The sequence below is a fragment of the Arthrobacter sp. KNU40 genome (genome assembly GCF_051515115.1).
Lineage (GTDB): Bacteria > Actinomycetota > Actinomycetes > Actinomycetales > Micrococcaceae > Arthrobacter.
On the sequence record NZ_CP195850.1, the window covers coordinates 4,843,401 to 4,954,473 of the forward strand.

Annotated in this window: 115 protein-coding genes and 1 riboswitch (2 of these 116 only partly in view); of the genes, 50 read left to right on the top strand and 65 right to left on the bottom strand. The window is 63.8% G+C overall.

The window, feature by feature from the left end; genetic code table 11:
• The 3 genes in view from ACSKT0_RS22540 to ACSKT0_RS22550 are tightly spaced (each overlapping or abutting the next) and all read right to left on the bottom strand, a layout consistent with a single transcriptional unit that may run on beyond the window.
• Positions 1-656 carry the start of an ATP-binding protein gene (locus ACSKT0_RS22540; protein ID WP_437771703.1) on the bottom strand. 2,809 nt of this gene lie to the left of the window's left edge, so the window shows 656 of its 3,465 coding nt (coding positions 1-656); it begins with the start codon at positions 654-656; its stop codon lies off the left edge, out of view.
• Positions 653-1,588, bottom strand: coding sequence for a DUF4194 domain-containing protein (locus ACSKT0_RS22545; RefSeq protein WP_437771704.1), 936 nt, complete (start codon positions 1,586-1,588; stop codon positions 653-655). Before ACSKT0_RS22545 ends, ACSKT0_RS22540 begins: the two co-directional genes overlap by 4 nt.
• On the bottom strand, positions 1,581-3,038 hold the full coding sequence (locus ACSKT0_RS22550; RefSeq protein ID WP_437771705.1) for a DUF3375 family protein: 1,458 nt from the start codon (positions 3,036-3,038) through the stop codon (positions 1,581-1,583). Before ACSKT0_RS22550 ends, ACSKT0_RS22545 begins: the two co-directional genes overlap by 8 nt.
• 245 nt (positions 3,039-3,283) lie before the next feature.
• On the opposite strand from ACSKT0_RS22550, the gene ACSKT0_RS22555 reads away from it, so the two are divergent.
• The gene (locus ACSKT0_RS22555; RefSeq protein WP_437771706.1) at positions 3,284-3,586 is read left to right on the top strand and encodes a hypothetical protein; all 303 of its coding nucleotides are present in this window, start codon (positions 3,284-3,286) and stop codon (positions 3,584-3,586) included.
• Between the two features lie 64 nt (positions 3,587-3,650).
• A complete protein-coding gene (locus ACSKT0_RS22560; RefSeq protein WP_437771707.1) occupies positions 3,651-5,603 on the top strand; it encodes an acyl-CoA dehydrogenase family protein in 1,953 nt (650 codons plus the stop codon).
• On the opposite strand, the gene ACSKT0_RS22565 is transcribed toward ACSKT0_RS22560, so the two are convergent.
• Positions 5,600-6,004, bottom strand: a complete 405-nt coding sequence (locus ACSKT0_RS22565) for a YchJ family protein (RefSeq protein WP_437771708.1) — start codon at positions 6,002-6,004, stop codon at positions 5,600-5,602. The two genes, ACSKT0_RS22560 and ACSKT0_RS22565, sit on opposite strands and share 4 nt — an antisense overlap.
• Before the next feature lie 192 nt (positions 6,005-6,196).
• Between ACSKT0_RS22565 and ACSKT0_RS22570 the strand changes: the two genes are divergently transcribed.
• Entirely contained in the window at positions 6,197-6,943 is a 747-nt protein-coding gene (locus ACSKT0_RS22570; RefSeq protein WP_437771709.1) for a hypothetical protein, read from the top strand.
• A gap of 124 nt (positions 6,944-7,067) precedes the next feature.
• Here the strand turns inward: ACSKT0_RS22570 and ACSKT0_RS22575 are convergent, their stop codons facing one another.
• Positions 7,068-7,559 carry a flavin reductase family protein gene (locus ACSKT0_RS22575; protein ID WP_437771710.1) on the bottom strand — a complete coding sequence of 164 codons (492 nt, stop codon included), beginning with the start codon at positions 7,557-7,559 and terminating at the stop codon, positions 7,068-7,070.
• 245 nt (positions 7,560-7,804) lie between these two features.
• Here ACSKT0_RS22575 and ACSKT0_RS22580 point away from each other — a divergent pair, with 245 nt between their 5' ends.
• From ACSKT0_RS22580 to ACSKT0_RS22595, 4 genes are all read left to right on the top strand, one after another.
• Positions 7,805-8,839, top strand: a complete 1,035-nt coding sequence (locus tag ACSKT0_RS22580) for an aldo/keto reductase (protein WP_437771711.1) — start codon at positions 7,805-7,807, stop codon at positions 8,837-8,839.
• Positions 8,840-8,893: 54 nt separating this feature from the next.
• Positions 8,894-9,289: an RNA-binding S4 domain-containing protein gene (locus ACSKT0_RS22585; protein ID WP_437771712.1), complete on the top strand. Its 396-nt coding sequence runs from the start codon at positions 8,894-8,896 to the stop codon at positions 9,287-9,289.
• A gap of 156 nt (positions 9,290-9,445) precedes the next feature.
• Positions 9,446-10,063: a uracil-DNA glycosylase gene (locus tag ACSKT0_RS22590; protein ID WP_059388685.1), complete on the top strand. Its 618-nt coding sequence runs from the start codon at positions 9,446-9,448 to the stop codon at positions 10,061-10,063.
• Positions 10,064-10,147: 84 nt separating this feature from the next.
• A complete protein-coding gene (locus ACSKT0_RS22595) occupies positions 10,148-11,095 on the top strand; it encodes a tetratricopeptide repeat protein (RefSeq protein ID WP_437771713.1) in 948 nt (315 codons plus the stop codon).
• A gap of 13 nt (positions 11,096-11,108) precedes the next feature.
• Here the strand turns inward: ACSKT0_RS22595 and ACSKT0_RS22600 are convergent, their stop codons facing one another.
• Positions 11,109-12,122: a glycosyltransferase family 4 protein gene (locus tag ACSKT0_RS22600; RefSeq protein ID WP_437771714.1), complete on the bottom strand. Its 1,014-nt coding sequence runs from the start codon at positions 12,120-12,122 to the stop codon at positions 11,109-11,111.
• A gap of 134 nt (positions 12,123-12,256) precedes the next feature.
• Between ACSKT0_RS22600 and ACSKT0_RS22605 the strand changes: the two genes are divergently transcribed.
• Positions 12,257-12,763: a hypothetical protein gene (locus ACSKT0_RS22605; protein ID WP_437771715.1), complete on the top strand. Its 507-nt coding sequence runs from the start codon at positions 12,257-12,259 to the stop codon at positions 12,761-12,763.
• Positions 12,764-12,767: 4 nt separating this feature from the next.
• On the opposite strand, the gene ACSKT0_RS22610 is transcribed toward ACSKT0_RS22605, so the two are convergent.
• Complete coding sequence (locus ACSKT0_RS22610; protein ID WP_437771716.1) at positions 12,768-13,391, bottom strand: hypothetical protein; 624 nt, start codon at positions 13,389-13,391, stop codon at positions 12,768-12,770.
• 61 nt (positions 13,392-13,452) lie between these two features.
• A complete protein-coding gene (locus ACSKT0_RS22615) occupies positions 13,453-14,604 on the bottom strand; it encodes a Fic family protein (protein WP_437771717.1) in 1,152 nt (383 codons plus the stop codon).
• A gap of 189 nt (positions 14,605-14,793) precedes the next feature.
• Here ACSKT0_RS22615 and ACSKT0_RS22620 point away from each other — a divergent pair, with 189 nt between their 5' ends.
• The 5 genes from ACSKT0_RS22620 (at position 14,794) to ACSKT0_RS22640 (ending at position 20,626) form a co-directional block, all read left to right on the top strand.
• Positions 14,794-15,600, top strand: a complete 807-nt coding sequence (locus ACSKT0_RS22620) for a FadR/GntR family transcriptional regulator (RefSeq protein ID WP_437771718.1) — start codon at positions 14,794-14,796, stop codon at positions 15,598-15,600.
• Positions 15,601-15,620: 20 nt separating this feature from the next.
• A complete protein-coding gene (locus tag ACSKT0_RS22625; protein WP_437774098.1) occupies positions 15,621-16,646 on the top strand; it encodes an asparaginase in 1,026 nt (341 codons plus the stop codon).
• Between the two features lie 55 nt (positions 16,647-16,701).
• On the top strand, positions 16,702-18,126 hold the full coding sequence (locus ACSKT0_RS22630) for an aspartate ammonia-lyase (protein ID WP_437771719.1): 1,425 nt from the start codon (positions 16,702-16,704) through the stop codon (positions 18,124-18,126).
• Between the two features lie 125 nt (positions 18,127-18,251).
• The gene (locus ACSKT0_RS22635) at positions 18,252-19,769 is read left to right on the top strand and encodes an amino acid permease (protein ID WP_437771720.1); all 1,518 of its coding nucleotides are present in this window, start codon (positions 18,252-18,254) and stop codon (positions 19,767-19,769) included.
• Between the two features lie 185 nt (positions 19,770-19,954).
• Positions 19,955-20,626, top strand: coding sequence for a FadR/GntR family transcriptional regulator (locus ACSKT0_RS22640; protein WP_236813453.1), 672 nt, complete (start codon positions 19,955-19,957; stop codon positions 20,624-20,626).
• 11 nt (positions 20,627-20,637) lie between these two features.
• Here ACSKT0_RS22640 and ACSKT0_RS22645 read toward each other — a convergent pair whose 3' ends face one another.
• Genes ACSKT0_RS22645 through ACSKT0_RS22665 form a run of 5 tightly spaced genes read right to left on the bottom strand, consistent with a single transcriptional unit; the run spans position 20,638 to position 25,333 of the window.
• Entirely contained in the window at positions 20,638-21,471 is an 834-nt protein-coding gene (locus ACSKT0_RS22645; RefSeq protein ID WP_437771721.1) for an amidohydrolase family protein, read from the bottom strand.
• Positions 21,468-22,421: an aldo/keto reductase gene (locus ACSKT0_RS22650; protein ID WP_437771722.1), complete on the bottom strand. Its 954-nt coding sequence runs from the start codon at positions 22,419-22,421 to the stop codon at positions 21,468-21,470. Before ACSKT0_RS22650 ends, ACSKT0_RS22645 begins: the two co-directional genes overlap by 4 nt.
• Positions 22,418-22,732, bottom strand: coding sequence for an L-rhamnose mutarotase (locus tag ACSKT0_RS22655; RefSeq protein WP_437771723.1), 315 nt, complete (start codon positions 22,730-22,732; stop codon positions 22,418-22,420). The genes ACSKT0_RS22650 and ACSKT0_RS22655 overlap by 4 nt, the downstream gene beginning before the upstream one ends.
• A 1-nt stretch (position 22,733) precedes the next feature.
• A complete protein-coding gene (locus ACSKT0_RS22660; protein WP_437771724.1) occupies positions 22,734-24,017 on the bottom strand; it encodes an alpha-L-fucosidase in 1,284 nt (427 codons plus the stop codon).
• Positions 24,014-25,333 (bottom strand): L-fuconate dehydratase, encoded by a 1,320-nt coding sequence (locus ACSKT0_RS22665; protein ID WP_437771725.1) that lies wholly within the window; start codon positions 25,331-25,333, stop codon positions 24,014-24,016. The genes ACSKT0_RS22660 and ACSKT0_RS22665 overlap by 4 nt, the downstream gene beginning before the upstream one ends.
• Before the next feature lie 144 nt (positions 25,334-25,477).
• Here ACSKT0_RS22665 and ACSKT0_RS22670 point away from each other — a divergent pair, with 144 nt between their 5' ends.
• The 5 genes from ACSKT0_RS22670 (at position 25,478) to ACSKT0_RS22690 (ending at position 30,530) form a co-directional block, all read left to right on the top strand.
• Positions 25,478-26,389, top strand: a complete 912-nt coding sequence (locus ACSKT0_RS22670; protein ID WP_437771726.1) for a fumarylacetoacetate hydrolase family protein — start codon at positions 25,478-25,480, stop codon at positions 26,387-26,389.
• Positions 26,386-27,135, top strand: a complete 750-nt coding sequence (locus ACSKT0_RS22675) for an SDR family NAD(P)-dependent oxidoreductase (RefSeq protein ID WP_437771727.1) — start codon at positions 26,386-26,388, stop codon at positions 27,133-27,135. The genes ACSKT0_RS22670 and ACSKT0_RS22675 overlap by 4 nt, the downstream gene beginning before the upstream one ends.
• 94 nt (positions 27,136-27,229) lie before the next feature.
• Entirely contained in the window at positions 27,230-28,540 is a 1,311-nt protein-coding gene (locus tag ACSKT0_RS22680) for an ATP-binding protein (protein WP_437771728.1), read from the top strand.
• Between the two features lie 79 nt (positions 28,541-28,619).
• On the top strand, positions 28,620-29,279 hold the full coding sequence (locus tag ACSKT0_RS22685) for a transmembrane-type terpene cyclase (protein ID WP_437771729.1): 660 nt from the start codon (positions 28,620-28,622) through the stop codon (positions 29,277-29,279).
• A 3-nt stretch (positions 29,280-29,282) separates the two neighbouring features.
• Positions 29,283-30,530 carry a low temperature requirement protein A gene (locus ACSKT0_RS22690; protein ID WP_437771730.1) on the top strand — a complete coding sequence of 416 codons (1,248 nt, stop codon included), beginning with the start codon at positions 29,283-29,285 and terminating at the stop codon, positions 30,528-30,530.
• A 550-nt stretch (positions 30,531-31,080) separates the two neighbouring features.
• On the opposite strand, the gene ACSKT0_RS22695 is transcribed toward ACSKT0_RS22690, so the two are convergent.
• Complete coding sequence (locus tag ACSKT0_RS22695) at positions 31,081-31,287, bottom strand: DUF7336 domain-containing protein (RefSeq protein ID WP_437771731.1); 207 nt, start codon at positions 31,285-31,287, stop codon at positions 31,081-31,083.
• A gap of 101 nt (positions 31,288-31,388) precedes the next feature.
• Between ACSKT0_RS22695 and ACSKT0_RS22700 the strand changes: the two genes are divergently transcribed.
• The 5 genes from ACSKT0_RS22700 (at position 31,389) to ACSKT0_RS22720 (ending at position 34,497) form a co-directional block, all read left to right on the top strand.
• Positions 31,389-31,649: a hypothetical protein gene (locus ACSKT0_RS22700; protein ID WP_437771732.1), complete on the top strand. Its 261-nt coding sequence runs from the start codon at positions 31,389-31,391 to the stop codon at positions 31,647-31,649.
• Positions 31,650-32,100: 451 nt separating this feature from the next.
• A complete protein-coding gene (locus ACSKT0_RS22705) occupies positions 32,101-32,334 on the top strand; it encodes a helix-turn-helix transcriptional regulator (RefSeq protein ID WP_437771733.1) in 234 nt (77 codons plus the stop codon).
• The gene (locus ACSKT0_RS22710) at positions 32,331-33,542 is read left to right on the top strand and encodes a type II toxin-antitoxin system HipA family toxin (RefSeq protein WP_437771734.1); all 1,212 of its coding nucleotides are present in this window, start codon (positions 32,331-32,333) and stop codon (positions 33,540-33,542) included. The genes ACSKT0_RS22705 and ACSKT0_RS22710 overlap by 4 nt, the downstream gene beginning before the upstream one ends.
• Before the next feature lie 170 nt (positions 33,543-33,712).
• A complete protein-coding gene (locus ACSKT0_RS22715) occupies positions 33,713-33,859 on the top strand; it encodes a lmo0937 family membrane protein (protein WP_113990647.1) in 147 nt (48 codons plus the stop codon).
• Positions 33,860-34,035: 176 nt separating this feature from the next.
• Positions 34,036-34,497, top strand: coding sequence for a DUF1003 domain-containing protein (locus ACSKT0_RS22720; RefSeq protein ID WP_437771735.1), 462 nt, complete (start codon positions 34,036-34,038; stop codon positions 34,495-34,497).
• A gap of 27 nt (positions 34,498-34,524) precedes the next feature.
• Here the strand turns inward: ACSKT0_RS22720 and ACSKT0_RS22725 are convergent, their stop codons facing one another.
• The 4 genes from ACSKT0_RS22725 to gluQRS form a co-directional block, all read right to left on the bottom strand.
• Positions 34,525-35,058 carry an HD domain-containing protein gene (locus ACSKT0_RS22725; protein ID WP_437771736.1) on the bottom strand — a complete coding sequence of 178 codons (534 nt, stop codon included), beginning with the start codon at positions 35,056-35,058 and terminating at the stop codon, positions 34,525-34,527.
• Positions 35,059-35,067: 9 nt separating this feature from the next.
• Positions 35,068-36,195, bottom strand: a complete 1,128-nt coding sequence (locus ACSKT0_RS22730) for a serine hydrolase domain-containing protein (protein WP_437771737.1) — start codon at positions 36,193-36,195, stop codon at positions 35,068-35,070.
• Positions 36,196-36,348: 153 nt separating this feature from the next.
• Complete coding sequence (locus ACSKT0_RS22735; protein WP_437771738.1) at positions 36,349-37,389, bottom strand: NADP-dependent oxidoreductase; 1,041 nt, start codon at positions 37,387-37,389, stop codon at positions 36,349-36,351.
• A complete protein-coding gene (gluQRS, locus tag ACSKT0_RS22740) occupies positions 37,390-38,298 on the bottom strand; it encodes a tRNA glutamyl-Q(34) synthetase GluQRS (protein ID WP_437771739.1) in 909 nt (302 codons plus the stop codon). It lies immediately after the preceding gene.
• Positions 38,299-38,401: 103 nt separating this feature from the next.
• Between gluQRS and ACSKT0_RS22745 the strand changes: the two genes are divergently transcribed.
• Entirely contained in the window at positions 38,402-38,626 is a 225-nt protein-coding gene (locus ACSKT0_RS22745; RefSeq protein ID WP_437771740.1) for a hypothetical protein, read from the top strand.
• 322 nt (positions 38,627-38,948) lie between these two features.
• Here ACSKT0_RS22745 and ACSKT0_RS22750 read toward each other — a convergent pair whose 3' ends face one another.
• The 8 genes from ACSKT0_RS22750 to ACSKT0_RS22785 form a co-directional block, all read right to left on the bottom strand.
• Positions 38,949-39,539 (bottom strand): TetR/AcrR family transcriptional regulator, encoded by a 591-nt coding sequence (locus ACSKT0_RS22750; protein WP_437771741.1) that lies wholly within the window; start codon positions 39,537-39,539, stop codon positions 38,949-38,951.
• A gap of 74 nt (positions 39,540-39,613) precedes the next feature.
• Positions 39,614-40,783 (bottom strand): pyridoxal phosphate-dependent aminotransferase, encoded by a 1,170-nt coding sequence (locus ACSKT0_RS22755; RefSeq protein ID WP_437771742.1) that lies wholly within the window; start codon positions 40,781-40,783, stop codon positions 39,614-39,616.
• 92 nt (positions 40,784-40,875) lie between these two features.
• Positions 40,876-41,673, bottom strand: coding sequence for an SDR family oxidoreductase (locus ACSKT0_RS22760; protein WP_437771743.1), 798 nt, complete (start codon positions 41,671-41,673; stop codon positions 40,876-40,878).
• A 111-nt stretch (positions 41,674-41,784) separates the two neighbouring features.
• Complete coding sequence (locus ACSKT0_RS22765; protein ID WP_437771744.1) at positions 41,785-42,822, bottom strand: biotin-dependent carboxyltransferase family protein; 1,038 nt, start codon at positions 42,820-42,822, stop codon at positions 41,785-41,787.
• Positions 42,809-43,615 (bottom strand): carboxyltransferase domain-containing protein, encoded by an 807-nt coding sequence (locus tag ACSKT0_RS22770; RefSeq protein WP_437771745.1) that lies wholly within the window; start codon positions 43,613-43,615, stop codon positions 42,809-42,811. The genes ACSKT0_RS22765 and ACSKT0_RS22770 overlap by 14 nt, the downstream gene beginning before the upstream one ends.
• Before the next feature lie 48 nt (positions 43,616-43,663).
• Positions 43,664-44,467: a LamB/YcsF family protein gene (locus ACSKT0_RS22775; RefSeq protein ID WP_364536525.1), complete on the bottom strand. Its 804-nt coding sequence runs from the start codon at positions 44,465-44,467 to the stop codon at positions 43,664-43,666.
• A 115-nt stretch (positions 44,468-44,582) separates the two neighbouring features.
• A complete protein-coding gene (locus tag ACSKT0_RS22780) occupies positions 44,583-45,932 on the bottom strand; it encodes an MFS transporter (RefSeq protein ID WP_437771746.1) in 1,350 nt (449 codons plus the stop codon).
• Between the two features lie 45 nt (positions 45,933-45,977).
• Positions 45,978-46,610: an RraA family protein gene (locus ACSKT0_RS22785; RefSeq protein ID WP_437771747.1), complete on the bottom strand. Its 633-nt coding sequence runs from the start codon at positions 46,608-46,610 to the stop codon at positions 45,978-45,980.
• A 266-nt stretch (positions 46,611-46,876) separates the two neighbouring features.
• On the opposite strand from ACSKT0_RS22785, the gene ACSKT0_RS22790 reads away from it, so the two are divergent.
• Positions 46,877-47,335 carry an Lrp/AsnC family transcriptional regulator gene (locus tag ACSKT0_RS22790; protein ID WP_437771748.1) on the top strand — a complete coding sequence of 153 codons (459 nt, stop codon included), beginning with the start codon at positions 46,877-46,879 and terminating at the stop codon, positions 47,333-47,335.
• Positions 47,336-47,337: 2 nt separating this feature from the next.
• On the opposite strand, the gene ACSKT0_RS22795 is transcribed toward ACSKT0_RS22790, so the two are convergent.
• Both ACSKT0_RS22795 and ACSKT0_RS22800 read right to left on the bottom strand, forming a co-directional pair.
• Entirely contained in the window at positions 47,338-48,975 is a 1,638-nt protein-coding gene (locus tag ACSKT0_RS22795) for a DUF222 domain-containing protein (protein ID WP_437771749.1), read from the bottom strand.
• A gap of 161 nt (positions 48,976-49,136) precedes the next feature.
• Positions 49,137-49,592 carry an Lrp/AsnC family transcriptional regulator gene (locus ACSKT0_RS22800; RefSeq protein WP_437771750.1) on the bottom strand — a complete coding sequence of 152 codons (456 nt, stop codon included), beginning with the start codon at positions 49,590-49,592 and terminating at the stop codon, positions 49,137-49,139.
• Positions 49,593-49,695: 103 nt separating this feature from the next.
• On the opposite strand from ACSKT0_RS22800, the gene ACSKT0_RS22805 reads away from it, so the two are divergent.
• Positions 49,696-50,331, top strand: a complete 636-nt coding sequence (locus tag ACSKT0_RS22805) for a LysE family translocator (RefSeq protein WP_437771751.1) — start codon at positions 49,696-49,698, stop codon at positions 50,329-50,331.
• Between the two features lie 58 nt (positions 50,332-50,389).
• On the top strand, positions 50,390-50,713 hold the full coding sequence (locus ACSKT0_RS22810; protein ID WP_437771752.1) for a hypothetical protein: 324 nt from the start codon (positions 50,390-50,392) through the stop codon (positions 50,711-50,713).
• Positions 50,714-50,730: 17 nt separating this feature from the next.
• On the opposite strand, the gene ACSKT0_RS22815 is transcribed toward ACSKT0_RS22810, so the two are convergent.
• Complete coding sequence (locus ACSKT0_RS22815; protein ID WP_437771753.1) at positions 50,731-51,729, bottom strand: hypothetical protein; 999 nt, start codon at positions 51,727-51,729, stop codon at positions 50,731-50,733.
• 198 nt (positions 51,730-51,927) lie between these two features.
• On the opposite strand from ACSKT0_RS22815, the gene ACSKT0_RS22820 reads away from it, so the two are divergent.
• Positions 51,928-52,398: a DUF4383 domain-containing protein gene (locus ACSKT0_RS22820; RefSeq protein ID WP_437771754.1), complete on the top strand. Its 471-nt coding sequence runs from the start codon at positions 51,928-51,930 to the stop codon at positions 52,396-52,398.
• A gap of 79 nt (positions 52,399-52,477) precedes the next feature.
• On the opposite strand, the gene ACSKT0_RS22825 is transcribed toward ACSKT0_RS22820, so the two are convergent.
• From ACSKT0_RS22825 to ACSKT0_RS22845, 5 genes are all read right to left on the bottom strand, one after another.
• Complete coding sequence (locus ACSKT0_RS22825) at positions 52,478-53,152, bottom strand: response regulator (RefSeq protein ID WP_437771755.1); 675 nt, start codon at positions 53,150-53,152, stop codon at positions 52,478-52,480.
• Complete coding sequence (locus ACSKT0_RS22830; RefSeq protein ID WP_437771756.1) at positions 53,145-54,521, bottom strand: sensor histidine kinase; 1,377 nt, start codon at positions 54,519-54,521, stop codon at positions 53,145-53,147. Before ACSKT0_RS22830 ends, ACSKT0_RS22825 begins: the two co-directional genes overlap by 8 nt.
• Positions 54,522-54,852: 331 nt before the next feature.
• The gene (locus ACSKT0_RS22835; protein WP_437771757.1) at positions 54,853-56,046 is read right to left on the bottom strand and encodes an NAD(P)-dependent malic enzyme; all 1,194 of its coding nucleotides are present in this window, start codon (positions 56,044-56,046) and stop codon (positions 54,853-54,855) included.
• 239 nt (positions 56,047-56,285) lie between these two features.
• Positions 56,286-56,888, bottom strand: coding sequence for a TetR/AcrR family transcriptional regulator (locus ACSKT0_RS22840; protein WP_437771758.1), 603 nt, complete (start codon positions 56,886-56,888; stop codon positions 56,286-56,288).
• 121 nt (positions 56,889-57,009) lie between these two features.
• Positions 57,010-58,329 (bottom strand): MFS transporter, encoded by a 1,320-nt coding sequence (locus tag ACSKT0_RS22845; RefSeq protein ID WP_437771759.1) that lies wholly within the window; start codon positions 58,327-58,329, stop codon positions 57,010-57,012.
• A gap of 98 nt (positions 58,330-58,427) precedes the next feature.
• Here ACSKT0_RS22845 and rraA point away from each other — a divergent pair, with 98 nt between their 5' ends.
• The 3 genes from rraA to ACSKT0_RS22860 all read left to right on the top strand — a co-directional run bounded on the left by rraA (position 58,428) and on the right by ACSKT0_RS22860 (position 62,389).
• On the top strand, positions 58,428-58,910 hold the full coding sequence (gene rraA / locus ACSKT0_RS22850) for a ribonuclease E activity regulator RraA (protein WP_437771760.1): 483 nt from the start codon (positions 58,428-58,430) through the stop codon (positions 58,908-58,910).
• A 107-nt stretch (positions 58,911-59,017) separates the two neighbouring features.
• Positions 59,018-60,670 carry an MDR family MFS transporter gene (locus ACSKT0_RS22855; protein ID WP_437771761.1) on the top strand — a complete coding sequence of 551 codons (1,653 nt, stop codon included), beginning with the start codon at positions 59,018-59,020 and terminating at the stop codon, positions 60,668-60,670.
• Between the two features lie 258 nt (positions 60,671-60,928).
• Entirely contained in the window at positions 60,929-62,389 is a 1,461-nt protein-coding gene (locus tag ACSKT0_RS22860; RefSeq protein WP_437771762.1) for a sugar porter family MFS transporter, read from the top strand.
• Between the two features lie 77 nt (positions 62,390-62,466).
• Here the strand turns inward: ACSKT0_RS22860 and ACSKT0_RS22865 are convergent, their stop codons facing one another.
• The 3 genes from ACSKT0_RS22865 to ACSKT0_RS22875 form a co-directional block, all read right to left on the bottom strand.
• Positions 62,467-63,693: an MFS transporter gene (locus ACSKT0_RS22865; RefSeq protein ID WP_437771763.1), complete on the bottom strand. Its 1,227-nt coding sequence runs from the start codon at positions 63,691-63,693 to the stop codon at positions 62,467-62,469.
• Between the two features lie 43 nt (positions 63,694-63,736).
• On the bottom strand, positions 63,737-64,183 hold the full coding sequence (locus ACSKT0_RS22870) for a MarR family winged helix-turn-helix transcriptional regulator (protein ID WP_437771764.1): 447 nt from the start codon (positions 64,181-64,183) through the stop codon (positions 63,737-63,739).
• A gap of 81 nt (positions 64,184-64,264) precedes the next feature.
• The gene (locus ACSKT0_RS22875) at positions 64,265-64,768 is read right to left on the bottom strand and encodes a GNAT family N-acetyltransferase (RefSeq protein ID WP_437771765.1); all 504 of its coding nucleotides are present in this window, start codon (positions 64,766-64,768) and stop codon (positions 64,265-64,267) included.
• Positions 64,769-64,927: 159 nt separating this feature from the next.
• On the opposite strand from ACSKT0_RS22875, the gene ACSKT0_RS22880 reads away from it, so the two are divergent.
• On the top strand, positions 64,928-66,400 hold the full coding sequence (locus tag ACSKT0_RS22880; RefSeq protein WP_437771766.1) for an amino acid permease: 1,473 nt from the start codon (positions 64,928-64,930) through the stop codon (positions 66,398-66,400).
• A 108-nt stretch (positions 66,401-66,508) separates the two neighbouring features.
• Here ACSKT0_RS22880 and ACSKT0_RS22885 read toward each other — a convergent pair.
• Positions 66,509-67,722 (bottom strand): IS3 family transposase gene (locus tag ACSKT0_RS22885; RefSeq protein WP_437771263.1). Its coding sequence is split into 2 segments (ribosomal slippage): positions 66,509-67,461 and positions 67,461-67,722, totalling 1,215 coding nucleotides; the frame shifts between segments, so codons are not numbered across the junction.
• A 137-nt stretch (positions 67,723-67,859) separates the two neighbouring features.
• Complete coding sequence (locus tag ACSKT0_RS22890; RefSeq protein WP_437771767.1) at positions 67,860-68,591, bottom strand: NAD(P)-dependent oxidoreductase; 732 nt, start codon at positions 68,589-68,591, stop codon at positions 67,860-67,862.
• A 60-nt stretch (positions 68,592-68,651) separates the two neighbouring features.
• Here ACSKT0_RS22890 and ACSKT0_RS22895 point away from each other — a divergent pair, with 60 nt between their 5' ends.
• Positions 68,652-69,140, top strand: coding sequence for a MarR family winged helix-turn-helix transcriptional regulator (locus tag ACSKT0_RS22895; protein WP_437771768.1), 489 nt, complete (start codon positions 68,652-68,654; stop codon positions 69,138-69,140).
• Positions 69,141-69,295: 155 nt separating this feature from the next.
• Here the strand turns inward: ACSKT0_RS22895 and ACSKT0_RS22900 are convergent, their stop codons facing one another.
• The 3 genes from ACSKT0_RS22900 to ACSKT0_RS22910 all read right to left on the bottom strand — a co-directional run bounded on the left by ACSKT0_RS22900 (position 69,296) and on the right by ACSKT0_RS22910 (position 73,191).
• Complete coding sequence (locus ACSKT0_RS22900; protein ID WP_437771769.1) at positions 69,296-70,444, bottom strand: mannitol-1-phosphate 5-dehydrogenase; 1,149 nt, start codon at positions 70,442-70,444, stop codon at positions 69,296-69,298.
• A complete protein-coding gene (locus tag ACSKT0_RS22905; RefSeq protein ID WP_437771770.1) occupies positions 70,444-72,399 on the bottom strand; it encodes a PTS mannitol transporter subunit IICBA in 1,956 nt (651 codons plus the stop codon). Before ACSKT0_RS22905 ends, ACSKT0_RS22900 begins: the two co-directional genes overlap by 1 nt.
• A gap of 69 nt (positions 72,400-72,468) precedes the next feature.
• Positions 72,469-73,191 carry a TetR/AcrR family transcriptional regulator gene (locus tag ACSKT0_RS22910; RefSeq protein WP_234751842.1) on the bottom strand — a complete coding sequence of 241 codons (723 nt, stop codon included), beginning with the start codon at positions 73,189-73,191 and terminating at the stop codon, positions 72,469-72,471.
• Between the two features lie 117 nt (positions 73,192-73,308).
• Here ACSKT0_RS22910 and ptsP point away from each other — a divergent pair, with 117 nt between their 5' ends.
• The 3 genes from ptsP to ACSKT0_RS22925 all read left to right on the top strand — a co-directional run bounded on the left by ptsP (position 73,309) and on the right by ACSKT0_RS22925 (position 76,414).
• Positions 73,309-74,997 carry a phosphoenolpyruvate--protein phosphotransferase gene (gene ptsP, locus ACSKT0_RS22915; RefSeq protein WP_437771771.1) on the top strand — a complete coding sequence of 563 codons (1,689 nt, stop codon included), beginning with the start codon at positions 73,309-73,311 and terminating at the stop codon, positions 74,995-74,997.
• A 39-nt stretch (positions 74,998-75,036) separates the two neighbouring features.
• The gene (locus ACSKT0_RS22920) at positions 75,037-75,315 is read left to right on the top strand and encodes an HPr family phosphocarrier protein (RefSeq protein WP_437771772.1); all 279 of its coding nucleotides are present in this window, start codon (positions 75,037-75,039) and stop codon (positions 75,313-75,315) included.
• Positions 75,316-75,439: 124 nt separating this feature from the next.
• Positions 75,440-76,414: a class I SAM-dependent methyltransferase gene (locus ACSKT0_RS22925; RefSeq protein ID WP_437771773.1), complete on the top strand. Its 975-nt coding sequence runs from the start codon at positions 75,440-75,442 to the stop codon at positions 76,412-76,414.
• Between the two features lie 153 nt (positions 76,415-76,567).
• Here the strand turns inward: ACSKT0_RS22925 and ACSKT0_RS22930 are convergent, their stop codons facing one another.
• Together ACSKT0_RS22930 and ACSKT0_RS22935 are read right to left on the bottom strand one after the other, a co-directional pair.
• Positions 76,568-77,833 carry an acyl-CoA dehydrogenase family protein gene (locus ACSKT0_RS22930; RefSeq protein WP_437771774.1) on the bottom strand — a complete coding sequence of 422 codons (1,266 nt, stop codon included), beginning with the start codon at positions 77,831-77,833 and terminating at the stop codon, positions 76,568-76,570.
• A gap of 108 nt (positions 77,834-77,941) precedes the next feature.
• A complete protein-coding gene (locus ACSKT0_RS22935; RefSeq protein ID WP_437771775.1) occupies positions 77,942-78,718 on the bottom strand; it encodes a TetR/AcrR family transcriptional regulator in 777 nt (258 codons plus the stop codon).
• Between the two features lie 60 nt (positions 78,719-78,778).
• On the opposite strand from ACSKT0_RS22935, the gene ACSKT0_RS22940 reads away from it, so the two are divergent.
• Positions 78,779-79,177, top strand: a complete 399-nt coding sequence (locus ACSKT0_RS22940; RefSeq protein ID WP_437771776.1) for a helix-turn-helix domain-containing protein — start codon at positions 78,779-78,781, stop codon at positions 79,175-79,177.
• Between the two features lie 7 nt (positions 79,178-79,184).
• Here the strand turns inward: ACSKT0_RS22940 and ACSKT0_RS22945 are convergent, their stop codons facing one another.
• Positions 79,185-79,805: a TetR/AcrR family transcriptional regulator gene (locus tag ACSKT0_RS22945; RefSeq protein ID WP_437771777.1), complete on the bottom strand. Its 621-nt coding sequence runs from the start codon at positions 79,803-79,805 to the stop codon at positions 79,185-79,187.
• A 40-nt stretch (positions 79,806-79,845) separates the two neighbouring features.
• On the opposite strand from ACSKT0_RS22945, the gene ACSKT0_RS22950 reads away from it, so the two are divergent.
• Positions 79,846-80,970, top strand: coding sequence for a flavin-containing monooxygenase (locus tag ACSKT0_RS22950; protein ID WP_437771778.1), 1,125 nt, complete (start codon positions 79,846-79,848; stop codon positions 80,968-80,970).
• An 84-nt stretch (positions 80,971-81,054) separates the two neighbouring features.
• A riboswitch (cyclic di-AMP (ydaO/yuaA leader) is annotated at positions 81,055-81,200 on the top strand.
• Between the two features lie 19 nt (positions 81,201-81,219).
• On the opposite strand, the gene ACSKT0_RS22955 is transcribed toward ACSKT0_RS22950, so the two are convergent.
• Both ACSKT0_RS22955 and ACSKT0_RS22960 read right to left on the bottom strand, forming a co-directional pair.
• Positions 81,220-82,287, bottom strand: coding sequence for a hypothetical protein (locus ACSKT0_RS22955; RefSeq protein WP_437771779.1), 1,068 nt, complete (start codon positions 82,285-82,287; stop codon positions 81,220-81,222).
• Positions 82,288-82,515: 228 nt separating this feature from the next.
• The gene (locus ACSKT0_RS22960; RefSeq protein ID WP_437771780.1) at positions 82,516-83,730 is read right to left on the bottom strand and encodes a PucR family transcriptional regulator; all 1,215 of its coding nucleotides are present in this window, start codon (positions 83,728-83,730) and stop codon (positions 82,516-82,518) included.
• Positions 83,731-83,950: 220 nt separating this feature from the next.
• On the opposite strand from ACSKT0_RS22960, the gene ald reads away from it, so the two are divergent.
• Positions 83,951-85,069, top strand: a complete 1,119-nt coding sequence (gene ald / locus ACSKT0_RS22965; protein WP_437771781.1) for an alanine dehydrogenase — start codon at positions 83,951-83,953, stop codon at positions 85,067-85,069.
• Positions 85,070-85,459: 390 nt separating this feature from the next.
• Here ald and ACSKT0_RS22970 read toward each other — a convergent pair whose 3' ends face one another.
• The 5 genes from ACSKT0_RS22970 to ACSKT0_RS22990 form a co-directional block, all read right to left on the bottom strand.
• Positions 85,460-86,215, bottom strand: a complete 756-nt coding sequence (locus tag ACSKT0_RS22970; RefSeq protein ID WP_437771782.1) for a hypothetical protein — start codon at positions 86,213-86,215, stop codon at positions 85,460-85,462.
• Positions 86,212-86,760 carry an RNA polymerase sigma factor gene (locus ACSKT0_RS22975; protein WP_437771783.1) on the bottom strand — a complete coding sequence of 183 codons (549 nt, stop codon included), beginning with the start codon at positions 86,758-86,760 and terminating at the stop codon, positions 86,212-86,214. The genes ACSKT0_RS22970 and ACSKT0_RS22975 overlap by 4 nt, the downstream gene beginning before the upstream one ends.
• Positions 86,761-86,893: 133 nt before the next feature.
• The gene (locus tag ACSKT0_RS22980; protein WP_437771784.1) at positions 86,894-87,556 is read right to left on the bottom strand and encodes a hypothetical protein; all 663 of its coding nucleotides are present in this window, start codon (positions 87,554-87,556) and stop codon (positions 86,894-86,896) included.
• A gap of 136 nt (positions 87,557-87,692) precedes the next feature.
• Positions 87,693-88,739 (bottom strand): Gfo/Idh/MocA family protein, encoded by a 1,047-nt coding sequence (locus ACSKT0_RS22985; protein ID WP_437771785.1) that lies wholly within the window; start codon positions 88,737-88,739, stop codon positions 87,693-87,695.
• A gap of 42 nt (positions 88,740-88,781) precedes the next feature.
• On the bottom strand, positions 88,782-89,393 hold the full coding sequence (locus ACSKT0_RS22990) for a TetR/AcrR family transcriptional regulator (RefSeq protein ID WP_437771786.1): 612 nt from the start codon (positions 89,391-89,393) through the stop codon (positions 88,782-88,784).
• Positions 89,394-89,516: 123 nt separating this feature from the next.
• Between ACSKT0_RS22990 and ACSKT0_RS22995 the strand changes: the two genes are divergently transcribed.
• The 3 genes from ACSKT0_RS22995 (at position 89,517) to ACSKT0_RS23005 (ending at position 91,444) form a co-directional block, all read left to right on the top strand.
• Positions 89,517-90,080, top strand: coding sequence for an NAD(P)H-dependent oxidoreductase (locus ACSKT0_RS22995; RefSeq protein ID WP_437771787.1), 564 nt, complete (start codon positions 89,517-89,519; stop codon positions 90,078-90,080).
• Positions 90,081-90,168: 88 nt separating this feature from the next.
• A complete protein-coding gene (locus ACSKT0_RS23000; RefSeq protein ID WP_437771788.1) occupies positions 90,169-90,567 on the top strand; it encodes a DUF1801 domain-containing protein in 399 nt (132 codons plus the stop codon).
• Positions 90,568-90,733: 166 nt separating this feature from the next.
• A complete protein-coding gene (locus tag ACSKT0_RS23005; RefSeq protein ID WP_437771789.1) occupies positions 90,734-91,444 on the top strand; it encodes a GerMN domain-containing protein in 711 nt (236 codons plus the stop codon).
• A gap of 9 nt (positions 91,445-91,453) precedes the next feature.
• Here ACSKT0_RS23005 and ACSKT0_RS23010 read toward each other — a convergent pair whose 3' ends face one another.
• Positions 91,454-92,278, bottom strand: coding sequence for an isocitrate lyase/PEP mutase family protein (locus ACSKT0_RS23010; RefSeq protein WP_437771790.1), 825 nt, complete (start codon positions 92,276-92,278; stop codon positions 91,454-91,456).
• A 114-nt stretch (positions 92,279-92,392) separates the two neighbouring features.
• Between ACSKT0_RS23010 and ACSKT0_RS23015 the strand changes: the two genes are divergently transcribed.
• The 3 genes from ACSKT0_RS23015 to ACSKT0_RS23025 all read left to right on the top strand — a co-directional run bounded on the left by ACSKT0_RS23015 (position 92,393) and on the right by ACSKT0_RS23025 (position 94,618).
• Complete coding sequence (locus ACSKT0_RS23015; RefSeq protein ID WP_437771791.1) at positions 92,393-93,700, top strand: PLP-dependent aminotransferase family protein; 1,308 nt, start codon at positions 92,393-92,395, stop codon at positions 93,698-93,700.
• Positions 93,697-94,125: a universal stress protein gene (locus ACSKT0_RS23020; RefSeq protein ID WP_437771792.1), complete on the top strand. Its 429-nt coding sequence runs from the start codon at positions 93,697-93,699 to the stop codon at positions 94,123-94,125. Before ACSKT0_RS23015 ends, ACSKT0_RS23020 begins: the two co-directional genes overlap by 4 nt.
• A gap of 154 nt (positions 94,126-94,279) precedes the next feature.
• On the top strand, positions 94,280-94,618 hold the full coding sequence (locus tag ACSKT0_RS23025) for a hypothetical protein (protein WP_437771793.1): 339 nt from the start codon (positions 94,280-94,282) through the stop codon (positions 94,616-94,618).
• Here ACSKT0_RS23025 and ACSKT0_RS23030 read toward each other — a convergent pair.
• From ACSKT0_RS23030 to ACSKT0_RS23050, 5 genes are all read right to left on the bottom strand, one after another.
• Positions 94,615-95,247: a phosphatase PAP2 family protein gene (locus ACSKT0_RS23030; protein ID WP_437771794.1), complete on the bottom strand. Its 633-nt coding sequence runs from the start codon at positions 95,245-95,247 to the stop codon at positions 94,615-94,617. The two genes, ACSKT0_RS23025 and ACSKT0_RS23030, sit on opposite strands and share 4 nt — an antisense overlap.
• On the bottom strand, positions 95,240-96,808 hold the full coding sequence (locus ACSKT0_RS23035) for a dihydrolipoamide acetyltransferase family protein (protein WP_437771795.1): 1,569 nt from the start codon (positions 96,806-96,808) through the stop codon (positions 95,240-95,242). Before ACSKT0_RS23035 ends, ACSKT0_RS23030 begins: the two co-directional genes overlap by 8 nt.
• 57 nt (positions 96,809-96,865) lie before the next feature.
• Positions 96,866-97,846, bottom strand: a complete 981-nt coding sequence (locus tag ACSKT0_RS23040; RefSeq protein WP_437771796.1) for an alpha-ketoacid dehydrogenase subunit beta — start codon at positions 97,844-97,846, stop codon at positions 96,866-96,868.
• Complete coding sequence (pdhA, locus tag ACSKT0_RS23045) at positions 97,846-99,054, bottom strand: pyruvate dehydrogenase (acetyl-transferring) E1 component subunit alpha (protein ID WP_437771797.1); 1,209 nt, start codon at positions 99,052-99,054, stop codon at positions 97,846-97,848. Before pdhA ends, ACSKT0_RS23040 begins: the two co-directional genes overlap by 1 nt.
• Before the next feature lie 144 nt (positions 99,055-99,198).
• Positions 99,199-100,317: a histidinol-phosphate transaminase gene (locus ACSKT0_RS23050; RefSeq protein WP_437771798.1), complete on the bottom strand. Its 1,119-nt coding sequence runs from the start codon at positions 100,315-100,317 to the stop codon at positions 99,199-99,201.
• A 135-nt stretch (positions 100,318-100,452) separates the two neighbouring features.
• On the opposite strand from ACSKT0_RS23050, the gene ACSKT0_RS23055 reads away from it, so the two are divergent.
• On the top strand, positions 100,453-100,878 hold the full coding sequence (locus tag ACSKT0_RS23055; protein WP_437771799.1) for a phage holin family protein: 426 nt from the start codon (positions 100,453-100,455) through the stop codon (positions 100,876-100,878).
• A gap of 54 nt (positions 100,879-100,932) precedes the next feature.
• On the opposite strand, the gene ACSKT0_RS23060 is transcribed toward ACSKT0_RS23055, so the two are convergent.
• A complete protein-coding gene (locus ACSKT0_RS23060) occupies positions 100,933-102,303 on the bottom strand; it encodes a hypothetical protein (RefSeq protein WP_437771800.1) in 1,371 nt (456 codons plus the stop codon).
• A complete protein-coding gene (locus tag ACSKT0_RS23065; RefSeq protein ID WP_437771801.1) occupies positions 102,303-102,611 on the bottom strand; it encodes a hypothetical protein in 309 nt (102 codons plus the stop codon). The genes ACSKT0_RS23060 and ACSKT0_RS23065 overlap by 1 nt, the downstream gene beginning before the upstream one ends.
• 191 nt (positions 102,612-102,802) lie before the next feature.
• Between ACSKT0_RS23065 and purB the strand changes: the two genes are divergently transcribed.
• From purB to ACSKT0_RS23080, 3 genes are all read left to right on the top strand, one after another.
• Positions 102,803-104,245 (top strand): adenylosuccinate lyase, encoded by a 1,443-nt coding sequence (gene purB, locus ACSKT0_RS23070; protein ID WP_345448099.1) that lies wholly within the window; start codon positions 102,803-102,805, stop codon positions 104,243-104,245.
• 58 nt (positions 104,246-104,303) lie between these two features.
• Positions 104,304-104,963, top strand: coding sequence for a histidine phosphatase family protein (locus ACSKT0_RS23075; protein WP_437771802.1), 660 nt, complete (start codon positions 104,304-104,306; stop codon positions 104,961-104,963).
• Positions 104,964-105,087: 124 nt separating this feature from the next.
• On the top strand, positions 105,088-105,591 hold the full coding sequence (locus ACSKT0_RS23080; protein WP_437771803.1) for a GNAT family N-acetyltransferase: 504 nt from the start codon (positions 105,088-105,090) through the stop codon (positions 105,589-105,591).
• 53 nt (positions 105,592-105,644) lie between these two features.
• Here the strand turns inward: ACSKT0_RS23080 and ACSKT0_RS23085 are convergent, their stop codons facing one another.
• Positions 105,645-106,502: a cytochrome c oxidase assembly protein gene (locus ACSKT0_RS23085; RefSeq protein WP_437771804.1), complete on the bottom strand. Its 858-nt coding sequence runs from the start codon at positions 106,500-106,502 to the stop codon at positions 105,645-105,647.
• A 263-nt stretch (positions 106,503-106,765) separates the two neighbouring features.
• Between ACSKT0_RS23085 and ACSKT0_RS23090 the strand changes: the two genes are divergently transcribed.
• Positions 106,766-107,200, top strand: coding sequence for an acyl-CoA thioesterase (locus tag ACSKT0_RS23090; protein WP_084784486.1), 435 nt, complete (start codon positions 106,766-106,768; stop codon positions 107,198-107,200).
• 122 nt (positions 107,201-107,322) lie between these two features.
• Here ACSKT0_RS23090 and ACSKT0_RS23095 read toward each other — a convergent pair whose 3' ends face one another.
• The 4 genes in view from ACSKT0_RS23095 to ACSKT0_RS23110 are tightly spaced (at most 57 nt apart) and all read right to left on the bottom strand, a layout consistent with a single transcriptional unit that may run on beyond the window.
• A complete protein-coding gene (locus tag ACSKT0_RS23095) occupies positions 107,323-108,072 on the bottom strand; it encodes an SDR family oxidoreductase (RefSeq protein ID WP_078107213.1) in 750 nt (249 codons plus the stop codon).
• Positions 108,073-108,128: 56 nt separating this feature from the next.
• Entirely contained in the window at positions 108,129-109,469 is a 1,341-nt protein-coding gene (locus ACSKT0_RS23100; RefSeq protein WP_059388742.1) for an MFS transporter, read from the bottom strand.
• 57 nt (positions 109,470-109,526) lie between these two features.
• On the bottom strand, positions 109,527-110,540 hold the full coding sequence (locus ACSKT0_RS23105) for a biotin-dependent carboxyltransferase family protein (protein WP_437771805.1): 1,014 nt from the start codon (positions 110,538-110,540) through the stop codon (positions 109,527-109,529).
• A protein-coding gene (locus ACSKT0_RS23110; RefSeq protein ID WP_437771806.1) for a 5-oxoprolinase subunit B family protein crosses the window boundary here: on the bottom strand, positions 110,537-111,073 show its 3' portion. The gene runs 186 nt beyond the window's last position; only the last 537 of its 723 coding nucleotides appear in the window; its start codon lies beyond the right edge, outside the window — the gene reads right to left on this strand; the stop codon is at positions 110,537-110,539. The genes ACSKT0_RS23105 and ACSKT0_RS23110 overlap by 4 nt, the downstream gene beginning before the upstream one ends.

A 111,073-nucleotide genomic window follows, 5' to 3' on the forward strand; every position in this document is an offset into this window, starting at 1 on the left:
CCGGCCTGGATCACGCGCAAAAGCGGGAGCGCCTGGTCCGAGTTGATGCCGAGAAGCCGCCGGAAACGCTCCGCAAAAGCCTTGTGGACATCGAAGATCTGGGCGTCCGGGAAGATGGTCTCCAGCGCGCCCTTGGTGAAGCGCTTCTCCGCGATACCCTCGATCTCCCCGAGATCCAGGGGCTTGTTGTCAATCACGTAGAACCGGCCAACGCTGGACTCAGTGCCGTTCTTGGGCAGGTCAAAGAGGGCCGAAATAGTGATCTTGGTGCCGGCCGCGTTGTCGAACGTGAGCGCGACGGCGGACCAGGTGGCACCCGGGCGCTGGAAGGCACTCGCCGAGCCCTCGCCCACGGCCTTGTCGCCCACTTTTCCACGCATGTACGTGAACGTGGTCCTCTTGTCCTCCACGGCCCCGCCGGCCCGCTGCGCCGCAGCCTCGTTGGAGCGCGGACGGGCATCGAAGACGCGCAGCATGGCATCGAACAGCGTCGACTTGCCAACGCCCGAATTGCCCGTAAGCAGCGTGCCGTTGCGGTCCACGTGCATCGTGTGGGCGCCATGGAACGTGCCCCAATTGACCACCTGGACCAGGGCGAGGCGCATCTGGCCCGGGTTCGTAAGTTCGCCGATCGGAAGCATGGTTGCGATAGTCACTTGGCCGCCTCCCTTTCGGTTGCGTTCTTTGTGGTTACGTCAGTTGTGGTCGCCTTTGCCTCTGCGGCTCGTTCGTCACCATTGGTGTCATCCACCTCGGTGCCGTCGGGCAGCTCGGAAGCGTCGCCGTCGTCGTCCGTGTCCGTGTCCGGTTCTGTTAGTTCGATGAGGGGTTCCGTGCCTGATTCGTCGGCTGCTACTGCGATAAGTGCCTCGATTTGGGCCGGGATGTCGCCGATGTTTTCGAAGGGGAGGGCCAGGGGGAGCGCTCTGGAGATCGCGAAGGTGTCTTCGATGCCCGTGGCGAGGAGGAGTTGGCGGGCAAGGAGCTTCGTGACCGTGCGGTTCACGACGTCGGTGTCGCGGAGGGCGTCTTGTTGGCCGGATGGCTGGTAGTGCGCCACAAGTTCGGCGATTTCTTCGCGAGCGATCACCGGGTCGGTCTGGGCCGTGACGTGGCGGTCGAGGAGGAGCCTCAGACGCAGAAGCACGATGGTTTCCACCCGGCTCAACGCGCGCTGCTGGCGAAGGATGCTCGAACGCGTGCTGCCTCCGATGGCTTCGGGATCAACGGGTCGGAGCACCGCGATCTTGCGTTCGTGGTCCAGTTGCAGGTTCAGGAAGAGCTCGGAAAGCCGGCTGCGGAGGATCACTTGGTTGTCGAGAAGGGTGGTCCAGAGCTTTTCGTCGCGGCCGCCGTCGACATAGGGGCCCTTGAGTAGCCGTACGAGGGTCTGGCGGACCTTCATAGGCAGGACGCCGGTGTCGCCCGGGAACAGCGCCGCGCCGTCGACGAACGTGTCGCGGGGAGTGACCCGGAACGGATCCGGATGGACATGTCCATCCTGCGAAGCCTCGGACTGGACATGCTGGGTTATGTCCACTCCTTGCTCCGGAGAGGGGGCATGCTCGGTGGGGTGGGCGTCAATCATCGGAATCCTTAGTCAGGGTCACGAGCGGCAGGTACGCGGTGCGTTTGCTGCCATCGATTTGTTCGAAGTCGATGTTTTCCCAGGCGGCCCGGTCGAACTCCGCACCGCCGTGCAGCGCTTCGGACAGCAGGGCCCGGACAGTGTTGATGTGCCGTTCATCCTCCGGGAGGTTCGCCCAGGCCCCCGCCAGCGTGGAGGCGCCCGCCATGGCAGAGCGGACGACGTCGGGCCTCGCCTTCGCGGAGCGCAGCGAACGGACCCGGTCCGAATCGCTGAACGCGATGGGGTCGGCGAGCTTTGGAGGCGCCGCGAACTCATCCGGATCGAAGAGTTTGACCATGGCGAGCGATTCAAATCCCGCATTGAACAACACCGGGCCGCGGACCAGGCCGGGACGGTCGCGTTCGTAGGGCATGGACCGGATAGCCTGTTCGGCCTCGCGCAGGACCTGCCGGAGCCGGACAGACTGGCGGATGTCATCGCTCTGGATGTAGTTGTTCAGGCTTTCGGACAGCCGGCCGTAGATACGTTGGATCTGGCTGTGCTGGGTACGCAATTCCGCCACGAGGTTCTTGAGCGTTTCCCTGTCCTCATGGCTGAGGTCGTCTGCGAATTGGCGGCTCAGCACGTCACCGATCGCCGAACGGAAGCGCAACTGTTGCTGCGGGTCCTCGAGGAACGCCGTGAAGGAGCGGAACGTGCGCCCTTCGGGACTCTGGCGCAAGCGTTTGTCTGCCTCCAGGACCTGCGCCATGGTGGCACCCTTGCTGAGCGATTCCTCGATGATCTGGTTGCGGAGCTCGCCTACCAATTCTTCGATGCGGTCACGCATCTTCTTGTAGTCGGCAGGCAGGCTCGCCGCAAGGTCCAGGATGTTCCCGGCCGCTTCGACGGCTTCCTCATCGTCCAAAAGACCGTCGAAGTCGCCCGAGCTGATGTCCTCAATCAACTGTTGACGCTCCTGGATCTCCTCTTCAAGGGATTCCAAACGGGCGCTTTGGTCCGGGTTCGTCTCGTTGGCGAGCTTTTCGACGTCGCCGAGCAACGTCCCGAGCCGGGAACCGTTGAGGGTAGAGCGTTCGCTGGACAGGCTGTCCAGGAAAGCCAGGACGCGCGCGGCGGCCTCGGTAATTTCGTAGACGATCTGGCCCGACTGGCTGCGCCGGGTCAGGAACTGCTTGCGGGTCCATTCGTCGGCAAATGCTTTGCCGCTCCCCTGGCCGCCCAGCCCGGGATCCTGCCTGCGGAGCTGCTCCAGGAAAGCGTCGACGTCGGCATGGAACTCTTCGAGCGGAAGCTGCGGCCTTGTCCGGGTGAAGGATGCCTGGAGCACCGCGATGACCCAAGGAGCCGAGCGTGTGAGGGCCCACGCGGGGCCTTTGGTCAGGAGTTCGAGGTCCCTGAGCCGCGCACTGATGGCATCGGCTGAGGACATTGCTGAGCGGGACACTTACTCTCCTTCAGCTGCCGCGGAACCTTCTGGCAGCGGAAATCCCGAAAACTGCCCCGTACAAGGTTAACGCAGGGTGCACCGCAACCCTTCCGTGATCTACCTGCCGGTATGGTTTCGATCGCGTATCAACAGGCCCCGCGCCGGTGTTGTTGCTGGCCGAACCATTGATTCCGCCCCTAGTGTCGACACCAACGACGTCGACGCTCCGACGTCGGCTTTGGCAGCGTTGCGGAGGGGACCCAATGCAGTTCGACTTGACCACCTTAGACAGCAGCAGTTATGTCTTCGCGGGAACACTAATCCTTGGCCTGGTTTTGGCAGCGTTCATCGCGGTAGCGGCCATGGCCGCCCTTGCGCTGGTCGGAGCCGGGAGCCTCGCCTGGTACACCTTGAAGAACGTGCTGGGCGGGCTGGTCCACGGCATCAATTTTGCGTGGGACCAGCTTGTCCACCAGGCCGGAAAAGTGGAACTGCCGGTGGAATTCCCGGCCCAAACCGCCCCTAGCACAGGTACCTACCCGCGGGTAGCATTGAGGGACAGCTGAAGGGTCCCCCACCCAAGGCGGATCCTGGGCTCAAACCGGCACAACCGGCAAGAGGAGTCCTCCCATGACCTCCGCCACTGACAACAAAAGCAACGGCGTCACGGCCGCAGAAGCCCGCGCGGTCGCCGAGGCCGCCCGCGACACCGAATGGAACCGCCCGAGTTTCGCCAAGGGACTGTATTTGGGAGACTTCGATCTGGGGCTGATCCATCCCTGGCCCCAGGCAAGAGCCGAAGACATCGAGCGCGGCGAAGAGTTCATGGCGAAGCTGACGGAGTTCTGCGGCACCATGTCCGGCCGGGCCATCGAACGCGATGCCAAAATCCCGGACGAATACCTCGCAGGACTCACCGAACTAGGCGTTTTCGGCATGAAGATTCCGCGCGAGTACGGCGGCTTGGGCCTGTCTCTGGTCTACTACGGCAGGGCGTTGGCGCTGCTGGGATCAGTCCATCCCAGCCTTGGCGCGTTGCTTTCGGCCCACCAGTCGATCGGGGTCCCGGAGCCGGTCAAAGTCTTTGGGACCCCCGAACAAAAGCAAGAGTACTTGCCGCGTTGTGCGGCCGGCGCCATCACAGCCTTCTTGCTGACAGAGCCCGACGTCGGCAGCGACCCTGCACGGATGGGCTGCACCGCAGTGCCAAGCGACGACGGCGAGTCTTACGTTTTGGATGGCGTCAAACTTTGGACCACCAACGGCGTGATTGCCGAGCTGGTAGTGGTCATGGCGGTTGTTCCAGCCCGCACCGCCCCCGACGGCACGGCACTCAAGGGCGGGATCACAGCCTTCGTCGTGGAAATGGACTCCCCCGGCATTACCGTTGAGAACCGCAATGCCTTCATGGGCCTGCGCGGCATCGAGAACGGCGTGACCCGGTTCCACCAAGTCCGCGTACCGGCAGCCAACCGGCTGGGCCGCGAAGGCCAGGGACTCAAGATCGCGCTCACCACGCTCAACACCGGCAGGCTCTCCATCCCCGGCCTATGCGTGGCTGCGGGCAAATGGTCGTTGAAGATCGCCCGCGAATGGTCCAACGCCCGCACCCAATGGGGCCGGCCGGTCGGAAAACATGAGGCCGTCGGCAAGAAGATCGCCTTCATCGCCGCCACCACCTTTGCCCTTGAAGCTGTTTTTGAACTGTCTGCCGAGATGGCCGATGCCGGCCAGAAAGATGTCCGGATCGAGGCGGCCCTGGCCAAGCTTTGGTCCACTGAACTCAGCTACACCGTGGCTGATGAGTTGGTGCAGATCCGGGGTGGCCGTGGCTTTGAGACGGCGGATTCATTGGAAGCCCGCGGGGAGCGTGCGGTGGCCGCCGAGCAGCTGCTGAGGGACATGCGCATCAACCGGATCTTCGAAGGCTCGTCCGAGATCATGCGCCTGCTCATCGCCCGCGAAGCCGTCGATGCCCACCTTTCGGCCGCGGGCGAGCTCGCCTCCGCGGACGCAACACTGCAGGAGAAGGCGCGTGCCGCCGTCGGCGCCTCAGGTTTCTACGCCAAATGGCTCCCTAAGCTTGTGGCCGGAGCCGGCATGGACCCCCGGTCCTACGGCGAGTTCGGGCGTCTCGCTAAGCAGTTGAGGTACGTGGAGCGGGCTTCGCGCCGGCTCGCCCGCCAGACGTTCTACGGCATGGGCCGCTGGCAGGCGAGGCTCGAATACAAACAAGCGTTCCTCGGCAGGATCGTGGATATCGGGGCCGAGTTGTTTGCCATGGCAGCGTGCTGTTCACGGGCCGAGATGCTGCTGCAGACCGCACCGGAGCAAGGCGCGGCGGCGTACGAGCTCGCCGAGGCCTACTGCGAACAGGCGCGGATTCGCGTGGACGGATACTTCGATCAGTTGTGGCGGAACACCGACGACATCGATCACGAGTTGTCCTCGAACGTGCTCGCGGGCGACTACGCCTGGCTTGAGGCCGGAATCCTGGACCAATCCGAAGGAACGGGTCCATGGATCGCCGACGCCACCCCGGGTGCGTCGTCGAAGGAGAGCCTGCACCGGAAGTACCGCTAGCCGACGTCGCCGTCGAGGTAGTACCAGCGCCTGTCGATCCGCAGGAAGCGGCTGTTTTCGCGCTGGACGCCGCGTTCGCCGTCGGAACGGTAGTGCGCCGCGAACTCGACCGTCCCTTCGGTGTCCAAGGGGCCGCCCCGGTGCGTCGCCAGGATGTCCAGCCTGCGCCATTCAATGTCCGGGTCCAGGTCCAGCGTGGCAGGCCTTGTTTCCGGGCGCCACGTGCGCAGAAGGTAATCGCTGTCAAGGACCACAAAGGCGGAGTAGCGCGAACGCATGAGCTGTTCTGCCATGGGCGCTTCGGTGTCTCCGCGGTGGAAGCGTCCACAGCAGTCGGTGTACTGCTCTCCGGACAAACAAGGGCAAGCGCCTAGCCGGATGCGGGCCGGATCGAGTGGCATTGGAGCCCTATCTGGAAGAGAAGGTGAGAGCTAGGCAACAAATTTTGTCACAGCAGATAACAGCTTCGAAACAACCTCGGCGAGCCGGAGTTTGGCGGATGATTCATTAACATTTCGCCCTTAGGCTAGATGACATGCCCGCAGACCTACGGTTGCGGCGTCCACCCCACAACTCTGGCTCGAGGAGGCTACGTGGAGGATCCAACAACACTTGGCCTCAATCTGACTTTTTTTGGAACGCTCGGGTTGGCTTTGCTGATGTTCCTTGGTTTGGCCTTCCTGATGGTTGTCACCTTGGTGCTGGCCGGCGTCGCGAAGCTGGTTTGGATCATCCTGCTCGCGATGGTGGGGATCTTCCCGAAACGCGATGCCGTGCCGGTGGTGCACTTGCCCGCGCGGCCTCGGCGCGCCCCCGCACCGTCGTCGGATTCCGAGGAATCGTCGACGGTGGAAGACGCCTTGCCGGGCGCCGAGCCATCCGTTCCCCGGAAACCGCGTCTTGGAATCGTTCGGACCACAAGGTTGCTGTGGTCGGCGTCGTGGTCTGCTGTCAGGAACGTCCCCTGGAAGTCGGTGGTAAACCCACGGACGTGGCCCAAGCCCGTCCAGATCAAGGACGGAATCGCCGCCACGGCCACCGCTGTGGCCACAACCCAGGCGAAGGAACATCCCTTTGTGGTTGCGGTAAAGCAGGATCCTCCGGTCCTAAACAGCCAGTGGGCTGCCGCTGTCGCCGAGGCCGACGCCCGGGCCGCAGCACGCGAAGCTGAACGGGCACAGGAAGCGTCGGCCTCTGGCAAGGAGCCCGTTGAAGGTAACGTCGCGGAGTCGCCTGAGGCGGCCGCGGCGGTCCGCGAACACCGGGGAGACCCCCACGGCGGCAAGCCTGTCTCTTCCGGCCGCGTGACAGCCTCTGCCGGGGCCCGTCCCCGGGCCTAGCGCCCGTAGTCCCCCGGCTTACCCAGTCCACAGTGCCCGGCTGACCCAACTGACTCGCATTTGTTGTCGTTTTGACGCCCGATAACGACATCTACTGCGAGTCAGTTGGGGGCCGCGCCGAAGCTCAGGCGGCCAGTTGCCGGAACCCGGCCCCGTGGTAGATGAGGGGCTCAGCGTCGTGGTTGATCTCCACGGACTTCACTTCGAGGACGACGATCGCGTGATCGCCCGCGGGGGTTTCGGAGACTACTTCGCATTCAAGGACGAGCGCTGCACCATCAATCAACACCGCACCGGCGTCGCTCGTTGAAGTCGCAAGGCCCGCGAATCGGTCCTGGGTCCCCGAGGAGAGCTGCAGGCACACGGCTTCCTGGCCCTGGGCAAGGATGGAAACACCCAGACGAGGGGCGCGCCGGAGCTTGGGCCACGTCGTCGAGGAATTCTGCACCGCAAACATAACCAGCGGTGGCTCGAGCGAGACTCCCACTGTGAAGCTCGATGCCACCAGGGCCTCCGGCGCGAAGCCGACCATGGCACTAAAGGCCGCCACGCCTGAGGGAAATTGCGCGAACGCCTGCTTGATCGAGGCGGCTCCATCCACCGTTACCTGGGTCATGGCGGGTTCCTTTCTCTGTAGTTTTGTGCCTGCCTTTCTACTAATTTATTGGATGCCGATAACGGCAATATTTGTGTATTCGCGTGTCGATTGAAGTCAATTCATAATTCGTCATGCCTTGTTTTCATTACCCCGCAATACGAAAAACGAAGAATTCGTACGTTTTTCGAGTGCCCCGGCCACGACATGTGTAGCGTCGTGTCAATCCATTGCACAGCCTTGATTCTTCACGGAGGAAGCCGGAGATGAGCCTCAACGAGCTTCGAACCCTGGGACGCACAGGCGCCCTGATCAGCCCCCTTACCCTGGGAACCCTCAACCTCGGGACGGGCTCGGCGCCCACAGGCGCCGAAGAAAGCATCCGCATTATCCATGCGGCCCTGGACGCCGGTATCACGAGTGTCGATACCGCTGACATCTATTCCCAGGGCGAGGCAGAAGCTATTCTGGGCCGGGCCCTCCATGGCAGGCGGGATGATGTTTTCCTTTCCACTAAGTTCCACGGACAAATGGGGCCGAATCCCGCGCATGCAGGCAATTCCCGGCGTTGGATCATGAAAGCGGTGGAAGGCAGCCTGCACCGCTTACAGACGGACAGAATCGACCTCTACCAGGCGCACCGTCCGGACTACAACACCGACGTCCTGGAAACCATCACGGCCCTCAACGACCTCATCCGGCAGGGCAAGATCCTCTACTACGGAACGTCGGTGTTCACGCCGTCGCAGCTTGTGGAGGCACAGTGGATCGCCACCACGAACCACCTCATACCGCCAGTGGTGGATCAGGTGCCCTATTCCTTGCTGGTCCGCGCGAATGAGCGCGACGTCTTCGCGATCACGCAGCAGTACAACCTTGGCGTGCTCAGCTATGGACCGCTCGACGGCGGCTGGCTCTCCGGAAACTATCGCGTGGGCGTCCCCCAGCCCACAAGCTCCCGTGCGTCCGCCGTTCCCGGGCGATTCGACGTCTCGGCACCTTTCAACAGGAACAAACTCCTGGCAGCCGATGCCTTGGGCCGCGTCGCCGAACGTCATGGGCTCACCCTTATCCAGCTTGCAGTCGGCTTCGCCCTGAATCATCCCGCCGTCAGCAGCGTAGTTATCGGCCCGCGCACGGAGGACCACCTGGTCGATTACCTCAAGGCCGCGGATGTTGTCCTCACCGAAGCCGTCCTCGATGCCATTGACGAGATCGTCGCACCCGGCACCAACTTCCTGGAGCGCGACGCAGGTACGGTCGTCCCCCACCTCGAATACGCGGAACTTCGACGCCGATAATCGGCTTCGCGGACAACGGCTCAGGCCGTGCGCCGACTATACTCGTTCGCAATCATGACTAGCCTTCCGACTTCCGCCCAAACATCAAAAACCGGCAATGTGCGCATAGACGCCTGGCTTTGGGCGATCCGCGCTTACAAGACCCGTTCTGCCGCCACAAACGCGTGCAGGGCGGGACATGTGCGAATCAACGGGAACCCGGTCAAGGCCTCGCAGTCCGTAATTGTGGGCGACACCATCCGTGTGCGACAGCCCGGCTTCGAGCGGATCCTCGAGGTCCGCGGGCTCATCGCCAAAAGGGTAGGGGCCGAAGCAGCATCCCATTGCTTTACCGACCACACTCCGGAGCGCCCCGCCGCGCCGGCACTCGGGCTGCCCCAGCGCGACCGCGGCGCAGGACGGCCCACGAAGAAGGACCGGCGCGACATGCAAAAGCTCAAGGGACAGTAGTAACCGCACTAATGGCGGGGCGGGAAGCTCGCCGCGCCGACCGGCGTCGGGCAGTTTTCTCCCTCGGCTCAGCAGGAGCGTGAGCGACGCGTAAAGCGACGGCGTAAAGTGGCAAGGGACGCCGATTCTGGACGCCGCGCTGCCGAAGGAGAGAACGTGACCATTGACTGGGACGAAAAAAGGGCCTTGCTACAGGAGCCCAACATTGCTGCCGTAACGCAGCTGTGCGACGAACTGATGGCCAAAAGGCCCGGTTCCACCGTGCCTTACATCGATCCGGTGCATGACGAAGATGAGTGCCGGATCGTCACCCTCCAGACCAGCCCGGGGCGGGCCCCCACCTCGGGTTTCGTATCGCACCTCAACGACGACGACGCCGCCCGACGTGCGCAGCTGATCTACGACTCAGCCGACTTGGACGTCCGTTACGTCATGCCGTGGAACTGCTACCCCTGGGTCCGCGACCCCGAACTGCCGCCGGCACTGAGCGCACAGGAGAAGACCGACGGTCTTCGTCCGTTCCGCCAGTTCCTCAAGATCAACAAGAGAGTCTCCGCCGTCGTCGCTCACGGCGCAGAGGCTGCCGCCTTCCTGGCACTCTTCGAGAAGACCTACCACTCGCCGCTCAGGCAGCACGGGATCAAGGTCTACAAGGCCAGCGCGCTCGGTGGACGGGCGTTTGCCCTGTCCGAGGCGAAGCAGCAGGAACTCCTCGCCAAGAACATCGAAACCTACCGGGACGCGATGCAGCGGGCAGGCATCCAGCACCTTTAGCTGGGAAGCCGCTAGGCCGCTGTGATTTCGCCGTCCAAGTCGGGCCAGCGTACTGGCGAGCGTCGTGTGTTGCATACTGGTCGGATGGTGGGGAGCACATGGACTGGTTTCAGAAAGAAGCGACGGCCCCAGGATGTGTGGTCGGACTGGATGGCCGCCGACGAAGCGGGCGACGCTGATGGGGCGGCCAGGCTCGCGGCAGAGTTGGTCGAGCTGACTCCGAAGTCCTACTACAGCTGGTTTCAGGCCGGGCTCCTGTCTAAGGCACGTGGCAATTGGCGGGAAAGCGTCGACCGTAACCGCCGCGCGTTGGAACTCTTCACCGCGAAGGATTCCGAAGAGTTCGGCGGAGCCAATCCCGCAGCTTGGAACCTGGGCATCGCATCAACAGCAATTGGTGATTGGGGCACGGCCAGACGCGCGTGGACGGCGTACGGTTTGGACGGGTTTGGGGACGGAACCGAGCCCATCGACCGGGACTCTGGGATGGCCCCGATCCGACTCAATCCCGACCTACCAAGCCTTCCTCACCAGTTGCTGCATTCAAGCGGTACTACTGAGGTTGTCTGGTGCTGGCCCCGTAGCCCGGCACACGCGGTCATAGCGAGCGTTCCGCTTCCCGAGTCCGGGCACAGGTTCAGAGACGTCGTCCTACATGACGGGGAACCCAAAGGGACCCGACTGATTGACGAACGGGAAGTATCGGTCTTCGACGAACTCGAACGCCTGGAAGAATCCGGCCTTCCTACGTGGCAAGCCCAAGTCGTCGGCGCGACCTCCGACGACCTGCAGACGCTGTCCGATCTTCTCGGACGGCGAGGGCTCGCACTTGATGACTGGTCCGGGATCCGACTAATGTGCTCGAATTGCTCGCACGGCTCTCCTCAGGACGGTCACAGCCACGCGCCCGCAACGTCAGGAGCGAGGCGGCTTGGAATAGCCGGCAGCAAGGCCGACCTCGATGAAGTCTTCGAAGCTTGGCTGAACCGCAGGCCCGGAGCTAGTTTGCATAATCTCGAACTCCTCTGGTGACCGCCCGCGAGAGTTAGGACCCCACGACGGCGCGAAGGACTTCCCGTGCCGTGTCTTCCCATCGTGGCAGCACACTGCTGGCTGCCTCGGCTGCTGACTGCCATCGCACCCGTAGGGCAGGGTCGCCAAGCCATCTCCGCAGGAACTTCTCCAACGATCCGATTCCTGCGCTGAGATCGATCGCTTCACCGGCGCCGTGGGCGCCGAGCGCTTCGACGGCGCCGGTTCCCTTTCGGACCACTACCGGTATTCCGTAGGCAAGGGACTCCTGGACCACCATACCGAAGGACTCCGAATGTGAGATCAACATACTGAGGTCAGCCCGATTCCACTGCTCCTCCAGGGCCGGGCCGGAGAGCTCGTCGGTTGTTTCCACCCGTTTTTCCAGTCCATTCCGGAGGATGCGCTCCTGCACGGCTGCGGCGTACGAGGGGTCCGCTTTGGTGGAGCCAACAAGCGCCGCTGTCCACGCCAGTTCCTTGATCCGGGCCAGAGCGTCGACGAAGAGGATCTGGTCCTTATTGGGGAGCAGGGCGCCCACCATGATGAAGTGCGGTGCCGCCGCAGCGCTTCGCGGACCTGTGCGTGTAGGGCGATCCACACCGGGGATCGCCAGGTGCACGTTGCCCAACCCAAGGCTTCTGGCCGCTTCGGCAGTCCGGGAACCAGTACAGAGAAGACCTGTCGCCGCGCATAGCGCTCTCGTCTCAAGCAGGTCCTCCCCGGAAGGGGGCATGTGGAGCAGCACCCAGACTCGGCGCCCGGCAGCGGTTGCGGTCTCGATTTCAGTGGGCGCGCCCGAGGCAATCAGGCCGTCAACAATGTAGATAGCCTGCCCCTCTCCGGCAAGTGCGGCTGCAAAGCTTCTCCGATCTGCTGCACTCCCCGAAGGCCAGCCTCCGTCGAGCTTGCAGACCGAGACCTCCGCACCCAGGCCCTGGAGGGCTTCAGCCAGCCTCGCGTTGTAGATATTTCCCCCGGAACGATGGCGGACATTCGCGGGCAAAATCATGCGGATCTTGACCAAGGGCCACTCCCTCCATCGTTCACCTTGTTTGGCCTCACTGTGCTCGGACCATGGTGCTGACCATATAGGCCGGGCGGGTGGTGTGGAAGGCGAACCCAGTGTCCGGCGCTAATCATCGGCGGTAGATTGTGGGCATGGGACAGACTTCTTCAGACCGCCGGGATGTGTTCGCTGATTGGATCTTGGGTGTCGCGGAGTTCACCCACGCACACTGGTTCTTCGGCAACCTCTATGAGGCCATCGTCAAAATCCCGGACCGGGTTGCGGCCTCGGCAGCGAGCAGGGAACTCCCTCGAACCCCCTTTGGAGCGGGAAGCCCCGGGCGTTACTACGCGCCGATCGCGCCACTCAGTGCCCCTGCCGCGGTCGCCGCCCTTGTCACCGGGTGGAAGCATTCCGACAACAAGGCTTGGCTGCTGGTGGGTGCGGCCAGCTCCGTCACGGGTGCGGCGGCTACGGCGTACCTGCTTCGGTCCGTGAACCCCAAACTTTTCTTCACCCCCTATCCGCTCGAAGAGACTCGCCGCAGGCCCCTGTTGAAGCGGTGGTACAGGGTCCACGCCCTCAGGCTCACGGCCAGCGCGGTTGCCCTGGCCGCCATCCACCAGGCCCGCACGATCCGGCTGAGAAGTCACGGATAAGCCCTCAGCTGGGACCGCTATCCCGGAGGAGCTGGCGGTTCCTGATCCGCGATTCGCCGAAATCAAGTCCGACAGGGCCAATCTCCCACGGCCCGCGCCCCCTGTACATTGGCCGGCCCACCGCCACATGGGGCACCCAGCGGGGCGAGCGGAATCCAAGGGCAGGTGAGCTGAGGATGAAGTCGTCGATGTTGTCGACCAGCAGCTCGTCCAGGAGTTCATGGAGGGCGTGCACGAGGGAGACCTGATAGTCATGCACCGAGGCGGGCACAACCACTTCCAACCCGCACACTCCGCCGTTGCCTAGGACGATCAGCCGCTCGGCACTCCCGGAGAAGGCGTCCAGCACGGGCAGCGCCTCAAGCCACGCGACCGTCTTGAGCAGCGCGGACTCGGCACTGGTGTTGCCTTTGGTCCAATCGGCCACGTCCCGGCAAAAGTCATCCAGGACGCCCAGGTGCAAGAGTGTCATGTGCAATCCCCGCGGCCTGCGCAAGGCAAATACGTAGCGCGCCAACTCCTCGTAGTCCGAAGGACCAGCCCCGACAACGAGGACCGGCACCTCCACCGTGATGGGCGGTGCTGACTGTGTCGCTGAACCCCATCCTCCGCGCAGACGGCTGGCCATGGATGTAATTATGCTCCGGGAGCAGTTCGTTCACCCCACGAATGCGGTTCGACCGACCGGCCTATTGTGTCTCTCTCAATATCTGAGGCAGGAACCCCATCTGGTCGAGGCGCCACGTCAGCAATGGTGTCAACTCACTCGGCACCAGGCGGAGGCGGTATGTCCTCCTACCGTCGCCAATCGGCTCGATGACGCCTCGATCAAGGAGCTTCCGGATGTTCTGGCTACGCGTTGCAGCCGAACCCGGGAAAGCGGATTCAAGATCGGCGGCTTTCACCTCACCCTTCTTCGCGACGATGAACAGGGCGGTTGCTTCATTCACCGTGAACCGGGCTGTCTGCAGTCCTCTTCGCAAAGCGAGCAGTAGAAGTTCTTCCGTGACGAAGCCCTGGGTCCCCAACATCGAAAGTTTCCTCATGTCACCCAGGAGTCCCTCCAGGACATACGTAGACCACCGGACGAGCGCCGCTGGCTCTAGCGAATCCGCATCCTCGAGACGTTCGTAGTAGAGACTTCTGTTTTGGCCAAACACGGCAGTAGGGTTCAGCCCGCGGTAGCCGGCGGCGTCGGAGAACCCGTGTCGCCTCATCGCCGCATACGTGAGGAGTCTTCCAACGCGCCCGTTTCCGTTCCCAAATGGATGAATCCATACGAAGCGGTGGTGGGCTAGAGCGATCTTCAGCAGTTCAAAGTTTTGCTCGACATCTGCATTGATGAAATCCAGGAGTGAAGTCATGTCACTGTGGACATCACCCGGAGGGGGCGGGCGATGGGCAGATCCGCTGATGGTGACATCGCTCAGCCGGTATGCGCCAGGCGTACGATCGCCCTCACGCTCCAGCCCTGCAACCGATATTCGATGGATTTCCCGAACAAGTCCGTGTGTCAGCGTGGTTCCCGGGCTCACCGTTGCATCGACGAAGGCCGTTGCTTGTTGTAGCTGAACGATCTCTTTAACGCCATCATTCTGGTGCACATCGCCATAGCGCTCGGCCCGTTCCACGCCCGCCACGACGTCGACAATCGATGCGCGGTTTCCCTCGATGCGCGCGCTCATGATGTTCGACATCAGCTGGAAGAGGTCCTTCAACTGCGAAAAGACCGCTGGATGCGTCGTTCCGTCGCCCATGTCGCTACGAATCCGTTCAAGCTCAATGATGGCCTTGGCCAGCGGGGAACTGAACAGGAAGTCGGGAAACTCGATGGGCTTCATCGCATCAGCATTTCGCCAGGGTATTCATAACAATTAAGACTATGCCCGGCCATGCCCCTAGAAATCAACCCACTCGCCGCCATGAGAGCGTCAGGCAATTAAATTTGAGGCATTCAGCTTTTAAGTCGAAGGCCCCCAACAAGCCAGCGAATCTTGACACCGCCCTGTGACCCGTGCCATATTCATAGAGTGAACCTGTCAGACAGCCGGACAGCCGGACAGGCCGCCACTGGACAGCCAGCCGTCAGCCAGAAAGCTGCAGCTGGCCAGCGCACCGCCACAAGCGGCGCCGTCCCCCGGCCGGCCCAAGTGGCGCGGCCATCAAGCTCCCGGCCCCTCGCCCGCTTCAGTGCAGCGGAAGCCGTGTTCAGCGCCATCCGCCAGGACATCGAAGGCGGAACCGTGGAAGTGGGGGCAAAACTCAGCTCTGAAGCCACCTTGGCCACACAGTACGGCGTGAGCCGCTCGGTCATACGTGAGGCGCTCCGCTCGTGCACTGCGCTCGGGCTGACGGTGACCAAGACCGGCAAAGGCACGTTCGTCGTAGCGGACCGGGTGGCCAATGACCTCACACTCGGCCAGTACTCGGCACGGGACCTTAACGAGGCACGCCCGCATATCGAAGTCCCGGCAGCCGGCCTTGCGGCGAAGCGCCGCAGCCCGGAAGACCTTGAACACCTCAAGGAAATCGTGGATTCAATGGCAGCCGAGACCGACCCTGAGACCTGGGTCAGCCTCGACGCCAGCTTCCATTCTGCCATCGCCCGCGCAAGCCGCAATAAGGTCTTCGAAAGCGTTGTCGCCGACATCCGCGAAGCCCTGGCCCATCAATCCGAAACCTTGAACATGGTGGCCGACCGCCAGCATGTTTCAGACGATGAACACCTCCGCATCGTCGAAGCCATCGAAGCAGGCGACGCCCCCGCCGCCGAAGCCGCCATGGCCGACCATCTCAGCGCCGTCAGCGTTGCGTTGGACACCATCCTCAGCAAATGATCCACCAACTGAAGGAAGTCATGCCCACCCCGCATGCAACGCGCACCGCTATGCCCGCCACCACCCCGGCAGCAGCCATTCCAACCACACCACGCCATGTCCCCCTCGCGGAACAGACCCGCGACGGCTTGGTCGAGAGCATCCACTACGGCTCCCTTATCGCCGTCGGGCCGGACGGCGAAACACTCCTAGAAGCCGGCCAGCCCGACGCCGCGTTCTACCCACGGTCCTCCCTCAAACCGCTGCAGGCGGTCGCCATGGTCCGTGCGGGACTCAAGCTTCCTGAGAACCTCCTCGCCCTCACCGCGGCAAGCCACTCCGGCGCCGCGATGCACCTCGACGGCGCCGCACGCATCCTCGAAATGCACGGCCTGGACAAAAGTGCGTTGGAAAACAGCACCGACCTCCCTTACGGCACCGCCGAGCGCGAAGCATGGCTTCGCGACGGCGGCACAGCCACCCAGCTCGCACAGAACTGTTCCGGCAAGCACGCATCCATGGCCGCCACGTGCGTGATCAACGGCTGGCCGGTCCAGGGTTACCTGCACCCCGAACATCCCCTCCAAATGCTTGTGAAGGACACCATCACTGAACTCACGGGCGAAGACGCCGCGGCCATTAGCACCGACGGTTGCGGCACCCCGCTCTTTGCCCACAGCCTGCACGGCATGGCCCGGGCCTATGCCCGAATGGCCGCAGCGGACAACACTGAAGCGGAGGGCCAAGTAGCCCACGCGATGCGTGCCTTCCCCGAGATGGTGGCTGGCGAGGGGCGCGACGTCACAGCGATCATGCGCGCGGTTCCCGGACTGCTCGCCAAGGACGGTTTCGAAGGCCTCCAGCTCATCGGCCTGCGGAACGGCACCGGCGTCGCCATCAAGATTTCCGACGGCGGCGACCGCGCCCGCATGCCCGTCACCGTCCGCGTCCTTGAGGAACTGGGGCTCGACGGCGGCCAGCTCGCCACGCTCGCCAGCGCTCCCGTGTTGGGCGGCGGGCGTCCTGTCGGCGTGCTCCGTGCCGCGAACTTCCTCGCATCCAACTGACTTCGACTGAGTCGAACTGACGCAGCCAAACAAGCACAAAGACCAAAGGACAGCAATGACATCTGCCGTGCACTCCACGACAATTCCAGAGTTCCGCTCGGAACATGATCTCCTCGGAGACCGCGACGTCCCTGCTAATGCCTACTGGGGCGTGCACACACTGCGTGCCATCGAGAACTTCCCCATCACCGGCCACCCGCTGGCCAGCAACGCCAACCTCGTCAAGGGCCTCGCCGCAGTCAAGCTCGCCGCCGCGCGCACCAACCGCGACCTCGGCCTCCTGGACGACGAACGGGCGGACGCCATCGAGCAGGCCTGCCAGGACATCCTGGACGGCAAGCTCCACGAGCAGTTCATGGTGGACGTCATCCAGGGTGGTGCCGGCACCAGCTCCAACATGAACGCCAACGAGGTTATCGCCAACCGGGCCCTTGAAATCCTTGGCCACCCGAAGGGCGACTACGCCAGGCTGCACCCGAACGACCACGTCAACTTGAGCCAGTCCACCAACGACGTGTACCCCACAGCCGTCAACCTGGCCACCATTTTCTCCGTCCAGGGCCTTCTTTCGGCTCTTCAGGAACTCCAGGTCGCGTTCGCAGAGAAGGGCGAGGAATTCCGCACCGTGGTCAAGATGGGCCGCACGCAGTTGCAGGACGCCGTACCCATGACCCTCGGCCAGGAATTCGGCGGGTATGCCGTGACTGTGGGCGAGGACCGGGCTCGACTGGCCGAGTCCCAGCTGCTCATCCACGAGATCAACCTTGGCGCCACTGCCATCGGAACCGGCCTGAACGCCCCGGTTGGATACGCCGCAGCAGCCTGCGGGCACTTGGCTGAGATCACCGGCCTGCCGCTCGTCACGTCGGTCGACCTCATCGAGGCCACCCAGGACGTGGGCGCGTTCGTCCACCTCTCGGGCGTGCTCAAGCGCGTCGCCGTCAAGCTTTCCAAGATTTGCAACGATCTCCGCTTGCTGTCCTCCGGACCGCGTGCGGGACTGGGCGAGATCAACCTCCCGGCTGTGCAGTCGGGATCGTCCATCATGCCAGGCAAGATCAATCCGGTGATCCCGGAAGTGGTCAGCCAAGTGGCCTATGAAGTCATCGGCAACGATGTCACTGTCACCATGGCGGCCGAAGCCGGACAACTCCAGCTGAACGCCTTCGAGCCGATTATCGTCCACAGCCTCCACAAGAGCATCTCCCACCTGGAAGCCGCGTGCCGCACCCTCACGTCGCGCTGTATCCAGGGCATTACCGCGAACACCGAACGCCTGCGCCTCACGGTAGAGCAGTCGATCGGACTCGTCACGGCACTCAATCCGCACATCGGCTACGCCTCCGCCACAGCCATCGCGCAAGAAGCGCTGGCAAGCGGCAAGGGCGTCGCCGAGCTCGTTCTCGAACACGGCTTGCTGACCTCGGAGCAGCTCGACGAGCTCCTCCGCCCCGAACGCCTGGCTAACCTCAGCAACTAGGCTGAGCCGCGCAAAACGACCCACGACGGCGGCCCCCGCCGGCCGTCGTCGGGCCTGAACGCGCAAAAAAACCAGGCCGGACGGCGAGATCCGGACCCCCAACAGGACACCCCCTAAGGATTCCCATGACCAATGCACCCATCACGGACCACACGGTCCCGCCACAGGCGCACGCCACTGAAAAGCTCCTCCACGCCGAGGACAAGGGCTATCACAAGAGCCTGAAGCCGCGTCAGATCCAGATGATCGCAATCGGCGGCGCCATCGGCACCGGCCTGTTCCTGGGTGCCGGCGGCCGTCTCAACGCTGCGGGCCCCTCCCTCGTCATCGCGTATGCGGTCTGCGGCTTCTTTGCCTTCCTGATCCTGCGCGCCCTCGGCGAACTCGTGCTGCACCGCCCGTCGTCGGGCTCCTTTGTCTCCTACGCCCGCGAGTTCTTCGGCGAGAAGGCTGCGTTTGTCTCCGGCTGGTTCTACTGGATCAACTGGGCCACCACCACCATCGTCGACACCACCGCGGCGGCCCTCTACATGAACTTCTTCGGCAAATATGTCCCTTGGATCGGCGTCGTCCCGCAGTGGGCCTGGGCACTTATCGCGCTTCTGGTGGTGCTTTGCCTGAACCTGGTCTCGGTCAAGGTCTTCGGCGAAATGGAGTTCTACTTCGCCCTGATCAAGGTGGCTGCCCTGGCGGCGTTCCTAGTGATCGGCACGTACTTCGTCATCTTCGGCACGCCGGTACCGGGCCAGGAAGTGGGCTTCAGCCTCCTCGCGGACCACGGCGGGATCTTCCCCACCGGCATGCTGCCCATGATCATGCTCATGCAGGGCGTGCTGTTCGCCTACGCCTCGATCGAGCTCGTGGGTACCGCCGCGGGTGAAACGGAGAACCCCGAGAAGATCATGCCCAAGGCCATCAACTCCGTGGTTTTCCGCATCGCCGTCTTCTACGTGGGTTCCGTCATCCTGCTGGCGCTGCTGCTCCCGTACACCTCCTACGTCAAGGGTGTCAGCCCGTTTGTGACCTTCTTCGGCCACATCGGCGTGCAGGGCGTGGACGTGATCATGAACCTCGTGGTCCTCACCGCTGCCCTGTCCTCGCTGAACGCGGGCCTGTACTCCACCGGCCGCATCCTGCGCTCCATGTCCGTGGCCGGTTCCGCTCCGAAGTTCGCCCAGCGCATGAACAAGGCCGGTGTCCCCTACGGCGGCATCGCCATCACGGCCGGCGTCTCCCTGCTCGGCGTCCCACTGAACTACCTCGTACCGTCCGACGCCTTCGAGATCGTCCTGAACGTCGCCTCCGTGGGGATCATCGTCACCTGGGCCACCATCGTCCTGTGCCAGATGCAGCTCAAGCGCTGGGCGGACAAGGGCTGGCTGATACGTCCGTCCTTCCGGATGTTCGGCGCCCCCTACACCGGTTACCTCTCTCTGCTGTTCCTCTTGGGCGTGCTGGTGATGGTGTTCATCGACTCCCCGCTCACCATGCTTGTCACGGCCATCGCCTGTGCGCTCATCGTGGTTGGCTGGTACCTGTGCCGCAAGCAAATCCACGAACTCGCAGCGGCCCGCGACGGCTTCACGGGCAGCTCTCCCGTGATCGCCAACCTGCCGGTTGCTGGTGCAGAGGACAAGATCTAGCCCTTCAGTATTCAGTGCCCGACGGCGGCACCTGAGGTTCCGTTCGCGCGGAACCCGGGTGCCGCCGTCGTGCGTTAGGTCCCCCAACTGACTCGCAGTTGTTGTCGTTTAGAGGCCTCAAAACGACAACAACTGCGAGTTAGTTGGGTGCCAGACATCGGATCATTCGCCGTTAGGATGTAGCCATGGCTGTCACAGATGAAGCGATCAGCAAGATCAAGGACATGCTGATCCGCGGGGAACTCAAGGCCGGGGACCGTCTCCCGCCGGAGAAGGAACTGAGCGAGCGGCTCGGCCTCTCGCGAAGTTCCCTGCGCGAAGCCGTCAAGGCCCTCGAACTCATTCGTGTCCTGGACGTGCGGCGTGGGGACGGCACTTACGTCACGAGCCTTGACGCCAAGTTGCTCAACGAGGCAGTAGCGTTCGTCGTTGATCTTCACCAGGACCGTTCCATCCTGGAACTCTTTGAGGTCCGACGAATCCTGGAGCCCGCCACCGCGTTCATCGCAACAGGCAAGATGACCCCGACGGCGCTCACGGCCTTGCGCGCCACGATGGACGGGATCGACGAGAATACCGACGTCGAAGAACTCGTTGCCCACGACCTCGAATTCCACGGCATCATCACCCAAGCCGCCGGAAACGACTACCTCGCCGGACTGCTCGAGGCTCTCTCCAGCAGCACCGTCCGGGCCCGTATTTGGCGCGGCTTGACCCAGGAAAAGGCTGTGGCTCACACCCTTGCCGAGCACAAGGCCATCGCGGACGCCTTGGAACGCGGCGACGCCGAGCTGGTCAGGGCACTCGTCACGGTCCACATCAGCGGCGTCGAAAGCTGGCTGCGCCAGGCGCTCTAGCGCGCCGGTGCTTAGCGCCGAAGCCCATACGCCCGCACCGCGGTTCCCTCACGGAACTCCTGGCGCTCCGTTGAATTGAGCTCCCCGGCAAGTTCCAGCAGCACTTCCAGGGTTCGTCCGTACGGAGCACCCAAGGTACTGACGGGCCAATCGCCACCGATCATGAGCCGTTCCGGACCGAAGGCATCCAGCGCTTCGTCCCACAGTGGACGCAACGCCTCGGCAGTGTAAGGAATCCCCGGCAAATGCAGGCCGGATACCTTGGCCACAGTGTTGGGCAGCTTGGCCAAGGCCCGGAAATCGGCACGCCATAAGTCCATCGCCGCAACATCGGCCAACGGCGGCTTCCCGAGATGGTCCAGCACGATGGTCAGCTCCGGGAGCTCCCGGGCCAGCTGGACAGTACGTCCGAGGTGCCTCGGAAAGGCGTCCGGTACGTCGAACGCCAATCCGTGGCTGGCGAGCATGCGCAAGGAATAGCGGACTGCAGGCAACTCGAGGAAGTCGTCCCTGGGGTCGTTATGGACCAAGTGCCGCACGCCCCGGAACGCGGGGTTCCCCAGGAACCGATCCAACTCCTGCTCCGCTTCGGCGGGCCTGTCGAGCGGAATCCAGCCCACGACGCCGAGTACCCAGGCGTTGCGGTCGGCGGCAGCGAGCATGGACTCGGTATCCGCGACGGTGTCGTCAGCCTGGACGAGCACTGCTCCCCCGACGCTCGCCGCGTGCAGGGTTTCCCGGGCCTCGGCTTCGCCGTAGCTGCGGAAGAGTCCGCCGTGCTGCGGGCCAAGCCACTCATAAGCCTCCGGCGCAAGCTCCCACAGATGCAGGTGGGAATCAATCACCCCGCCACACCTGCCAAAGCCGCCCACAGACCTTCGGGCAGATCCTCATTCATCCGCGCTGCGTTGGTGGACACTTGCTCCGGGTTGCTCGCCCCAACTGTCACGTTCACGACGCCCGGGTGTCGCAGGCTGAACTGGAGTGCCGCCGTCGGGAGTTCCACTCCGAAGTCGCGGCACACGTCGGCGAGTGCCCGGGCACGCTCCACCAGCGCGCGCGGGGCACGCGCATAGTTGTAATGCGCATCCTCGGGGACCTCGGATCGCGCCAGCAGGCCGGAGTTGAACACGCCCACGTTCACGACGCCGGTGCCGCGCGCCACGCAGCGGTCCAGGAGCGGAACACCGGGCTGCTCAAGCAAGGTGTACCGTCCGGCGAGCATCACCAGGTCCAGATCCGCGGCTTCGACGCATTCGAGTGCGGCTTCCGCCGAGTTCGTCCCGACGCCGATAGCCTTCACCAGGCCGTCCGCACGCAGCTTTTCCAGTGCGGGCAAGGCTTCGCCGATCCCCTTGGTGAGGTCATGGACATCCGGATCATGCAGGTAGGCGATATCCACGTGGTCCAGGCCGAGGCGTTCGAGTGATTCCTCGATGCTTCGGCGGATGCCTGCTTCGGAAAAGTCCCACTGGCGCTTGCTCGTTGCCGGGACGTCGAAACCTTCGTCGTCCTTCGCGCTGGCTCCGGCCGCATTCGGTTCCAGCAACCGGCCCACCTTGGTGGACACGGTGAACTCAGTCCGGGGCTTCTCCCTCAGCACGGCACCAAGCCTGCGCTCGGACAGTCCCAAGCCGTAATGCGGGGCGGTGTCGAAGTAGCGGACCCCGGCATCCCAGGCCGCGTTGACAGTGGAGGCTGCTTGGGCGTCCGGCATGGCACAGTACAAATTGCCGATGCCGGCGGCGCCGAACCCGAGCTTGCCCAGCTGGCCATCCCATCGCGCGCCGCTCATGCCAGCTCCCATACCAACGGGATGCCCGAGTCATTGCCCGAATAGTCATCTTGGACGTCCAGAAGCTCCGCCATGCGGGCTTGCCACGGGACATTGGCCGGATGGTCCGCGAGCGCCCGGCGCATGGCTTGGTAGTCCGTCACCTCAACGAGGTGGAAGAGGTCCTGGCCGCTGCGCCAGATCCGCCAATTGCCCACGCCGGCGCCCTTCAGGGCAGCGACGAGTTCGGCGGGGATCCCCGCATGGGCATCCGCGTAGTCCTGTTCGGCACCCGGTTTGAGCCGGGTGTGCAGGGCGATGGTTTCCGGCACGCTACACCCCGGGCTTCAGGAAGAGTTCGACGACGGGCACCGTCACGTCGGGTCGCTGGACAGGCAGCTTCAGTGTCAGGGTACCCGCCGGTTGCCCTCCAGGGGTGGTGTTGATTGCCGCCCGGTCCGGTGAGATCTCAAGCATCGCGACTTCGGAGGCATCGTTGAGCAGCTGGGCATATTCCACCTTGCCGGCGAGTTCGGGGAGGTGGACGTATTCGAACGGCCACGCAAACAAGTGCACGTAAAGTCGGTCCCCGCGGCGCGTATACCGGGCGTCCGCGGGCGGAGTCCATGCCGCGGGTCCGGCTCCGTAGATGGCCCGGGAATGCAGCTTCATCCAGTCACCGATGCCTCGGAGCGACTCCACGGCCCTCCGATCGAAATTTCCCCGGCCCGTGGGGCCGACGTTGAGGAGCAGGTTGCCGTCCTTGGACACCCCATCCACAAGCATCCGCACCAGCAGATCCACGGACTTGTAGTCCAGGTTGTCCCGGTCATAGCCCCAGCTGCCGTTCAGGGTCTGGCATGCCTCCCAAGGCACCTCGACGCCGTCCACCACCATGGGACCGGACGGCTGGTACTGCTCGGGCGTGGCGAAGTCGCCGGGAATGTCCAGGCGGTCGTTGACGATGATGCCGGGCTGAAGCTCCCGGACCATCTTCAGGAGTTCCACCGAACCCCACGCCTCGCGGCCCTTGCCGCCCCAGATGTGCTTGTGGTCCTCGCTGGTGTAGGAGAAGTCGAAGAAGAGGTAGTCGATCTGGCCGTAGTTGCTGAGCAGCTCGCGTACCTGGCCATGGAGGTATTCGCGGTAGCGGGCCATGTCGCGGCCCACGTTGAGTTTTTCGGCGTCGGGGTTGTCCCGTTCGGGGTGGAATCCGTCGATTGTGAAATCCGGGTGGTGCCAGTCAATGAGTGAGTGGTAGAAACCTACCTTCAGGCCGAACTCCCGCAGCGCCTCGACGTATTGGGCCACCAGGTCTTGGCCGGATGGCGTCTTGGTGGATTTGTAGTCGGTGAGCGCGGAGTCCCAAAGGCAGAACCCCTCGTGGTGCTTGGTGGTCAGCACCACGTACTTCATCCCAGCACCCTTCGCGGCACGGGCCCATTCCCGCGGGTCGTAGAGATCCGGGTTGAAGTGCTGGAAGTACTTCTCATATTCCTCGGCAGGAATGCGTTCGCGGTTCATGACCCACTCATGCCGTGCCGGCAGGGCATACAAGCCCCAGTGGACGAACATGCCGAACCGGGACTCCGTGAACCAAGGTGCTTGCTTTATCAACGGGATTCCTTCCTCGTGTCCGCGGCCCACATCGGGCCGTCGGGAAAGCTGTAGTCGGCCAGCGTGCCAGCAACCATTTCACCACCGGCACCGGGCGCCGAAGGCGGCCAGTAGCAGCCGTCGTGGACATCCACCGGAGTAACGAAGTGCTCATGCAGATGGTCGACGAACTCAATCATCCGACCATTCTTGTCTCCGGAAACCGCCACGAAATCGAACATCGACAAGTGCTGGACGGCCTCGCAGAGACCCACTCCGCCTGCGTGCGGGCAGACGCGGACGCCGAACTTCGCGGCAAGAAGGAGGATCGCGATGTTCTCGTTCACTCCCGCAACCCTCGCCGCGTCCAACTGCAAGACCTGCAGGGATCCCGCCTGCAGCATCTGCTTGAACATCACACGGTTCTGGACATGCTCACCCGTGGCCACGGGGATCGGCGCCACGCCCCGGGCAATCGCGGCATGGCCGAGGACGTCATCGGGACTGGTGGGTTCCTCGATCCAGGCAATGCCATAGGGGGCCAGGTGCGCCATCCAGTCAATGGCTTCCTGAACGTCCCAGCGTTGGTTCGCGTCCACCGCGATCTTGATATCCGGCCCCACGGCATCGCGTGCCGTGCGGACGCGACGGATGTCGTCTTCCAGCGAGGCCCCCACCTTGAGCTTGATCTGCCCGAAACCGTCCGCGACGGCTTCCTTGGCCAGACGCACAAGCTTGTCGTCGCTGTAACCCAACCAGCCCGGCGTCGTGGTGTAGGCGGAGTAGCCTTCCGCGAGAAGCGCTGCCCTGCGGGCGGCGCGCCCCGGCTCCGCCGTCCGCAATATTCCCAGCGCATCCTCAGGAGTGAGCGCATCGCTGAGATACCGGAAGTCCACGAGTGCCACGATCTCCTCGGGACTCATTCCGGAAAGCAGCTCCCACAGCGGGAGCCCGGCCCGCTTGGCCTTGAGGTCCCAAAGCGCGTTGACGACGGCGCCGATCGCCATGTGCATCACGCCCTTTTCGGGACCGAGCCAACGTAGTTGCGAATCGTGGGCAAGAAGCTTCCAGGTGCCGCCCATGTCGCCGAGCAATTCTTCGACGTTGCGGCCCAGGATGTGGTGGCGGAGTGCCCCGATCGCCACCGCCTCCACCTCGTTCCCGCGCCCGATGGTGAAGACGAAACCGTGGCCTTCGTGACCGTCATCGGAGTCGGTACGGATCACCAGATATGCCGCCGAATAGTCCGGATCCGGATTCATGGCGTCCGATCCGTCCAGTTCCTGGGAGGTGGGAAAGCGGATATCGAAGGTGTCCACCGCGGTGATGACGCTCATTGTGCTCCTTGCTTGGCAGCAGGTCGTTTGCTGGGATGAGCGTAAACATCCGATGTCTGCATTGTCAATGGGTCACATTTCCGTATTATGGAGAGCAACAGCAGACTAGAGCTCGGATGTTAGAGCCAGAGCACGGAGGAATACATGAACATGAAATTCGCCCGGCTGGGCACTGCCGGAAATGAAAAGCCGGTTGTCATCGCCCAAGACGCCAACGGCACCGAAAAATCCTTCAGCATTGACCCGCTGACGAAGGACATCAATGGAGAGTTCCTCGCCACGGACGGCATTGCACGCACCCGGGATGCCCTTGCGGCCGGGAATCTGCCCGAGATGTCGGCCGAAGGCCTCCGGATCGGTTCACCCATCGCCCGGCCGGGGAACGTCGTCTGCATCGGCCTCAACTACACCGCGCACGCGGCCGAATCCGGTGCCACGCCCCCGGAATCACCGGTGGTGTTCCTGAAGCCAAGCAACACGGTCAGTGGTCCGTTCGACGCCGCGCCCATTCCGCCGTCGTCGGAAAAGTACGACTGGGAGGTGGAACTCGGCATCGTGATCGGCCGCGAAGCGTCATACCTTTCCAGCACGGACGAGGCTGCCGACTGCATCGCGGGCTACGTCGTCGCCAACGACCTCTCCGAGCGCGACTACCAGCTGCCTGGCGCCGCAGGCCAGTGGACCAAAGGCAAGTCGCTTCCGCAGTCCACACCCCTCGGCCCCTGGTTGGTTCCCGCCGATGAGCTCGACGCCGGACACCTCGCGTTGCGCACGTGGGTCAACGGCGAGATCCGCCAATCGTCGGACACTTCAGACATGATCTTCGATGCTCTTACCGTGGTCCACCACCTCAGCCAGTACATGGTCCTGGAGCCCGGCGACGTCATTCTCACCGGCACTCCGGAAGGGGTGGCGCTCTCCGGCCGCTTCCCCTACATCCAACCCGGCGACGTGGTGGAGCTCGAGGTAGAAGGGCTCGGCCGCCAGCGGCAAGAGTTCTATCGGGCCCGCTCCGGTTCGCTTGCAGCAGTAGGCACCGACAAGGCAACGCGGTGAGCACCGAGTTCGAGGGGCTCGTAGCTCTGGTCACCGGAGGGGCGTCGGGTATCGGTGCGGCTATCGCTGACCGACTCGCCGACGGCGGGGCGCAGGTCGCTGTGCTCGACCTCAACCCCTCCGGGACCCCGCATTTCGGCGTCGAATGCAACGTGGCCGACGACGCTTCGGTGCGCGTCGCCGTCGCCGCCGTCGTCAGGAAGTTCGGCCGGCTCGACGTGGTGGTCAACAACGCAGGGATCGGCGCCCAAGGGGATGTTTCAGCGAACGACGACGACGAATGGCACCGCGTGCTGGACATCAACGTGGTGGGCATCGCCCGCGTCAGCCGTGCGGCCCTGCCGTACCTGCGCGAATCGCCCGCGGCCGCGATCGTCAACACATGCTCCATCGCCGCGACCGCCGGTCTGCCGCAAAGGGCCTTGTATTCGGCGTCGAAGGGCGCTGTTTTGTCCCTCACGCTGGCCATGGCGGCCGACCACGTCCGCGAAGGGATCCGCGTCAACTGCGTCAACCCGGGCACGGTGGACACCCCGTGGGTGGGCAGGCTCCTCGAATCCTCCGCCGATCCCGCCGCCGAGCGCGCCGCGCTCAACGCCCGCCAGCCACACGGCCGCCTGGTGGAAGCAGCCGAGGTAGCGGGCGCCGTCGCCTACCTCGCGAGCCCGCTGTCCGGCTCGACGTCGGGTACGTCCCTGGCGATCGACGGCGGCATGCAGGGGCTGCGGTTGCGCCCGGTGGGGTAGGCACGTAACGCAACGCCCGCGCAACCTCTCCCCGCCACTGATTCGCCTATGCTCAACACCAGGCAATCGATGGCGATCCACCAAGGAGCAGGGCATGAGCAATTGGCGCATCAGGGACTTCCACTCGTCGGACATGGACGGCATCCTGCACCTGTGGGAGTCGCTCAAAGCGGACAACGTGGACCCGGTCTATGCACTCTCCGAGGTCCTCGCGTCATGCGAGAAGGACCACGCCGTGGTGGCGGTGCAGGGCGAGCAGGTGGTGGGTGCCGCCGTCGGACGCGCGGCCCATGACCAGGGCTGGATCGTCTTCCTGGCCACGCTGCCCGAGTTCCGTGGCCGGGGGATCGGCACCTCGCTGCTGGCCGCCGTCGAGAACCGGATGACCCCGCACGGGCTCAACAAGCTCTCGGCCCTCATGCCGGAGTCCGAAACCCGCGTTGAAGCGTTCCTGGGCCGCGGCTTCCTGCTCAAGCAAAACCTGCACTACTTCGAACGGACCATCCCGGTACAGCGTCAGGAGCTCGAGCCGTTGAGCCAGCTTGGCGGCCGCATCCTTGCCCGGGACCTGTGGGAAAACGTCGCCGGCATGCGCCGCGAAAAGGAGCTGCTGGAACGCCGCCTGGTCCTTCCCCTGGCGGAGGCCGACCTCGCCGATCAGTTCGGCGTGGTGCCACCGCGCGCCGTCGTTCTCTTCGGCCCTCCCGGGACCGGCAAGACGACGTTCGCCAAGGCGATCGCGTCCCGGCTCGAGTGGCCCTTCGTGGAGGTCTTCCCCTCGCGGCTGGCCTCCGATCCCAAGGGCCTTGCCGGCGCCCTGCGCGAGACGTTCCTGGAAATCGCCGAACTGGAGCACGCGGTCGTGTTCATCGACGAAGTGGAGGAGATCGCGTCGCAGCGCTCCGGCGAGCCGCCGTCCCCCCTCCAGGGCGTCACTAACGAACTCCTCAAGATCATCCCGGCCTTCCGCGAACAGCCCGGCCGCCTCCTGGTTTGCGCCACCAACTTCATCCGCGCCCTTGACACCGCCTTCCTGCGCCACGGCCGCTTCGACTACGTCATCCCCATCGGCCTGCCCGACGTCCACGCCCGCGAAGCCATGTGGCAGCGCTTCATCCCGGCCAGCGTGGTGGACTCGGTGGATGTGGCCTTGTTGGTGTCGCGGACAGAAGGCTTCTCCCCTGCCGACATCGAGTACGCGGCACGCAGCGCCTCCCAGCGCGCTTTGGAAAAAGCCGTGTACGACGACGGCGCCTCCGCAGGGGGCCCCGCACCGGCGTCGAACGCCCGCAAGGGACCGGTCACCCAGGACTATCTCGACGCCATCGCCGACACCCGCACCACCGTGAGCGACGAAGTCCACCAGGACTTCCTCGAAGACATCGACTCTCTCGCCCGGGTTTAGAGCAACGCGGGGTCACTTACGGCCCATGTTGGGGCCCCGGATGGGCGCTAAGTGACCCCGCGTTGGAGAAGGAGGAACCGTGAACCTGTTTCTGACCATCCTGAGCGGTGTCGCCTGGACGACGGTCTACATTTGCGCGATCCGGATCGGGTTTCGCGACAAGACATATGCCATCCCGGCGGCGGCGCTTGGTCTGAACTTCGCGTGGGAGGTCATCTACTCGGTGCATTCGCTCAGCACGAGGCTCTCCGTGCAGGGCGTCATCAACATTGCCTGGGCGTTGGCCGACGTCGCGATTGTGTACACGTTCTTCGCGTTCGGCAGGCGGGAACTTCCCGGATTTGTCACACGGCCGCTGTTCATCGGATGGGCGGTCCTGCTGGGCCTGGCATCGTTCGCCGTGCAATGGCTTTTCATCACCGAATTCGATTGGGATCCCGCGTCCCGGTACGCGGCTTTCCTGCAGAATCTCCTCATGTCCGGCCTGTTCATTGCCATGTTCGCTGCCCGACGCAGCCTGCGGGGCCAATCCCTGGTGATCGCTGTAGCAAAGTGGATCGGAACCCTCGCGCCAACGATCACCTTTGGGGTCCTCGAGAGTTCACTGTTCATTCTGGGCATTGGCGTCCTGTGCGGCGTCTTCGACCTGACGTACATCGGGCTGCTGTTGTGGGCCAAGAGGAACCCGGGTGCTCTCTCCAAGGATCGGGACTCGGGGGGCCTCCCGGCGGTACCCTGAACCATGTCCATCAATCCATTGCGCCATGCACTTTCGCGCATGGGCGGGCGCGATCCCCAGGAGCTGAATCGCACCGCCACACCCTTGGAACTTTTCTTTGACCTGACATTTGTCATCGCCTTCGGGGTGGCCGGCAGCCAGTTCGCGCATGAGCTGGCCGAGGCCCATTTCGGCTCCGGTTTGATGGGCTTCACTTTCGCGATGTTCGCCGTCATGTGGGCCTGGATCAATTTTTCGTGGTTTGCCAGCGCCTACGACACTGACGACTGGGTCTTCCGGGTTGTCACCATGGTTCAGATGGTGGGTGTGCTCATCCTTGCCATGGGCATCGAGCCGATGTTCCAATCGCTCGACGAGGGGCACCGCGTGGACAACTCCACCATGGTGCTGGGTTACATCATCATGCGGTTGGCGTTGGTTTTTCAGTGGCTACGCGCCGCAAAGCAGGATCCGGAGCGCCGCAGCGCTTGCCTCACCTACGCGAAGTTCCTGGTGGTGGCGCAGCTCGGCTGGGTGGTGGTGCTGATTGTCCAAGCCGACATCCTGACGAATTTCCTCATGGCTGCCCCGCTCTTCCTGCTGGAAATGGCGACACCGACCATCGCCGAGCGCAAAGCCAAGACGCCTTGGCACGCGCACCACATCGCGGAACGCTACGGACTCTTGGCCATTATTGCCCTGGGCGAGTGCCTGATCGGTGCCATCGAATCCCTTCGGGCGATCGTGGCCCTTCACGGCTGGTCCGTTGACGCCGCCCTCGTGGGTCTCGGCGGTACCGGGCTGGCCTTTGGAATGTGGTGGATCTACTTCATCCTCCCGTCCGGCCACGCCCTGCATCACCAGCGGCACCGGGCATTCGCTTTCGGATACGGTCACATGTTCATCTTCGGGTCGATCGCCGCTACTGGTGGCGGACTTCATGTGGCCGCCCTCTTCATCGATCATTCGGCCCACATCAGCGCCACCGTTGTAGTAGCCACCATCGCCATCCCGGTGGCACTGTTCAAGGTAGCCCTGAGCTCGCTGTACGGCTACCTGCTAGGTTTCGACCGCGCGCTCCTCGGGGTCACGGCCCTCGTGGTCGTGCTGATTTGCGGCAGTGTGGGCTTGGCTGCCCTGGACGTCTCTGTTCCTGTCTGCATGATGGTGATCGTGGCGGCCTTGGCTATCTCGATCGTGATCGACGAACGGCGCGGGGCCGCACGCCGGGAGGCAGCGCTGGAAAGGCTGAGGGAACGTCCGGCCACCTAGGCGAATTCCTGGGTCCGGGCCCCAAATCGCTGTACCGGAACGCAACGAACGGCCCGCACCCACGATGTCGACCGGTCTTGGGAGATCAGCGAGAGCGTGCCGGAGACATCGCTCCGCTGGAACGGGGACAAGAGTCATTGGCGTCCGTTAGCGCACCTCATACATCAGCGTCAAGTGTTTTGCTTCTGTTGAGTGGTGGACACGCGAAATTGAGTACTCGAAAGCCGTGAATTGAGTGGTAATCGGGATGCGGATTGAGTATTGAGGCGCATATCCGTGGCCAATAATTAGCAGGGTTCCGATCTTAGAATTTCACAATAAAGTCCTCTGACCTGTTTATTAAAAGATCTTGCTTAATTTGCCTTTCTTGCATAATTTGATCGTGAAGTACTTGCCTAAACGTGCACCCGCCCGATATCACTCGCACGAGGACAGCGTGAATCTAGAATCAAGAACCTTGAAGAGGGTCAGCACAGTTCGCGCCGCCACAATGCGGAAGTCGTTGCCAGCACGGTCAACGGCGGTGACTCAGACCGGGGGATTGACGAGGTTATCGGTCGCCGGGGCCGAAACTCACGTGTCCGGGTCCCCTGTTGTAGCGGAATCCAATCTCATAACGTGAGTAAATAACACCCCTGGCATACTCGAATTTGATTTCCTCGGCGAACTCTTCCGCTTCGTCTTGAGATGCGAAGACGCCAAGCACGGCATTGAAGGATTCCTCTTCATCATGTTGGACGATCCACACCGCAGCCATGCTGACACGGTACCCGAAAACTTGAGCGCTTTGGCCTTCCTAATAAGACTCGATGGTCTTCCGCGGGCCACCTTTCGCACAACAAATAGCAAGGGGACGCAATGAATAAAATATCCGCACTTGCCACGTCAGCCCTATTGCTGGTCTCGTTGTTCACAGCAGGGCCATCAAAGGCAACTGAAAACTCGCCAAAGGCGCCGGACGCACCGGCCAACGCTCCGGCATATGATCCAAACATCCCGGCCCCGAAACCTGGCGATCTGACCTGGGCCGAGGCGGCATCACTCGGGCAGAGCTCGGAGACCTTCACGGAAGAGACGCCCAAGAACAAGACGTCCAAGGAAGCCGTATGGCATCCTTGACCCAGACATCTCCTGAGGTAGTGTGCGCGGACCTTCGCGAAACGACATTCAGGATGTTCGTCCGCAGCACCGGGACGTTCCCGACCAGGGCATTGGGATCAGCCAGCGCTTGGGAGGAAGGGGTTAACTTGAGGTGTGGGACGAACTAATCCGTAAGTCCCAGGAGCAAAACAGCCACACGTCAACAGGCAGCCGTCTCGCGCCTGGGCCCAGCATCAGACGGAGCCGTCCACCTAGGCGAACTCGTGGGTCTGGGCCCCAAATCGCTGTACCGGAACGCAGCGAACGGCCCGCACCTACGACGTCGACGTCGGCACACCGGCACGAACGTACCGATTCCCGGCCGCCAACCCTTGATTCGCCTCCCAGGGAGGCGGAAAATGGTTAAACCGGCACGAACGTACCGAACGCGCGCAACGCGCATGCCCACAAAAGGCTCGGAAGGATGGACATGTCCCCCAAGGAATTCACTGAGTCACTCGGGGCCAAGGTCCGTGCCCGCCGAGCCTCCCTCAGCCTCAGCCAGTCCGACCTCGCAGACCTCGCAGGAGTCTCGGAACGGTTCGTCCGCTTCGTTGAGCAGGGGAAGACCACCGTCCAATTGGAACCACTCCTCGCGGTCCTCGGCACACTGGGCCTCGAGCTCAATGTCCAAGCCGCGGGCAGCCAATCCAGCCAGTCATGACATTCCACCGCATCGCCGACGTCTACAAGCAGGGCATCCTGGCTGCGCGGATCGAGCGGCATGAAGGCGGCACCAAGTTCAGCTACCTGCCGCGGTACCTCGAATCGGGCGGCCCGGCCGTCGCCACAACGCTCCCGCTGACGCGCGAAGCAGTGTTCACCCCGAGCGGCGCGGTTCCGCCCTACTTCACGGGCCTCCTCCCGGAAGGCCGCCGCCTGAATTCACTGCGCCGGGCGGTCAAAGCCAGCGCCGACGACGAGCTCGCGCTCCTCATGGGCGCGGGCGGGGACGCCGTGGGCGATGTCCAGACGGTTCCCCACGGCGAGCCGCCCACGGAAGGAGGCTCCGCCGTCGTGCTCGATTCGAAACTGCCCCTCGACTTCGACGCGCTGCTCGGCGATTCAGGCCTCATCGATCCTGTGGCACTGGCGGGGGTGCAGGACAAGTTGTCGGCCGGGATGATTTCGCTCCCGGTGGCGCAAGCGGGCAAGCGCTTCATCCTCAAACTCAACGCACCCGAGTTCCCGTTCGTGGTGGAAAACGAATTCCTCATGTTCCGCTATGCGCGCAAGCTCCGGATCCCAGTGAGTAGCGTTCAGTTGGTGCACGACGTCGGCGGGCGGGCCGGGCTGCTCGTCGAGCGTTTCGATCGCCTCACCGGAGCCGACGGCACCCCCGTGCGTCTCGCCGTCGAGGACGGAGCCCAAGTGCTGGGCCTCTACCCCGCGGACAAGTACAGCGTGCCGTTCGGCGAGGTATGCGCAGCTTTGGCGGCGCACTGTTCCGCGCCTCTCCCGGCCTTGCGGAACCTCGCCATCCAGCTGGCTTTCGCCTGGCTCAGCGGCAACGGCGACCTCCACGCCAAGAACGTGTCAATAGTTCAGTCAAAGGCAGGGGTTCAGTCGCCGCAGGGCGAATACACCATCGCTCCGGTCTACGACATCCCCTCCACCGTGGTCTACGGGGACAAGACGCTCGCGCTGGGCATCGGCGGCAAGAAGAGCGGAATCTCCCGGAAGCACTTCCTTGCCTGGGCCGGCAAGCTCGGGCTCACGGAGCGCGCGGCGGAAGGAGTTTTGGGACTCGCGCTCAAGGCCTCAGGCCCGCTCATCGTAGAGCTCGACGCCGGCGCCTCACCTTTCGGGCCGCTGCAGACGAGGGACTGGGTCAAGGAGCTCAAGCATCGGCGAAGGTTGATGGGCGGGTAGATTTCTATGCACCAGCCGCCAAAACGGAACCAGGCTATCGCTTACTGACTACCCGTTAACAGGAACCCCATCCTGACATAAAGTGAGGGCACCAAACGGTATCTGCGCAGGCCGCAGACCAGCGGAGCGCGGAATCAGCATTTCCATTCGTACACAAAAGGGAGACCCTCATGTTGCTTTGGATAGCCATCATTATCGCTGTTCTCTGGCTTCTCGGTTTTATCGGCAATATCGGCGGCGGGTTCATTCACCTGCTTTTGGTCATCGCCGTGATCGTCCTGATCTTCCACTTCCTCCGCGGAAGATCCCGCGCGTAAGTACCGGGCGTTCGATCCTAGGTTCGCTCGCATGGCGACGCTAGGCTCGCTCTCAGAGGCGAGATGGGCTCGCCGCGAGCCAAGGGATTGAACGTATGGCACAGCAGGCCGGACACCAATCGACATCCACTGCGGGCACTCTTCCGCATTCACGCTCTTATCTGAGACCTACACGGTTGCTCTCTCAAAGCGAGCGGGAAAAGCTCCATCCATCGGTCCTGGCGGAGGCTGAGCGCCGGGCAGCAAGCATTCAGCTTCGAGTCGCGGATGCAATCACGGCCTTCGCCGGATCGATGAACTTCGTCTACCTGCACATATTGCTTTTCGCCGTGTGGATGCTCGTGTTCGAGCAGAGTCCGTGGCCGACATTGACGCTGATCGTCTCGCTCGAAGCGATCTTCCTCTCGACCTTCGTCATGATCGGACAGAACCGTCAGGCGGCTTTCCAACAGGTGAAGGCGGACCATGACTACAACGCTCAGGAGCATCTGCTCGAAGAGAACACCGACCTCACGCGTGCGATTCATGAGCTCACCGCGCAGATCCACCAGCGGGTCTTGGCGGAAGTCACCGCATCCACTAGCCGGGAGGCGGCGGCCGCAGCCAACCCGATGCAGGATGACCCGACGAAACCCTAGCCAGGCGGGACCTGCCGAGTCGAACCGCTAGTCGGCCAATCGGTCCATCTCGGACAGCAGATCCGGGTTGATGCGCTGCAGGACCAGGTGGATTTCGCCTCGTGGCACCGCCTTGTAAAGCACTTCACGGGCGTCTGCGTAGCGCCTGGTGGGTGCCTTGTCCGGCCATTTCTCGGTGAGCGCCCGCACGCGCTCCGGCACGGAGTTGTGGGCGTTGCAGGCGATCTTGACCAACGTGGCGTCATGGTCCTGTGCGATATGCAGGACGACGGCTTCATCGTTGTCCGAGTCGTCCTGGAATCGGCGCGTCACTCGTTCGATGATGCCCACGGCACGCTCGGAAACACCCATGTCGAGCAGCGCCTGCTTGGTAATAGGTGTGTCCTTGGCGATGTCGTGCAGGTAGCCCGCGATCCGGATGTCGTCGTCGAAATCGGCGAGCGCATCCCCCACCGCCAGCACGTGCTCGCGGTACGGCCGCTTCAGCTTGTCCTTCTGGCGGTTGTGCGCCACTTCGGCAAGGACCATGGCTGTTTCAACGGTGAATCTCGGTTCGGTCATGGCTTCATCCTACTGAGCCAGTTCGGCGACCGCCTTCCGCACGGCGGCGCTCAGTTCGAGGTTGCGGCATCCCGCTCCACCCGGCTCGGCCTGCTGGGGCACGTACCCGAAGGCGAGTTCATACACGGGGTCAGCGAACCCCAAAGATGCGCTGGCGCCGTCGTGCCCGAATGCACGGTAGCTGCCGTATGGCGAGCGGGCGTGCGACTTCATGAACACGGTCCCAAAGCAGCTGGTCTCGCCGAACACGCGGTCGATGCCGAAGACCTGCTCGGCCGAGACAGCCTGGATGGTCTCTTCGCTCAGGAGGGGCGCGACGGCGGGACGGTCGCCGTCGGGGGCAAGTCCGGTGAGTGCCGCAGCGTAGACGCGGGCCATGCCTTCGGCGCTGGCGACTCCGGCGGCTGAACTCAGGCCGGCTGCGCGGACCTCCCGGATGTTGGGCAGGTCAAGGATGTCCCCGACGGCGGAGTTTGCCGAAATGCCGAAATGGCTCGCGGGATCAATCCACGGCTGGGAAGGGTCCTCGGTCCAACGGAGGGTGGCATAGCGGGGCTCCTCGGACTCAGGCAGTCCCAGGAAGAAGTGTGCGCCCGTGACCGAGCGGATGCGCTGCTCGTAGATTTCCTGGAGGGTTGACCCGGTGATCCTGCGGCAAAGCTCCTCCATGAAGACGCCGATGGTCAGGGCGTGATACCCGAAGGCGGCCCCGGGCTTCCAGAGCGGCCGCATCTGCGCGAGTTTGGCGGCGGCCAGCTCGGAGTTGTTGTATTCCGTCAGGGTAAGTCCACCTTCGACTCCCAGAAGGCCGGCCTGATGGGACAGCAGCTGGGCCACGGTGATCGTGGCCTTTCCTTCGGCGCCGAATTCCGGCCAGTACTTGACCACTTCGGCGTCGAGGTCCAGGAAGCCGTCCTGGACCAGGAGTGCGATGACCAGCCCTGATACTCCCTTGGAGCAGGAGAAAACGCCGGTTACGGAATCCGGGCGGCGGTACGGCCCGCCGCTGATGTCCAATACCTTGACGCCGCGGTGGTAGGCCGCGAGCTGGGCCGAATATTCCGGGTCCTCATTGAGGAATCGGCCAAAGAGTTCGGCGACTGATTCGAATCCAGGGGCAATCGTCTGTGCATCCACCCGGACAGCCTAATCCCTTCTGCCCCCTAACCTCGCTACGCTCAGCCAGGGAACCCGGCAAAATGGGCCCACCTTCTGCCCCCTAACCTCGCTACGCTCAGCCAGGGAACCCGGCAAAATGGGCCCACCTTCTGCCCCCTAACCTCGCTACGCTCAGCCAGGGAACCCGGCAAAGTGGGCCCAGCCGCGAGTGTCCATGGTCACCACGATCTTGCCCTTGGCGCGTCCCTGCTCCAACGCGGCGAAAGCGTCGCCGATCTTTTCGAGCGGATAGCTGCTGTCCACCACGGGTTGCAGCTTCCCGTCGGAAACCAGGCGTGCCAGGAATTTCAAGTCCTCGCCGCTGGGGTGCATGAAAAGGTAGCGGTACCGGACTTTGGCTTCACGGGCGCGGCTCCGGATTCCGAGGCTGATTGCCCAGAACAGCGCGGTCATCCAGGCCGGGGCCGCAAGGTCCTTCAGGGCCGTCTGCGGTTCGGGCATCCCGGCGATGCTGACCACTTTCGAGCCCGGCTTGAGGATCTTGAACGTCTGGTCCAACGTCTCCCCGCCTACGAGGTCGAGCGCGGCGTCGAAGCCGCTGAGCACTTCCGCCAGGTTTTCCTTCGTGTAGTCGACGACGGCGTCCGCCCCAAGCCGCCGGACCAACTCTTCTCCGCGGGGAGACGCAGTGGTGGTCACTTCGGCGCCAAAGTATTTGGCCAGTTGGATGGCGAGGGTTCCCACTCCGCCCGCGCCTCCGGAGATGAACAGCTTGGTCCCGGGCTTGACCTTGAGTTCGTCGCGCAGTGCCTGCAACGCGGTGAGGCCCGCCAAGGGGAGGCTCGCGGCCTCGATGTAGCTGAGCGACCTTGGCATGAGCGCCACGAGATCCTCGTGGACGGCGGCGTGCTCGGCAAAGGCTCCCAGCAGGGTCTTGTCCACGCGGGCAAACACCCGGTCTCCCGTCGCGAAGCGGCTGACGCCCGGCCCTACGGCTTCGACGATCCCTGCCAGTTCGCTTCCGGCCACCAAGGGAAGTCTTGGCCTGGTGATCACCCGGACTGCACCTTCGCGCTGCTTGTAGTCCACGGGATTGAGCCCCGCGGCAAACACCCTGACCAGGACCTCGCCCGGACCGGCAATCGGCCTGGGGACGTCCTGCAGCTCCATTGCGTCGGCGCCGCCGTAGCGGGTCAGCACATAGGCGAGCACTTAGGCCCCTTTCCGGAGGGTTGATTGCTGAATGCCATTCCATATCCATGGCCCGCGTGGCAATCGGGCCGGATCAAATCTATCCAAAGCTTCGCCAAGCGGCGCTCCCGGCAAGCCGAGCGATTCCAGGATCACGTCCCGCACCTCCCCGGCAGAGAGCCCGACGGCGGCAAGGGCGCCGAGCGTTACTGCACCGTCGCGCTTGGCCAGGCGGGCGCCGTCGCGATTCAGTACCAAGGGGACATGGGCGTATTCCGGAACGGCAATGCCCAACAAGGAGGCCAAATAGGCCTGGCGGGGTGTGGAGGACAGGAGGTCGTCTCCGCGGACCACTTGGTCCACGCCCTGTTCCGCATCATCCACCACGACGGCCAAATTGTAGGCAGTGACGCCGTCGTTCCGTCGGAGCACAAAGTCGTCCACGACGCCCGTGTATGGCCCATGCAGCCCGTCCTCCACAGTCCATTCATGAGTCTCGGCGCGGAGCCGGATGGCGGCCGGGCGGGAGGCCCGCCGGATCTCAAGCTCCGCCGTGGAAAGGTTCCTGCACGTGCCCGGGTAGGCGCCTTGAGGCGCGTGCGGGGCGGACGGCGCGTCCTGGATCTCACGCCGCGTGCAGAAGCATTCATACGTCATCCCAGCGTCGGTGAGCTGCTCGATCGCGTCGTTGTACAGCCCGGCACGGTCCGTCTGGCGAACGACGGCGCCGTCCCACGTCACGCCGATGGCTTCCAAGTCGCGGAGTTGGACTTCCTCAGCGCCGGCCCGCGCACGGTCGAGATCCTCCACACGCAGCAGGAAGCTCCGGCCCGTGGAACGCGCGAAGAGCCACGCGAGCATGGCTGTGCGCAGATTGCCCACGTGAAGCTCGCCGGAGGGGCTCGGAGCGAAGCGGCCAGCGGAAGTCATGGCACAAGACTATGCGGCGCCGGGCGCGCCTGCAGGATGCAAGCACGGGTGCGGGCCGCTGGGGAGAATTGGGTACCTTTAGTTTCCAACGAGAGGACCAACATTGAGCTCAGCTCGAGTCAAGGCGACGGTTTCCTTCTGGAAAGCCGAAGAAGGCTGGGGGGAACTTATTCTTCCCGACGGGAAGAAATGCTTCGGACATTTCTCGGTCATCGAGCAATCAGGCGGATACAGATCCCTCAATGCAGGCGATCTGGTGGAGGTCGAATGGACCGCCGCCTCCCAAGATGAATACGACTTTGTCGCGGTGTTGATTCAGCCTCTTTGAGAGCACAACCCGAGCAGCACAAGAGCCCCTCAGCTACCGCAACGAGTTCGGTGGCTCAGGGGCTCTTATGGTGGTGCCGGCGCTGGGCCGGAGGGTGCGGAAAGACGATGCGTGAACAAGAGTCAATCAGCGGCTGCGTCTTTGCGGGACGGTGTTTCGGGGGGCCGGGTGGTGTACCGGAGGATCCGTAGCCTGTGGGGTCCGGCGGTAGCCTTTCCCTTCGTTGCCACTATTTGAACAGGAACACTACAACTGGCGCAACGGACTCAACCGTCACTGGTCAATCTGACCAATTCCTCGACGGAAGGCGAGCAGGAGATGGTCACTTTGCCGAAGTTGGCTCGGCCGCGGCCCATGCAGCCATCGCGCCACGGAGCGCAGCACAAAGCTTGGTGGACACTTGGTCCTTGTCCAGGCCGACAGTGTTGAGCAGATCGAAAATTTCCCGGGGGTCGAAGAGGATGTTCCACAGGAACATGGCTTCGTCCCCCAGGGGCGGGAGCCCGAGTTCCTCGCAGGCCTCGCGGAGTGGCCGTTCCAAAGCCTCGGCCTGGATGGTCAGGTAGTAAGCACCGGAGCGGAGGCGGGCCAGGTACCCCTCGCCCGAGCGGGTGTGGACCATGGAACCGCCATGCTTGATGACAAGACCCACCCAGTGCCTACTGACGTCTTCCAGCAGTTCCACGCCGGAGGTGGTCTGGGCAACGCTGAAATCGCGCAGCTTCTCGCCAACACCAAAGCGGAACGCGGCCAGGACATCTTCCACCGAGGCGAAATGCCGGTATGCAGTTGCAGGAGAGATCTCGGCTTCACGGGCGATGTCCGTCATGCTCACCGGGCCCTTGGCCTTGGCGAAGAGCTTCCCGGCAGCCCGCACCAGCTGGCGGCGATTGCGTTGGGTGTCGCTGCGCATGGGCGCCCCCTTCCGTGTCAGATTCCAGCGTAGCGCCTGAGCGGCAGACGCTACGCTGGCCACGTCCGTGGCACTCACCGGAGCTCGGCAAGTCCGGCAGCCAGCCGCTCCACGCCGGTGGTTATCGCCTCGGAGCTGGCGGCGTAGGACAGGCGCAAGTGGAACTCGCCGTTTCGGCCGAACTCGCTGCCGGGACGGACGGCCACGCCGTGGTTGCGAAGATGGGCCACCATAGCGGCCGCCGGCAGCTCGACGTCGTACTTGGGGAAAAGGTAGAACGCACCTTCCGGCGAGCTGACCGTAAGACCCGGAATCCGCTGGAGCCCGTTGGCCATAAGCTCCCTGCGCAACGCATAGGAGGCGTGCATGCGTTCGATGTCCGGTCGGCATGTCTTCAGGGCGGTCAACGCCGCGTATTGCACGGCCTGGTTCATGGAGCCGTTGAAGGTGTTGTGGACCCGGGCAGCTGAGGCGATGACGTCGGACGGGCCCCAGAGGTAACCCACCCGCCAGCCGGTCATGGCATAGCTCTTGGAGAAGGTCTGGCAGTAGATGGTCCGGCCGGCCAGGGCTTCGATTTCCAGCGCCGAAGTGAAGGGTTCGGGCGTGTAGACAAGATCGCTGTACGCCTCGTCCGAGAGGATCAAGGTGTCGGTTCCGGCCACCATGTCGGCGAGGGCTTCGAGTTCGCGGCGGGAGTGCACGATGCCGGTCGGGTTGGAGGGGTTGCAGAAGACGAACATCCTGGCGCCTTCAAGCGCGGTGGCCAGCGCCTCGAGGTCCCAGTGCAGGTCATCGGCCAGCGGAACCGGAACGGTGATGCCCCCGGCCATGCTGACGAGGTCCGCGTACAGGGAATAAGTGGGGTCTGGAATGACCACTTTGTCGCCCGGGTTGACGATGCCAAGGATCGCCGCGGACAGGCCGGCCGTGCCGCCCTGCGTGATGAGCACGTCGCCGGGGCTGGCCACTCCGCCGAGGAGCTGGCCGATACGGGCGGCCAGCTCCTCGCGAAGCACCAGCTCGCCGAGCAACGGCGAGTAGTGGGTGAAGCCGTCCTCGAGGGCACGGGCTGCTGCTGCTCGAACCTGGGCCGGGGTGTCGAAGTCCGGCTCGCCCATGGCCAAGGAGACAAGGTCTCCCTTGGATTGGGGCTGCTGCACCCGCAGCGATGTGCGCTGGATGCGCTGCACCGCTTCGGAGGGCTGGAAGTCGGCGACGGCGGTGGCTGGCTCGAGTGTCATGAGGGTCCTGATCTGGTTCGTGGCTGAGGTTGTTTTCGGGGCGGGCGGCTTGGTCCCGGCCCGGGAGGACGGCGCGTAGAGCCTGCGGGGTTTCATCGTTTCGGCGCCTCGTCGGCGGGGGCTCCGGCCCAGCGGCTGATCTCGAGGTCGCCGGAGGTGTCCCTCTGGATCGTCGGGGCGATGATGAGTTCCTGGACCACGGTGCGCTGGGGCAGCGTGGCCACGAGGTGAATGGCCCGGGCGACGTCCTCGGGCTGCACCATGGCATCGCGCTCCTCTGCGCGGGGCGGGCGGGCGCGGTTGTCCAGGATGGGCGTGGCGGTTTCACCGGGCAGGATGGTCACCGCGCGCAGTCCGTCGTTGCGGAAGGTGTTGTGGAGATACGTCATGAAATTCCGGACCGCGGCCTTGGCCGCGCCGTACGCGGCGCCGCCCAGGAGGTTCGGGTTCACTGCGGCGAGCGAGGAGACGGTGATGATGGTTCCGGTCTGGCGGGCCAGCATGTCCGGAAGGACTGCCTGGCTGAGCAGGTAGACGGCGTTGAGGTTGACGTCCAGGACGTCATTCCATTCCTGCTGGCTGATCCAGCGGACGTTGAGGACCTTGCTGGCGCTGCCTGCATTGTTGACGAGGATGTCCACCTGGCCCAGATTCTGGTGGACCCAGTCCAGGAGCGCGTCTACATCGTCTTTGGAGGTGATGTCCGCGGCCCGGGCAACGGCGCGGCCGCCGTCGGCGACGATTTCCGCGGCGAGTTCCTGCAGGACGTCTTCACGCCGCCCCACCAGCACCACCGCGGCACCCTCGGTTGCCAGCAGGGCCGCCGTCGAGCGTCCCATGCCGGTACCGGCGCCGGTGATGATCGCGAGCTTGCCGTCCAGAAGTCCCATGGTTTCAGTTCCTTGCGTTTTGGTGTGAATCATTTGAGATGACGATCACATATGAGAAGAGTTTCGCATTTCAGAAGATGCTGGTCAAGTGTTTTCTTCGGGGACCGCGGGTCACGCTGCGGCGGGGCTCGGCGAGGGAGCCGCGGACCTTGCGAAGAGGGGGAGCCCGACGGCGGCAAACAAGGAGTGCACGCGCTCTTCCAGATGTGCCAAGCGGCGCTGCTGTTCCCGGTAGCGCTCCACTGCCTGGGCGTTGCTGATCCAGCGGAAGGTCATCTTCCGGCCGGGGCTGGCCTGGCCCAGCATGGACAGGGAAGCTTTGGCTGCGACCGCCACAATCGGGTAGCCGGCGGTCAGCGTCCTTGAGCGGCCCAGGATGATGAGCTCATCGCCATGCGGGATTTCGAACGCCCCGATCGGCACGCCATGGGACACGATTTCCCCGAGCCCCTCCGGATGCACCACGGGCCCGTCCAATCGCAGGCCCACATGGTTGGATTTGGCGCCGACGGTGTAGTGGCTGGAGCTGAGCAGTTTCCGGATGCCGGGCGTCCGGTTCGTTTCGGGACCGTCGACGACGTCGATGGTCCATACCTCGGGGCTGAAGTCCGGCACGGGAACAGGCAGCCGGAACAGTGGCTGGGTCAGGAACGGGTGCGTGAATCCGCGGTATCGGCTGTGGAGGCTAAGTGTCTGACCGGGAGCGAGCTGTTGCGGGAAGCCCATGCGCGATTCCGGCGCGGCGCTGCCCATGAAGCGGGCGGTTTCCAATTCCCCGCTGAAGGCCAGATAGTTCCGCATGCCGCCGCTGGCCTTGGCAATAACAACCCGGGCTCCGGCAGGGACACAAAGGGGCTCCCACATGGCAACAGGATCCCCGTTGACTGTGACTTCGGCAGGGACCCCGGTCACGGCGCACATGACGTCGTGAGTGGCGGTGAACGCAAACCGTCCACCCATGATTTCCAGGCAGGTGGCCTTGCGGCTGTTGCCGACCAGGATGTTGGCCGCGGCCGCGGAGTGCTGGTCCGCGGCGCCGCCGCAAGGGACGCCCATGAACTCGGAATTCTCGCGGCCCAGGTCCTGGAAGGTGGAAAGCCAGCCCGCCTCACTTACTTTGATGCCGATCGCGCGTTCAGGGAAGGTCACGTTCGCCTTCTTCCGTGCCGTCCGAGGCAGGGCTGTTCGAGCCAGCGCCGCCCGAACCCCGCAGGAACTTACCCTCAAGCCGCACCCATTCGCTCTCCGGCACCACCTCGAAACGCACCAGATCCCCCGGTTTGTAGGAAGTGGCGGGATCTTCCCGGATGTCGCAAACGGTGAGCGGAGTCCTGCCGATCACTTTCCAGCCGCTCGGCCCGGGAAACGGCTGGATGATGGCGTTGGTACCGGCCACCATGACCGACCCGGGTTCCACGTTGGTCCGCGGCTCGACGCAGCGGCTGACCTGGCCCGGGAATCGGACGCCGCCCATCATGGGGGCCATGGCCGCGGCCAACAGGTTGATGGTCAGAACCGAGGACTGGAACCGCTGCAGCACGGCCTCCGGGCTTAGGCCCAACTCCTCGGCAACACCCGGAAGGTCCGGGGAGAATTCCTCGCTCACGACCATCGGGATGACAAAAAGTGACTGCGAAGCACTGGGTGCTCCCGGTGCCAGGCCGTTGCCGGCAACCGCCAAGCGGATGGTCTGGGCCAATTGTTCGTGGGTCACTGCCAGGCAATCGAACTCGACCAACAAGGACTCGACGCCGGCCACGATGTCCAGCACCCCGTACGGCCGCACCTCCAGCAGCACGTCGCGGAGCCGGCTGGCCCCCGCCCGGCGGAGGTCGCCGTCGTCGTTCTTGACCCGGAGCATGAGGGCCGAGTCGCCGAACGGCTCGGCTTCCAGTTCGGGCGGGTGGTGCAGCCGCTCCGCGGGTGCTGTGTGCGTGGTCATGAGTCCTGCTCGGTGGTACGGGTGATGGATCCGGGTTGCTGCTCAGCTTCAGACCGTGGCGAGCCGGGCCTTTTCGGCGAGGACTTCCTGGAGTCCCGTGGCTTTGATCCCCGCCTTGTCCAGCGCCGCACGGAGGGCCGTACCGTTCTGCAGGACTTGCGGGTGGTCGCCATGGAGGAGCACGACGTCGGCATCGTGGCCGAGCGGGACGACCTTGCCGGTGACGGCCCGGACCGTCCCCTCGGTGACCACCTGGACCACGCGGCGGCCGATTTCCTCGGGGTCGTGCAGGAGTGCGCCTTCGCTGTTGCGCGAGACGGGCATGCCGTCTTCGCCATAGCCGCGGTCCGCGAGGAAGACGTAGCCCACCTGGAGGCCGCGCTTGCGGGACTCATCGGCCAGGAGTCCGTTCTGGCAGATCACGATGTAGGAGGGGTCGTAGGCCTTGATGGCATCCGTGATGGCGCGGGCGTGCTTGGCATCGGTCTGGGCGATGCTGCCCATGCGGCCATGCGGTGCCACATGGCTGATCTTGCCGCCGTGGATGCGCGCGAACGCGTCCAGGGCACCGATCTGGTAGAGCACGTCGGTGCGGATTTCTTCTTCGCTGGCTTCGATGAGGCGGCGGCCGAAGCCCACCAGGTCCGGGTAGCCAGGGTGTGCGCCGAGTTCGATGCCGCGCTCCACGCAGGCCTTGACCGTGGCATCCATGACCCGCGGATCGCCGGCGTGGAAACCGCAGGCGATGTTGGAAGCGGTGACGAGGCCCAGGAGGGCGTCGTCGTCGCCGATCGTGTAGTTGCCGTAGCTTTCGCCGAGGTCTGCGACGACGGCGACTGAATTGATGCTCAAGGTGACTCCCGCTGGTTCTGTTCGTTACTTAGGTTCGAAAGCTAAGGGTTCGACGGCGGCGGCTGCCGTTTCGGTGGCTGGCGGCCGCCGCCGTCGGGGTTCTGGTGGTCCGTTACTAGTGCGTCTGCAGGGGCTGGCCCTTGGTTTCCTTCAGGAAGTAGACCGAGACGAGCGTGATGATGGCCGTGCCGATCGAGGCGTAGGCGGGAACCATGCTGTTGCCTGTGGCCTTGATGAGTTCCGTCATGACCAGCGGGGCGCTGCCGCCGAAGATGATGGTGCTGATGCTGAAGCCGATGCTGTACGCGCTGTAGCGGACGGTGGTGGGGAACATTTCCGTCAGCACAGTGTGGACGACGGCGGCGTGGCCGGAGAACGCGATGGCCATCACGACCGTGGCAACGCAGGCCAGCGGCATGTTGCCGGTGGTGATCATGGCAAACATCGGGTACGAAACACCGGCCATGAGCACGGCGGAGAGCGCCAACACCGGCTTGCGGCCGATCCGGTCGGACAAGCGAGCCATCAGCGGGATCGAGATGGTGATGGCCACCAGGCTGACCGCAGTCACGAGGAGGGCCTGAAGCATGGTGAAGTTGTGGCCCGAGCCGAGCTGGGTCTTCAAGTACGTGGGCATGTAGGCGAACAGCAGGTAGTAGCCGGGGCCGTTCAGCGCGGGCAGGAAGATGGTCAGGGCGATGGCCTTGAGGTGGCGCTTGGACGTGAAGACGGTGCGCAGCGGGTTGCGTTCCACCTCGTTGCGCTCACGCAGTGCCGCGAAGTGCGGGGTGTCTTCCATTTTGGAGCGGATGTAGAAGCCGACGTAGCCCAGGGGCAGGGCGAAGAGGAACGGGATGCGCCACGCCCAGGCCTGCATGGTCGAGTCGCCGAGGGTGGTGATAAGGCCGGCGGAGAGGGCGCTGCCGAAAAGCAGTGCGCAGAAGGAACCGACCGCGATGAAGCTCATCGAGTAGTTGCGGTGCTTGTTGTGGGCGTACTCGCCCACGAAGGCCATGGCGCCTGCCACTTCGCCGCCGGCGGAGAAACCCTGAAGGATGCGGAACAGGATCAGCAAGGCCGGAGCGGCCCAGAAGATGACCGAGTACGACGGGATGAGGCCGATGCAGGCGGTGGCCCCGGAGATGAGGAGCAGAAGGACGGCGAGGAGGTTCTTGCGGCCCAGCCGGTCACCCAGGAAACCACAGATGACGCTGCCGAAAGGGCGGGCCAGGAAGCTCACCAGGAAGCCGACGTTGGTCAGGAGCAAGGAGCCGACGTCCTTGGAACCCATGATGTTCATGGCCAGGTACGTCGTCAGCAGGCCGTAGATGCCGTAGTCGTACCATTCCACGAAGGAACCCATGGTGCCGGCAAAGGTTGCCTTGCGCACCATCCTGCCGTCAGCGGTTACGACTTTGATTTGAGCGGTGTTCAGTTCCACTGAGTCCGTCGATTGCTTTGTCATGGTGGGTGCTTTCAGTCTATGAGGGGGCTGGGATGGGAGAAAGCGCTAGCTGTATTCGCGGGTGATTTCCGCGGTCATCTCGGCCTCGTGCGCGGCCACGGCAATGACTCGTTCCAGGATTTCCGCGGCACGGGCCTGGGGGATGATGACCACTCCGTCGTCATCGGCGGCGACAATGTCGCCCCCAGAGCAGACGATGCCGCCGATTGCCACGGGTTCGCCGATGACTCCCGGGCCGTTCTTGAACGGACCGGCAGGTGTGACGCCGCGGGCAAAGACGGGGAACTTGATTTCGGTGATGGTGGCGCGGTCGCGGATGTAGCCGTCAATGACGGCTCCGGTGGCGCCCGCGGCCTCGAAGCGCTGGGACAGCTGCTCGCCCACCAGCGCACGGTGTTCGTGGCCGAAGCCATTGATCACCACCACGTCACCGGGCCGGATATAGTTCAGCGCTTCGATGACGGCCGCGTTGTCTCCGGCGGCACCCAGGACGGGAAGGGCCGAGCCGACGCAACGGGCACCTTCCCAGACCGGGCTGATTCCGCCGTCGACAATTCCGAGCCGCTCCATCGCGTCACCGATGTTTGCCACGGGGAACGCTTCGAACGCGCGGACCAGTTCGCGGGGCGGCCGGGTCCAGGACGCGGTGCGGACGGTCAATTCCAGTGTTGTTGCCATTTTCTTCGCCTTTGGTTTCTTCCCAAGAGCCGGCGCTGTGGGCGCCGATCGTCTTGAGACGTCAATCACATATGAGAATAGTTTCGCGTTTTAAATTCATGCCGTCAAGGGTTTCCCGTTACGGGCATGTAAATGATTCGCAACCATGGCTCGCACGCGTCCTGGTTCTGATGGCGGACCGCTCGGCAGTGATTGTGCGGGAGAATAGCTACGACTGGACATTCTGACCAGTCAGACCTACGGCGACTAGGCAGAAAGCAGTAGCGATGCAGGAATTGGATTCAACAGACAAGCGCATCCTTGCCGCGCTCGACGACGACCCCCGGGTGCCGATCATGGTCCTCGCCCAGCGCTTGGGCTTGGCGCGCGGCACAGTGCAGTCGCGCCTGGAGCGCATGTCGGCGTCGGGCGCTTTGCGTCCGAACAGCAGCCGCGTGTTGCCTTCCGCGCTGGGCCGCGGCGTTGCGGCGGCGGTCAGTGCGGAGCTGGATCAGAGCCGACTGAACGAGGCGATCGCGGCCCTGCGTAACATCCCAGAGGTGCTTGAATGCCATGCGCCAGCCGGGGACACCGACCTCATCATCCGCGTGGTCGCAACGAGCCCGGACGATCTATACCGGGTCTCGGAAGAGATCAGGCTGTGCCCCGGAATCGTACGCACGTCAACCAGCATGTTCCTGCGCGAGGTGATCCCGTACCGGACGACGGGGTTGCTGAAAGGCTGAGTTCATATCTGGAAGTAGTGGTTTCTTCGGGGTGTCCGGTGCGGGTCGGTGTGGGGTGGCGGGATGAACCACGGAACGCCTGCTTGGACCTGGATGCGCCACTCTTCCTTGTGGATCAGGTGATGGTGGTGGCTGCACAGCAGCGTCCCGTTCGCGGCGCTCGTGGGTCCGCCGCGGGACCAGTACTCGACGTGGTGGGCCTCGCACCACGGTGCCGGCATGGTGCATCCGGGGAACGCGCAGCCCTTGTCCCGCGCCGTGATGGCTTTGCGGATCTGCGGCGGGAAGACCCTTGAGGCCCGGCCGATGTCCAGGACCTGGCCCTCGCCGCCCAGGACCACCGGGATGATGTCCGCATCGCAGGCGAGTTTGCGCAACGTGGCTGCCGGGACGGGCCCGGTGAACGTGAAGGACCCGGTGCCGCCGCCCCGCCGGGGGCGGTCGAATAGGGCGGACTGCCTGGGCTCTGAATGTCGATCGTCCTGGGGGAAGAGGTCGCGGTGGTCGATGGTGGCCAGGATCTGCGGGCGGTGGCCGCCAGTGGCGGGTAAGGACCCTGTGGCCAGGGCGAGCCGGCAGGCGCCGACCAGGCCGTCCAGGAGCTTCTGCGCCTTCGAACGCCGATCCGGCGCCCCGGCATTCTCCGGTGCCTCGCGGCAGGAATCGGCGGAGGCGGAGGAATCGGCGCAGGCATCGCCGGTCGACCCGCCCGAAGCTTCCGTGCAGGCCTGAACCGAATCCTGGGCTGCCGCGCCTTGGGGTGTGCGGGGGTTGGTGGCGGTGTTCATGACCGTGAGAAGCTGTTCGTATTGCTCGGCGGTGGCGAAGATCTCCACGTGCGCGAGGCCGTGCTTGGGGCGGCGCAGGAACGCGCCTTGGTGGTGGCGGAGGGATTCTTCGGACGGTTCCGGGCCGTCCTGGTCGATCGCGTCGATCCAGCGCCGGGCCACCCTGGCCAGGAAGTCCTGGTCGTTTTCCTCCGCGGTGCGGGCCAGGGCGTGTTCCATGTCCGTGGCTTTCTCCGGGCTGCAGAGCGGGCGTGCCTTCGCCACGGCCATCGTGATGATCCCGGCCGCACCGGATCCGATCATTCCGGAGGCCAGCGCCTCGGCGGTTTCCCCGTGCCGGGCAGGGACCAGTTGTCCGGTGAGGCTCCGGCCGGGCAGCAGCTCCCGGGCCAGGGCGAGCCGGCGCCTGGCGTCGGCGGCACTGATCCTCAGCAACGAACGCAGATGCTCGGCCGTAGACCTGAACTCCCCGCCCCGGGCGCTCCCCGTTCCCATGGAAGAAGCCGCACCGCCCTGCACGTCCGCGGGGCCCGCCGCGGCCCCGGAGGTCCAGCCCGTGCCGGGACCTGGATCCGCATCGGCGGCCCAGCCCGTTGTCCAGTCCGGCCGGGCGGCGGGTTCTTCGTTCCGGGCCCTGTCCAGCCCGGCAGCGGCGGCCAGTTGGAGGTAATCCAGGGTGCGGGAGAGTTCCTCCACCCCGGACGCGAACGCGACGGCCTCCTGCAAAGCCGTGACTCCGACGTCGTCGGCCGCCCTTTCGGCCAGCTCCCGCAATGCCGCCACGGCCCCGTCAAGGGCGCCCTGCCGACCGCCCCGACCGCGCGGATCCACCAACGCCAGCCCGCTCGGCACCCCGGCGAGGGACGCGGCAAGACGAGGACCAGGGGGTGTGGAACACGGGAACTGCCGGACACTCCGAAAGGCCCAGGGGACTCAAGGCCCTGCCGGGTATCGAAGTATCCGATCGCTTCCATGGAAACACTCTGCCAGGAGGGTACGACATTTAACCGAACTCAGACCGGCGGCCCGGCGTTCGGCTTCAGGTTCTTCATCACCAACGTCGAGTTGAGTCGCTCGACGGAGGGAAGTGCCGAGAGCTGGTCGTCGTAGAAGCGCTGGTAGGCCGGGAGATCGGCGGCGATCACGCGGAGCAGGTAGTCCGGCGAGCCGAAGAGCCGCTGAGCCTCGACAATATTCGGAATGGCCGCCACGCGGTCTTCGAACTCCGACATCGTGGCGCGGTCAGCCTGGCGCAGGGTCACGAAGACTATCGCCTCGAATCCCAGGCCGATCGCACCCGGATCGATGTCTGCCCTGTACCCCCGGATGACGCCGGAAGCCTCGAGATCCCGCAGCCTTCGATGGCACGGAGCCACGGTCAATCCCACCTTGGCGGCGAGCGCGGTGGCAGTCATTCGGCCATCCTCTTTGAGGTGGCGCAAAATAGTTCTATCTATTCCGTCAATCACGCAAATATCTTACCCAAATCCCGGCAAGTCTGGCTAAAAATGGGAACACTTATGGGCCGATTTTCCATAAAGTTCATGGTGTAACCGCCAGCCAGGAGCCACCATGAATCCCCAGCTTTTCATCGCCTTCGTCATTGTCGCCGTCACCTTGGCGTGCACCCCGGGCGTCGATTGGGCATATTCGATTGCCGCAGGCCTGCGGCAGCGCAGCTTCCTCCCCGCCGTGGCCGGTCTGTGCAGCGGCTACGTGTTGCACACGGCCCTCCTGGTGGCCGGACTCGCGGCCCTTTTGACGGGCGTTCCGGGGCTTCTTGGCTGGCTGACGATCGCGGGCGCAGCCTATTTGCTCTGGCTCGGCGTGAGCACCATGCGCTCGTGGCGCGGCGCGAGCTTCAGTGCGGATGACGCCGTCGGGCAGTCCCGAAACCAGTTGCGCACTTTCCTGCAAGGCATGGGCACGAGTGGCATCAACCCAAAGGGCCTCCTGTTCTTCCTGGCGCTGGTGCCGCAATTCGTAAGCCCCGAGGCGTCGCTGCCGGTGCCGGTGCAGTCAGGCGTGCTGGGCCTCACTTTCGTCCTGTTTGCGGGCATCATCTACACGGCGGTGGCGCTGACCTCGCGAAAGCTGCTGCAATCCCGGCCTTCCGCCGCACGCGTGGTGACCCTCGCGAGCGGCATCATCATGGTGGGGCTCGGGGCTGTTCTTTTGGGCGAACAGCTGCTTCCGATGCTCCGGTAACGCGGCGGTCGGGCGAGATCTCTGGCGTTCTTCGGCGGGGCGGCCTATCGTCGGCTTCATGTCCGATGACTTTTCAGCTCTCGTGGAGGCCTTCAAGAAGGTCGATGTTTCGAGGGCGTACGGCCCTCCACTTCAGATCGGCGGCGAGGAACTGATCCCAGTGGCCCTGGTGTCCTTTGGGTTCGGAGGAGGCAGCGATGGAGGCCATGCTGCCGGGGGCGGTGGTGGCGGTTTCGTGCTCCCCGTCGGGGTCTATGGCCACAACGCCGGCGGACGCGTGACATTCCAGCCGAACACGGTGGTTGTCCTGGCGATGCTGCTCCCGCTTGTCGCTGCCGCCGGGGTCTCCATTAGGGGAGTCGTCCGCGCGCTTCGCGCTTAACCGTCCGGCTCGCCGCCCTAGTCGCCAGGTTCCCCGAAGTCCTTGTTCCACATCCGACGCACCTCGATGTCCTTGCGGATCCCATCGACCGCATCCAGTTCAGCCTCCTCCGGCTTGCTGAGCCCCCGGCGCGCAACCACACGCGGAACGAGCGGCCGCGAGTTTGGCCTCCGCCTGACTTCAAGCTTCGACAGCGCCCGGTCAGTGAGCGCGTCATTGCGCAAGGCCAAGCTGGTCTTCTTCCTCCGCAATACCTCCACGAGAGCGGCCTGGGCCGCCTCCCGCTCCCCCAACATCCTGAGCGACTGTGCCCGAATCAGCAGCAGCGCCGCCGAGAGGTCGTCCGTGTTGCGGAGCCCCTCAGTCCAGGCGACGACGTCGGCGTGCCGCTCGAGCGCCGCCGCCGCGGTGCAGCGGGCCAAAGCAGAGGGCAACGACGGCGGCAAGCCGGCCAGGATGTCCAGCGCCTCCGCCGTCTGGCCTGTCTCCCGGAAGCAATGCGAGAGGGCCAGGTACACGGATTCCTCGCTGAACAGGACCGGAACGTCAATCCGTTCCGCTACCTCGACTCGCGTGACCACCCTGCGGAGGTAGCTTGAGGAGAACTGGCTGGCGGCGTCGTCGATCCGTATGGACAAACCCCGCTGCAGAAGCTCGGACGCCCGGAGATATCCGCCGTGTTTGTACACAAGCAGCCCGGCGATCACATAGCAGAGGCCTGCCCAGCCGGGGTAGGCGCGCGCCAAGGTGATGAGCCGGTCCGGTTCCGTGCTGGTGAAGACGGCGTCGTACACCGATTTGGCCGTCTTACCGGACAGGCGTTTGAGCCTGGGAGCATCCCCGACGACGTCGATCCGCCCGGCGGCCTTTCCTTTCAGCACGCCCCAAATTGCATCGCTCAAGCCCTCTGCCAGTCCACCTACCGAAGTGCGGACATGTCCGTTCCGGAACGGCGTGATGTCCCTGGTGTCCCCGAAAATCGCTCCGCGGACTCCGGAAGCCGACGGCTCACTCACGGTTGCCGTGCCATCGCAGGATAAAGCGTCGCAGAATTGGGCATCACAGAACCATGCTAGCTGCGCTTGCCCCCACCCCTCCCCTCTATTTCCGGGGTTTTCGGGAGTAAGATATCCTCGTCGGCAGGGTTTCCGACTCCTTGCCGCGATACGGCCCTCCATTTGAAGGGCCGATGGAAATCGTGATCGGGAGGAGCTATGACTACTGCTTCACACCCCGCGCAGCACCACGCGATGGGGCTGACGCTCCACAACTCAGCACTGATTTTGGGCTGGGCTTTCCTGGCTGTTGGCGTCTTGGGATTTATCCCGGGCATCACCAGCAATTACGGCGCCATGACCTTCGCAGGACATGACTCGGGCGCCATGCTTCTTGGAGTCTTCCAAGTATCCGTCCTGCACAATATTGTCCATTTGCTGTTCGGCGCAGCAGGCCTGTACTTCGCAAGGACCGGAAGGATGGCGCGCGGTTACCTCATCGGTGGCGGCGCAATCTACCTCGTCTTGTGGATCTACGGCCTGATCACCATGTCGAACATGAGCGCTGACTTCGTGCCCATGAACGCTGCGGACGACTGGCTGCACCTGGTTCTCGGTGTTGTCATGGTTGCCGTTGGCCTATGGCTTGGACGCGATGCAAGAGAGGAGTCGAAGGGCCGCGCCATGTAGCGCACCCTGACTCTGCAGCACTCTGCAGTTGCACGACGGCGACCGTCCTTTCGGGCGGCCGCCGCCTTTGCGTCCGGCCCTACCCGAGGAGCCTGCGTTCGTAGGCAAAGGCCACCAGTTGAAGCCTCGTGCGCAGCCCCAGTTTGCTGAGCACACTGCGCAGATGGGATTTCACTGTGGCCTCGGAGACAAACAGGCTTTGCGCCATCTCGGCGTTCCCCAAGCCTTTGGCTGCCAGGAGGAACACATCCCGTTCGCGCGGAGACAGCTCGTCCATCACGGCGAGGTCCGGCCCGGCCACAGGCACCGTCCTAGCCGCGTGCTGGAAGAGTTCGTGAACCGAACCGGGCGCGATCACCGAGTATCCCGAATACACCGTTCGGATGGCAGCCAGCAGGAATTCGGGCTCGGCGCTCTTGAGCAGGTAGCCACTGGCGCCTGCCTGCACGGCTTCAACCACGGCTTGATCCCTGTTGAAGGTGGTCAGGGCGATGATCTTTGGCTTGTCCACTCCGGCCGCATCGGCTTCCTCCGTGATGCGCCGCGTGGCCTCGACTCCATCCAGGACGGGCATCCGAAGATCCATCAGCATGACGTCCGGCCGCTGCTTGGCCGCCAGCGCCACGGCTTGTTCGCCGTCGTCGGCCTCCCAGGCCATGTCCATGTCCGCTTGGCTCTGCACCAGCATGCGGATGCCGGAGCGGAACAGTGGTTGGTCGTCCACCAAGGCAACCATGATGGGTGTTTCAGCCACGTCCGACGCTTTCCCGCTCAGGGCCCGACGACGGCGCGGCGTCTTCCAGAGCCAGCGCCGGCTCCCGCTCCAGCCCCTTGGCGGACGGAACAACTTCGTCTTCAGTACAATTTTCCGGAAGGAGCGCTACCGGACGCGAGCCGTATGGGATGAAGACCGTCACGCGGAACTGCTCGCCGTCGGGCCCGGAACTGAGCCAGCCGCCGGCAAGGTGCGCGCGCTCACGCATTCCGGGAATGCCACGCCCCACTCGCCCGGCGCCACCGTCGTCCGTCCCCCCAATCGAAACGGACTCCGGAAGTTCCGACGCAACGTGCATGGTCAACCCCGGGCCGCTCCAGTCGAAGTGAAGTCGCACGGCCGTGCCGCGTCCACCGTGCTTGAGCGCGTTCGTGAGGCACTCCTGCACAATCCGGAATACTGCGAGTTGCTGGCCAGCGCCAAGCTCGACCGGAGTTCCGGTTTCGCTCTGCTGGACCTTGAGGCTCCCCTGACGCATCCGCTCGACAAGTGGCCCGACGTCGGTGAGCCGGGGCTGCGGGGCCACCAGGCCGTCGTCGCGCACTCCCTCAATGACGCGCTGGGCGTCCACGAGGGCATGGCGGGCGGATACCGCGATGTTCTCCAAGGCGTCGAGCACCGCCTTGGGCTGGTCCTGGCTGAGATAACGGGTGCCATCGGCTTGCGCGGCGATCACTGCGAGCGAGTGCGCCAAGACATCATGGAGGTCGCGGGCGATCCGGGTGCGCTCCTGCTCCACGACGAGCTCGACCTCGGTCTCCTTGAGGTTCGCTTGGACGAGGTTCCGGGCTTTGAAGAGGCTTCCGCGTTCTTCGTAGAGGCGCAGGGCAATTCCGACGGCCGCACAGCCAGCGGCAATGAGGATCAGCAGGGAGAAGAGCTGCCCGCCATAATGGCTGAAATTGAAGCGGTCGCCGAAGGGCAATCGCGGGAACCAACCAACGCCCCAGCCGTATCGCCATGACACGATCAAGAAAGTCATACCGGCAGCAAACGCAACATTGGATGCTCCAGCAATGACTCGTTGCTTGCCTGATCCGGTCCACAGTATGAATGCCAGCGCAATGAATGAACCGATGTAGATTGCCCAATGATCGTCCCAAGGCGGAGGGATGACATAGGTCAATTGACCGAGCAAGAGGGTGGCCGTAAACCCGAGTGACAAATAAGGCTTCCACGTCGCTACTCCTATGGCAAAGGTCATTAGGATGATCATCCAGGTTCCCGGCCAATAGCTCAGCCACCACGTCCCGATCCTTCCGGCCTCCGCCACGCACCACAGCGTGAAGAAAATGACGGCCGCCGCAGGGGCGCCCCAATGCCGTGCAAATTTCAGTGTCTGTTCCATGTCAGCCACCCTATCCACGGCCAAGGACCCGGTGGCGCCGATTCTGCCCTCCAGCGTCCGATCTCCACCCGGAAGCCAGCGGATTCATCCCTGGAGCCAACGCGAGAAGTGAGCGAGCGTTTGTCAAAAGTGCGTCAGATGTGAGCGCGCGTCGGCAAAAACGCCAGCATATGTGAGCGAGCGTTTGTCGTCCCAAACCCTCGCTCACATATCCCGCCCAAATCCCAAACCCTCGCTCACATATCCCGAACTTCGGAACAAAGAACGACGGCGACGGTCCCCAGCACGGGAGCGTCGCCGTCGTCAGCTATTTCGGGTTGGGTGCGCGGCCTTATTCGGCCGCAGCGGCAACCGCCGCCGTGACCGCGGGAGCAACACGGGGATCCAGCGGACTGGGCACGATGTAATCGGCGGAGAGTTCGTCCTCGGCCAGTGCAGCGATCGCACGGGCGGCGGCGATCTTCATGGCCGGGGTGATGCGGCGTGCACCGGCGTCCAAGGCTCCGCGGAAAATTCCGGGGAAAGCCAGGACGTTGTTGATCTGGTTCGGGAAGTCGCTGCGACCCGTAGCCACGACGGCCGCGTACTTGACGGCGACCTCGGGCAGGACTTCCGGGTCCGGGTTGGACAGGGCGAACACGATCGAATCCTGGTTCATGAGCTTCAAGTGTTCCTCGGCCAGCTTGGACGAGGAAACGCCGATGAACACGTCAGCGCCTTGCAGGGCCTCCGCAGGTCCGCCGGAAAGGGCGCGGGGGTTGGTGCGCTGGGCGAAGCGGGCCTTGACGCTGCCCGAATCGGCCACCAGGTCGGCGCGCTCGGAGTTGATGATCCCCTTGGAATCCAGGAGGACGACGTCCTTGACGCCCGCGGTCAGCAGGATCTCGGAGACTGCGATGCCCGCGGCACCCGCACCGGAGACCACAACTTTCAGTCCCTCAAGTTCGCGGCCGGTCACCTTGGCGGCGTTCGTCAACGCTGCGAGAACCACGACGGCGGTGCCGTGCTGGTCATCGTGCATGACGGGGCAGTCGAGGGCTTCGATCAGACGCTCTTCGAGTTCGAAGCAGCGGGGCGCGGAGATGTCTTCGAGGTTGACCGCGCCGAAACTCGGACGCAGGCGGACCAGCGTCTCGATGATTTCGTCCACGTTGGTGGTGTTGAGGACCAAGGGGATGGAGTCGAGGTCGCCGAAGGCCTTGAAGAGCGCGGACTTTCCTTCCATGACCGGGAGGGAGGCGCTGGGCCCGATGTCGCCCAGGCCGAGGACCGCGGTCCCATCGCTGACGACCACCACGAGGCGCTGAGCCCAGGTGTGCGTGCGTGCAAGCTCCGGGTTGGCGTGGATTGCGCGGCTCACTTCGGCGACACCCGGAGTGTAGGCGATAGAAAGGTCCCGCTTGTTCAAGAGCGGTACGGTGCTGGAAATGGAGAGCTTGCCGCCTTCGTGGGCGGTGAAGATTTCCTCTTCACTCAGCGCCAGGGCAGTCAGATTCTGTTCAGGGGTGATGGTCTCGACGGACACGTCGTTGTCTCCTCAGGCTAGCCGTGAACCCACGGCACAATTCGGGCAGGTATAGAGGCTTCGGTGCCGGACCAAGGGTGGCTGGTCCGTGCGGTGAAACTCCTGCGGATATGGGCTGCTAGCCGCTTGGGTCCTGTCTTCGTAGACAGGTGCCTGATAGGAAGACTAGAGACATCCAGTCATAAACTCATACTTTTGGTCGTAGTGGTCTAGACCAATTACGGTGATTCCCGGAAAAGCTACGCGTCCGCAATCAACTTGCAGGCGTTCTTGAGGTCCTTCTCTGCGTCGAAAAGTGAGATCCGGCGGCAGTTGACGGACTGGACCAGACCACTTATGAGGTGGAGCAGAATCCTGGCCCTCCCGGCGTCGCCGATCGCAGCCGCGACCATCTCGGCGGAGAGCGCTTCGATATCGCGCAAGAGTACGGGGATGTCACCATCGCGGGTATCCCATGTGCGGGACAGACAGTGTTCGACGGCGGGCTGCATGACCCGCATATGGAAAATCTCCATCCCGAGACCGGTAAGCTCTTGCTGGCTGCACCTCGAAGACGCCGGCTTTGAGTCGTTGAGCTCCCGCAGTTGCTGCCGGTAGACCGCGAGCATCAGATGGACCGTGGACGGAAAGTAGCGGTAGAGCGTCCCAAGCGGAACATGGGCTCTGGTGGATACGTCCGAAAGGCTCACGGTATCGAACTGCCCCTGGGCGAATCCCGCGGCAGTCTTCAGTATCCGGGCGTAGCGCAATAGCTGTCTCGGGGTGGTGGGAGCGGCCGCCATTTGGGGCAACCCCGCGGCCAGATCCAGCGAATACGGTTCCAAGGAGTTCGGTTCGGACATTTCCGGCGTTCTGTTGGTTTGGGCTTCGTTCTGGGAGATTGCGCGGCCCCCCAAAGACCGAGCGCGTCCTGACAATGATACGGCAGCAAGTTGTCAGTTCCCTGAGAACGGATTCGCAGGGCTACGCGACGCCCTTGATCTTCACGACGAATACGGCGCCCAGCAAACCTATGACAGCTGCGGCCACATAAAGCGAGACGTAGCCACCCCAGAACGCCACGAAGGGGTAAGCAATAAGCGGCGCGATCACTTGCGGCAAAGAGTTGGCCACGTTGATGACCCCAAGGTCCCTGCCCCGGTCCAACGCCGTGGGCAGCACTTGGGTAATAAGGGCGAAGTCGACCGCCAAGTACGCACCAAAGCCGATACCGAGCACCGCTGCGCCCGCAAGGGCCCCCGTCCACGTGGGTTCGAACCCAAGGATCAGGGCAGCTATCGAAATGACGACGGACGAGACAATGACGAGGGGTTTGCGTTTGCCCATGCGGTCGCTGATGGCACCGCCCACCACGCTGGTGATGATCACCATGACGGCATACAGGCCCGTCAGGATAAGGACGCCGAACTCTGGCTTGATCCCCTGCGCGTCCTCAAGGTGCACGGCATCCTTGAGGAAGAACAGCAAATACAACGTGACCATGTGGTTTCCGACATTGACCAGGAACCTCGTCAGCCAGGCCCACGCGAAGTCCGGGTATTTGACGGGCGAGATCCAAAAGCCCTTGACGAATGTCCAGAGTTTGAATGGTGGCCTGGCCTCCGGAACGAGAGGCACGTCGTCGTTCTTGAAAAGATAAAGCACGACGCCGGCCAGCAGGGCAGCAGCGCACACGATGTAGCCGAGGGCAAAGTTCCCGGAAACCACGGACGCGATCACGGCACCCGCGAGGATGCCGACGGTCTGGCCCATGGCTGCAAGACCTCCGACCGCGCCGCGTTGAGGCACTGGCACTCGATCCGGAATAGCCGCCGTGATGGCGGCATAGGCTCCATTGCAACCAGCCTGGACCAGGCACCACAAAATGGCCATAACTGCCACGTTGGGAGCACCTGCCAGGGCCACCAACGCCACGGCGCCCAGGATGGCGCCGAAGAGCACCCACGGAACGCGTCGTCCAAGGCGGGACGTAGTGCGGTCGCTGAATGCACCGAAGAGGGGGTTCGCCACGAGGGACACTGCAGCGCCGCATCCCGTAACCAACGCAAGGATGGCTTCCTTCTGGCCTTCGTCAAAGTGGATGGCTTGCTGCCCGAGCAAAACCTGGATAGGGCCGAAGAAGGCAGCGTTGATGCCCACATTGACGAGCACCACTCCGGTGACCCACAGTGAGCGGACGCGCTCCACGGGCTCGGCGAGCGCCGTCGTCGGGCCTGCCTGCATCTCCACGGGATCCGTCACCGGTCTTTCAGGCAATGAACCGGGCAGATCGGACAGGCTCATGACGGTGCTCCCTAGCGTCTGGACGTGTGGATTCAGCCTAGCGCCAAGGCACGTCTGCACGCGTTAGGGTAACTCCAACGGACCGAGGAGGATCAACGATGAACAGCCCAGCGAACCCCATCAACACCGCCGATCTCTACGACGAACGTGCCGAGGATCTTGAGTCGATATCACTGCAGTTCCAGGACCTCGGCGGCGTCTCGCACTTCAGCGGCCCCGTTCGCACCGTCAAATGCTTTGAGGACAATGCCCTGGTGAAGACGGTTCTGGCAACCCCCGGCGAAGGCGCCGTGCTGGTGGTGGACGGCTACGGCTCGCTGCGCACAGCCCTCATGGGGGACATGATCGCCGAGAGCGCCGTCGCGAACGGCTGGGCCGGCGTCGTGATCAATGGGGCGATCCGCGATCGCGTGGCGATCGCGAAGCTGCCTTTGGGCGTCAAAGCCCTTGGGAGCAATCCCAAGAAAAGCTCCAAAGTGGGCCGTGGCGAAGTGGACATCCCCCTGGTGATTGACGGAGTGCACATCGAACCCGGGCACCTGATCTACTGCGATCCTGACGGGATTCTCGTGGAGCGGTGACATATTTCTCGCCAATCGGGTAGGACAGGGAATACAGGAGCGATTAGGATAGTTACTGAAAGCAACTATCCTGCTTAGTCCCCTTTTCATCCACCTTTGGAGAAGCAATGTCCAACGCCACGCCTGTGCGGGCCGCCGGAGAGGTCCTGACACACCGTCAGACGCTCACCGTCATGGTGGGCCTCATGCTCGGCATGTTCCTTTCCTCCCTGGACCAGACCATCGTGTCCACGTCCATTTACACCATCGCCAATGACTTGGACGGCCTGTCCCTGCAGGCGTGGGCCACTACGGCCTACCTCATCACATCCACGGTTACCACCCCGCTGTACGGCAAGCTCAGCGACATCTTCGGCCGCCGCCCGCTGTACCTGGCCGCGATCCTGATCTTCCTCGCTGGTTCCCTGTACGCCGGTTCCGTGCACTCCATGACCGAGCTCGCCATCGCCCGCGGCATCCAGGGTATGGGCGCCGGCGGTCTACTGGCCCTCGCATTGACGATCATCGGCGACATTGTTGCCCTGAAGGATCGTGCCAAGTACCAGGGCTACTTCATGTCCGTCTTTGGTGTTTCCTCGGTCCTCGGTCCCGTCGTCGGCGGTGCTTTCGCTGGCTCGGCCAACATCCTTGGCTTCGACGGCTGGCGCTGGGTCTTCTTCATCAACCTGCCCATAGGCCTGGCCGCACTGGCCGTGGTGTTCTTCTACCTGCACCTGCCCGCGAAGCACGTCAAGCAGAAGATCGACTACTGGGGCGCTGGAGCCATCACGCTGGCAATCGTCCCGCTGCTGCTTGTGGCCGAACAGGGACGCAGCTGGGGCTGGACCTCCGGAAACTCGTGGATCTGCTACGGGCTTGGCGTCATCGGCATCATCGCGTTCTTGCTGGTTGAGCGGCGTGCTGGCGACTACGCGCTAATCCCCCTGCGGCTCTTCAGGAACATCACCTTCGGTTTGTCTTCCCTGCTGAACTTCATCATCGGTATCGGCATGTTCGGGGCCATCGCGATGCTCCCGATGTACCTGCAGCTGGTCAAGGGCCTCACCCCCACCGAAGCAGGCCTCATGATGATCACCTTCACGGTGGGCATCCTCTTCGGTTCCATTACAGCGGGACGGACCATCTCGGCGTCCGGCGTTTTCCGGATCTTCCCGATTCTCGGTACGGGCATCCTGACGGCCGCCGCAATCGTCATGGGCCTGTCCCTCGGCGTCGACACCGGTCTCTGGGTACCGGGCCTGATCGCCGTATTCTTCGGCATGGGCCTGGGCTTCTGCATGCAGCCGCTCACTTTGGCGATGCAGGTCTCCGTACCGCCGAAGGACATGGGCGTGGGCACGTCCACCGCGGCATTCTTCCGTTCCATGGGCGGCGCCGTGGGTACCGCGGTGTTCATCTCGATGCTCTTCAGCCTCGCCGCCGACAAGATCGCCTCGGGCATGAAGGATGCCATGGGCAGCGCGGACTACCTCAAGGTGCTCAAGGATCCTGCAGTTGCCGCGGATCCAGCCAACGCCAAGCTGTACGACTTCTTCAAGAACGGCGCCACAAACGATTCGCTGAACGACACCAGCTGGTTGCACCACGCCAACCCGGCGCTCACGCGACCTATCGTTGAAGGCTTCGCGCAGTCGATCGACACCGTGATGCTGACTGCCGCAGCGCTGACCGGCCTCGCGTTCCTCATCAGCTTCGCCTTGCCGAACAAGAAACTGACGGATCCGAAGGCGGCGGCGAAGGAATCCGTTTCCGCCCACTAAAATCTCGAACAGCGTCACGGCAGGCAGTCTTTTGGACTGCCTGCCGTTGTCGTTTCCAGTGTTCGCGCGGTGGTGTGCCCGACGACGGCGCGAAAGTTTGCGTGGCGTGACACGTCCGGTGTGGCTGGCCCGGTTGACTGGAAGTCACGCTGGCACCGTGCCACACTGTGTAGCGCGAGTGCACCGGCGTCCCCGTCGGAACCAGCTGCCGACGACGACCGCGCCGCACAATCCACCACATTTCCTCAAGGGAGAGCCATGCCCAATTCCAGCTCCGACAGCCGTTCCGGCGTCCCACGCAAGGTAATTGGCCTGGCCGTTGCCGGAGCTGTGGGCGGTTTCCTCTTCGGGTTCGATTCCTCCGTGGTCAACGGCGCCGTCGATGCGATGAAGGACGAATTCATGCTGAGCGAAGCCGTCACGGGCTTCGCTGTGGCGGTCGCGTTGCTCGGCTGTGCGGCAGGGGCGTATCTCGCGGGCAAGGTGGCGGACCGCCACGGCCGCATCCCCGCCATGAAGCTGGGTGCCGCCCTCTTCCTGGTCAGCTCCATCGGGACGGGCTTTGCTTTCAGCATCTGGGACCTCGTCTTCTGGCGCTTGGTCGGCGGCCTGGGCATCGGCCTCGCATCGGTGATCGCGCCGGCCTACATCTCGGAAATCTCACCGCGCCAAGTCCGCGGCAGACTCGCGTCGCTGCAGCAGCTGGCGATCACCACTGGTATTTTCGCGGCCCTTCTGTCCGACGCCGTGCTGGCAACATCCGCGGGAAGCGCCCACCATGCCTTGTGGCTCGGAGTCGAGGCGTGGCGCTGGATGTTCATCGCGTGCGCCGTGCCTGCCGCGATCTACGGCCTGATCGCCTTCCGACTGCCGGAGTCGCCGCATTTCCTGGTCCTTAGCGGCAAGGAAGACACCGCACGCAAGATCTTCGACACGCTGATGCCCGGCGACGATACCGAACGCCACATCCGCGAAATCCGTGACTCCATCAAACAGGACGAGCTCTCCACCAAGAAGGGCTCGCTCCGCGGCAAGGCTTTTGGCCTGCAGCCCGTGGTGTGGATCGGCATCATCTTGTCGGTGCTGCAGCAATTCGTCGGCATCAACGTGATCTTCTACTACTCCACCACCCTTTGGAAGGCAGTCGGCTTCCACGAGCAAGACTCCCTGGCCATCTCGGTGGCAACGTCCGTCACCAACATCCTGGTCACGCTCGTGGCCATCGCCCTAGTGGACCGCATTGGCCGCAGGCCCATCCTGCTGACGGGCTCCATCGGTATGGCTGTGTCCCTGGGTGCCATGGCGCTGGCCTTTTCTTCCGCCAGCGGGTCGGGTTCTTCGGTGTCCTTGACCGGCGCCTGGGGTCCGGTGGCCCTGGTGGCCGCCAACGTGTTCGTGGTGAGCTTCGGCGCTTCGTGGGGACCGTTGGTGTGGGTGCTCCTGGGCGAGATCTTCCCCTCGCGGATCCGTGCCCGCGCGCTCGGGCTGGCCGCCGCAGCCCAGTGGATCGCCAACTTCGCCATCACCTTGAGCTTCCCCATCATGGCGGCCGGTTCGTTGCCGCTGACTTACGGCATGTATGCGCTGTTCGCCGCGGCGTCGTTCTTCTTCGTCATGTTCAAGGTGCCGGAAACCAACGGCATGTCCCTTGAGCAGGCCGACACCTTGTTTGTCCCGAAAGGCTCCAAGCCTGCGGAGCTCGAGGTCACACCCAAGTGACTCACACCCAAGTAACTCGCAGTTGTTGTCGTTATGAGCCCTCATAACGACAACAACTGCGAGTCAGTTGGGCCCTTCTACACGAGGTGCGGTTCGTGTGACTTCAGGTAGCGGCGGCCGCCGGCGGCCACGAGGATTGCGAACGCGAGGGCAAGGGCCGCGGCGAAGAACGGGACCTGCGGGCCGAAGTGCTCACCCAGTTGTGCCGCGACAAACGGGGCGAGCGCGCCACCCATCCACCGCACGAAGTTGTAGCCGGCCGAAGCCACCGGACGCGGCGAATCGGAGACTTCCATGGCCAGTTCTGTGTAGAGCGTGTTGTTGATGCCCAGCAGTGCGCCCGCCACAATGACAAGCACGACGACGGCAGTCACCGAGTGCCCCGCGGCCAGTCCCAGCCCGACGAGGTCCAGCAAAAGGGCCGCGAGGGTGCCGACCAGGACGTTGGTGGTGCCGAAGCGACGCTGCAGCACGGGTGCCACAAAGACCGAGAACACGGCCACGGCCACGCCCCAACCAAAGAACACCGCACCAATCCCGTAGGCGTCCATTCCCAGAATGAACGGCGTGAAGGCCAGGATCGTGAAGAAGCCGTAGTTGTAGAACAAGGCGCTGGCGGCGGTGGTGCGAAGGCCCTTGTGGCCCAGGGCAAGGAGCGGGTCACGCAAACGGGCCTTCGTGGCCGGCGTCGGGGTCTTAGGCAGCAGGGCCAGCAAGGCGATGAAGGAAATGGCCATGAGGACCGCGGTGCCGAAGAACGGTGCGCGCCATTGCCAGCCACCGAGAAGCGCGCCGAGCAACGGGCCGAGGGAAATGCCCAAGCCAAGGGCGGCTTCGTAGAGAATGATCGCAGTTCCGGTTCCGCCGCTCGCGACGCCGACAATCACGGCAAGGGCGGTAGCCACGAAGAGGGCGTTGCCTAGTCCCCAACCCGCGCGGAATCCGACCAGCTCACCCACGCTTCCGGACATGCCTGACAACGAGGCGAACACGACAATCAGGGCCAGGCCGATCATGAGCGTCTTTTTGCCACCGATCCGCGAAGAGACGAAGCCGGTCACGAGCATCGCGACGGCGGTCACCAGGAAGTAGCTCGTGAAAAGCAGCGACACTTGGCTGGGGCTCGCCTGGAGGTTCTTGGCGATGGCTGGCAGGATCGGGTCCACCAGGCCGATACCCATGAAGGCGAAGACGGCGGCAATCGCCGTGGCCCACACAGCCTTGGGCTGCTTGAGGAACGAGGCTTTCTCGGCCTCGAGTGTGTCTTCCGCTGGCTGCAGTTGCTCTGTGAGCTGGCCTTTCATGGACTGCTCTCCTAGTTTCTTGGCTTGTTCAGTTCTGGCTTGTTCAGTTCTGGACTGAATGGTTGATCTTGTCGAACACCGGAAGGGCGGCTTCGACGGCGTCGCGTTCTGCCTGGCTCAGCGTTCCGAGGATCCCGGCGATGAATTCGTTGCGGCGGCGGTCCGCGTTCTCGACGGCGGCACGTCCCGCCGCGGTCGCGGCGACGCGGACGGCACGGGAGTCGTCCGGATCTGATTCTCGTTTGACCAGGCCCGCGCGCTCCAGCTTGATGATCTGCTCTGTGGCACTGGGGACCTTGACCCCAAGGTTCCGGGCGATCCCCCCGACGCGGGCACCGCCGTCGAGCGCCATCTTGAGGACGCCAAGCTGGGCCGAGCTGAGCTGCTCCTCGGAATCGAGGCGGCGCATCACGTAGACGCTCTGCCGCAAGGCTTCCCGGAATGATTGGGCGAGGGCGAGGAGCGCGTCGTCAGCCTGATTGGTATTCATATTTAGGTATCCTAACAGTTAGGTTGCCTAAATATCAAGGGGTGCGGGACTTTGTCTTGGGACTCCTCGAGGATGCCGTCGCTACAGGGCCAGCTTCATTCCCTCGTGACTGGCTACGAAGCCCAGGCGCTCATAGAAGCGGTGGGCGTCCTTGCGGGACTTGTCGCTGGTGAGCTGGACCAGGGTGCAGCCCCGGTTCCGCGCCTCGTCGATGGCCCATTGCATCATTGCCGCACCGACGCCATGATCCCGCAACTCTGCGGCGACGCGCACGGCCTCGATCTGGCAACGCAGCGAGCCTTTCCGGGCCAAGCCCGGGATGAAACTCAGCTGGAAAGTTGCGACACAAGCGCCGTTCAAGTGGCCTACCACCAACAGTTGGGCCGGATCCTCGTTGATCTGCTGAAACGCCTGCAGATAGGGGCCGACGTCCTCGGCGTTTTCGCGGGAACTGCCCAACTGATCCGCGGCGAGCAATCTCAGAATGGCGGGCAAGTCCTCCCAGTGGGCCCGGCGGAGCGTGAAGACTCCTTCGTCCAGAACCATGCTCAACAGCGGCTTCACGCCTGGATTTATGTGACTCATAGCACCAGCCTGACACAAGCTGGCGGCTTCGTTTTACGAGCGTTCATGAATTCTGGGTGAAACGATCAATCACAAATTCTCGGATGGTTCGAGTTAGTTTGGACTAGCAGATTTGTTAGCCACGTCACCATGCGGCGAATCACCCCGAAGGATGCAGATATGTCTCACCAGACAACAACAGGGCAACGCACTGCCTCCAGCAAAGACAGCGAGCCGCATCTGGCGCGCTCACTGAGCAACCGCCACATCCAGTTGCTTGCGATCGGCGGCGCCATCGGCACAGGCCTCTTCATGGGCTCCGGAAAGACCATCTCCGTAGCCGGCCCGTCCGTGATCTTCGTGTACATGATCATCGGCTTCATGCTGTTCTTCGTCATGCGCGCCATGGGCCAGCTCCTGCTGTCCAACCTGAACTACAAGTCCTTCAGCGACTTCGCCGGGGACCTCCTTGGTCCCTGGGCGGGCTTCTTCACCGGCTGGACCTACTGGTTCTGCTGGGTAGTAACCGGAGTGGCCGATGTCATCGCGATCGCGGGCTATGCCAATGAGCTCTGGCCGGGTGTGCCGCTCTGGATTCCGGGCCTCGCGACCATCGCCATCTTGCTGTTGCTCAACCTCCCCACAGTGAAGGCCTTCGGCGAGACTGAGTTCTGGTTCGCCCTCATCAAGATCGTTGCCATCGCCGCTTTGATCATCGTGGGTATCGTCATGATCTCGACCGGCTTCAAGTCCGACGCCGGAGCCGCGAGCTTGACCAATCTCTGGAGCCACGGCGGCTTCTTCCCCAAGGAATTCATGGGCTTCGTTGCCGGCTTCCAGATCGCGGTCTTCGCCTTCGTGGGTATCGAACTGGTAGGCACAGCCGCGGCCGAGACAAAGAACCCGGAGCACAACCTGCCCCGCGCCATCAACGCCATCCCGGTCCGCGTCATGCTGTTCTATGTCGGCGCGCTCATCATCCTGATGTCCGTCATCCCGTGGACCGAGTTCAAGGCCGGCCACAGCCCGTTCATCGCCATGTTCTCCCTGGCCGGCCTGGGTATCGCTGCAACCGTGGTGAACCTCGTGGTCCTGACCTCCGCCATGTCCTCTGCCAACTCGGGTATCTACTCGACGTCGCGCATGGTGTTCGGCCTGGCGAACGACGGCGATGCCCCCAAGATGTTCGGCCGCCTCTCCAGCCGGAAAGTTCCGCAGAACGCCCTGTTCCTGTCCTGCGTGCTGCTCCTCGGCGGCGTCGCACTTCTTTATGCGGGCAAGGACATCGGAGCAGCCTTCGACATGGTCACCACCGTGTCCGCCGTCTGCTTCATGTTCGTTTGGTCCATCATCCTGGCCAGCTACCTTGTTTTCCGGAAGCGCCGGCCCCACTTGCACGAGGCCTCGACGTTCAAGATGCCCGGCGGCACCGTGATGGTGTGGATGGTCTTCGCCTTCTTCGCGTTCCTGGTCTGGGCTTTGACGACGCAGCCGGACACCCTCACGGCCCTGCTCGTAACGCCCATCTGGTTCGCGGTCCTCGCCGTGGCCTACGCCTTGGTCCGGAAGTCGCCGCTGCACCAGGCGCGGGTGGCAGAGTGGAAAGCCATGGCCGAAACCGAGACAGCGGCCGTCGAAACCGCCGCCCGCTAGGACGCCCGCTCACATATAGCGGCCATTCTTCCGACGCTCGCTCACAAACGAGCCTTTTCGACGTATGCGGTCGTCAAGTTTTTGAGACATTTTCGTTGTTTGTTTTGGTTAGGCGGCCAGGGGTTCCTGGACGCTGGTGTGGTGGTTTGCGTGGGCGGTGGCTGGCGGGATGCCGCCGGCCCGTCGGTTGGGTCGGCGGCGGTTGTACCAGCCCTCGATGTAGTCCATCACGGCGGTCCGTGCGGTGAGCCTGGAACCGAAGCGGTGGTGGTGGTAGAACTCGGTCTTGAGGTGTGAGAAGAAGTTCTCGGCGACCGCGTTGTCCCAGCACACCCCCACCTTGCCCATGGACTGGGTGACCTCGTTCTGGGCGCACCATCGTTGGAATTCCTCCGAGGTGTACTGGGTGCCCCGGTCGGAGTGGAAGACGACTGGGCCGCCGATGAGGTGGCCGTGGTTCCGGGCCATCCGCAGGGCCGCGGTGCACAGGCTGGCGCGCATGTGTTCGGCCATGGCCCAGCCGATGACCATCCCGGAGAACAGGTCGATGACCGTGGCCAGGTAGAGCCAGCCCTCGCCGGTGCGCAGGTAGGTGATGTCCCCGACCAGCCGGGTCCCGGGCACCGCGGAGGTGAAGTCGCGCCTGCCCTGGTCATCGAGCATGTGGTTCTGGATGTGGGCGGTCTTGGCCTGCGGGTCCTGGAGCGTGGTCTTTTTCCAGGCCTGGGTGCGGATGGCCCGCAGGCCGTGCTCGCGCATGATGGCCCCCACGGTCGGGGCGGAGACCTTGGTCCCGGCCGCGTTCAGGAGCCGGGTCAGCTGGTCCCGCCCGGCACGCCCGGACTCCTTCGTGTAGAGCTTGGTGACCGCGGTGACCAGCTCCCCGTGCCGCACGGTGCGCGGTGAAGGGCCGGCAGGTTTGCGCCACCGGTAATAGGAGGCCCGGGAGACGTTCAATTTCCGGCATAGCCACACCACGGGATGGTTGGCCTTCTCCGCTTCGATGAACTCGTAGAAATCCTCTACTTTTGCTTCGCGGCAAAGAAGGCGCTGACTTTTCCCAGGAACTCGACCTCGGCCTTCAACCTGGCGTTTTCGGCCAGCGCTTTCTGGTGTTCATCCCACGCCACCGGCCCCCGGTCCTCGGGCTGGGCAGGGGTGTCCGGTTGCTTGTCCCGGGACTTGTGTACCCAGCTTCCCAGCGTGCTTTCCTTCACCCCGATCTCCTGCGCGATCTGCTTCACCGGCCGGTCCGAAGACAAAACCAGTCGAACCGATTCCTCCCGGAACGCGGCGTCGTATGTCTTTCTGCGGGTGGTCATCTGAAACTGAGGCTCCCATCAAGCTGTCTCACAAAACCATACGGCCGCAGTAACGCCCGCTCACCTATAACGGCGAAACCCGAAACCCTCCTTCACGTCATTCACGAGAAGGAGGGTTTCGGGTTTCCCACCGAGGTTCATGACCGGTTGCCCTCAGGGACGCTATCCGGCGCGGACTTCTTGCTGTTGGCCTCGCGCAAAAGGAGCTGGATGAGGCTCGGCTTCTGCGAAAAGGTTGCAACCGCGACGTTCTTGCGCACGAACTCGTCCGAGGTGAGTTGCCACAGCATGGAGTCCGCAAGGTCGGCCCGCGACGTGAAAGTGCCGTTTATGTAGTCAACGGCCATCTTGTATTCGGTGACGGATTCGGTCTCGAAAAGACCGGAGGGCCGCATGATTGTCCAGTCCAGGCCGCTCGCGGCGACGGCGGACTCCATCCGCCGCATGTCCTCGTACAGTGTCTTACCGAGCAGCTTGGTAACGAGGGGCTGCAGCACTTTCTCGAAGAGAAACCCGCCATGCGGGCCGGCCGAAATGTCGGTGGCGCTGGAGCTCACGCAGACCAGCCGACGGACGCCGTGGTTGCCCATCGCCCGGATGATGTTCCCCGTGCCCACCGAGTAGACCGTAATCGGCTGGCGGCTGTATGGAACACCGAGGGTTGAGAGGACAGCATCGCTTCCTTCAACGACGGCACTTACGTCCTCGAAGTTATACACATCGGCACCGACGATGCTTAGACCGGGGGCCGAAAGGGGGAATTCGTGTGGCCTGCGCGTAACAGCGGTGACGGCGTGTCCGGCGTCGAGCGCTTGCCCGGTGAGAATCCTTCCGGTGGGGCCATTTGCCCCGAATACTGCGATCTTCATGTGATGCGGCCTCCGGTAGTCTTATTCTAGGAAAACCATACAATACAGAAACGATATCATATGAGTTCCATATCAAATCAAGAGGCCGCGACCCCTAGTCTTCGGCGGCGCGCTGTTGCTGCGCTCAAAGCCGAGCTTCGCAGCGTACGCGTGCAACTATCCGTGCTCAATCACCAGGTCGGCACCCAGGCCGAGCTGAAGGATGTTGACCTTGATTGTCTTGACCTGATCTCGAGCCGGGGGCCGCTCAGCCCAAGCATGTTAGCCAAACACGCCGGCCTGCACCCAGCCACCATGACCGGGATCCTCGACCGGCTTGAACGCGGAGGCTGGATTGTCCGGGACCGCGATCCGTCCGACCGGCGCGCCGTGGTCATCCGGGTTCTGCCCGATAGAAACGCAGAGATGTTCCGCCTTTACTCGGGAATGAACAGCCTCATGGACACCATCTGCGCAGACTACGACGACGCTGAAATCGCCGTCATTACCGACTTCCTGCGGCGCGTCCAGGCGGCCGGACGGACGGCGTCGGAAGAACTCGGCAACTAGTTGACGCTCGCTTACTTTTACGGCCCAAAGCGCTCACCCTCCTCCACATCACGTGAAGGAGGGTGAGCGAGCGTTCGGGAAAAAGCCCGCATATATGAGCGAGCGTCGCCGGTCGGCACAGGGAAGCCGGCCGGCGTGGCGGCAGGAAGCGGTGTTTAGGCCTCGGCCTTCCGTTCTTCGATCAGCTTCAACACCTGCGGGAACAACGGGTGCGACGGCGGAAGTTCAGTGATGCGCTCGACCGCCTCGGCCGCGTCCATCTCGGCAAGCATCCGGGCGAGTTCCACGGCTTCGTCGTCTGCTCCGTCGTCGAAACGCAGGGCGGCGGACATCGCGTCTAACAAGGCAACGGGCGTGACTCCGCGCTCGGCGAGTTCAGCGGCCGGGCCGATGAAGCGTTCGTGCCGCCCAAGTTTGCGGAGCGGCGCGCGGCCCACCCGGTTCACCGTGTCCGGCAAGTACGGGTTGGTGAAGCGGGACAGGATCTTCTGCACGTACGCTTCCTGCTCAGCCTCGACGAAGCCGTGTTTGGCCACGAGAAGCTGCTTGGTCTCCTCCAATACGGCCCGAACCCGGGCCGCAACGGAGGCATCGGCCATCGCCTCGGAGATCTTCTCCAAGCCGGCGCCATAGCCGAAGTATGCTGCCGAGGCGTGTCCGGTGTTGACCGTGAATAGCTTCCGTTCGATGTACGGGCCTAGTTCGTCCACGAAGGTCGCACCGGGAATCACCGGCGCCTCCCCCGCGAAAGGCGTGCGGTCGATGACCCACTCGTAAAAAGTCTCCACAGTGACGTCCAGGCCTTGGCCCGGCGCCTGGTTGGGGACGATCCTGTCAACCGCCGTGTTCGCAAACACAGCAGCGGAAGAAAGGTCACCCGCGGCACCGTCCCACGCCGCTTCCACTTCGGATCGCAGGAGGTCCGTGGCGTTGATCGCGTTCTCGCAGGCCATGACCTGGAGCGGAGCCAACGACGGCGAGCGGCCGGCGATGCCCCGCGCGATCACGGGCGCCACGAACTTGAGGATGTGCGGCCCCACCGCCGTGGTGACGAGGTCCGCCGTCGCGATTTCCGCGACGACGGCAACCTCTTCGGTGCCCGAATTCAGGGCCCGGAAACCGGACACGGTCATGACCGCCGCGTTTTCGCCGACCTCGTGGACCTCATAGGAGGTCGCGGAGGCGAGCTGGCTGATCAAGGCATCCGCGACATCGGCGAAGACCACCTCATATCCAGCCTCGTGCAGCAGCAAGCCGACGAATCCTCGTCCGATGTTCCCTGCCCCAAAATGGACTGCCTTCACTATGCGTTGACCTTTCCGAACAGATCCAGCACTTCCTGAACCGACGTGGCCTGCTCAAGCTGGGCCACTTGCGCCTTGTCCGTGAAGATCTTGGCGATGGAGGACAGGATGTGGAGGTGCTCGTTGTTGATGCCGGCGACGCCGACGACGAACTTGACCTGCTTGCCACCCCAGTCGATGCCCTCGGGGTAGCGGACGATCGACACACCGGAGTGCAGGATGTGGTTCTTGGCAGCGTTCGTGCCGTGCGGGATGGCAAGGAAGCTGCCCATGTAGGTGGATACGGATTCCTCGCGCTCATGCATGGCGTGAATGTAGCCCATGTCCACTGAACCCCGGTCCAGCAGGAGCTTGCCCGCTTCGTCGATGGCCGAGTCACGGTCCGTCGCGGAACCATTGAGGATCACGCTTTCGGGGAGCAGGACATCCTTGCCCCCGACGGCGGCGGGCTGGGCAGCGCGGGCACCGGCGGCCGGTTCAGCAACCATAGTCGAACCCTGAGCGCCGGGAGCCGCGTTGCTGCTCTTGACCAGTTCCACGATCTCCTCGTAGCGGGGACTGTTCATGAAGTTGTCCACGGAGACGTGCACGGCGCTGGAGGTGACCGGCCGGGCGCGTTCTGTCAGGTCCTGGTGCGTTACCACGACGTCGTAGGTGTCACTGAGGTTTGCGATGGCCGAATTGGTGACCTTGACGTCCGGGAAACCGGCTGCCTTGATCTTGTTGCGGAGCACCGAGGCGCCCATGGCGCTGGAGCCCATGCCGGCGTCGCACGCGAACACGATGTTCTGGATAGGGCGGGTCAGGACGGCGGTACCGCCACCGGCGCCCAGGAGTGCGGAGGAAACGGAACTCTTCTTGCCCTTGAGCTCTTCCATCCTGGATGTTGCCTGACCCAGCGCGTCCACGTCGGTGGTCTTGCTGGCGCGCAGGATCACGGAGGCAATCAGGAAGGACACTGTGGCTGCAAGAAGCACGGACAGGGCAACACCGAAATAGCTGTCCTTCGCTGTCGCGGCAAAGACGGCGATGATGCTGCCAGGGGCCGCCGGCGAACGCAAGCCCGCGCCGGTGACTACCAGGGTGAAGATGCCGGTCATGCCGCCTGCGATCGTGGCGAGGATGAGGATCGGCTTCATGAGAATGTACGGGAAGTAGATCTCGTGGATGCCGCCGACAAACTGGATGAGCGCGGCGCCGGGAGCGGATGCCCGTGCCAGGCCCTTGCCGAAGAACATGTAGGCGAGCAGGACGCCGACGCCCGGGCCCGGGTTGGCTTCAAGCAGGAACAGGATGGACTTGCCGTTTTGCAGCGCTTGTTCCGTGCCGAGCGGCGTGAGGATGCCGTGGTTGACTGCGTTGTTGAGGAACAGGACCTTGGCGGGTTCGATGAAGATGCTGGTCAGCGGCAGAAGTCCGTTGTGGACCAGGAATTCGACGACGGCGCTCGCGCCGTTACTGAAGGCCTTCACCACCGGGCCGATCACCAGCATGCCGAAGATGGCCAGTGCGGCGCCGACGATGCCTGCTGAGAAGTTGTCGATCAGCATCTCGAAGCCCGGCTTGACCCGGCCTTCCCATACCTTGTCGAGCTTCTTCATGATCCAGGCCGTGAGCGGGCCCATAAGCATGGCACCGATGAACATCGGGATATCCGTACCGACAATCACGCCCATGGTGGCGGCGGCTCCAACCACGCCGCCGCGGATGCCATGGACCGCCCGGCCGCCGGTGTAACCGATCAGTAGCGGCAACAGGTACGTGATCATGGGGCCCACGAGTTTGGCCAGGTCCGCATTGGGGAAGAACCCTGCCGGGATGAACAGAGCGGTGATGATGCCCCATGCAATAAAGGCCCCGATATTGGGCATGATCATGCCCGAAAGGAAGGTTCCGAACTTTTGGACACCAACGCGCACGCTGGTGCGCTGTTTCGCAACTGACGCTGTTGCCATTGTGTGAATTCCTAACGTGAGTCCCGCATCAGTGCGGGATCAGTCGATATCTATCGAAGGAGGACAGCTCTAGGAGCTGCTGGAGATTCGGTGAAGCCATTCAAGGAAAAGCTTCAGTTCCGAACTGGATAGCTGGTCTGAATGTGAGGCTTGGAGTGCCGCATTCAGCGCGATTGCCGCAACAACAACCGACGACTTGCCGGAGTCGTCCGCTGCGGCGCCACGGGCTGTTTCCGTGGACACGGCGAAAATCATGGAATCCCGGGTCATGGTGGAGAGCTCGAGGTTCCGGTCTTCCAAAGGCTCTGCAATGAGCATGAGCGTGACGCCGACGTTGGCCGCCAGGATGCTCCTGGCCGCCTCGCGCGGGGGTACGTTGATCTGCCCGGCAATGGCTGCCTTGCTCAGCATCTCCTCCAGAAGCGACTCGGCATCAGCCACGATGGCCGGCCTGCTTTCCGGACGGATGTTGCCGAACATCACCAGGTAAAGGTGCGGTTGGGTAAGTCCGAACTGGACGTGGTTGTCCCACATCCGGCGGACATCCTCCAGGGGTTCCCCAGAGGGTGCGAAGTCCCGCTCTCCCGCCACGTACTCCTCGAAGCCGGCTGCAACGACGGCGTCGAACAACCCCTCCTTGTCGCCGAAGTGGTGGTAAAGCGTAGGCGCCGTGACGCCGGCAAGTTTGGTGATTTGGCGCGTAGAGACCGGCGACCCGTCCGAATTCGCCAGCAACTCGGCGGCTGCACGGAGCAGCCGAGTTTTGGGCGGAAGCTGGTCATCGAAACTCATAGCCGCTACCCTAGCACCTATAGCAACGCTATATGAAGTGAGTCACAGGAGATTTTTTCGGACCCCGAGGCGCCGCAGCCGGTGGGTCCGATCCGAGAGCAGGAACAGAGGATTTCAGTGCAGAATTTCCAAGGAGTAGGCGTTAGCCCGGGCCGCGTCATTGGCACTATCCGTCAGATGCCCAAACCAGTCAGCGAACCGCCGTCGGGCGAGCAGCTAGCCGCATCGACCACGGCGGAAGACGCCGTCGCGGGCCTGAAAGCGGCGGCCCAATCGGTCCACGACGAACTCAAAGCACGCGCGGACAAAGCCAGCGGAGACGGTAAGGCCGTGCTGGAAGCCACCGCGCTCATGGCCAAGGACACCATGCTCCTGAAGTCGGCCACCAAACTCATCAACAACAACGGCAGCTCCGCCGAACGCGCCATCTGGGAAGCCGGCGCCTCCGTGTCCGAAATGCTCCACAACCTGGGCGGATACATGGCCGAGCGCGCTACTGACGTCCTGGACGTCCGCGCTCGGATCGTCGCCGAACTTCGCGGAGTCCCCGCCCCGGGGATCCCGGCGTCGGACACTCCGTTCATCCTGGTGGCTGAAGACCTCGCTCCCGCCGACACCGCAACGCTGGACCCCGCGATCGTGACAGCACTGGTCACCTCGGGCGGCGGACCGCAGTCACACACCGCGATCATCGCGCGCTCGCTCGGCCTGCCCGCCGTCGTCGCGGCCCGCGGAGTGGACGAAATTCCTGACGGCGCCGAAGTCTTCGTGGACGGAGCTGCCGGCTCACTCTCCCTCGAACCCACCGAAGAGCAACGCGCGGCCGCCATCGCGTGGGTCGAAAATTCCGCTACACTGGCGGTTTTTGACGGAAACGGCACGACGGCGGACGGCCACTTGGTGCCCCTCCTCGCCAACGTCGGCGGGGCCAAGGACGCTGCCGCGGCCGCTGCGCTGGGTGCCCAAGGCGTGGGCCTTTTCCGCACCGAATTCTGCTTCCTGGAACGCGACACGGAACCGACCGTGCTGGAACAGGCTGCCGCGTACAGGGGCGTGTTCGACGCGTTCCCGGGCAAGAAAGTGGTGCTCCGGACCCTCGACGCAGGCGCCGACAAGCCCCTTCCCTTCCTCACCGACGCCACCGAACCCAACCCGGCCCTGGGTGTGCGCGGCTACCGCACCGACTTCACCACGCCCGGTGTTTTGGACCGCCAGCTCGAGGCCATCGCCATCGCTGCCGACGAATCAGAAGCCGAGGTGTGGGTCATGGCACCCATGATCTCGACTGCGGCCGAGGCTGCCCACTTCGCGTCGATGTGCGATGCCGCGGGAATCAAGACGCCCGGCGTGATGGTGGAAGTTCCCTCCGCGGCATTGACCTCGGCGTCGGTCCTGCGCCACGTGGGCTTCGCGTCCCTCGGCACCAACGACCTCACGCAGTACGCCATGGCCGCCGACCGGCAACTCGGTCCCCTTGCCGAACTCAACACCCCGTGGCAGCCCGCGGTTCTGCGACTCGTTCAGCTGACCGTCGCGGGCTCGGCGGAAGAGGGCAACGGCAAACCCGTTGGCGTCTGCGGTGAAGCGGCCGCGGACCCGGCCCTCGCCGTCGTGCTCGTTGGCCTGGGCGTGTCCACTCTGTCCATGACCGCCCGCTCGCTGGCCGCCGTCGGAACCGTGCTCAAGACGGTGACGTTGGAACAGGCCCAAGAGCTGGCGCGGCTGGCGCTCAGTGCACCCGATGCGCTCGACGCAAAGGCCTGGGTCCGCGCGAAGCTGCCGATCCTCGAGGAACTCGGGCTCTGAGCCCAGCCGTACTGTCTTACCTGAATACAAGGAGAAACCATGCCCGAACGCACCGCCACCATCGCCAGCCGCTCCGGATTGCACGCCCGCCCGGCTGCGATTTTTGCCGAGGCTGCGGTGGAATCCCCGGTTGAGGTGTCCATCGCGATGGCCGGTTCGCCTGCCGACGACGCGCTCGACGCCGCCAGCATCCTTTCGCTCATGACTCTCGGCGCCGCGAAGGGCGACGTCGTCGTGCTTCGCGCGGATGGCGACGGCGCCGACGCTGCCCTCGATTCCCTGGTGACACTGCTGGAAACGGACCTCGACGCGGAGTAGGCGTCCCTGGGTTTACCCACCCAACGCTCGCTCGGATATGAGCGCCTATTTTCCGACGCTCGCTCACATATGGTGGCTTCCCGCCGACGCTCGCTCACAGTTGATTAGCCGAAAGGAGCCGGAAATGCGCAAGCCGGATGGCGCCGTCGCGTTCTATGCGCTCAGCATTGTGCTGCTTCCGGTCTCGCTACTCGGCTATGTGATCTGGGTGGGGAAGCTTCTGTCCTCGAAACCTTCCGGGGTTTCGACGAGCGCGCAGGCTCCGCTCTCCGCGAGGTGGGCGATGCACAATTTTGGCGTGCGCGAAGACCAGGCCGCGAATCGGTTGTTGCCCCTGCTGCCCGGCGTTCCGTGGCTGGGCATGCGTTTGGCATTCTTGCCGACGGTCTTCGCGCACCGCGTCACCGGTTTCGTCCCGAAGACCTTCCGGTACCCCTTCGAGGGCGAGATACCTCCACGGGCCGAGGCATCGGCGAGGGTCACCTTCTTCGACGGCGCCCTGGACCGCGCACTTCCCGGGATCGACCAGTTGGTCATCCTTGGCGCCGGCTTCGATACGCGCCCGTATCGCCTCCCGCGGGACACGCCGCTCAGCTCCTTCGAGGTAGATGCCCCAAATACGCAAGCGGTCAAGCGCGAAATACTCGACAAGGCGGGAATCGACGTACGCAAGGTCGCGTTCGTGCCCGCGGACTTCGAGAAGGATGACTGGCTCGCCAAACTCGTGGACGCCGGGTTCGACGTCGGGCGTCCGTCGCTTTTCCTGTGGGAGGGCGTCACGATGTACCTCGACCGTGAAGCGATCGAGGACACGCTGCGGAAGGTCGCGAGTTGTGCCAAAGGGAGTTTGCTCGCCTTCGACTACTTCACAACCGAGACCCTTGAGTCGAGCACACCGTACTGGCGATTCGGGAGGGCGGCGGCCAAAGCGGCGGGCGAACCGTTGAAGTTCGGCGTGGACAGGACGCCGCCATCGCGGGATCGCCTAGCGGAACTTCTCCGATCCGTCGGGTTGGCGCTCCTCGAACAGCGTGGGCTTGGTCGCGAGACCAAGAAGAAACGTGCGTGGGGTGGCTTCGCGATAGCCATGGTGGAGTGACGCTTCATGGCCCCAGCGTCCGCACATATCTGAGCGAGCGTTACGTCGATTGGGTTCATATCTGAGCGAGCGTCCGAGATTTTGGCCGTATAAGTGAGCGAGCGTCGCGGGGGGCGCGGGAGCCGGGGGCGGCTGTGGTGCGGGGGACGCCGCTTAGACGAAGGCGGAGATACCCGTGATTGAGCGTCCGATGATCAACGCTTGGACAGTCTCTGTGCCTTCATAGGTATGGATGCCTTCTATGTCGGCGAAGTGCCGGGCCACGCGGTTGGCCAACAGGATCCCGTTGCCACCGAGCAGGTCGCGCGCGTTCGAGGCGATACTGCGGGCAGTGCGGGTGCACGTGAACTTCGCGAGGGCCGCCTGGGCGGGAGTCAGCGCGCCCTCTTCGTCCAGCTTGGTCATCTGCATGACCATGAGCTGCATGATCGCGAGCTCTGAATGCATGCGGGCAAGACGCTCCTGCACAATTTGCGAGGCAGCCAGCGGGCGGCCGAACTGCCGGCGTTGGGCGGCGTACTGCACAGCAGTTTCGTAGCAGGCAGTGGCATGCCCGACGGCGGACCAGGCAACTCCCAGCCTGGTCGCCAAGAGCACCCGGGCCGTGTCCTTGAAAGTCCGGGCACCCGGGAGCACGTTTTCCGCCGGGACGAAGACATTCTCAAGGCGGATGTGTGCCTGCCAGATGGCCCGGAGTGAGAGCTTGCCTTCGATGGTCGTGGCCGAGTATCCGGGCGAATCCTGCGGGACAAGGTATCCGTGAACTTGCCCGTCGTCGCCGCGGGCCCAGACGACGGTCAGGCCGCCGATCGAGCCGTTGCCGATCCATTTCTTTTCGCCGTTGAGCACACAACCGCCCTCGACGGGCGTCGCTGTAGTCTCGAGTCCCACGGAGTCGGAGCCGTGCGCCGGCTCGGTCAAGGCGAAGGCGCCGTATTCCTCGGCCCGGGCAAGTGCTGGAAGCCAATGGGCCTGCTGCTCGGGGGAACCGCATTCGGCCACGGATCGCAGAGCCAAACCGCCCTGGACAGCAACAACCGTGCCGATGGAGCCGTCCCCGCGGCTCAGTTCCATCGTGACCAGTCCGGCGGCGGTTTTACTCATGGCCGGGAACCCGTCGATGTTGATTCCGTCGCGAAGCAGATCAAGTTCACCCAGGCGCTTCACCAGCGGCAGCGGATACTCCGCGCGCTCCCAGTACCCCGTGATGACCGGAAGCACTTCGTCCTGGACGAAGGCCCGCGCCCGGTCCCAGTAAGCGCGGTCTTCGCGGCTGATGTCCTTGAAAACGGAGGCCGGATCCGGGTCCAGGGATTCGTTCAGGACGTATTCGGGCTCCATGGTGCCGGGCGGGAAAGCCGCGCCGTGCGGAAAAACGGCATCCAGTTCTTCGGAAGTGCTATCGGACGTCGTCGGCATGGGGAAATCCTCGCTCTGGGGTCTCGATCTACGACTCCCAGCATGCGCTGACACTCAGTTTCATGTCAAGGAACTCAATGTCAGTAAAGAATTCTGCGGGATCAAGAGCTAAGCCAAAGCGTCCCGGACCGCTTGAAGGATCTGTTCTGTGCCCGCCGCCCGATCCAGGACGGCAACCACGACGGCGGGACGGCCGCTTTCCGCGGACGGCCCACCGGCCGCCTCGCTACCCGCCGGCCCGGCTGAAACAGGGGCAAAGGTATCGGCCAAGGCGCCCAATTCGCGCTCAAGTCGGGCGGCCAACTCATGGGCTTCAGCTTCCCGCGCCCCGCGCTCGACGCGTTCGGCCAACTCAATACCCTCGACGCGTTCGCCAGCAGCAACAGCCCGCAGCCATTTGCGCAGGACGCTGTTGTGCACGGCGACTACCGAGGCGGCAAAGGCCACGGCCGTAACCTCCCGGCCCTCACCCTCGGGCAGCGCAGAAAGGAGATGATTCCTAAATGCCCGCTGATAACGATGTGTCATGACCAGTTCACGATCACGAAGGGCGGGCACTTGATGCAGAAGTTCGTAGCGGGCAACGGAAGTCTTCCGGTTGCCCACGTGGTGGCCGAAGACCAAGAGCGCCGCGTCCACGACGGCACGTAACGGATCCGCCGTGGTCCCCGCAAGGAACTCCTGAACCCGCGCCAGAATACGGTCGTGGTCGGCGAAAACGATGTCCTCTTTGGAACCGAACTTGCGGAAAAACGTGCTTCGGCTGATCCCGGCGGCATCGGCGAGGTCGTCCACGGAGGTCGCGTCGTAACCTTGCCGGACCAGTAGCTCGATTGCCGCGGCCACGGCAGGGCCTGGATCCCGGTTGGCGGGGTAGTTGACCATAGGCGTGAATCTAACACGGCGGCGTAAGCGCGCAGCCTCGAGCGCGGCTAGGCTTCTGCCATGGCATTGATAGCTCCCCGCGTGACGCCTGGCTTGGCCGCGGACGACGCCCGGAACCTGGCGCGCTCACTCCAGGACAGCAACGACATCACCGTCTTCGTCGACGGCACGGTCCACCGGCTGCCGGATGAGGCGAGGGACGCCGTCGTCGACCTCCTCGGCAGGCTGGGCCGGGGCGAAGCGGTGACCGTGAGCAGCGTGGAGGAAATGCTCACGACGTCGAGGGCGGCCGAGCTCGCGGGAATCTCGCACACCTACCTGCGGAACATGACCGACCGCGGCGAAATTCCGGTGGAATACCGCGGCACGCACCGGCGCATCAGGCTCGCGGACATCATGGCCTGGCTGGAAAACCAGAAGAAGACGGCCGCGGGCAACGAGGAATCCACCCGCAAATAGCGGAAAGCTAGGCGAGGGCCGCCTTGAGCGCCGCGTGGACCCAATCCCGGTAGCGCTCCAGCCCCCAGGCGAAATCCAGCACGAGTGATCGGTAGGTGTCCGGATGGCCCACCGACCAGATCACGGCAGCGGCTTGCTCGTCGCTCATGCCGGAGGTCAGTGCCCCGCGCCGCCTGACCGCCGCTGCAGCTTCGGCATAGTTCCGCAGCCGGGTTTCGGCCCGGTCCCGCTCCACTTTTGCCGCTTCGGCGTCGACGGCGGATGCCTGCCTCATGACGCTGAACAATTGGCTGGTTCGCGGATTCACCTCGGCGAACCAGTCGGCCAACAACGCTAGAACCGCCCCCGCGTCGGCGGCTGCGGCTGTCCGCTCGCGCATAGTCTCCGGGACGGTGCGGGGAGCATCCGGACCCGCGGCCGTCGCGTCGACCACGGCCGAGAGCAACGCGGCCTTGTTGCCGACCGAGTTGTAGATGGTCTGGATAGCCACGCCTGCTTGCTCGGCAACGGCCCCGATGGTGGTGGCCACGTATCCCCTGCTCAGAAACAGCTGCCGGGCGGCCTCCACCACGGCAGCCTTGGTTGCGACAGCTTGAGCTAACCGTCTGTCATTGTGCCGGATTTCCACGGAAAAAGAATAGCATTCTAGTGACTGGAATGCTATTCTAATGACCTCGAACACCTCAGGAGGCTTCGCGATGAACAGCAATGAGCCAGTGGACACCGTGGTTGTGGGCGCCGGGCAGGCAGGGCTCGCCACCGGATTCCACCTGAAGAAACACCGGCAAGACTTCCTCATCCTGGACTCGCAGGACCGGGTCGGCGACGTGTGGCGGAACCGATGGGATTCCTTGCGGCTCTTCACCCCGGCGCAGCACGATTCGCTTCCCGGCATGCCATTTCCCGCCGCCCGAGGGAGCTTCCCCGGAAAAGACGCCATGGCCGAATACCTCGAGGAGTACGCCAGGAACTGGGAACTCCCGGTACGCCATGGCGCCCACGTCGTAGGCATCGAGCGGGAGGACGGCCGGTTCCGGGTGCAGTCGAGCTCCGGGTCGATCCTGGCCAAGAACGTTGTTGTTGCCACAGGCCCGAATACGCAGCCACGGATCCCGGCGTTCGCTAATGATCTGATCCCCGGCATCCACCAACTGCACGGAGCGGAATACACCAACCCGGACTCGGTTCCGCCCGGAGATGTCCTGGTGGTCGGCTCAGGCACCTCCGGCGTCGAAATCGCTTTGGAACTCGCACCTACCCACCGCACCTACATTGCCGGAACCCCTCCGTTCCACATTCCGGCCCCGGTGACGCGATACGCCGGCGGGCTTTGGTGGCTCTTCATCCACAAGGTGCTGAACAGGTCCACCCCTATCGGCCGCAAAGTCGCGGTCGGGTTCACGAAGCACGGCGCGCCTCTGATCCGGGCCTCAATCCGAGAGCTCGACGCCGCGGGAGTCACTCGCTTGCCACGCCTGGCGGGGACACGCGATGGCCAACCACTGACTGACGAAGGCCACGCGATCCCGGTGACCACGGTGATTTGGGCTACAGGTTACCGACCGGACTTTGGCTGGATCCCGGGACTTCCCACGGATGCGGATGGCTGGCCGCTCACTTGCCGGGGCGCCGTTGAACAGCTCCCGGGACTATTCTTTGTGGGCATGCCCTTCCAATACGGTCTGACCTCTGGCCTCGTTGGCGGGGTCGGCCGCGACGCCGAACACGTCGCCGGACTCATCGCCGGGCAGGCCGGGCAAAAACGGGTCGCCGCGCCCGTTACTCAAATGTGACTTTGCATGCCGGCTGTTGTAACGTCGAGGGGCGACCCAGTCCCCAACCGGGCCGCTTCCGGGTTGACGCCGAGCTCTGCCGCAACACGGAATCCGCCAGACCCGCGGCAGAGACGGGGGACCCAGAGTCTCCGGGCCCACTTCAGGCCCTTGGGGTGAAGCCGCCATGCGCGGCCGGACGGCCTCGTCCGAACCCGACAGCTAACCTCGAAGGCGTTGAGAGGCAATCACCATGTCCCCAACCATGGATCAGCCTCGCCGTGCCCAAGTGGCGGGCGAGAGCACCAAAGCAACCGGACGCCGTCGGGCCAAAGACAGCGAACCGTTCATCGCTGCACCGGCTTCCGAACCTTTGAGTTCGACGGCGGCACCCACCCCCGCGGCAACCCCGACGACGGCGGTGCCCACCACGCGGGCGGCCGCCCGCGCGGCCGAACGGAAGCGTGCTTCCCAAGCCAGCGAAACCGCGGCCATTCCGACGGTGACGGCTCCGACGGTGGCTGCCGAGCCAGCAGAACCAGCGACCGCGGCCATTCCGACAGTGGCCGCCCCAGCGATGGTCCCCGCGCCGTCAGAACCCGCCACCGCAGCCATTCCAACGGTGTCTGCTGCGACCCTGGCCCGCGCGACAGCTGAATCGACCAAAGCCGAGAACGCAGCTGCAACGGAAATCCCGGCGGCACTCCGTCCCGGCGTCGGGCCGGCGTCGTTCACCGGTTCGTCCTTCAGCCGTGAACCACATGCCGTCCTCAAGAAGGCCGCCGCCGTCCGGACCATGAGCAACCGAATGGCAGTGGTGACAGGTGCGTTAGGCATCTTGTTGGCCGCCGGTTCCTTGGGCCAAGCCCTCGAGTTGCCCTTCTTCGGCCAGGAATCCCGCGCCCAGGACGCTGCCAGCGCTGACAGCCAAGGCTCCACGCAATCCGGCGCTCCGTCCACGACGCCAAGCACTTCCCCCAGCGCTGCGGCATCACCTACGGCAGCTACCCCCAGCGCCAAGTCCGGCCAGACCGCCGCGGACCCGGCGCAACATTCGCCGCAAGGACCCGCCGCCGTCGTACCGTCGAGCGCCCCGGCGCCGTCGATCTCCGTCCAGGTTCCTGCGGTCCCGGTTCCTGCCGTCCCGTCAGCGCTGCCCCCAAGCCTCACTCCGGTGCCTGTTCCTTCCAGTCCGGTTCCGTCCCAGCCCGCGCCGTCTCCCAGCCCGGTTCCAACAGGGCCAACGACCCCCACGCCGACTCCACCCCAGACCAGCACGCCCTCCCCCGCGCCCACAGGTTCTTGGAAGCCGCGGACCCCGGCCAGTCCTGCTCCCACGCCACAACCCACGCAGCCGGGCGTTGATCTTGGGTCGATTTTGGACGCAGCAACCAAGGTCCTGCAATGAGGATGGGACAGCATCGAACATTCGCCGTCGAATGGCACGGGCGGTGCTGCCGGCACACGCGGACACAGATGATTCAGTACCGCCCGGACCGCTGGCGCTGCAGCCTTCAGTTGAGGCAGTTCAACAAGTAGGCCAACGCGGCTTCCGTTACCAGCGCTTCAAATCCGCGGCCGGCCCGCCCAGCGACGCGCTTTGAGCGTTGCGTGGAGTTCGAGGCGGACAGCGCCATTCAAGGGATCAGCACCGATAAGCTGGCGGACCCTGGCCAGCCGGTTGTAGATGCTGCTCCGGTGCAAGTGCAGCTTCGTGGCCACGTCCTGGACCGAACCGTCGCTGTCGTAAAGCAATTCGAGCACGGGCAGCAGCTCGCCATTGCGGTCCGCATCCTCGATCTCCTGAAATTGCGCCGAGCCCGAATCATCCCAGCCTCCGGGCGCTTGTAGCCGTTCGAACAATTGGTAGATCCCGGCCGAGCGACTGTCCACAAGCTCGCCGAGCGGGGGATCAACGGCGGCAGCCTGGGCCGCGAGTTTCGATTGCCGGTATGCCCTGTCCAGTTGGCGGACGACTGAAAACGGCTCGCTGATGCCGAGAATGACCCGGTCCACCTTCCGGCCGGCGCGCTTGGCGAGTTCCAGCTGGTAGTGGACCAAGACCTGGGCATGCTCCGCCCGTCCGCTGGTTTCGCGGAACAACAAGACCGAGTGCGTCTCCGTGCCGGCGCTGAAAAGCACGGAATCGACCCCGATAGTGGCCTGGAGCGCGGCGGAACGGTGCGTCAGGGTCGCCGCGATCGGATCCGAGACGCCGCCGCTGTCCTCCGCATCGAGCACGGTAACCAGCTGCCACGGTCCCCGGCCTTGAATCTCCTTCCATCCCGCCACGGCCGCCACCGCATTGGACTCGCCCTGGCATGCAGCCAGGAATTCCTGCTCACGGCGGCGCCGGAACTCAGACTCGGCCGTATTGGAATCGAGCAGCAACCCCGCGAGGAGGTCCAACTCGTCCCGGACGCCCGGCAACTCGGCGAGTATCGCCGTCGCGGTCTGCTCGTCAAGGTCTTGCTGGACCCAGAGGTACCCGACGCGGAATCCGCGCACCAGAAGCGGCACGCAGACACGCCCCACCATCCCGAGTTCCTCATTGGCGGGCACGACGACGGGACGCACCGCGGTAGCGATGCCGTGCGAGAGCTGCCACGCACTGACGTCCACGGGAACCCGCTTGCTCAGGAGGAAATTCACGCGCACGCGGTCCGCGTGGGACTGGTTGGAACTGTAGGCGAGCAGCACGCCGTCGAGGTCTTCCAAGGAGAGGCCGCGGCCCAACTTGAGTGCTACGTCCTCGACGATTTTCTCCACGTCTTGCTGCATGGAGAAAACACTACTTTGCCCCACGAACATCAGGCGACACCTGACGCTCCCAAGTTCGACAAATGTCGAGCCGCGAGCGGCAAAAGCCCCGGAATTCCGGGGAAGCCAGCAACGGCGGCGATCGCCTTTCCTGTCGGCTGGCTCACAGCGGATTTATTCTGGAATCACAGTCCCCCGCAGAGAAAAAGGCCGTTGAAGCCTTTCGAAGATGGAGCCCAAAATGATCATCGGTGTCCCCAAAGAGATCAAGAACAACGAATTCCGCGTTGCCATCACGGCCGCGGGCGTTCACGAGTTCCGCACCCACGGCCACACCGTGCTGGTGGAACGGGGCGCAGGCCTGGGCTCCGGTATCACGGACGAGGAATACGCGGTTGCCGGTGCGGAGATCGTGGTTGAAGCCGACGACGTCTGGGCCCGCGCCGACATGGTCATGAAGGTCAAGGAACCCATCAGCGCCGAGTACCACCGCTTCCGCAAGGGCCTGATCCTCTTCACCTACCTGCACTTGGCCGCCGAGCCCGAGCTGACCCAGGAACTCATCAACTCCGGCGTCACGGCCATCGCCTACGAAACCGTCCAGGACGGCCGCGCCTTGCCCCTCCTGGCACCGATGTCCGAGGTCGCAGGCCGCCTGTCGGTTGTCGTCGGCGCTTCCTCCCTCATGGCTCCGGCCGGTGGCAAGGGCGTGCTGCTGGGCGGCGTCCCGGGTGTCCGCCCGGCCAAGGTTGTTGTCCTCGGCGCCGGTGTTGCCGGTACCAACGCCGCCGCCATGGCCCTGGGCCTGGGCGCCGACGTCACCATCATGGACATCAACATCAACCGCCTCCGCGAACTGGATGCCCTCTACCAGGGCCGCCTGAAGACCGTCGCGTCCAACGCGTACGAGATCGAGAAGTCCGTGGTCGACGCCGACCTCGTCATCGGTTCCGTGCTGATCCCAGGCGCCAAGGCCCCCAAGCTTGTCACCAACGAGCTGGTCTCCCGCATGAAGCCCGGCTCCGTGCTGGTGGACATTGCGGTGGACCAGGGCGGTTGCTTCGAGGACACACACCCCACCACGCACCAGGAACCCACGTACAAGGTCCACAACACGATCTTCTACTGCGTCGCCAACATGCCCGGCGCCGTTCCGAACACGTCCACCTACGCTCTGACCAACGTCACCCTGCGCTACGCGGTGTCACTGGCCAACCTGGGCGTCAGGGCCGCATTCGACCGCGACCCCGCCCTCGCAGCCGGCCTCAACATCGCGGCAGGCCACGTGGCTCACCACTCGGTTTCCGAGGCGCACAACCTGCCCCTCGTCGCCGACTGGCACAACCTGGTTTCGGCGTAGTTTCTCTCCATCGACTGCTCCCCACCGGCTCCCTGCCTTCGCAAGCTCAGGCCGGGGCCCTCGCCGGCGTGGGCCCACGTAACTGTCGTTTTTGAGCCTTCAGAACGACAGTTACGGAGCAGCGGATCACCCTTAACGATCACGACGGCGGGGTCCGGCTTCCACGGGAAGAGGCACCTCGCCGTCGGGGTTTTCAGCGACGCTCGCTCACTTTTAGGGCATTTTGGCCCGACGCTCGCTCAGATCTTCTGAGCGAGCGTTGAAGGTATCAGGCGTATTGGTGAGCGAGCGTCGGGTGAAAATAGGCCATATCTGCAGGAGCGTCTAATGGAGTACCCCCGGCCGCCTGAGCAAATCAGCCGAGCATGACGCCGGACACTCCAGGACCGGTTACGGCTTGATCGGGCTGCCCGGAAGGATCTCGGAGGGAACGGGCTGAGGCAAGGGAAGCGTGGGCGTTGGGAACGCGGGCGTCGGGATCGTAATCGGTCCCGGGCGGCCCTTGGCGATGTCCTGCAATTCTTTACGCGGATCCGACTCGGACCCGGTAGCGCCGGGTGTGGCGTGCGGCGACGGACGCGTGTTCTTGTTTTGGGCGCCGGGGCTGGAGGACTCCGGCGAAGGCGACGCGGGATTGCCGGTCCCCTGGGTGGGCATCGGAACTAGCTCCGGGCGCGTTCCCTGCTGTTGCGGAGCGTTGCCGCCAGACCCAGGGGTGAGCTGGGAGACGACCGATCCCACCACGGCACCCAAGTGTTCAATCGTTCCCGGAATGCCGCCGTCGGACGCGGCCGCAGCGGTAGCACCGGCAGCAAGCGAAGCCGCAACGGCAACAGCAGCGAAGGTCAGCCGGGCCTTCTTGCTGCGACGGGCGGCCAGTTCATCAACAGGTGCAGCCGCGGCGCCGGAAGCCGCCTCCACAGCGGTAACAGCTTCAAAAGGCGCAACAGTCTCAACAGGCGCGATCGCCGCGCCGGCCGGTGCCATCAAGGCTTGGACAGCCGCCGAGGGCTGTGGCCGGGTGCTCGCAAGGGCGCGCAGTTCCAGCAGCTCGGTCCGGATCTCGTACGCTTCGTCGAGCCCGGCATCAGCAAGCAGGCGGTCAATGCCTTGCTCGCCGAAGGATGCGGATTTTTCGCTCATCATGTGCCATTCCTTAGTAGTGCACGTTCTCTCAGTGCACTCAATGCCCTGCGCTGCAACTGCTTCACGGCTCCCTGGGATTTGCCCATGATGTCCGCGGTTTCTTCCAACGAAAGGTCCGCCACGACCCGTAGTGCCAGGACCTCCCGGTAGTCGGGGTTGAGGTCGGCCAGTAGCTCGGTTACACCCAGGCCTTCCCCGTGCCCGAATGCCTGGTCCTCGGCTGAAGGGGCGCGTCGCGAATCCAGATCGGATTCATAGGGCGCGGAATCAGGGGTGCGTTCCCGTTTGCGATAGTGATCCACCATTCGCGCGTGCGCTATGGAGAAGAGCAGGGTCTTGGCCCCCTGGAGACCTCCGCGGAGGGAATCCAGTTTGGGATAAAGCGCCAGGAACACGTCCTGGGTAACTGCTTCCGGATCGTCTACGCCGCGGGCGCGTAGGTATCCAAACACCGGTCCGGAAAACTCGTTGTAGGCAGCTGTGAAGAGCAGTGCGGGATCTTCCTCGTCCGCCTGCAAATATTCATCAGCCAAAGGGTCAAGCACCCGCGACCCCTCCATCCCACGCAGCGCGGTCATCGTCCCTGGCCTGGGAAATGACCACTGCTGCAGTCTGTTGCGTCGCGGGGCTCCTTGTCATTTAGCCAAGGAGCCCCGCCGTTCAAGCGTAGCCGCAGTGTTACGGGCGGACAGAATCGGACGGCACGTGCACAGGCACCGTCGGCACCTGGGACGGCACAGCGGGGACGGCTGGTGCGGACGGCACTGCGGGAACCGCCGGTACGGCAGGCGTAGCAGGCAGTGCGGCGTTTCCATCGGCGTCCGCCTTGGCGGAAGCGGAACCGTCAGCCTTCAAGCCGGCAGCCTTGCCTTCGCTAACTACAGTTGCGCAGTGTGCGTTGACGTTGGCTTCGCCGCCAGCGGCAACAACCAGCGAGGAGTAGCCGGGCACCTTGGTGTCAGCCTTCAGGCCGCCGTTGAGGAAGGCGGTGCAGAGGCCGAACGCCTCGGGTGAGGTGGCCTTGGCCGATGCGACTGCTGCTGCGGCCTTGGACTTTGCGTCGTCGACGGCGTCCGCGGCCTTGGACTTCGCGTCGGCGGCGGCGTCAGTGGCCTTGGAGGTCGCCATCTTGGCCGCCTCGGCCGTCTTGGACTCTGCGGACTCAGCTGCTTTGGATGCGGCCGGAGCCGGGGCTCCGAGCATCTCGTGTGCGCTCTTCTGCAGATCGTTGGGAAGCGCTCCGTTGAAGGCTGCGACGCCGGTTCCGCCAACCGCTACAGCTCCGGCGGCAAGGACGCCGGCGGCGATTTTGCTGGTGGCAAGGACAGTGAACAAGGACATGGAACCCTCCGACAAACGTTTTGGGACTGCTCCGGCAGCGGCTTTGTCGCTACCGGATGATCAGTGCGGACGTTGTCCACACTCCCCTTACATCGCTGGAGGTCCCGGCGAGGTTACGCCCGATCCAAAAAAACTTTCACGCGAGGGCTCTGGCCTGCTCAATCAGCTTGAGTACCTCGACCGGCCCGGCCGGATCCACGGGGAGCGGCAAAGCGGAGGCTGCACCGCCGTCGGCGATCTTCTCCGCAAGGATCCGGTAGAACTCCTGGTAGGCGCCGCGCTCAGTGGGCACCGAGGTCCGCACGCCGTCGATTTCCAGTGTGCCGTAGTGGTGCGGATCGTCGACGCCGTAGCTGCCATCCGTGGGGCGGCCGCCCGCGAGGATGAATGGTTCCTGCGGATCGATTCCGTACTTCACGAAGCCACCCTTGCTGCCCAGGATGCGGAAGCGTGGAGCGTGAAGCTGGCTGTTGACGTTCATGGCGACGTGGCTGAGCACTCCGGAGGTGTGCTTCAGGACCAGGAAGACATCGTCGTCAGCCTTTTCCTGGGGCCGTCGCGCCAGTATTTCTGCGTGGATGACTTCGCCGGGACCGAACATCTGCAGCGCCAGGTCCAACAGGTGGGTTCCCAGGTCGAAGAGCAGCCCACCGCCGTCGTTGGCCGTGGCGCCGACCTTCCACGCCTTGCTGATTTCGGGCGCCCACCGCTCCATTGAAGCTTCGCAGCGCATGACTTCGCCCAGCGTGCCGGCGTCGAGCAGCTTCTTCACCGTGAGGGCGTCGCCGTCCCAGCGCCGGTTTTGGTAGACCGTCAGCACGCGGCCCAGCCTCGCGGCCAGCTCGATCAGCTCCTGCCCCTGCGCGCTGCTCACGGCGAATGGCTTGTCCACGACGACGTCGAGCCCGGCTTCCAGCGCCGCCTTCGCGAGCGGGTGATGGGTCGCCGGCGGCGTGCCGAGCACCACGAGGTCCAGCTCCCCGGCAAGCGCCAGGACGTCTTCCGGGCTGTCCACGGTCCTCGTGCCCGGATACTGTTCCTCGGCTTTGGCCTTACGGCCTGCGTCCGAAGTGGCGATGACGTCGAGGGAATACGCGGGATTGGCTGCAATGAACGGCGCGTGAAAGACACTGCCGGAAAGGCCAAAGCCGACGACGGCGGTGCGGATCGGTGTGTGGGTCATGCAGCTACGCTACCGGGCGAAGGTGGCCCGGCGAAGGTAATGTCAGCAGTCTTTCAGCAGGCGCGTGACGAGCTCGCGCCACGACGCCGCAAGGCGCTCCGGCGCGACCCCGTGAGAGCGAAGGGCATGGAGCATGCGTTCAGGATCCAGGGTGGCGCCGAGGGAAAGAGCCAGCAGCCAAGGATCGCGGTCCAGGCCCGCCTCCCGCAGCAGCATCTCGATGTGCCGGTGCCACAACACGACCGGTGGGGCGTCGTGCCGATTCTGCGGGGAATGCTCCGCCGCGGCGCGCGCCAGCTCGCCGTATTCTTCGACATATTTGATGCGTGCTTCGCCGAAGGCAATGAGGCGTTCAAGCGGGGGCGCTCCGGGACCCAGCGGCGGCGGACCGAAGATGAACTCGCGCTGGAATTCGGCTTCCGCGTCGCTCAGGAGAGTCATCATGAGTCCTGCCCTGCTGCCGAAACGGCGGAAGACGGTCCCCTTCCCGACGTCGGCCCTGCACGCGAGCATGTCCATAGTGACAGCATCCACGCCGTGCTCAGCCACGAGATCCCTCGCAGCTTGAAGGAGCCGTTCGCGGTTACGCGCGGCGTCACTGCGCTCCGGCTGCGTCCCGAGGGGCAACCCGGGCCGGATGGGGATGAGGCTCACAGAAACATTCTAGCCTTGGGAATATTAAGCGGACCGCAGTCCGTTTAGAATCTACGAAGGCAGCAAAAGCCTCCACAACCGAGCGCCTGCGGCACCGTCCGCGGCCAGACCCAAGGAGTTCCCATGTCCAAGAACACCGTTCTCGCCCTCGTTGGCAGCCTCCGCGCCGATTCCCACAACCGCAAGCTCGCCGAAGCCATCCAGCTCAACGCCCCCGAAAACGTCGAAGTACAGATCCACGGCTCCCTCGGCAACATCCCGTTCTACAACGAAGACATCGACGTCGAGGGCCAGGTTCCCGCCGAAGCCGCAGCCCTCCGCGCTGCTGCCGCCGCAGCCGACGCCATCCTGCTTGTCACGCCGGAACACAACGGCACCATGCCGGCATCCCTCAAGAACGCCATCGACTGGCTGTCCCGCCCGTTCGGCGCCGGTGCGCTGGCAGGCAAGCCGACCGCCGTCGTCGGTACCGCTTTTGGCCAGTTCGGTGGCGTCTGGGCGCAGGACGAGGCCCGTAAGGCAGCCGGCATCGCGGGCGCCAAGGTCCTCGAGGACGTCAAGCTCGCCGTTCCGGGCTCCATGATCCGCTTCGCTGAACTGCACCCGAAGGACGACGCCGAAGTTGTCGAGCAGATCAAGGGCATCTTCGAGCCGCTGACCGCAGTCCAGGAAGAAGTAGCAGCCTAGTCCCTCCGGTTCGCCCCGCGCCGCGAGAGTGCCCCTGCCCCGCCCTTGAGGTGTGGGCGGGGGCATTCTTTGTCGGTACGATGGCGGCATGGCCGAGTACAAGCGCCATCCCGACGTCGACGCCTACCTTGAGGCCCTCCCGGATTGGCAACGCGCGATCGCCGAGCAACTACGCGACCTCATCCATGAAGCCGAGCCTGAAATCGTCGAGACGGTCAAGCGCCGCACGAGGCCTTATTTCGTCCTTGATGGCAACGTTTGCGCGCTGCTCGCAGCCAAGGACCACGTGAACCTGTTCCTTTACGACGGCGCGATTGTCCCCGACCCGGACAACATCATCACATCGGGGCACGACAACAAGACCGCCCGCATGATCGCCTTCCACCAGCACGACGAGATTCCCCGCGCACCGCTCACCACAATGCTGCGGCAGATCGCTGCGAACAACCGCAGCGGCGGCTGGCGGAAGATCAAGGAAACGGACTAGCCCGGAACGCCCTTCGAAAAGGAAGCAAGGCGTCACCGCACCGCTACCATTCCGTGACTGAGCTGAGGCCGAACCGTCATGGACAGAGCGGTCCACACCCGGGCGGCCAGCCGTAACGTTGAGTTACAGGCACCAGGGGTGATCAGGGCAGGAGCGGGGGGCTGTCATGCGGGTCGGACGCGGCGTGGAATGCACGACGACGACTGTCGCCGCGCTGTGCCTGTCCCTCGCGCTGAGTCTGGCCGGCTGCGCGCCCCCAGACGGTGGCGATCCGGGCGGGTCGCGCTCCGCACAAACAGGCTCACCCGGCTTCGCCCAGGGGACGCAGGAGCCTGTTACCGGGCCGATTCCCATGCCTCTTCCGGCTCCTCCCCCGTACATCAACGCACCTACCGCGGCACCGCGGCCAACCACGGCGAGCCCGCTGGCACCCGCAGCCGTTCCGGTTCCTTCGCCCCTCCCAACCGCCGGCGAATCGACTGGAACCACTGTGTATTTCGTGGCAATCGGCGACGGCGGCAGCCGCGGCGTGCGGTTCGGCTGCGACGACAGCCTGGTAGCTGTGCACGTCGCCGCCCCTCCGGGCAGCGACCCGCTGACCGTGGCAATGGGTCAACTACTGGCACCCGATGGAACCGCGTCACGGGCAGGTTTGTACAACGCACTCTCTGGCTCGGCGCTGCGCTACGTATCGGGCTACCTCGACGGCACCACCGCCGTCGTGAACCTGAGCGGGTCACTTCGTCCTGGAGGCGTGTGCGACCACCCGCGGGTCGAAACCCAGCTGGCGCAGACAGCGGTGGCGGCTACCGGGGCATCCCAGGCCGCGATCTACATCGACGGGAACACCCTGGCGGACGTCCTGAGTTTGCGCTGAGGTGGCCGGTCACTCGAATAGCGCGTCCATGTCTGCGTAGCTCCGGGATCCAGCGAGGCCTGACCAGTTTCCGTCGCCAAGGACTTCCCTTGCCAGCCTGGACACCTTCGCGTAGGCCGCCCTGGCAGTACTGCCGCCTATGCTGATTCGCCGCACGCCGACGTCGTGCAGTTCTCCGGGCGACGGCGAACCCAAGCCGGCCAAAGCGTTGAGCGGTACGCTGATCCGCCGGGAAAGTTCATGCAGGACATGGAGATCGGTCAACCCCGGCACGAAAATTCCGTCTGCCCCGGCCTGCTGATAAGCGTCCGCACGGCGCTGCGTTTCCTCATACGCAGTGTCCGGAAACTTTCCAGACCAATAAGTGTCCGTACGCGCATTGATGAACAAGCCAACGCCCGCGTCCTCGGCCGTCTGCCTGATCAGTGCGATGCGCCTGGACTGTTCTCCGATCTCGCTCAGCGGTTGATCCGCCGAGTCCTCGATGTTAATCCCGACGGCGCCCGCGTCGAGCACCGCTCGAACGGTGGCCTGAAGCTCCTCGTCGGTACGCCCGTACCCGGTCTCGATATCCGCAGTCACGGGCAAGCGGGTGGCTTTTGCCATCCGCGCCAGCGCTTCCATCGCGAGTTGCCGCGGAAGGTGGTCCCCGTCCCGGTACCCCAGGCTCCAGGAGACTGCCGAGCTGGAGGTCGCCACCGCAGTCGCACCTGCTTCCTCGACCATTCGCGCAGATGCGGCATCCCACGCGTTCACCAGCACCAATGGCGCATGCGGCGCTGCATGGAGCTCGTGGAAGCGGAGGGCCTTGGATTCGAGTTCGGGATGCGTCATGGCTCTATTCCAGCCTTCCTTAGGCAGGACGTAAAGCGCTTCGCACCGCGAATCCAGAAATTGGGATGAAACATCCGTTGCTCAATTGGCAACTCCGGGGAGTATCCTTTCAATGTGACCCACGAAACATTGGATGCCGGGCCCGAGTTGCCCGCGGAAGCAATCGACGCAATAGAGCGAGCAGCAACTGCCGCCCACCGCCACGAGGAACTTTTCTCGGAGCGCGCCGCCAACATCAAGCAGTCCGCTGTGCGTGACGTCTTCGACATTTCAATGCGGCCGGGACTCGTGTCCCTTGCCGGCGGAAACCCCTATCTGCAGTCCCTGCCCCTCGAGAAGCTCGGACAGACCGCCGCCCGCATCATCGCGGAGGAAGGCATGACCGCGCTGCAGTATGGCGGCGGCCAAGGAACCGAGGAACTGCGTACCCAGATCTGCGAGATCATGGCGGCGGAGGGCATCCTGGACGCCCGGCCGGAGAACGTGGTGATCACCGCCGGTTCCCAATCGGCCCAGGACGTGGCCACGAAGGTCTTCTGCAATCCGGGTGACGTCGTCCTCGTAGAAAACCCCACTTACGTGGGCGCACTGAACACCTTCGAGGCCTACCAGGTCCAGGTTGAGACAGTGGACATGGACAAGGACGGCCTGGTCCCGGAGCTCCTGGAAGCCAGGATCGCGGCGCTTCAGGCCCAAGGCAAGAACATCAAATTCCTCTACACGATCCCCAACTTCAACAACCCCTCCGGCATCACACTTGCTCCGGCGAGGCGCCAGCGCATCGTCGATATATGCCGCAATGCGAATATCCTGGTGCTCGAGGACAACCCCTACGGTCTTTTGCGCTTCGACGGCAACCCGCTGGAACCAATGCGGGCGGCGAACGAGCATGACGTCATCTACATGGGCTCTTTCTCCAAGATCTTTGCCCCCGGACTGCGGATCGGGTGGGCGCTTGTGCCCGAGCACCTTCAGCGGCGCTTCTACTTGGCTTCGGAAGCCGTGACCTTGTGCCCTCCCACCCTCAACCAGATGATCATCTCGGCATATCTTCGGGACTACGACTGGCGCGGGCAGATTGACACTTACCGGGCCCTGTACGAGGAACGCTGCAATGCCCTGCTGGTGGCGCTGGAAGAGCACATGCCGTCCGGCCTCAGTTGGACCAAGCCCGAGGGCGGCTTCTTCGTCTGGGTCACGCTGCCCGACGGCGTCGACACGTATCCGCTGCTCAAGAAGGCAATCGAGGCAGGGGTCGTGTTCATCCCCGGCGCGGCGTTCACGCACTCTGACGAACCATCCAACAAACTGAGGTTGGCTTTCAGCGCAGTGCCACCGGAGTCCATCGCCGAAGGCGTCCGCCGATTGGCGCCGGTTTTGCAAGAAGCCATCGATGTCATCAGCAAAGGAGCAGATTTATGAGCGGAATAGTCCTCGTCGGAGTCGACGGCAGCGTAACAGCAAGGCGGGCCGCCGACTCGGCAAAGAATTTGGCAACCGCACTGGGCGCGGAACTCCGCGTCATCACCGCCTTTGAAGGCGCCCACGTGGAGGTCGTCGAAAGCGGAGGCGACAAATGGATTCTCTCGGACGCCGACGCAGCGGAGAAGGTAGCCAGCAAAGTGGCCGCTGAACTCGCCTCCGACCAGTTGACCACAAGCTATGGAGCTGTCTTCGGTAAAGCGGGAGAGGCCCTGGTCAAGGAAGCCGAGCGAGTGGGTGCCAAAGTGATCGTGGTCGGCAACCGCCGCATGCAGGGACTGGCCAGGGTTCTCGGCAGCGTTGCCAACACGGTGGCGCACAAAGCGCCGTGCGACGTCTACATCGCCAAGACGGACGAACCTTAAGCGACTCCACGCCCCCGGGACTTTGACCGGGATCACGCGTTGTGGTGGGCGGTCTCACCCCGATTTTGGCCGTGCGGCTAGGACGCCGCCGGTAAAATTGAGGTGGCCCCAAGGGCGCGAGCCGCCCATCACAACAACCCGTAGGGGATCCCTTTTGCTTACTCTGCAGCCGCGCCAACGCGTCGGACACGACATCCTGCTCGCCCGCCACGGCAACCACATCAGCTCCATGCGCTTCGACCGGGCAAATGACCGCATCGTGGCACTTCTCGACGACGGCTCGGTAGACAGCGCTCCGAATATGATCTCTCCGCTGCTCCGGATGCCGGAAACGTTCCGCAGCATCCTTCGCTCCGACTGGAAATTGTTGCTCGTGGTTGCTTCCGCGATGCTCGCCGTCGGAGCCCTGGCCATGGTGCTGTCATTTGGAATGATCGGCAGCATGAGCGACCAGCAACTGCGCGACCTTGCGCTCAGCTACACGTCCTACTAGCTCAACCAACCGCGCAGGACCCACCAAAGTCCCGCAATGACCACCCCGCCGAACAACGAACCGGCGATGACCTGGCCGCGGGTATGGTCCCGAAGGACGACGCGGGACCAGCCGACGGCCGGAACCAGAAGCAGTAGCGGCAACCACACCGGCCCGAACATAAGGGCCACAATGACTGCAGCCGCGGAGATTGCCGAGGCATGACCGCTGATTTTCCACACGAGGCTGACTGCGGCCAACACTGTGATGCCGCCAATCAGTGCAAGGATCATCGCTGAGACGCTCGTCGGGGCGTGGATGAGGTTCAGGACCACCAGCCCCACGACCACGGACACGAGCGCAAGCATCAGCAAGGGCGCACGCTCCCTGCGATCGCTGACGTGGTGGTCGCTGAGCCTGCCGAGCCTCACCAGGGCCAAGACGTAGGCCAGCGGCAGCACACACACAAAGAGGGCCGCCAGGACGCCGAACCATATCGTCCCCGGGAAACCCGGGTCCACTGCCGGGCTGATGAGCAGCAAGACGGATACGACGGCAGGCGGCTGGAAGACTTCCGTCAGGACCCGGGCAACACGGTGCCGGGCCCCAACGCCGCGCTGCTCTCCCCCACCGGCGCGCTGCTCAGTCAAGCAGCAGGGCCGGCTCTTCGAGGATGGCCGCGACGTCGGCCATGAAGCGGGCGGAGAGGTCCCCGTCCACCACCCGGTGATCGAACGAACCGCCAAGCGTTGTGATCCAGCGCGGGATGACCTCTCCGTCGAGCACCCAAGGCTTTTGCTTGATGGTGCCGAAAGCGACGATTGCCACCTCGCCGGGGTTGATGATGGGCGTTCCTGTATCGATACCGAGGGCGCCAACGTTGGTGATGGTCAGCGAGCCGCCCTGCATCTGCGCGGGCTGGGTCTTGCCCGCGCGTGCCGTGCTGGCCAGCTCGTTCAGGGCGAGGGCCAGCTCCTTGAGGGAAAGGTCCTGGGCATCCTTGATGTTCGGGACCATGAGCCCGCGCGGCGTAGCTGCAGCAATACCCAGGTTCATGTAGTGCTTGACGAGGATCTCCGCGTTTCCGTTGCCGTCGGCGTTCTCCACCCAGGTCGCGTTGACGCTCGGGTTGCGTGCCGCGGCCCAAATCACGGCTTTGGAGAGAATCAGCAGCGGCGATACCTTGATGCCTTCAAAGTCCCTGGAGGCCTTGAGCCGCTTGACGAATTCCATCGTGCGGCTGGCATCGACGTCAACGAAGATACTCACATGCGGCGCGGTGAAGGCAGACTCCACCATGGCCTTGGCGGTGGCCTTGCGGACGCCCTTGACGGGGATCCGTTCCACCCGCTGATCCTGCGGCTTCTTGGACGCACCCCAGAACTTGTCTGCTTGGTCCACCTCGGCGTCGCGCTGCGACTGGTAGCTCACCAAGTCCTCGCGGGTCACTTCGCCGCGGGCTCCCGTGGGAACGACGTCGGCCAGGTCAATGCCTAGTTCGCGGGCGATCTTGCGCACGGGAGGCTTGGCCAACACCCGGTTGACGATGCCGCTGACCGTTGCGCCGAGGCCGGTGAGACCCGGTGCCTGACCTGCAGGTGCCAGGCTTGCGGCTCCCTGGCTTGTGGCCACGGGCTGCTGTGCGGCAACGGGCGGCATGGCCGGAGCAGTGGGCTCGACGACTGGTTCGACGACGGCTGCGGGTGCCGAGCTCGGGGCGGCCGCGGGTACAGCGGTAGCGCCTTCCGGGCGCTTACGTGGGCGGCGCTTGACGGCGTCGGCCTTGGGACCGGAGCCAACCAGCGGACCGCCGGCGGGACCGCCGTCGGACGTTCCGGCGTCGTCGGGCAACTTGCCGTACATCGAGGCTTCGAAGGCCTGTTCGGCTGCAGGCGCGGCAGGCGGGGCGAGGGGCGACGCGACGGCGCTCGGAGCCGACGGCGCCGAGGTGGGCTCCGGTTCTCCCGGCGCATTGTCCGAAATGCCGATAATCGCGGTTCCTACTTCAACCGTGATGCCTTCGGCAACGAGCAATTCCGCCACCGTTCCGGCATAGGGGGACGGCAACTCCACGAGGGACTTGGCGGTCTCGATCTCGCAGATGACGTCGTTGATGGCCACGGTGTCGCCGGGCTTGACCTTCCAGGAGACGATTTCCGCCTCGGTCAGTCCTTCGCCGACATCCGGCAGGTTGAATTTCTTAACAGTCACTTGGGTCCTCGATCTCGGCTGGTCCGTCCGCATGGCGGCGGGTGCAATCAGGGGCGGTTAGTAGGCCAGGGAACGGTCCAGGGCTTCCAGGATCTTGTCGATGTCCGGCAAGTAGTCCTCTTCCACCTTCGCCACCGGATATGGCATGTGGAAACCGCCCACGCGGATAACCGGAGCCTCAAGGTGCAAGAAGGCACGCTCACTGATCCGCGCAGCGATCTCGCCGCCGATCCCCCCGAATGTCGGGGCTTCGTGGGCAACGATCAAGCGGCCGGTCTTCTTGACGGAAGCGGTGACGGCGTCGAAGTCGATAGGGGAAATCGAGCGTAGGTCGATCACCTCGATGCTGCGCCCGTCCTCTTCAGCCGCTGCTGCTGCGGCCAGCGCCACCGGCACCAGCGGACCGTACGCCACGATGGTGGCGTCGGAGCCTTCGCGCAGGACGTGCGCCTGGAACGGGTCCGACGCCGGTCCGGGGTTTTCGGTGTCCACCTCGCCCTTGAGCCAGTAGCGGCGTTTGGGTTCGAAGAAGATGACCGGGTCCGTGCAGTCAACGGCCTGCTGGATCATCCAGTAGGCGTCGTGGGCATTGGACGGGGTGATAATGCGCAGGCCGGCGGTGTGGGCAAACAGCGCTTCCGGTGATTCCGAGTGATGTTCGATCGAGCCGATGCCGCCACCGTAAGGAATGCGGATGACCACGGGAACAGTCAGCTTGCCGCCGCTGCGCGAGTGCATCTTGGCCAGTTGCGTAGTGATCTGGTTGAAGCCGGGGAACACAAAGCCATCGAACTGGATCTCGCAGATGGGACGGTATCCGCGCAGGGCCAGGCCTATCGCGGTGCCGACGATGCCGGACTCAGCCAGCGGGGTATCAACTACCCGGTCTGCACCAAACTCCCTGATCAGTCCGTCGGTCACGCGATAGACACCGCCGAGCGGCCCGATGTCTTCGCCCATGAGCAAGGACTTCGGGTTGTTGTTGAGCGAAGCACGCAGGCCTTCGTTAATGGCCTTGGCTATGGTCATGGTGGTCATCAGTTGCCTGTCCCCTCTTCCTCGTCGCCTTCGAATCCGGCGGAGTATTCCTCGAACCAGGCAAGTTCCTCAGCCACCAGCGGGTGCGGTTCGGCATAGACCCCGGCGAATGACTCGCGGAAGTTCGGGCCCTGCAAATTTTGGGTGGTGCGGCGGACATGGGCAGCGAGTTCGTCGCCGTCCGCTCTGACTTGCTCAAAGAAAGCTTCGTCGGCCAGGCCCTCGTTGCGGAGGTACTTCTCCAAGCGATCCAAGGGATCCTTGCCCCGCCAGGCGGTTTCTTCGGCGGATTCGCGGTACTTGGTGGGATCGTCCGCCGTGGTGTGGGCTCCAACGCGATAGGTATATGCCTCAATGAGTACCGGACCGCGGCCTTCGCGTGCGTGCTCAAGTGCCCATTCGGTGACCGCATGGACGGCGATGACGTCGTTGCCGTCCACCCGGATGCCCGGGAAGCCGTATCCCTTGGCCCGATTGAACAGGGGAACCTTGGTCTGGACCTCGGTTGGGACGGAGATGGCCCAGTGGTTGTTCTGGCAGAAGAACACCACGGGAGCGTTGTAGGACGCCGCGAAGACCATGGATTCGTGGACGTCGCCTTCGGAGCTGGCACCATCGCCGAAGTAAGCCACAACGGCGGCCTTCGGGTCATTGGAGCCATTGGCTTCGGCGAGCTTCTGGTCCCGTTGGATTCCCATGGCATAACCAACCGAATGCAGGGTCTGCGCCGCAAGCACGAGGGTGTAAAGGTGGAAGTTGTTCTCGGTGGGATCCCAGCCGCCATTCGAAATTCCGCGGAACAGCTTCAGCAGTTCCGCCAGGTCCACATCACGGGTCAACGCAACGCCATGTTCCCGGTACGTGGGGAAGATGTAGTCCTGACGCTGGGTGGCACGTCCGGAGCCGATCTGGGCCGCCTCCTGGCCGGTCAGGGGAACCCAAAGCGCCAGCTCGCCCTGGCGCTGGAGGGCCGTGGCCTCCTGGTCGAAGCGGCGGACCTTTGCCATGTCGGCGTAGAAGCCGCGGAGCTGCTCAGGATCAAGGCGCTTCGCGTAGTCCGAAAAGACGGGATCTGTCCCTAGCTTGCCGTCCGGCCCCAGCAGCTGGATCATCTCGGCAGCTGGATCGCTTGAAGCGCCTCCCGCAGGAGACTGCTGATCCAGTCCCGTTCCGTTGATCCCGGGGGTGGGCAATTGAGTTGCGCCCATTCCGTCTCCTTGCCTGCCGCAGCCCGATGCTGAGCAATATTCGCTGATATATGCCGATTCCGGAATGCATTCCGGAATCGGCATATCTTGGCTTTCGTCCCTTACTTTATCCGCAGTAAGGGACGCAGGGTCATTTGTTAACCGCTAGGAAGGCTGCGGCGCTTTTGTATAGGACGCACAGAGCTCGAGGAATCGGGTATTGGCCTCGACTTCACCGATGCTGACCCTGACGCCTTCGTTGCCGAAGGCCCGCACGGACAACGCCCGCTCGCCTGCAAGCGCGGCAAACTCGGCGCTATTCTCTCCAAGATTCAGCCACACGAAGTTGCCTTGGGCGTCGGGCACGAACCATCCCAGCTCGCGGAGTCCTGCGGTAACCCGGTCCCGCTCGTCAACCAGGCTTTGTACCCTTTCCACAACTTGGTCGAAATTCTCCAACGAAGTAATCGCGGCGCGTTCGGCAATCTGCGAGACGGCGAACGGCGTGGCAGTGACGCGCAGGTGCTGGGTGAGATCCGGACCGGAAACGCTGTATCCAACGCGCAGCCCCGCAAGGCCGTGAGCCTTGGAAAAGGTGCGGAGGACAACGACGTTGGGGTATTTGCGGTACAGCTTGATGCCGTCCACGGCCTTCTCGTTCCTGACGAACTCCTGGTAGGCCTCATCGATAACTACGACCACGCCTGCCGGCACTGACTGGATGAACCGTTCGGTTTCCTCGGCGGTGAGGATGGGGCCCGTAGGGTTGTTTGGCGTGCAAAGCAGAATCACCTTGGTGCGGACCGTCACGGCGGCCGCCATGGCCTCGAGATCGTGGCGTCCATCGGAAAGCAACGGGATCTGGATGCTCTCGGCCCCGGCCAGCCCCACACAGATCGGGTATGCCTCGAAGGAGCGCCAGGCATAGATAACCTCATCGGCCTTGCCATCGTGGTTTTGGCCGGCGAAGGTGGCAAGGATCTGGTTCAGTGCACCGAGGCTTCCGGCTCCGGTGACGACGTCGTCAGCGGGGACTCCCAGGAAGTCGGCGAGCGCTGTGCGCAGCTTGGTGGACAAAGGGTCCGGGTACCTGTTGATGTCCGACTGATCAGCGATTGCCTGCAGCACCGCGGGAATCGGGGGTAGCGGGTTTTCATTGGACGACAGTTTGTAACTGGTCAGGCCCTCTATTGCTACGGGAGGCTTCCCTGCAGCATATTTGGGGAGCCTGTCCACAACCGGGCGGGGACGCACGCCCTCCGGTGCGTTGTCAGAAGAATTCATGGCACCAGCCTACTTGCAGGGCTTCGGGCCATGCTGGCAGGCCCTCTGGCCTGTGCATGTGAAAGCGGCCTGTGAAAACCTGTGCGTGCGAAAACCAGCGCATGTGAAACCGGGCGCATGTGAAAGCATGGGCGTATGGGTTCATTCATTCTGCGCGTCCTGATCAACGGGCTGGCCCTCTGGGTTGCCAGCTGGATTCTGCCGGGGATGGATATCTCCACTTCGGCAACCACCAACGCAGTAGGCAACGCGGGCGTCACTCAAGGCGGCGACACATTGGGCGTGGTTCTTGCCTATCTCTTCGTAGGGCTCATTTTTGGCATCGTCAATGCCTTTGTCCGGCCTTTGGTCAAGCTGCTCTCCCTTCCGATCACGATCCTCACTCTCGGCCTGTTCACGATCGTCATCAACGCGGCCATGTTGTCCCTCACAGCGTGGCTCAGCAGCTACACGCCAGTACACCTCACCATCGACCGTTTCTTTTGGACCGCAGTTCTCGCAGCGATCATCATCAGCCTGATCTCCATGGTCGCCAGCTGGATTCCCGGCGGCAGGCGGTAAGGAGCCGCAAGAGGCGGCAGCCCGGTTTCCGCCACCTTGTTCGACCGCTTTTTGTCACCGCTTTCCCCGTGGGGCCGGGGGTGCTTCGCGGGTCAGCTTGAACCGGCTCACCTTGGCCACTCCACCAGCGCCCAGTATCCCGCCCAGGGTGGCTGTGGAAGCGGCCAGCGAAGGATCGGAACTGAGCTGCACCAGCTTCGCCCCTTCCTCATAGCGTGAGAGCTTGTGCGCCGGCCCGATGCCTTGGTCTTCGCCGGGTTCCAGGATCACCGGGTTGGTCATGGTCACCGTGACCCTGTCCTTGGTGTCCGGATTCGCTTTGCCTTCGGCACCGGGAACCCAATCCTGTTCGTGCTCCAAGTGCAAGCTCCCGATGCCGGCCTGCGGGGTGATCCCGCCGACTGGTGATCCAGCTGTCACCACAAACTTGAGGTCATACTCGGCGAGGAACGCCTTGTCCTTGCTCAAGTTCATGGCATGGATTCCGCCTTGGCTGTGGCCGACTGCCACCACCGCCTCGCCGGCTGCGGCACCTGCCTCGAGCAACGCCTGACGGATGGCCTTGCTGGTTTCCATCGAGTTGTAACCCAGCGCTTCGGCAATCCCGGCTTCGTCCAATGGATTGCTGCCTCCTGGCGGATTGCCCGGCTGGGTGCCCGGAATCAAGACCACCCACGCCCGCGCTCCGTCCTTATCTACTTGCATGACTTCTATTTCGCCCTCTGAAGTGGCACCGACGTGATCCAGTTCCCTGAGCATTCCTGCTGCTGACAGGTCAACGCTCTCGGTCGCGGTCTCTCCCCGGCTGACCGAAACAGGACGTGGCCTGAGGAAAGCCAATCCGGGCACCGCCACGATCGCTCGCAGGACGGCACCGACATCAGTGGGCCCGACTGTCGCCCCTGAAAGGTTCGCCGCTGCCGGGGGTAGCCCCATCATCAGCGCCAATATCCGGGTCAGATCCCGGACAGCTCCTTCCGTGGCTCCCCTCTGGCCAAGGTCCAGGGGATTCGGACCAGTCGCGAGGACTGGCATTCCCATGCCCATCCGCAGCCTGATCGCCGCGTGAGATTCTGCAAACTCGTATTCACGATGGCTTGCCCTGACATCGTTGCCAATCCGCTGAAGCTGTTCGCGGACCCGTCCGATGTCCCGGCCGCTCTCACCGACGGCAATGATGGCGTTGCTTCCACTCTTGTAGGCCGAGGCCTGGTGCGGGAAGAGAGCCACCCTCACCGATTCAGCCTCCACTTCAATGGCCTGCAGCTGGAGCACAAGTCCGTCCAGCGCGGCCGCGCCAGCAAGCAGCTCTTCGAATTGGAAGTGGATTCCGCCGACTCCGCCGCGTATCCGCAAGGTGCCGTCCGGCTCGGGTGTTCGAGGGTGGGGAGTTCCGCCCGCGCCGACAGGAGCGACCTCGGCCATCAGAAGCCAGGCTGGAGGTTCGATGCCACATTCTGGGCATGGCGGAGGGTCACCGCAGCGGCCTCGCGCAAAGCGTCACGCCCCCTTCGAAGAGAGGCAGCCTGCAAGGCCAGTGTGGTCCGGTAGGCACGGCCGGCCGGCGACTCCCATTGCTCGAGTTGCAACTGCGCCAGCTTGGCAAGAACGGCGTCGGCTTGGTCGGCGCAGACGCTCATCCGCCGTCCAAGCTTCTGGATCTCCGCGCCCCGTGAAATACATTGGTGCGAATCCAGATCCGTTCCTCCGGCCGCCATAAGAATGCCGCTCAAGACGTTTCCTCCTCCATGTCCATTGATCTCGTGGCAGCGACGCTACGTCGTGCTCCGGTGGCGCGGAACCGCCGTGATCGGCTATGTGGATAACCTGCCGGAAACCCGGCCTGGATGAGGATGCCGCGATGTTATGCACATAGTGAAGTCCGGCTTAATGGCGCGAGCCGAGTTCATGAAAGAATTGCCTCATGCCTGAAACCGTCGCCGCCGCTGTTACCCGTACGCCCTCTGGACGCCTGGCTCTCGCCGCGTCGCCGGAGCCGATCGCCCTGGGCCCGCTGGACGGCCGGTACCAGTCCGCCGTCGCTCCCCTCGTCGACTACCTGTCCGAGGCCGCTCTCAACCGCGACCGCGTGGCCGTCGAAGTCGAGTGGCTCATCCACCTCACCAGCAACAACGTACTTCCCGGCGCCGGCCCACTGACCAGCGAGCAGCAGGAGAAGCTGCGCGCCATCGTCACCGAGTTCGACGCCGCTTCGGTCACCGAACTCGCTGAAATCGAGGCCGTCACGGTCCACGACGTCAAGGCCGTTGAGTACTACATAGGCCGCCGCCTCCCCGCGATCGGTATCGAGAACCTGACCGCCATGGTGCACTTCGGCTGCACATCGGAAGACATCAACAACCTTTCCTACGCCTTGGGCGTCAAGGGTGCAGTGGAAGATGTCTGGCTCCCTGCAGCCCGCGCCTTAGTGAAGCAGATCGAAGCGATGGCCGAGGAGAACCGCGCCGTCCCGATGCTTTCCCGCACGCACGGCCAGCCGGCCACCCCCACCACTCTTGGCAAGGAACTGGCAGTCATCACGCACCGCCTGAGCCGCCAGCTGGACCGCGTTTCGAAGACCCAGTACCTGGGCAAAATCAACGGCGCTACCGGCACGTATGCCGCACATGTCGCATCCGTTCCCGGTGCTGATTGGGAGGCCGTAGCCCAGTCCTTCGTTGAAGGCCTGGGACTGACGTGGAACCCGTTGACTACCCAGATCGAGAGCCACGACTGGCAGGCGGAGCTCTATGCTGACGTCGCCCGCTTCAACCGCATTCTGCACAACGTCTGCACGGACATCTGGAGCTACATCTCGATTGGCTACTTCCGCCAGATCCCTGTTGCCGGCGCCACCGGTTCCTCCACCATGCCGCACAAGGTCAACCCGATCCGCTTCGAAAACGCCGAGGCCAACCTGGAGATTTCCAACGGACTGTTGGACACCCTGGGCGCCACGCTCGTTACCTCCCGCTGGCAGCGAGACCTCACCGACTCTTCCTCGCAACGCAACATCGGCGTCGCATTCGGGCACTCGCTGCTTGCAATCTCGAATGTTGCCAAGGGACTGAAGGCCCTGGACGTTGCCGAGGAAGTACTGGCAGCCGATCTCGACACCAACTGGGAAGTCCTGGGCGAGGCGATCCAGATGGTCATGCGCGCCGAGGCGATCGCCGGCGTTGAGGGCATGGAGAACCCGTACGAGCGACTCAAGGATCTCACCCGCGGTCAGCGCGTCGATGCCGTCCGCATGCAGGAGTTCGTCTCAAGCCTGGGCTTGTCTCCCGAAGCCGAAGCACGCCTCCTGGCACTTACTCCAGGCAAGTACACCGGCATCGCGGACCAGTTGGTGGACCACCTGAAGTAGAACGCGGCGCTGTTCATGGTCCCGGCGTTTCCGAATCGATGTAAGGAACTGTGTCAGCATGAGGCTCTTGCTTATCCGCCACGGGCAAACCCCTGGAAACGTCCTGGGGCAATTGGACACAGCGTTTCCCGGCCCCGGACTTACTGAACTCGGCGAACGTCAGGCAGCTGCGCTCCCGGGGTCCCTTGCCAACGAGGACATCACGGCCATCTACGCATCGACCCTGGTCCGCACCCAGCTGACGGCCGCCCCGCTCGCAAGAGTGCTGGGGCTGGAGGCAATCGTATTGCACGGCCTGCAGGAGATTGAGGCCGGGGCGTTGGAGAAGCGCACCGACCACGAGTCGCACCACCGGTACATGAGCACCGTTTTCGACTGGACCGACGGTAAACTCGACGTTCGCATGCCGGGAGCGGGTGATGGCCATGAGTTCTTTGCCCGCTACGACGCCGCCATTGCCAAGGTGGCAGCAGCCGGCGACGAAACCGCCGTCGTCGTCAGCCATGGTGCCGCAATCCGCTGCTGGGCAGGTCGCCGAGCCGTGGATGTTGGCCGCGAGTTCGCCGCCACCCACCAACTACAGAACACCGGCATTGTGGCGCTCGAAGGCGACCCGGAAACGGGCTGGCACCTACTGCACTGGGACCAGAGCCCCGTAGGCGGACTTTCCTTGGCCGACCGGACGGTCGAAGACCCCACAGGTGACGCCGTCGAATGACGGCAGCGTGTGGCCAACCCCAACGCGCCGGTATTTCTCCGGACGCTTACGCGCAGGAAACACCGCGGTAACCCCCGCTTCTTAGGCTTGATAGGCATAACCCCCTCCGGCGAAAGAGGTTCCGATGCAGACCAATCCGCGGCTCAACATCAGACAGGTCACCTGGGCCAACCCGGTGGGTGCAGACCTCCGCGCGGCGCAGCAGGCTGAACTGGACGCACGTTTCGGCAACTCGGACCACGAGCCCGGACCCGCGCCATCGGAAGCTGATACTGCCGTTTTCGTCGTTGCCTACGAAAAGTGCTCGGGCCAGCCCCTGGGTTGCGGAGGGCTAAGGATTCTGGACGCCGAAACCGCGGAAATCAAGCGGCTTTACGTCGTCCCGTACGCCAGGGGCTCAGGAGTGGCCGGCTCCATCCTTGCCGCGCTCGAAGCGCAGGCGCATGCCCACGGTTTCAGCATGATCACAGCGGAGGCGGGGTCGGCCCAATCGGACGGCCGCAGCTTCTACGAGAGCGCCGGCTTCGCCGCAGTGCCCAACTTCGGCCCCTACATTGGTGTCAGCCACTCGCAGTGCTACGCCAAGCCGATCGATTCTCACAGCGCCTCGCACACGGCGATGGCCTAAGGACGGGCTGCAGCACCGGCCACCCTCCGAATCCAGACCTGCCGCCAGCCGGATCACTCCAGGCTGCGTCCGCCCTGCCCCAGATGTGCCCGGTTCAGGGCTTCGATTTCTTCGTCACTCAAGTCGTCGAAGCTCTTGGCCTCGTGCTTGTCGCTCCGGGAGAACCGGACGAACATCAGGATGATGAGGGGAAGATCTACTATCTCCGCGAGGAACCACATCAGGTCTCCCGCAAGTTGCTGATCCCGTAGCGGCGAGGGGAACCAGCTTGGCTGATTGCCCAAGACTGACGTGGCACCGTCGAGAATTCCCGGGCTGAGCCGCATCAGGACCCCAGGCACCGCATCGGCGAGCAACTCGATAAATACAAAGATGAACTCGACGACGATGAGCGATGAGGTGCGCCCTGCGCCGTCTTCCATGATCGGTACGGTCATGAGGAGTCCCATGACGGGCACCAGCAAGGTCAGGATGACGTCGGAGGCCGGACTGGTCCGGAGTACGTAGAAGAACGGGGTCAGGAACAGTGTGAACATGGCGAGTCCGAGAAGTGCCGCCACGAGCGTGTTGCTGAGCATGCGAACGAGCCGGTGCCCGAGGACTGCTTCCACCCTCGCGGCGCCCACGGGGCCAAGGGTCTGCCGTGCAAGGGTTAGCGGCTTGCCCAAGCCAATCAACAGCGGGACCACAAACAGGTAGGACGTCACTTTGAGGGTGAATGCCCACCGCAGATCGTGGCTGTAGGTTCCCGGGAATCCAAAGCTCAGGGCCGCGAAACTGCCAAGCCCAAGGACGAAGAAGGCAAACGAGTTCCACAAGGGCCAGCGGATATCCCGGCCCTTGGCGGCAATCAGGCCCCTTGAATACAGGGCGACCGCGGCAATTAGGATGATCAGGGCGGGCCAGTTCATTGACCAGGCGCCTAACACTGCGCTCAAGGGTGGCATGGTCAGTGGTCCATATCGGAAGGCCGGGCGCCCATCCCGGCGCTACGGTGGGTTTTGTCGATCTTCATGGTGTTCCTCCAGCGCGTTCCCCGGTGTGCCGCATGGTGCGCGAATCGGCGTGTCGTGTTGTGCCCTGAACCGGGTGCACCGTATCCATGTTACGGAGTCGCGCCGAGCATGGCACGCCGCAGGAGACGCAGGCGCCCAGCCTCGGCTAATCTCGCATTATGGAAAAGGCTGACATCACGTTCCGGACCCGCAAGTGGATTCGTCCGGAGGACCTCAACGCCAACGGCACGCTGTTCGGTGGAAGCCTGCTGAAATGGATCGACGAGGAAGCGGCAATCTACGCAATCCTCCAACTTGGCAACGGCCGCGCCGTCACCAAGTACATCTCCGAAATCAACTTTGTGAGCTCGGCCGTCCAGGGCGATCTGGTGGAGATGGGCCTGACCGCAGTCCGCTTCGGCCGGACGTCACTGACCATGCGCGCGGAGGTGCGCAACATGATCACCCGCGACAGCATCCTGACCATCGAGGAAATCGTGTTCGTCAATCTCGGGCACGACGGCCGGCCGGAACCGCACGGCTACACGGAAATCACCTATGACCGTGACCGCATCCCCACGCACCACCTGACGCAAGCACTCCACGAGGACTGAGCGCCCGACGTCGGGCCCTCCGCAAGCGTCGGGCCCGCCTTAACTGGCGGGCCCGTCCAAAACCCTTCCCCCGGAAACGGGTGCTGGCGGCCGCGAACTTCGCGGCCGCCAGCTTGCTGCGATCAGCGCCTGTCGAAGGTGAGGCCTCCGGGGACCTGGAACGTCGGCATGAGTTCCAGCATGCCCACATTGACGTGGCGTGGGGTTTCGATGGCGTAGTCAAGGGCGTTGACGATGTCATCAGTGGTCAGCGACTCGTAGCCTTCGTAGTAGGTCTTCCACGCTTCTTCCATGGCCTCAGGCGTGCCGCCCATGTTCCGGCCGAAGATCTCGGTTTCCACCCGGCCCGGGCAGATCTCCGTTACGCGGATGCGCTTGCCAACCGTGTCATTCCTGAGCTGGCGGGAGATCTGGTGCACTGCTGCCTTGGTGGCGTGGTACACCGTGTGGCCGTAGAAGTTGTACACGCCTGCGATAGAGCTGATGTTGATGATGTGGCCGAGGTCGCGCTCCACCATGCCCGGCAGGACCAGCCGCGTGAGCTGAAGCAGGCCGCGAAGGTTGACGTCGATGAGCTCGTCGATGTCCTGCTCGGACGAGTCCAGGAGGTTGCCGGGCCGGGAAACTCCGGCACAGTTGACCAGGACGTCGACCTTCAGTTCGCTCACGACGGCGGTCAGCGCCGCTGTGTCGGTCAGGTCAACTACGTGCGGGATGGCACCCGTACGATCGGCCAGTTCGCTGAGGCGTTCCTCGTTGCGGGCCACGGCGTGAACGGTCAGGCCTCTTTTGGCCAGTCGCTCCGTGATCGCGGCACCCATACCGGTTGACGCTCCGGTGACGAGGGCGGTGTTGTAGTCGGAAAAAGACATCGGTTCTCCAAAGAGTGGAAATGGAAGGCACGAAGTGTGCCGGAGGTCAGCGGCGCTTAAGCGTCGCGCAGGGGTTCGTGGGCCCGGTCCTTGACCGTGCTCACGGCTGCAAGCGTGCCAAGTGCCGTGATGACTGCGTAGAAGGCGGGCATGTAGATGTTGCCGGTGCTGCTGATGAGCCAGGTCATCAACAACGGGGCCGTTCCGCCGAAGAGCGCGGAGGAGATGTTGTAGCCGAGGCCGTAAGCGGAGTACCGAACCCGGGTGGGGAAGAGCTCAACGATCAGGATGTGGATGACGGCCGTGTGGCCGGCGAAGACGATGGCCATGATCGAGGCGCCAAGGATAGCCAAGCCCATGTTTCCCGTTGCGATGAGGGCGTAGGACGGGATACCCAGGATGGTCATGGCGATGGCGGAGCCGGCGATGACCTTCTTGCGGCCGATGCGGTCGGACAGGGCACCCATGAAAGGAATGGCGATGCAGATGACAACCAGGCTGCAAGCGGTGATGAACAGTGCCTCGCCGATGGTGAAGTTGAGCTGCTTGCCCTTGAGGAACGTAGGCATGTAGGAGAACAGGACGTAGTAGCCGGAACCGTTCATGAGCGGGATGAAGAGGGCCAGAACCATGGCCCGGCGGTGCTCAGCGGACTGGAAGGCTTCCTTGAGCGGGTTCTTGGAAAGGCCGCCCTCTTCCTTGAGCTTTGTGAAGTTGGGGGTGTCCGCGATGGCCTTTCGGATGTACCAACCGATGACGCCCATGGGAATGGCGACCAGGAAAGGAATGCGCCATGCGAAGGAACCGAAGCCACCGCCGTCGATGGCTGCCTGGGTGAGCCACGGAGACATGGAGAACGCCACGAGGGTGCCGGTGAGCAGTGCTGCGAACGAAGCGATCTGTGCGTAGGAGGTGATGATGCCGCGCTTGCCTTCGGGGGCGTGTTCAGCGAGGAAGGTCATGGCGCCGGCGGCCTCGCCGCCAACCGAGAAGCCCTGCAGGAGCCGCAGGAGGACGAGCAGGATGGGCGCCGCGATGCCGATAGCCGCGTAGGTGGGCAGGATTCCGATACCAGCAGTGGCAACGCTGATCAGCAGAATGACGAAGACCAGTAGTTTTTGCCTGCCTATCCGGTCACCCAAGTAGCCACAAACAACTGCGCCGAGGGGCCGGACGAAGAACGACACTGCGTAGCCGGCGAACACGAACAACAGAGCGTTGTCCGGGTTGCCCGGGGCAAGGAACACCAAGGCAAGCGTTCCGGCCATAAAGGCGAAGATGCCGTTGTCATAGAGTTCCACGAAGATGCCAACGCAGCCTGCGGTGACAACCTTGCGCGTTTGACGGCCCGTGAGCCGTTCATGCTGCACTTGCGCAGCGTTGGTGTTTGCGGTCATGACATTTCCTTCTTGATGTTGAGCGTAGCAACCGCTACTGGTATTGGCGACAGGCCGTTAGCTGCATACTGCAACTGGTAAGTCCTGCCACTGGGGTCGGCATCCAATGCCAAGGAGTCCGAAGACTGTGTTGACGGATTCGCGGAGGGTTTCAAGTTGCGCCCGCGAGCGCCGATGGGCGGAGGTTGCCTCTGCCACCGTCGATTTCCTGAAGCGGACCTTGTCGCCCGGGCGGGCTTGGGCAAGGACATCCAGGCCAATACTGGTGACGACGGCGAGGACTGGATATCCGGCGGTAACGCCGCGGCCCCGATGCAGTACCAGCAGTTCTTCACGTGAGGGAACTTCGACGGCGCCCACCGGGACCCCGCGTGAAAGCACTTCACCGTTTGAGGTTCTTTCCGGCAGCTCGCCGCCGAGCCTCAAGCCGATGTGGTTGCTCCGGCCACTCACGGCGTATTCCGAAGTGAAGAGCAACTCGGCGGAATCGCCAAACTCGGCGACATCCGGACCGTCGGTCACATTGACCATCAATTCCTGCCCCATGTCCGGCCGTTCAAGACCAAGCCGGAAGAGCGGAAGGTCGAAGTACGGTTGGCGAACAGGGCCCACGCTGCGGCGGGTGAGGAGCGTGGTTCCTTCCTTGAGCTGCAGGCCGAAGCCCACAACGGTGTCCGGAGCACAACTACCCAGCAGCGTCGGCGCCTCCACGGAGCCGTGGATGGCCAGGTAGGCACGGAGGCCCCGGTTGATTCCCCGGATGGCAATCGTCTCGCCCGCACGGACCGAAACCGGTTCCCACTGGCTGCATGGACGCCCTCCGACGGTGAGTGTCAGGGGTGCTCCCGTGACTGCGATCAGGATGTCGGACTGCGCCTTTATCCTGAAGTCGAGTGCCGTGATCTCCACCAAGGGATCGTTGTCGAGGTTGCCGGCCAGGATATTGGCGGCCCGGGCAGAATACTGGTCCAGGGCGCCGTTGACCGGCAGTCCAAAGCGCGGTCCGCGGAGACGGCCAAGGTCTGTGACCACGGAGTTGCCCGGTTGCTGGATGAGGATGTGCCCGTTCATGGCCTTGGTTCCAATTCCTTGCCGACGTAAGAGTCGAACTCTCCGGCCTCGATGCGATGGAACCGGAGAATGTCTCCTGGCTTGTAAGGGACCAGTGGTTCACGACGAATGTTCAGGACGGTCAAAGGGGTCTGACCGATGACGCACCATCCACCCGGCGCGGATGCGGGAGCGATGACGGCTTGGCGTCCGGCCACTGCCACTGCCCCCGCCGGAACGCTGAGCCGGGGATCCTTGAGGCGCGGCACCGGCTTGGGGAACGCGGGACCGTCCATCATGGGCGAGCCGGCAGGTGCACCCAAGCAGCGGACGGTATAGGTCTTCTCGGTGTGCACGCGGATGACTTCCTCGGCGGAGATGCCTTGGTATTCGGCTACTTTCTCCAGGTCGGGACCGTATTCGCCGCCGTAGACCACTGGGACATCAAACTCAAGGGGTGCTGCTGCTGCGCCTGCGGAACGGCCCATTTCGAGGAGTCCCAGCTTGACGAATGCGCGCACCTGGCGGGCAGACACCAGGACGGGGTCGAATTC

Excerpts from the sequence above, each read along its gene's own strand:
- ACSKT0_RS22545 (WP_437771704.1), bottom strand. The coding sequence starts at position 1,588 with ATGATTGACGCCCACCCCACCGAGCATGCCCCCTCTCCGGAGCAAGGA.
- ACSKT0_RS22555 (WP_437771706.1), top strand. The coding sequence starts at position 3,284 with ATGCAGTTCGACTTGACCACCTTAGACAGCAGCAGTTATGTCTTCGCG.
- ACSKT0_RS22560 (WP_437771707.1), top strand. The coding sequence starts at position 3,651 with ATGACCTCCGCCACTGACAACAAAAGCAACGGCGTCACGGCCGCAGAA.
- ACSKT0_RS22565 (WP_437771708.1), bottom strand. The coding sequence starts at position 6,004 with ATGCCACTCGATCCGGCCCGCATCCGGCTAGGCGCTTGCCCTTGTTTG.
- ACSKT0_RS22575 (WP_437771710.1), bottom strand. The coding sequence starts at position 7,559 with ATGACCCAGGTAACGGTGGATGGAGCCGCCTCGATCAAGCAGGCGTTC.
- ACSKT0_RS22580 (WP_437771711.1), top strand. The coding sequence starts at position 7,805 with ATGAGCCTCAACGAGCTTCGAACCCTGGGACGCACAGGCGCCCTGATC.
- ACSKT0_RS22585 (WP_437771712.1), top strand. The coding sequence starts at position 8,894 with ATGACTAGCCTTCCGACTTCCGCCCAAACATCAAAAACCGGCAATGTG.
- ACSKT0_RS22595 (WP_437771713.1), top strand. The coding sequence starts at position 10,148 with ATGGTGGGGAGCACATGGACTGGTTTCAGAAAGAAGCGACGGCCCCAG.
- ACSKT0_RS22605 (WP_437771715.1), top strand. The coding sequence starts at position 12,257 with ATGGGACAGACTTCTTCAGACCGCCGGGATGTGTTCGCTGATTGGATC.
- ACSKT0_RS22610 (WP_437771716.1), bottom strand. The coding sequence starts at position 13,391 with ATGGCCAGCCGTCTGCGCGGAGGATGGGGTTCAGCGACACAGTCAGCA.
- ACSKT0_RS22615 (WP_437771717.1), bottom strand. The coding sequence starts at position 14,604 with ATGAAGCCCATCGAGTTTCCCGACTTCCTGTTCAGTTCCCCGCTGGCC.
- ACSKT0_RS22625 (WP_437774098.1), top strand. The coding sequence starts at position 15,621 with ATGCCCACCCCGCATGCAACGCGCACCGCTATGCCCGCCACCACCCCG.
- ACSKT0_RS22630 (WP_437771719.1), top strand. The coding sequence starts at position 16,702 with ATGACATCTGCCGTGCACTCCACGACAATTCCAGAGTTCCGCTCGGAA.
- ACSKT0_RS22635 (WP_437771720.1), top strand. The coding sequence starts at position 18,252 with ATGACCAATGCACCCATCACGGACCACACGGTCCCGCCACAGGCGCAC.
- ACSKT0_RS22640 (WP_236813453.1), top strand. The coding sequence starts at position 19,955 with ATGGCTGTCACAGATGAAGCGATCAGCAAGATCAAGGACATGCTGATC.
- ACSKT0_RS22650 (WP_437771722.1), bottom strand. The coding sequence starts at position 22,421 with ATGAGCGGCGCGCGATGGGATGGCCAGCTGGGCAAGCTCGGGTTCGGC.
- ACSKT0_RS22665 (WP_437771725.1), bottom strand. The coding sequence starts at position 25,333 with ATGAGCGTCATCACCGCGGTGGACACCTTCGATATCCGCTTTCCCACC.
- ACSKT0_RS22670 (WP_437771726.1), top strand. The coding sequence starts at position 25,478 with ATGAACATGAAATTCGCCCGGCTGGGCACTGCCGGAAATGAAAAGCCG.
- ACSKT0_RS22680 (WP_437771728.1), top strand. The coding sequence starts at position 27,230 with ATGAGCAATTGGCGCATCAGGGACTTCCACTCGTCGGACATGGACGGC.
- ACSKT0_RS22690 (WP_437771730.1), top strand. The coding sequence starts at position 29,283 with ATGTCCATCAATCCATTGCGCCATGCACTTTCGCGCATGGGCGGGCGC.
- ACSKT0_RS22695 (WP_437771731.1), bottom strand. The coding sequence starts at position 31,287 with ATGGCTGCGGTGTGGATCGTCCAACATGATGAAGAGGAATCCTTCAAT.
- ACSKT0_RS22700 (WP_437771732.1), top strand. The coding sequence starts at position 31,389 with ATGAATAAAATATCCGCACTTGCCACGTCAGCCCTATTGCTGGTCTCG.
- ACSKT0_RS22705 (WP_437771733.1), top strand. The coding sequence starts at position 32,101 with ATGTCCCCCAAGGAATTCACTGAGTCACTCGGGGCCAAGGTCCGTGCC.
- ACSKT0_RS22710 (WP_437771734.1), top strand. The coding sequence starts at position 32,331 with ATGACATTCCACCGCATCGCCGACGTCTACAAGCAGGGCATCCTGGCT.
- ACSKT0_RS22715 (WP_113990647.1), top strand. The coding sequence starts at position 33,713 with ATGTTGCTTTGGATAGCCATCATTATCGCTGTTCTCTGGCTTCTCGGT.
- ACSKT0_RS22725 (WP_437771736.1), bottom strand. The coding sequence starts at position 35,058 with ATGACCGAACCGAGATTCACCGTTGAAACAGCCATGGTCCTTGCCGAA.
- gluQRS (WP_437771739.1), bottom strand. The coding sequence starts at position 38,298 with ATGACTTCCGCTGGCCGCTTCGCTCCGAGCCCCTCCGGCGAGCTTCAC.
- ACSKT0_RS22750 (WP_437771741.1), bottom strand. The coding sequence starts at position 39,539 with ATGCGCAGCGACACCCAACGCAATCGCCGCCAGCTGGTGCGGGCTGCC.
- ACSKT0_RS22755 (WP_437771742.1), bottom strand. The coding sequence starts at position 40,783 with ATGACACTCGAGCCAGCCACCGCCGTCGCCGACTTCCAGCCCTCCGAA.
- ACSKT0_RS22760 (WP_437771743.1), bottom strand. The coding sequence starts at position 41,673 with ATGGGACTTCTGGACGGCAAGCTCGCGATCATCACCGGCGCCGGTACC.
- ACSKT0_RS22770 (WP_437771745.1), bottom strand. The coding sequence starts at position 43,615 with ATGACCACGCACACAGCACCCGCGGAGCGGCTGCACCACCCGCCCGAA.
- ACSKT0_RS22780 (WP_437771746.1), bottom strand. The coding sequence starts at position 45,932 with ATGACAAAGCAATCGACGGACTCAGTGGAACTGAACACCGCTCAAATC.
- ACSKT0_RS22785 (WP_437771747.1), bottom strand. The coding sequence starts at position 46,610 with ATGGCAACAACACTGGAATTGACCGTCCGCACCGCGTCCTGGACCCGG.
- ACSKT0_RS22790 (WP_437771748.1), top strand. The coding sequence starts at position 46,877 with ATGCAGGAATTGGATTCAACAGACAAGCGCATCCTTGCCGCGCTCGAC.
- ACSKT0_RS22805 (WP_437771751.1), top strand. The coding sequence starts at position 49,696 with ATGAATCCCCAGCTTTTCATCGCCTTCGTCATTGTCGCCGTCACCTTG.
- ACSKT0_RS22810 (WP_437771752.1), top strand. The coding sequence starts at position 50,390 with ATGTCCGATGACTTTTCAGCTCTCGTGGAGGCCTTCAAGAAGGTCGAT.
- ACSKT0_RS22820 (WP_437771754.1), top strand. The coding sequence starts at position 51,928 with ATGACTACTGCTTCACACCCCGCGCAGCACCACGCGATGGGGCTGACG.
- ACSKT0_RS22830 (WP_437771756.1), bottom strand. The coding sequence starts at position 54,521 with ATGGAACAGACACTGAAATTTGCACGGCATTGGGGCGCCCCTGCGGCG.
- ACSKT0_RS22840 (WP_437771758.1), bottom strand. The coding sequence starts at position 56,888 with ATGTCCGAACCGAACTCCTTGGAACCGTATTCGCTGGATCTGGCCGCG.
- ACSKT0_RS22845 (WP_437771759.1), bottom strand. The coding sequence starts at position 58,329 with ATGAGCCTGTCCGATCTGCCCGGTTCATTGCCTGAAAGACCGGTGACG.
- rraA (WP_437771760.1), top strand. The coding sequence starts at position 58,428 with ATGAACAGCCCAGCGAACCCCATCAACACCGCCGATCTCTACGACGAA.
- ACSKT0_RS22855 (WP_437771761.1), top strand. The coding sequence starts at position 59,018 with ATGTCCAACGCCACGCCTGTGCGGGCCGCCGGAGAGGTCCTGACACAC.
- ACSKT0_RS22860 (WP_437771762.1), top strand. The coding sequence starts at position 60,929 with ATGCCCAATTCCAGCTCCGACAGCCGTTCCGGCGTCCCACGCAAGGTA.
- ACSKT0_RS22865 (WP_437771763.1), bottom strand. The coding sequence starts at position 63,693 with ATGAAAGGCCAGCTCACAGAGCAACTGCAGCCAGCGGAAGACACACTC.
- ACSKT0_RS22870 (WP_437771764.1), bottom strand. The coding sequence starts at position 64,183 with ATGAATACCAATCAGGCTGACGACGCGCTCCTCGCCCTCGCCCAATCA.
- ACSKT0_RS22875 (WP_437771765.1), bottom strand. The coding sequence starts at position 64,768 with ATGAGTCACATAAATCCAGGCGTGAAGCCGCTGTTGAGCATGGTTCTG.
- ACSKT0_RS22880 (WP_437771766.1), top strand. The coding sequence starts at position 64,928 with ATGTCTCACCAGACAACAACAGGGCAACGCACTGCCTCCAGCAAAGAC.
- ACSKT0_RS22890 (WP_437771767.1), bottom strand. The coding sequence starts at position 68,591 with ATGAAGATCGCAGTATTCGGGGCAAATGGCCCCACCGGAAGGATTCTC.
- ACSKT0_RS22895 (WP_437771768.1), top strand. The coding sequence starts at position 68,652 with ATGAGTTCCATATCAAATCAAGAGGCCGCGACCCCTAGTCTTCGGCGG.
- ACSKT0_RS22905 (WP_437771770.1), bottom strand. The coding sequence starts at position 72,399 with ATGGCAACAGCGTCAGTTGCGAAACAGCGCACCAGCGTGCGCGTTGGT.
- ACSKT0_RS22910 (WP_234751842.1), bottom strand. The coding sequence starts at position 73,191 with ATGAGTTTCGATGACCAGCTTCCGCCCAAAACTCGGCTGCTCCGTGCA.
- ACSKT0_RS22920 (WP_437771772.1), top strand. The coding sequence starts at position 75,037 with ATGCCCGAACGCACCGCCACCATCGCCAGCCGCTCCGGATTGCACGCC.
- ACSKT0_RS22925 (WP_437771773.1), top strand. The coding sequence starts at position 75,440 with ATGCGCAAGCCGGATGGCGCCGTCGCGTTCTATGCGCTCAGCATTGTG.
- ACSKT0_RS22930 (WP_437771774.1), bottom strand. The coding sequence starts at position 77,833 with ATGCCGACGACGTCCGATAGCACTTCCGAAGAACTGGATGCCGTTTTT.
- ACSKT0_RS22935 (WP_437771775.1), bottom strand. The coding sequence starts at position 78,718 with ATGGTCAACTACCCCGCCAACCGGGATCCAGGCCCTGCCGTGGCCGCG.
- ACSKT0_RS22940 (WP_437771776.1), top strand. The coding sequence starts at position 78,779 with ATGGCATTGATAGCTCCCCGCGTGACGCCTGGCTTGGCCGCGGACGAC.
- ACSKT0_RS22950 (WP_437771778.1), top strand. The coding sequence starts at position 79,846 with ATGACCTCGAACACCTCAGGAGGCTTCGCGATGAACAGCAATGAGCCA.
- ACSKT0_RS22960 (WP_437771780.1), bottom strand. The coding sequence starts at position 83,730 with ATGCAGCAAGACGTGGAGAAAATCGTCGAGGACGTAGCACTCAAGTTG.
- ald (WP_437771781.1), top strand. The coding sequence starts at position 83,951 with ATGATCATCGGTGTCCCCAAAGAGATCAAGAACAACGAATTCCGCGTT.
- ACSKT0_RS22970 (WP_437771782.1), bottom strand. The coding sequence starts at position 86,215 with ATGATGAGCGAAAAATCCGCATCCTTCGGCGAGCAAGGCATTGACCGC.
- ACSKT0_RS22980 (WP_437771784.1), bottom strand. The coding sequence starts at position 87,556 with ATGTCCTTGTTCACTGTCCTTGCCACCAGCAAAATCGCCGCCGGCGTC.
- ACSKT0_RS22985 (WP_437771785.1), bottom strand. The coding sequence starts at position 88,739 with ATGACCCACACACCGATCCGCACCGCCGTCGTCGGCTTTGGCCTTTCC.
- ACSKT0_RS22995 (WP_437771787.1), top strand. The coding sequence starts at position 89,517 with ATGTCCAAGAACACCGTTCTCGCCCTCGTTGGCAGCCTCCGCGCCGAT.
- ACSKT0_RS23000 (WP_437771788.1), top strand. The coding sequence starts at position 90,169 with ATGGCCGAGTACAAGCGCCATCCCGACGTCGACGCCTACCTTGAGGCC.
- ACSKT0_RS23005 (WP_437771789.1), top strand. The coding sequence starts at position 90,734 with ATGCGGGTCGGACGCGGCGTGGAATGCACGACGACGACTGTCGCCGCG.
- ACSKT0_RS23010 (WP_437771790.1), bottom strand. The coding sequence starts at position 92,278 with ATGACGCATCCCGAACTCGAATCCAAGGCCCTCCGCTTCCACGAGCTC.
- ACSKT0_RS23020 (WP_437771792.1), top strand. The coding sequence starts at position 93,697 with ATGAGCGGAATAGTCCTCGTCGGAGTCGACGGCAGCGTAACAGCAAGG.
- ACSKT0_RS23040 (WP_437771796.1), bottom strand. The coding sequence starts at position 97,846 with ATGACCACCATGACCATAGCCAAGGCCATTAACGAAGGCCTGCGTGCT.
- pdhA (WP_437771797.1), bottom strand. The coding sequence starts at position 99,054 with ATGGGCGCAACTCAATTGCCCACCCCCGGGATCAACGGAACGGGACTG.
- ACSKT0_RS23050 (WP_437771798.1), bottom strand. The coding sequence starts at position 100,317 with ATGAATTCTTCTGACAACGCACCGGAGGGCGTGCGTCCCCGCCCGGTT.
- ACSKT0_RS23055 (WP_437771799.1), top strand. The coding sequence starts at position 100,453 with ATGGGTTCATTCATTCTGCGCGTCCTGATCAACGGGCTGGCCCTCTGG.
- ACSKT0_RS23060 (WP_437771800.1), bottom strand. The coding sequence starts at position 102,303 with ATGGCCGAGGTCGCTCCTGTCGGCGCGGGCGGAACTCCCCACCCTCGA.
- purB (WP_345448099.1), top strand. The coding sequence starts at position 102,803 with ATGCCTGAAACCGTCGCCGCCGCTGTTACCCGTACGCCCTCTGGACGC.
- ACSKT0_RS23075 (WP_437771802.1), top strand. The coding sequence starts at position 104,304 with ATGAGGCTCTTGCTTATCCGCCACGGGCAAACCCCTGGAAACGTCCTG.
- ACSKT0_RS23080 (WP_437771803.1), top strand. The coding sequence starts at position 105,088 with ATGCAGACCAATCCGCGGCTCAACATCAGACAGGTCACCTGGGCCAAC.
- ACSKT0_RS23085 (WP_437771804.1), bottom strand. The coding sequence starts at position 106,502 with ATGAACTGGCCCGCCCTGATCATCCTAATTGCCGCGGTCGCCCTGTAT.
- ACSKT0_RS23090 (WP_084784486.1), top strand. The coding sequence starts at position 106,766 with ATGGAAAAGGCTGACATCACGTTCCGGACCCGCAAGTGGATTCGTCCG.
- ACSKT0_RS23095 (WP_078107213.1), bottom strand. The coding sequence starts at position 108,072 with ATGTCTTTTTCCGACTACAACACCGCCCTCGTCACCGGAGCGTCAACC.
- ACSKT0_RS23100 (WP_059388742.1), bottom strand. The coding sequence starts at position 109,469 with ATGACCGCAAACACCAACGCTGCGCAAGTGCAGCATGAACGGCTCACG.
- ACSKT0_RS23105 (WP_437771805.1), bottom strand. The coding sequence starts at position 110,540 with ATGAACGGGCACATCCTCATCCAGCAACCGGGCAACTCCGTGGTCACA.